The organism is Armatimonadota bacterium (assembly GCA_013359125.1).
Classification (GTDB): domain Bacteria; phylum Armatimonadota; class Fimbriimonadia; order Fimbriimonadales; family GBS-DC; genus JABWCR01.
Map to the genome: position 1 here is coordinate 1 of JABWCR010000010.1, position 86,749 is coordinate 86,749.

The 86,749-nt window shown below is 58.9% G+C and carries 78 protein-coding genes; 21 read left to right on the forward strand and 57 right to left on the reverse strand.

Annotated features, from left to right (window positions below):
- The coding region (locus tag HUU60_06135; protein NUL82286.1) for a hypothetical protein at nt 1–1,020 on the forward strand (1,020 nt) is incomplete at its 5' end.
- A 163-nt stretch (nt 1,021–1,183) separates the two neighbouring features.
- Here HUU60_06135 and HUU60_06140 read toward each other — a convergent pair.
- From HUU60_06140 to HUU60_06210, 15 genes are all read right to left on the reverse strand, one after another.
- Nucleotides 1,184–2,908 (reverse strand): hypothetical protein, encoded by a 1,725-nt coding sequence (locus HUU60_06140; GenBank protein ID NUL82287.1) that lies wholly within the window; start codon nt 2,906–2,908, stop codon nt 1,184–1,186.
- Between the two features lie 64 nt (nt 2,909–2,972).
- On the reverse strand, nt 2,973–4,355 hold the full coding sequence (locus HUU60_06145) for a hypothetical protein (GenBank protein ID NUL82288.1): 1,383 nt from the start codon (nt 4,353–4,355) through the stop codon (nt 2,973–2,975).
- Entirely contained in the window at nt 4,352–6,241 is a 1,890-nt protein-coding gene (locus tag HUU60_06150) for a polysaccharide biosynthesis protein (GenBank protein NUL82289.1), read from the reverse strand. Before HUU60_06150 ends, HUU60_06145 begins: the two co-directional genes overlap by 4 nt.
- 48 nt (nt 6,242–6,289) lie before the next feature.
- Nucleotides 6,290–7,546, reverse strand: coding sequence for an AI-2E family transporter (locus tag HUU60_06155; protein NUL82290.1), 1,257 nt, complete (start codon nt 7,544–7,546; stop codon nt 6,290–6,292).
- Nucleotides 7,547–7,555: 9 nt separating this feature from the next.
- Entirely contained in the window at nt 7,556–7,819 is a 264-nt protein-coding gene (locus tag HUU60_06160) for a YtxH domain-containing protein (GenBank protein ID NUL82291.1), read from the reverse strand.
- The gene (locus HUU60_06165) at nt 7,806–8,273 is read right to left on the reverse strand and encodes a DUF948 domain-containing protein (protein ID NUL82292.1); all 468 of its coding nucleotides are present in this window, start codon (nt 8,271–8,273) and stop codon (nt 7,806–7,808) included. The genes HUU60_06160 and HUU60_06165 overlap by 14 nt, the downstream gene beginning before the upstream one ends.
- Nucleotides 8,270–9,373 carry a tRNA 2-thiouridine(34) synthase MnmA gene (gene mnmA / locus HUU60_06170; protein NUL82293.1) on the reverse strand — a complete coding sequence of 368 codons (1,104 nt, stop codon included), beginning with the start codon at nt 9,371–9,373 and terminating at the stop codon, nt 8,270–8,272. The genes HUU60_06165 and mnmA overlap by 4 nt, the downstream gene beginning before the upstream one ends.
- A 595-nt stretch (nt 9,374–9,968) precedes the next feature.
- Nucleotides 9,969–10,310: a VOC family protein gene (locus HUU60_06175; protein ID NUL82294.1), complete on the reverse strand. Its 342-nt coding sequence runs from the start codon at nt 10,308–10,310 to the stop codon at nt 9,969–9,971.
- A complete protein-coding gene (locus tag HUU60_06180; GenBank protein NUL82295.1) occupies nt 10,307–11,050 on the reverse strand; it encodes a 16S rRNA (uracil(1498)-N(3))-methyltransferase in 744 nt (247 codons plus the stop codon). The genes HUU60_06175 and HUU60_06180 overlap by 4 nt, the downstream gene beginning before the upstream one ends.
- Nucleotides 11,047–11,901, reverse strand: coding sequence for a 50S ribosomal protein L11 methyltransferase (locus HUU60_06185; protein ID NUL82296.1), 855 nt, complete (start codon nt 11,899–11,901; stop codon nt 11,047–11,049). Before HUU60_06185 ends, HUU60_06180 begins: the two co-directional genes overlap by 4 nt.
- Nucleotides 11,902–12,014: 113 nt before the next feature.
- Entirely contained in the window at nt 12,015–13,160 is a 1,146-nt protein-coding gene (locus HUU60_06190; protein ID NUL82297.1) for an aminopeptidase, read from the reverse strand.
- The gene (locus HUU60_06195; GenBank protein ID NUL82298.1) at nt 13,157–13,894 is read right to left on the reverse strand and encodes a hypothetical protein; all 738 of its coding nucleotides are present in this window, start codon (nt 13,892–13,894) and stop codon (nt 13,157–13,159) included. The genes HUU60_06190 and HUU60_06195 overlap by 4 nt, the downstream gene beginning before the upstream one ends.
- Nucleotides 13,895–14,013: 119 nt before the next feature.
- Nucleotides 14,014–15,186 carry a hypothetical protein gene (locus HUU60_06200; protein ID NUL82299.1) on the reverse strand — a complete coding sequence of 391 codons (1,173 nt, stop codon included), beginning with the start codon at nt 15,184–15,186 and terminating at the stop codon, nt 14,014–14,016.
- Complete coding sequence (locus tag HUU60_06205) at nt 15,183–15,893, reverse strand: response regulator transcription factor (GenBank protein NUL82300.1); 711 nt, start codon at nt 15,891–15,893, stop codon at nt 15,183–15,185. Before HUU60_06205 ends, HUU60_06200 begins: the two co-directional genes overlap by 4 nt.
- 9 nt (nt 15,894–15,902) lie before the next feature.
- Nucleotides 15,903–17,027: a hypothetical protein gene (locus tag HUU60_06210; protein ID NUL82301.1), complete on the reverse strand. Its 1,125-nt coding sequence runs from the start codon at nt 17,025–17,027 to the stop codon at nt 15,903–15,905.
- Nucleotides 17,028–17,165: 138 nt separating this feature from the next.
- Here HUU60_06210 and HUU60_06215 point away from each other — a divergent pair, with 138 nt between their 5' ends.
- Nucleotides 17,166–18,830, forward strand: coding sequence for a hypothetical protein (locus HUU60_06215; protein ID NUL82302.1), 1,665 nt, complete (start codon nt 17,166–17,168; stop codon nt 18,828–18,830).
- Between the two features lie 100 nt (nt 18,831–18,930).
- Here HUU60_06215 and HUU60_06220 read toward each other — a convergent pair whose 3' ends face one another.
- The 5 genes from HUU60_06220 to metX are packed head-to-tail and all read right to left on the reverse strand — an operon-like array spanning nt 18,931 to nt 23,748.
- A complete protein-coding gene (locus HUU60_06220) occupies nt 18,931–19,806 on the reverse strand; it encodes an MBL fold metallo-hydrolase (protein NUL82303.1) in 876 nt (291 codons plus the stop codon).
- 3 nt (nt 19,807–19,809) lie between these two features.
- Nucleotides 19,810–20,961, reverse strand: coding sequence for a rhomboid family intramembrane serine protease (locus HUU60_06225; GenBank protein ID NUL82304.1), 1,152 nt, complete (start codon nt 20,959–20,961; stop codon nt 19,810–19,812).
- Nucleotides 20,962–20,973: 12 nt separating this feature from the next.
- On the reverse strand, nt 20,974–21,714 hold the full coding sequence (locus HUU60_06230) for a YebC/PmpR family DNA-binding transcriptional regulator (protein NUL82305.1): 741 nt from the start codon (nt 21,712–21,714) through the stop codon (nt 20,974–20,976).
- Between the two features lie 24 nt (nt 21,715–21,738).
- Nucleotides 21,739–22,674 carry a hypothetical protein gene (locus tag HUU60_06235; GenBank protein NUL82306.1) on the reverse strand — a complete coding sequence of 312 codons (936 nt, stop codon included), beginning with the start codon at nt 22,672–22,674 and terminating at the stop codon, nt 21,739–21,741.
- On the reverse strand, nt 22,675–23,748 hold the full coding sequence (gene metX / locus HUU60_06240) for a homoserine O-acetyltransferase (GenBank protein ID NUL82307.1): 1,074 nt from the start codon (nt 23,746–23,748) through the stop codon (nt 22,675–22,677).
- Nucleotides 23,749–23,820: 72 nt separating this feature from the next.
- Between metX and HUU60_06245 the strand changes: the two genes are divergently transcribed.
- Nucleotides 23,821–24,795, forward strand: coding sequence for a xanthine dehydrogenase family protein subunit M (locus tag HUU60_06245; protein NUL82308.1), 975 nt, complete (start codon nt 23,821–23,823; stop codon nt 24,793–24,795).
- Here the strand turns inward: HUU60_06245 and HUU60_06250 are convergent.
- Together HUU60_06250 and HUU60_06255 are read right to left on the reverse strand one after the other, a co-directional pair.
- Nucleotides 24,792–25,040 carry a PD40 domain-containing protein gene (locus HUU60_06250; protein ID NUL82309.1) on the reverse strand — a complete coding sequence of 83 codons (249 nt, stop codon included), beginning with the start codon at nt 25,038–25,040 and terminating at the stop codon, nt 24,792–24,794. The genes HUU60_06245 and HUU60_06250 overlap by 4 nt on opposite strands.
- A gap of 304 nt (nt 25,041–25,344) precedes the next feature.
- A complete protein-coding gene (locus tag HUU60_06255) occupies nt 25,345–26,079 on the reverse strand; it encodes a DNA alkylation repair protein (protein NUL82310.1) in 735 nt (244 codons plus the stop codon).
- Between the two features lie 36 nt (nt 26,080–26,115).
- Here HUU60_06255 and carA point away from each other — a divergent pair, with 36 nt between their 5' ends.
- Nucleotides 26,116–27,231, forward strand: coding sequence for a glutamine-hydrolyzing carbamoyl-phosphate synthase small subunit (gene carA / locus HUU60_06260; GenBank protein NUL82311.1), 1,116 nt, complete (start codon nt 26,116–26,118; stop codon nt 27,229–27,231).
- Between the two features lie 113 nt (nt 27,232–27,344).
- Entirely contained in the window at nt 27,345–28,961 is a 1,617-nt protein-coding gene (locus tag HUU60_06265; protein NUL82312.1) for a glycosyltransferase family 39 protein, read from the forward strand.
- Here the strand turns inward: HUU60_06265 and HUU60_06270 are convergent.
- From HUU60_06270 to HUU60_06280, 3 genes are all read right to left on the reverse strand, one after another.
- Nucleotides 28,958–29,761 (reverse strand): S-methyl-5'-thioadenosine phosphorylase, encoded by an 804-nt coding sequence (locus HUU60_06270; protein ID NUL82313.1) that lies wholly within the window; start codon nt 29,759–29,761, stop codon nt 28,958–28,960. The two genes, HUU60_06265 and HUU60_06270, sit on opposite strands and share 4 nt — an antisense overlap.
- Nucleotides 29,748–30,446, reverse strand: a complete 699-nt coding sequence (rnc, locus tag HUU60_06275; GenBank protein NUL82314.1) for a ribonuclease III — start codon at nt 30,444–30,446, stop codon at nt 29,748–29,750. The genes HUU60_06270 and rnc overlap by 14 nt, the downstream gene beginning before the upstream one ends.
- Before the next feature lie 78 nt (nt 30,447–30,524).
- Nucleotides 30,525–31,670: a site-specific DNA-methyltransferase gene (locus tag HUU60_06280; GenBank protein NUL82315.1), complete on the reverse strand. Its 1,146-nt coding sequence runs from the start codon at nt 31,668–31,670 to the stop codon at nt 30,525–30,527.
- Between the two features lie 53 nt (nt 31,671–31,723).
- Between HUU60_06280 and HUU60_06285 the strand changes: the two genes are divergently transcribed.
- Entirely contained in the window at nt 31,724–32,098 is a 375-nt protein-coding gene (locus HUU60_06285) for a hypothetical protein (GenBank protein ID NUL82316.1), read from the forward strand.
- Here HUU60_06285 and HUU60_06290 read toward each other — a convergent pair.
- The 10 genes from HUU60_06290 to HUU60_06335 form a co-directional block, all read right to left on the reverse strand.
- Nucleotides 32,061–32,759 (reverse strand): cyanophycinase, encoded by a 699-nt coding sequence (locus HUU60_06290; GenBank protein NUL82317.1) that lies wholly within the window; start codon nt 32,757–32,759, stop codon nt 32,061–32,063. The genes HUU60_06285 and HUU60_06290 overlap by 38 nt on opposite strands.
- 11 nt (nt 32,760–32,770) lie before the next feature.
- On the reverse strand, nt 32,771–34,039 hold the full coding sequence (locus tag HUU60_06295) for a Glu/Leu/Phe/Val dehydrogenase (protein ID NUL82318.1): 1,269 nt from the start codon (nt 34,037–34,039) through the stop codon (nt 32,771–32,773).
- Nucleotides 34,040–34,086: 47 nt separating this feature from the next.
- Nucleotides 34,087–34,638, reverse strand: coding sequence for a hypothetical protein (locus HUU60_06300; GenBank protein NUL82319.1), 552 nt, complete (start codon nt 34,636–34,638; stop codon nt 34,087–34,089).
- A 14-nt stretch (nt 34,639–34,652) separates the two neighbouring features.
- Nucleotides 34,653–35,471: a rod shape-determining protein MreC gene (gene mreC / locus HUU60_06305; GenBank protein NUL82320.1), complete on the reverse strand. Its 819-nt coding sequence runs from the start codon at nt 35,469–35,471 to the stop codon at nt 34,653–34,655.
- A complete protein-coding gene (locus tag HUU60_06310; GenBank protein ID NUL82321.1) occupies nt 35,468–36,508 on the reverse strand; it encodes a rod shape-determining protein in 1,041 nt (346 codons plus the stop codon). The genes mreC and HUU60_06310 overlap by 4 nt, the downstream gene beginning before the upstream one ends.
- Before the next feature lie 106 nt (nt 36,509–36,614).
- A complete protein-coding gene (locus tag HUU60_06315; protein NUL82322.1) occupies nt 36,615–38,039 on the reverse strand; it encodes a hypothetical protein in 1,425 nt (474 codons plus the stop codon).
- A 63-nt stretch (nt 38,040–38,102) separates the two neighbouring features.
- A complete protein-coding gene (locus HUU60_06320) occupies nt 38,103–40,931 on the reverse strand; it encodes a DUF1929 domain-containing protein (GenBank protein ID NUL82323.1) in 2,829 nt (942 codons plus the stop codon).
- Nucleotides 40,932–41,457: 526 nt separating this feature from the next.
- A complete protein-coding gene (gene pdxH, locus HUU60_06325) occupies nt 41,458–42,063 on the reverse strand; it encodes a pyridoxamine 5'-phosphate oxidase (GenBank protein NUL82324.1) in 606 nt (201 codons plus the stop codon).
- The gene (locus tag HUU60_06330; GenBank protein ID NUL82325.1) at nt 42,021–44,630 is read right to left on the reverse strand and encodes a tetratricopeptide repeat protein; all 2,610 of its coding nucleotides are present in this window, start codon (nt 44,628–44,630) and stop codon (nt 42,021–42,023) included. The genes pdxH and HUU60_06330 overlap by 43 nt, the downstream gene beginning before the upstream one ends.
- Nucleotides 44,594–45,553, reverse strand: coding sequence for an adenylate/guanylate cyclase domain-containing protein (locus HUU60_06335; GenBank protein ID NUL82326.1), 960 nt, complete (start codon nt 45,551–45,553; stop codon nt 44,594–44,596). Before HUU60_06335 ends, HUU60_06330 begins: the two co-directional genes overlap by 37 nt.
- A gap of 344 nt (nt 45,554–45,897) precedes the next feature.
- On the opposite strand from HUU60_06335, the gene sigH reads away from it, so the two are divergent.
- The gene (sigH, locus tag HUU60_06340) at nt 45,898–46,551 is read left to right on the forward strand and encodes an RNA polymerase sporulation sigma factor SigH (protein NUL82327.1); all 654 of its coding nucleotides are present in this window, start codon (nt 45,898–45,900) and stop codon (nt 46,549–46,551) included.
- A 6-nt stretch (nt 46,552–46,557) separates the two neighbouring features.
- On the opposite strand, the gene HUU60_06345 is transcribed toward sigH, so the two are convergent.
- The 3 genes from HUU60_06345 to HUU60_06355 are packed head-to-tail and all read right to left on the reverse strand — an operon-like array spanning nt 46,558 to nt 49,493.
- The gene (locus tag HUU60_06345; GenBank protein ID NUL82328.1) at nt 46,558–47,766 is read right to left on the reverse strand and encodes a tetratricopeptide repeat protein; all 1,209 of its coding nucleotides are present in this window, start codon (nt 47,764–47,766) and stop codon (nt 46,558–46,560) included.
- Between the two features lie 3 nt (nt 47,767–47,769).
- Entirely contained in the window at nt 47,770–48,561 is a 792-nt protein-coding gene (locus tag HUU60_06350) for an ABC transporter permease (protein NUL82329.1), read from the reverse strand.
- Nucleotides 48,558–49,493 (reverse strand): ABC transporter ATP-binding protein, encoded by a 936-nt coding sequence (locus HUU60_06355; protein ID NUL82330.1) that lies wholly within the window; start codon nt 49,491–49,493, stop codon nt 48,558–48,560. Before HUU60_06355 ends, HUU60_06350 begins: the two co-directional genes overlap by 4 nt.
- A 185-nt stretch (nt 49,494–49,678) precedes the next feature.
- Between HUU60_06355 and HUU60_06360 the strand changes: the two genes are divergently transcribed.
- Nucleotides 49,679–50,737 (forward strand): hypothetical protein, encoded by a 1,059-nt coding sequence (locus HUU60_06360; protein ID NUL82331.1) that lies wholly within the window; start codon nt 49,679–49,681, stop codon nt 50,735–50,737.
- Here HUU60_06360 and mazG read toward each other — a convergent pair.
- From mazG to HUU60_06395, 7 genes are all read right to left on the reverse strand, one after another.
- Entirely contained in the window at nt 50,734–52,092 is a 1,359-nt protein-coding gene (mazG, locus tag HUU60_06365) for a nucleoside triphosphate pyrophosphohydrolase (GenBank protein ID NUL82332.1), read from the reverse strand. The genes HUU60_06360 and mazG overlap by 4 nt on opposite strands.
- Complete coding sequence (locus HUU60_06370) at nt 52,089–53,114, reverse strand: SurA N-terminal domain-containing protein (GenBank protein NUL82333.1); 1,026 nt, start codon at nt 53,112–53,114, stop codon at nt 52,089–52,091. Before HUU60_06370 ends, mazG begins: the two co-directional genes overlap by 4 nt.
- Nucleotides 53,115–53,123: 9 nt before the next feature.
- On the reverse strand, nt 53,124–53,516 hold the full coding sequence (locus HUU60_06375) for a hypothetical protein (protein ID NUL82334.1): 393 nt from the start codon (nt 53,514–53,516) through the stop codon (nt 53,124–53,126).
- A gap of 3 nt (nt 53,517–53,519) precedes the next feature.
- Nucleotides 53,520–53,711 carry a hypothetical protein gene (locus HUU60_06380; GenBank protein NUL82335.1) on the reverse strand — a complete coding sequence of 64 codons (192 nt, stop codon included), beginning with the start codon at nt 53,709–53,711 and terminating at the stop codon, nt 53,520–53,522.
- 72 nt (nt 53,712–53,783) lie between these two features.
- On the reverse strand, nt 53,784–54,890 hold the full coding sequence (locus HUU60_06385; protein ID NUL82336.1) for a DUF4350 domain-containing protein: 1,107 nt from the start codon (nt 54,888–54,890) through the stop codon (nt 53,784–53,786).
- Complete coding sequence (locus HUU60_06390) at nt 54,887–55,690, reverse strand: DUF4129 domain-containing protein (GenBank protein ID NUL82337.1); 804 nt, start codon at nt 55,688–55,690, stop codon at nt 54,887–54,889. The genes HUU60_06385 and HUU60_06390 overlap by 4 nt, the downstream gene beginning before the upstream one ends.
- A complete protein-coding gene (locus tag HUU60_06395) occupies nt 55,680–56,681 on the reverse strand; it encodes a hypothetical protein (GenBank protein ID NUL82338.1) in 1,002 nt (333 codons plus the stop codon). Before HUU60_06395 ends, HUU60_06390 begins: the two co-directional genes overlap by 11 nt.
- Before the next feature lie 62 nt (nt 56,682–56,743).
- Between HUU60_06395 and HUU60_06400 the strand changes: the two genes are divergently transcribed.
- Both HUU60_06400 and HUU60_06405 read left to right on the forward strand, forming a co-directional pair.
- Complete coding sequence (locus tag HUU60_06400) at nt 56,744–57,073, forward strand: hypothetical protein (GenBank protein NUL82339.1); 330 nt, start codon at nt 56,744–56,746, stop codon at nt 57,071–57,073.
- 34 nt (nt 57,074–57,107) lie between these two features.
- Nucleotides 57,108–58,373: an aspartate aminotransferase family protein gene (locus HUU60_06405; GenBank protein NUL82340.1), complete on the forward strand. Its 1,266-nt coding sequence runs from the start codon at nt 57,108–57,110 to the stop codon at nt 58,371–58,373.
- Here the strand turns inward: HUU60_06405 and HUU60_06410 are convergent.
- The 10 genes from HUU60_06410 to HUU60_06455 all read right to left on the reverse strand — a co-directional run bounded on the left by HUU60_06410 (nt 58,370) and on the right by HUU60_06455 (nt 71,154).
- Nucleotides 58,370–59,611 carry an insulinase family protein gene (locus tag HUU60_06410; protein NUL82341.1) on the reverse strand — a complete coding sequence of 414 codons (1,242 nt, stop codon included), beginning with the start codon at nt 59,609–59,611 and terminating at the stop codon, nt 58,370–58,372. The genes HUU60_06405 and HUU60_06410 overlap by 4 nt on opposite strands.
- A 6-nt stretch (nt 59,612–59,617) precedes the next feature.
- Nucleotides 59,618–61,945, reverse strand: a complete 2,328-nt coding sequence (locus HUU60_06415) for a polyribonucleotide nucleotidyltransferase (protein NUL82342.1) — start codon at nt 61,943–61,945, stop codon at nt 59,618–59,620.
- A gap of 23 nt (nt 61,946–61,968) precedes the next feature.
- Nucleotides 61,969–62,244, reverse strand: a complete 276-nt coding sequence (gene rpsO, locus HUU60_06420; protein ID NUL82343.1) for a 30S ribosomal protein S15 — start codon at nt 62,242–62,244, stop codon at nt 61,969–61,971.
- 120 nt (nt 62,245–62,364) lie between these two features.
- Nucleotides 62,365–63,444 (reverse strand): cytochrome c, encoded by a 1,080-nt coding sequence (locus HUU60_06425; protein ID NUL82344.1) that lies wholly within the window; start codon nt 63,442–63,444, stop codon nt 62,365–62,367.
- The gene (locus tag HUU60_06430) at nt 63,395–65,827 is read right to left on the reverse strand and encodes a DUF1929 domain-containing protein (GenBank protein ID NUL82345.1); all 2,433 of its coding nucleotides are present in this window, start codon (nt 65,825–65,827) and stop codon (nt 63,395–63,397) included. Before HUU60_06430 ends, HUU60_06425 begins: the two co-directional genes overlap by 50 nt.
- 24 nt (nt 65,828–65,851) lie before the next feature.
- Nucleotides 65,852–66,913: a glucose-1-phosphate thymidylyltransferase gene (locus HUU60_06435; GenBank protein NUL82346.1), complete on the reverse strand. Its 1,062-nt coding sequence runs from the start codon at nt 66,911–66,913 to the stop codon at nt 65,852–65,854.
- A 4-nt stretch (nt 66,914–66,917) separates the two neighbouring features.
- On the reverse strand, nt 66,918–67,844 hold the full coding sequence (locus HUU60_06440) for an alpha/beta fold hydrolase (GenBank protein NUL82347.1): 927 nt from the start codon (nt 67,842–67,844) through the stop codon (nt 66,918–66,920).
- A 25-nt stretch (nt 67,845–67,869) separates the two neighbouring features.
- Nucleotides 67,870–68,646, reverse strand: coding sequence for a WecB/TagA/CpsF family glycosyltransferase (locus HUU60_06445; GenBank protein NUL82348.1), 777 nt, complete (start codon nt 68,644–68,646; stop codon nt 67,870–67,872).
- A complete protein-coding gene (locus HUU60_06450) occupies nt 68,643–69,860 on the reverse strand; it encodes a glycosyltransferase family 4 protein (protein NUL82349.1) in 1,218 nt (405 codons plus the stop codon). The genes HUU60_06445 and HUU60_06450 overlap by 4 nt, the downstream gene beginning before the upstream one ends.
- Nucleotides 69,841–71,154: a UDP-glucose/GDP-mannose dehydrogenase family protein gene (locus HUU60_06455; GenBank protein NUL82350.1), complete on the reverse strand. Its 1,314-nt coding sequence runs from the start codon at nt 71,152–71,154 to the stop codon at nt 69,841–69,843. Before HUU60_06455 ends, HUU60_06450 begins: the two co-directional genes overlap by 20 nt.
- A 96-nt stretch (nt 71,155–71,250) precedes the next feature.
- Here HUU60_06455 and HUU60_06460 point away from each other — a divergent pair, with 96 nt between their 5' ends.
- The 9 genes from HUU60_06460 (at nt 71,251) to HUU60_06500 (ending at nt 81,053) form a co-directional block, all read left to right on the forward strand.
- Entirely contained in the window at nt 71,251–72,627 is a 1,377-nt protein-coding gene (locus HUU60_06460; protein ID NUL82351.1) for a right-handed parallel beta-helix repeat-containing protein, read from the forward strand.
- A gap of 1 nt (nt 72,628) precedes the next feature.
- Nucleotides 72,629–74,128, forward strand: a complete 1,500-nt coding sequence (locus HUU60_06465) for a M20 family peptidase (protein ID NUL82352.1) — start codon at nt 72,629–72,631, stop codon at nt 74,126–74,128.
- 107 nt (nt 74,129–74,235) lie between these two features.
- Nucleotides 74,236–75,168, forward strand: coding sequence for a C40 family peptidase (locus HUU60_06470; GenBank protein ID NUL82353.1), 933 nt, complete (start codon nt 74,236–74,238; stop codon nt 75,166–75,168).
- Nucleotides 75,169–75,172: 4 nt separating this feature from the next.
- On the forward strand, nt 75,173–75,433 hold the full coding sequence (locus HUU60_06475) for a hypothetical protein (GenBank protein ID NUL82354.1): 261 nt from the start codon (nt 75,173–75,175) through the stop codon (nt 75,431–75,433).
- A gap of 3 nt (nt 75,434–75,436) precedes the next feature.
- A complete protein-coding gene (gene folD, locus HUU60_06480) occupies nt 75,437–76,282 on the forward strand; it encodes a bifunctional methylenetetrahydrofolate dehydrogenase/methenyltetrahydrofolate cyclohydrolase FolD (GenBank protein NUL82355.1) in 846 nt (281 codons plus the stop codon).
- Complete coding sequence (locus tag HUU60_06485) at nt 76,269–77,150, forward strand: polyprenyl synthetase family protein (GenBank protein ID NUL82356.1); 882 nt, start codon at nt 76,269–76,271, stop codon at nt 77,148–77,150. Before folD ends, HUU60_06485 begins: the two co-directional genes overlap by 14 nt.
- Nucleotides 77,147–78,124 (forward strand): threonylcarbamoyl-AMP synthase, encoded by a 978-nt coding sequence (locus tag HUU60_06490; GenBank protein NUL82357.1) that lies wholly within the window; start codon nt 77,147–77,149, stop codon nt 78,122–78,124. Before HUU60_06485 ends, HUU60_06490 begins: the two co-directional genes overlap by 4 nt.
- A gap of 15 nt (nt 78,125–78,139) precedes the next feature.
- On the forward strand, nt 78,140–79,363 hold the full coding sequence (locus HUU60_06495) for a TIGR00300 family protein (protein NUL82358.1): 1,224 nt from the start codon (nt 78,140–78,142) through the stop codon (nt 79,361–79,363).
- Nucleotides 79,356–81,053 (forward strand): DUF1957 domain-containing protein, encoded by a 1,698-nt coding sequence (locus tag HUU60_06500; GenBank protein ID NUL82359.1) that lies wholly within the window; start codon nt 79,356–79,358, stop codon nt 81,051–81,053. The genes HUU60_06495 and HUU60_06500 overlap by 8 nt, the downstream gene beginning before the upstream one ends.
- Here the strand turns inward: HUU60_06500 and HUU60_06505 are convergent.
- Both HUU60_06505 and HUU60_06510 read right to left on the reverse strand, forming a co-directional pair.
- Nucleotides 81,050–81,856 (reverse strand): prepilin-type N-terminal cleavage/methylation domain-containing protein, encoded by an 807-nt coding sequence (locus HUU60_06505; protein NUL82360.1) that lies wholly within the window; start codon nt 81,854–81,856, stop codon nt 81,050–81,052. The genes HUU60_06500 and HUU60_06505 overlap by 4 nt on opposite strands.
- Nucleotides 81,857–81,990: 134 nt before the next feature.
- Nucleotides 81,991–82,905, reverse strand: a complete 915-nt coding sequence (locus HUU60_06510) for an RNA polymerase sigma factor RpoD/SigA (GenBank protein ID NUL82361.1) — start codon at nt 82,903–82,905, stop codon at nt 81,991–81,993.
- 234 nt (nt 82,906–83,139) lie between these two features.
- Here HUU60_06510 and HUU60_06515 point away from each other — a divergent pair, with 234 nt between their 5' ends.
- Nucleotides 83,140–84,666 carry a hypothetical protein gene (locus HUU60_06515; protein ID NUL82362.1) on the forward strand — a complete coding sequence of 509 codons (1,527 nt, stop codon included), beginning with the start codon at nt 83,140–83,142 and terminating at the stop codon, nt 84,664–84,666.
- A 15-nt stretch (nt 84,667–84,681) separates the two neighbouring features.
- On the forward strand, nt 84,682–86,106 hold the full coding sequence (locus HUU60_06520) for a phosphoglucomutase/phosphomannomutase family protein (protein ID NUL82363.1): 1,425 nt from the start codon (nt 84,682–84,684) through the stop codon (nt 86,104–86,106).
- Nucleotides 86,107–86,749: the final 643 nt, after the last annotated feature.

Genomic DNA, 86,749 nt, shown 5'->3' on the forward strand with positions numbered 1-86,749 from the left:
TTCGTTCCCGGCGATGTCGTAACTTACGGAACGCTTTTGAGCACAACCGATCATCCTGTCGTTGCAGGCGATTATCTGGTATGGCTGGATGACATTCCTGGCAGCCGATTCGCGCGCGATTCTCGAATTCTCCTCGCTCGCATTGGGCCCGGTTGCGGCGTAACGATCGTTGCAACGCTTCCGACAAAGATCCCCGTTCGATTGAACTCGGCTCTGCTTTGGTCCGACCCTGCAGACATGCGAGGCCCAGACCGCTACTTCCCACTCATCACCCGATGGGATGCGCCCGATCCGGACGATTCTTTCGATGACGGCGGAGGCGGGATCCAATCAGGAAGGGTCGGCAAAAACGCTTCGTCGTTGATCGTCTATGGCAACTACGAAGAAGCCAACTCCGATGAGACGTTAGATGCCGCCAAAAGCGTCCTCAACAGCATGGGCGTGCCTTCGGGCAACCAGTCCCAGACCATCTTCTCGAGCGCGAGCACGCCAACGGGGGCTGCATTGCGGACGCGATTGTCCACTGACATTGCCGCAGCCGGAGGGATGGGACCAGGGCCAGAGTTTGTACTTGTCCTTTCGGCGCACGGCTTATCGGATGGCCCGGGCGGCGTCTGGTTCAACATTCACAACAGGTCGGCAGCGATCTCATGGCCCGAACTGCTTTGTCTTGTGTGCCAGGCGCTGAACGGCACCAACAAGAGGCGCATCTGGATAGTTGCCGGCAACTGCTATTCGGGCACAGCGATCAACGCGCTCAATTCGCTCAATTGCAACCAATGCCGAGGATTCACCATCGGGATCTCCACCGCTGCGCAGAAAGCCGAAGTTGCGCGCGCTACGGGTTGGAGCCTGACAAAAGACTTGGCATGGGATTTTGAGGACGAACTCTCGAAGCAACATAGCATCTTTGCGAACGGTACAGACTTCTATACGACCGCGCTGGACGCGACCTATGCCGCTGCCGGCGGGATGGACTCCAATCAGTTTCCTAGTTTTGGCTCGCGAAGCTTCCCATGATAAAAAACGCCCCTGCGGGGGCGGGCCGCAGGGGCGAGTGGCGGTGGCGCTGGAGGGCGCAGATAAAAGCGAATGTCTCCCCATTCTCTATCTGCCACACGGCCCAGCGCAATCCGTTGGCGCCTTTGACAGGAAGAGTTAGAAACCGGTAGAACGCCCGACGCTAAAACCGCTTGCCCAATTTTATGCTGCCGCCGTATTTGACGCTGTCCGTCATGACGTTCAAGTCGGGCGCGAACGCAGAGGCTTCTAACTGCAGATCCAATGTGCCGACGCGACGCACCAGTCCCAATTTGATGGCCGCCTGGCGCAACCAAGGATCCTCCACGATCGCGCGTTCGATCTCTGTATGGTCGTACCGAAGGCTAAAGAGCGTATGGGGATCGATCTTGCGCTGGGCGCCCAGCGAATAGGTGTTGGTCGTCAGGTCGGCAGAGATTGAACGAGTCTGACCATATCCAAGAGAGTATCGCCACGGCCCCAAACTGACCGCGGCTTCTTGGGCAAATCGTTCGGCGTCCATCAACCGTCCGTCCTTGTCTTCGGGACGTTCGGTAAAGGACGACTTTAACGACACGCCGCGCGTCGGGCTCCATGTGGCTTCTGCAGTGCGCGATGCGGCATTGTAGCCTTGATAGCCGTCGTACTCGCGCTGCCGCCAGACGAAGCCGACATTGGGCGCCGGGGAGAGCGCCGCGCTAAATCCGATCGCGCTGCCTTGGGTGTCCCGAGCCAGCAGTTCGCCGCCGATCTTCAACGCGGGGTCGATCTGTGCATTTGCCTTGGCGGCCGCCTCGCGCACCAGCAATTCGCCCTTGCTGGTCTCGGTCAGGCTCAAGTCTGCGCCGCCCCGCTTGCCGTTGGCCGATAGCCCAACGCTGGTAGCGGCATGTTCCAATTCGCCGACCCGACCAAAGGTGTGCGAAATGCGAGCTGCGCCCCGGCCGTTGGAAGCCGTGGCAGAAACGGTGTCTTCCTGACTGGTCAGTTCTTCGCCGGTGCGGTTTTCGGCGCGTTCGTACCTAACCTTCACGATCTCCGTCGCATTGGCCTCAACCATGTAGCGGTCGAAGATTCTGGGCTCTTGGCCGGTCTGGTCGCTGATCGACCGTTCCGCCGAGAATCGCGAGCCGGCCGTTCTGTAGGCCATCGAGAGGTTCCAAACGTCCTTCACCGTCGCGTTGGCGTCCAGTCCGCTAATGCCCGCATAAGACGCGCGCGCCGTCAGCCGATCGTTGGCGTCCCAAACGAAGTTGGCCTTCAGGTGTTGCTTGCCCGCCTCGCCGCCTTCGCCTTTCGCGTTCTGAAACTCCTTCTCTGCTCGGACCAAGCTGGCGCTAGCGCGAACGCGACCTTCCGACCAGTCGCCCTTGGCCTTGATCAAGCTGGGCGCCGCCGAAGAGGGATTCTCCATCAGGTAGGCCGCTTCGCCCGAAGAGCCATCGCCTTTGTACCGCGCAAAAAAACCCACCGTTGCGCTACCGCCCGCCGCGCCTTGAGCAAAGTTGCCTTGCAAACCAAACTCAGCGCCCGAATAGCGATACAATCCCAAACTCACGGGCAACTCGGAGCGCTTTGCGCTTTTTCGGGATCGGGGAGAGGTCTGATAAACGGCTCGAAACTGCTGCGCCCGACCGATCGCCTGCCGAAACGCGACGCGCCCCGCTTCGTAATCAACGTCGTACTCTTTGCCTCGGGCGAGCCAACGCCCGTCGACAAAGATCGATTCGCTCTTCTCGACGATGTTCTCGAACGACAAATAGTACGGCCCTCGCGAACCGTTGCCGGCAATATTCTCGGACTGTAGGGGTTGGGCAAAAAGCGCCGCGAGCATCAACGTTAGCCCGCCAGCGACGAAGCCTGTGCGAAGCAAAGCAAGAGTCATCATCCTGAGCCTCTTGGCAGAATCCGTTCTGCCACTAATCATTATACGCCCCAATCGACCGAAAGTTTCAGTATCGATACTCGATGTCTAGCTGAACGCCGTCCCGTTTGACCGGTTGGCCGTTGGCGCGAGTCTCGTTCCACGCCAAATAGCGCAAACTGATCAGCAGTCCGTCCGAAGCTACAAAGCCCGTTTCGATGTTCCACCTCGTGCCAATGACGACCGGGGTTGACGAATTCGTCTGTGCGGTCGAGAAAGCCTGAATCGAGGCTCTATACGGCCCCTTGCTCCAATTCGCCCTCGCAAGCACGCCGTTGCGGTTTGCGCCGATCATATGCCCCATCGGCAAACCCTCTCGAAAGTAGGCATACTCGGACCGATGCCCGGCCGTACCGTAGAATCCTCCGTTGGACGTGCCATCCGTAAAGACGCCTTCGACCGTGATCCTAGTATTAGGAAGCAAGTCTCGCGTGCGAACTCCCAACACGGCGCCCATCTTCCGAGGCGTATGCCCTCTTTGTCTTCTCAAAAAGTCGGGCGCCTGAACGTCGTCCGCAGCCAGATAGAGATAAGCAAGACTGTCCGTTCCATAACGATAATGCATCCCGATCTGGGCAAAGTAGTTGATCCAGCCCGAATCGACCATCTGGTCGCTCATCCAATATTGATAGAGGTAGTAAGGCAGGATTTGACTCAAGAAACCGTTTGGAAGTTCAAGCGCCTTGGCTGTTTCAGTTAGAGAAATTTGCCAACGCGAACTGAGGTCTCGGGTTAACCTGCGCCCCATCCAATAGTGCCGCTCGCCGCCTTCGCGATAGGTAGAGAAAAACTGATCCAACTCCCATCGACCGATCAGGGGAATGTAGACCGGCAATCCGAATCTCGCATATTCGACCGGCGGCGCGCCATCCCCAACGACCAGCCCCCCGCTGAACCCCGCGTCCCATCGCAAGAAGCCACGACCCGCCTCATACTCCAGATCGCCGTTCCGTCCGATCAGCCTCGCTGTCTCCAGCGTATCGAACGCTTTCGAACTGCTTGGCTCCAGCCGCCGCTTGTCCGAGATTCCAACCTCGATCAGATGGTTATCGGCTACCGTGCCGAACAGTGTTGCGCGATAGCTTCCGTTGGCCGTCTCAAAGTCGGTTTCCGCCGATGCGCCCCTCGCCATGACGGCGATCGTCGCGCCGAACAGGCCTTCTGGCAGAGTATTGTCCAATCCCAATCGCCAGCGGGCGACTTTGAAAGCCGATCCATGATCAGGATTCGCGCGAACCCGAGACAATGGCCGACGCATCTCTGATTCGGTCAGCGGAGTCTGCCTCAGCGCCTGCGGGGTTCGGACGGCCGAGGCAAAGTAGTCGTAAAGCGGATCGCCTTGAGGCACTTGATCGATGTACTGCGCCCAACCGATCGAGGTCGCCGCAAACAGGGCGACCAAGGCCCTCATACGGGCCGATTGGCCTGAATCACCCGCTTGCCCCAGGCCAGTTCCATTAAAAACTCGCGAGCGCGGTCCGTTTGATCTGCGTCGCACAGATTGACCAGCGTGTCGATCTCGCCTCGCAGAAGTTCCAAATCGATCGGCGCGTTGTTCAGCGTCATGTTGATCTTTGGGTAGCTGGTCTTGATCACATGCTCGCGGGAATCGTATAGTTCCTCGTGCATCTTTTCGCCCGGTCGGACGCCCGTAAACTCCAATTTGACGTCCTCGTCCGGCACCAGCCCGTGCATTCGGATCAGATCGACCGCCAGATCGTAGATTTTGACCGGCTCGCCCATGTCGAGCGTAAAAATCTCGCCGTTTTTGCCCAGAGCGCTGGCTTGGATGATCAGCTGCACCGCTTCTGGGATGGTCATAAAGAATCGGGTCATGTCTTTGTGAGTGATTCTCACTGGGCCGCCCCGAGCGATCTGCGCCTTCATCGTTGGGATCACGCTTCCGCGACTGCCTAGCACGTTGCCAAAGCGCACAATGGCAAACTCCGTCTCGTCCATGCCGGCCAACGCGGCAATGATCATCTCGCCCACGCGCTTGGTGGCGCCCATCATGCTAGAAGGGTTGACCGCTTTGTCCGTCGAGACGTAGATAAACTTGCGGACGCCATAGCGGATGGCCAGTTCTGCCGTTACAGAGGTGCCCTGGATGTTATTCTTAATCGCCTCGGACGGGTTGCTTTCCATCAGCGGCACATGTTTGTGCGCCGCCGCGTGAAAGATGACGGTCGGTCGTTCGCGCCGAAACACCTGCTCCATCCGTGTGGCGTCTTTCACATCGGCCACCACCACGGTCGGCCGGAACCCAACCGTCGCGATCAGTTCTTGCTCAATTTCGTAAAGGCTGTTTTCGCCCTTTCCTAACAAGATCAGCGTAGCAGGCGACATCTCCACAATCTGCCGCGCCAATTCGCTGCCGATCGAACCGCCGCCGCCCGTAATCAGCACCCGTTCGCCGCTGATCTGCGACTTGACCTCGCTCCAGTTCAGCGTTACGGGCTCGCGATTGAGAAGGTCTTCGATCTGAACCTCTCTAAACTGATCAAGATGCGCCGCGCCCTGAATAATGGACGGTATGGCCGGCAAAAGCCTCACACGGGCGCCGGTGTGCCGACATATCTCGAAGATTCGCCGAATCTCAGCGCCCTTGGCCGAAGGAATCGCGATCAAAATCTCTTCGATGCCCTTCTCCCGCACCAGTCGAGCCAAATCGTCCGTCCGACCGATGACCGGACAACCGCGGATCGACGCGCTCTGTTTGGCCGGGTCGTCGTCCACCAAACCAACGACGTGATGTTGAGGCATGGGCGACTTCGAAATCTCGCGCAGGATCATGTCGCCCGCATCGCCCGCGCCCACTACGATAGTCCTGCGGATGGGTCGGCCATCGCCGGATTGAGAGGTTCTCCAGGCGTACATTCGCTGACCGACGCGACGCCCGATCAACAGGGCTGCGCACAATAGGCTGAAAAGGACAGGGATTGCGGGCTTAAAGTCTCGCCCGGCGCCCGGCGCCGATTCCATAAACAGCAACAAGAGACCCAATCCCAAGGAGATGTAGGCCAGTTTCAGGCAGTCGGGCAGTCCAAGGTATCGAGGCTCGACGCGATAGACGCCAGACTTGGCGAAAGCGATGATCGATAAGAGCGTGAGGCCTGCGCAATAAAAGGAGATACGGGTCCAAACCGCGCTGGGGATCTCGAACTGATAGACCAGTTCGAAAGCGAGCAGTACGCTGAAATTAACCAGAAAACTATCTGCGGCGACGCCGCCTAGCGTCTGCTTCCATCGACTCCCGTTGACGGTTTTTTCTGCCTGATCAGGCATTGTGCCGCTCAAATCGCTCCCTCCGTAGAACAGCTAAGCCAAAGACGCCCAACTGCGACTTTAAGTTTCTTTGGGCGACGTTAAGGATACCCCAACCTCTGTGGCGGGCTCAGCGACGGTCTCTCCATCCGTCTCGCACGGCTCGGACGTTGCGTCTCCAAGGAAATCCGCCTGACCATAGAAGTAGTAAAGCAGCTTCTCGACGATGATCTTGGCGGTCGTCGCAACCGGTACGGCCAGCAACATGCCCCAGATGCCGAACACTTGCGCGCCGACCAATATCGCAAACAGGCTCGCTAACGGTCGAAGCCCGACCGCGTTGCCCAATACTCGGGGGGTAATGATCATGTCGAAAAAAACATTCATCGAAACGCCGCTCAGAATCACGACCAGCGCATGGATCATGGGCGGCGCGTCGTAGACGAAATAGGCCGGGTGAGCTGCGCCAAACGCAATGGTCAGCCCGCCGCTGATGAGCGCCGTGGAGAGCGCCCCGATATAAGGTACTGGATAGAGCAAACCGGCCAACACGCCGACCAATAGGGGGCTGGGCACGCCGGCAAAAAAATAGACGAACGACGAGACTATGCCATAAAACACGGCAAGGGTCATCAGCCCGCGAACGTAGCGCAAGAACACGCCCCCGATCTGATCCAGCAGCGCCTTGACCGCCGGACGCTGGGGCGGAGGGATCAAGAACAGAAAAGCGCCGTGCAGGCTGTCCATCTCTAACATCAGAAAATAGACGATGATCGGAATGAGAATCAGCCAGAGCAGCGTCGATGCCGCGCCGAGAATGGCGTTGACCACCTTCTTGAACAGGGCTCCCGCTTGCTTAGCCGCCTGTTCGCTCACAGGGGCGACCACCCGACTCTTGACTTCGTCCGCCAACTGGTTGGCGTCCGAAGGAAGATCGAACTGCGATAGCCAGGTGGAGGAGCGATCCAACAGCCCTTGGTTGGCCACCAAAATGCTGCGCGCCTGCTCCTCGAACTGCTTGCTGAATCGTTCGATCGTGTTCGGCTCGGCGCCATTGTCCGAGCTGAACGCCTTGACGATGCTCTGGGCTTGCGAATAGAAGAACGGGCCGACGCCTATTCCAATGGCAAGCGTAAGGAAGATGAAAGCCAGAAAGATGTTGAGAACGGCGCGACTGCGAGGCAGATTGTGGCGGCGCTGCAGCGCTTCGACCGTCGGGTTAAGCAGTAAGGCGATCGCGCCGCCGATGATAAACGGCGTCAAGGCGGCGCGAATGACATAGATAAAGTAGATCGTGGCGGCTACGACGGCCGCCCATCCGATCACTCTCCAGGCCATGCTGCGGCTTTACGAGGCCTCTTCGGACGTCTCTTCGCCGCGGCCCAATCGACCGCGGACAGACCGCACGGCATCCTCGCCGCGAGCCTTGACCTGGTGGCTCAGTTCCTTCACCTTGTCGGCCAGTTCGCCATACTTGTCCGCAATATCGTGTCGAAGCTCCGAGCCCGGCTTAGGCGCAAACAGCAACCCGAGCGTGGCGCCGATCAGCGTCCCCAGGCCGATGCCTGCCAGCAAATAGAGAATCCCGCTTCTTTCGTCATTGTCGTTCATTGTCTTCTTCCTCCATCGTGGTGTTCTCGCTCTTGACGAACGCGCCGTTCGACCGGCTCCTTTGGACTTTGGTCAGCGCGCCCTTTGCCGCTCCGGTCAATGCCCGCCCGCCTAATCTTAAAATAGCCCCCAATGCTCCGCCTGCTATTTTCGCCGCTCGGTCGGGCAACCCTCTAATCGTGCCGGCAATATTGTCCACCGTCTCCACCTTGTTGCGAATGTTGTCCGAGAGCGCATGAACGTTGGCCAGCGTGTCGGCGGCCTCTCTCAATGCTCTCTGCGTCTCTTGCAGCGCGGGCACCGTCTCGTCCAAAACCCGATCGATCTTGACATTGACCTCCTGTATGGCGGCCTGCGCCTTCTTTAGTTGAAGAACGGCAACAATCACCGCCCATACAAACGCCAATAGAGTAACCGAATGCAATACGATCAGCGTCAGCAACAAGCCGTTCATGCCGCTCTCCTCGCAATCACGCCTCCGCCCAAGACAGTCTGGCCTCGATAGAAGACCGCGATCTGTCCCGGCGCAATAGCGCGAACCGGACGACGAAACTGCACGTTGGCACAGTCTGACTGCAACCCGGGAACGACGATAGCGGGCGCCTCTGGCATGTTATATCGAATCTTTGCCTCGACGGCTATGGGTTCCTGCAAAGTATCCACGCTGCTCCATGTAACATTCTCGGCTGTCAACTCCCGCTCGTAGAGTTCGCTCTCAGCCCCGACCACAATCTCGTTCGTCTCGGGAGCGACCTTCAGCACGTAAAGCGGCGATCCGTTCACATTGAGATGAATGCGCCGCCGCTGGCCGACCGTATAGTTCGCAAAGCCCTCGTGACGGCCCAACCGCTTGCCGCTGGAATCGACGATGGCGCCCTCTTCGAACGCCTCGGGCGCCCGCTGACGCAAAAAGTTGTGATAGCCGCCGTTCTCGGCCACAAAGCAAATCTCCTGACTGTCCGGCTTGTTGGCCACCCACAGCCCTAGCTCGGTCGCCAACTGTCGCGTCTCGGCCTTATCGCGCATCCGGCCCAAAGGAAAGAGCGTGCGAGAAAGCTGATGCTGATCCAGCATGTAAAGCACGTAGGACTGATCCTTGGCCTTGTTCGCAGCTCTCAGCAGGTTCCAGCGGCCCGTCCTCGGGTTGCGCCGCGTTCGCGCATAATGTCCCGTGGCGACATAATCGCAACCCAGTTCGTCGGCCTTGCGCAACAGCGCGTCGAACTTGATAAAGCGATTGCACTGCACGCACGGATTGGGCGTGCGGCCGGCCAGATACTCGTCCACAAAGTCTTGAATGACCGTCTCGGCAAAGAGTTTTCGGAAGTTGAGCACATAGTGCGGGATACCGAGGCGACGGGCTACGCGGCGCGCATCCTCCACCGCGCCGAGCGAGCAGCAGCCGCTGTGCCGAGGGTCGGCTACCGTCTCCTGCCAAATCTGCATGGTGACACCGACGGCGTCGTAGCCCTGGCGCAACAAGAGGGCGGCGGCTACAGAACTATCGACCCCGCCGCTCATTGCCACCAGAACCGTCCCCCGCTTCTTGCTCATGAGCGCGTAGATTCTACCCGGTGAGGCCTATTGGAACGCCTTTGGCAGGGGTTCCAATAGACCTGCTCTTAAACTCAATCCCTCCTCGTTTTGTAGATACCGTCTCACTAGCTATTGTCCGTATTACGCCCTCGTCCCATTTTAAGGATGCCGGGAGGCAGGCTGGTCAACCAGTCTGTCAATGTACCGCGAGCGTCCTCGCGAGCCCATGCCGTGGGAACGCCAGGCTTCCGCCTGGCAGAAGAAACGGGGCCGCCCGAGAGGGCGGCGTTCCAGCGGCGTTCCGGTCAGCGGCTCGCGAGGACGCTCGCCCTCCCGGCTTGATTTGTACTCAAAATTGTGCTACATTTTGAAAAAATCCCGTTCGTGAGGGACGATTTCGGCTCGCGGGGACGCTCGCCCTCCCGGGCGGCGGCTAGTAGGGCCAGGCAGGAGCCTGGCGTTCCAAAGGCGGGCGTTCCGGTCAGCGGCTCGCGGGGACGCTCGCCCTCCCGGGCGGCGGCTAGTAGGGCCAGGCAGGAGCCTGGCGTTCCAAAGGCGGGCGTTCCCCGTCGAACGGGAATCTGCGAAAATGTAGCACAAAATTAGGTACGAATCACGACCTAGGATTCACTATTTGCAACCAACGGCCGTCGGGGTCGCGAAAGAGCGGGCAACCCTCGTCGCCGTCGTAATCGACCGGCGAACAGCCCATCGCCACCAGCCGACTGATCGCTCCAGGCAGGTCGTCCGTATAGACCACGATCGCAGCGCCGGACGAAGCGTAAGCATCGGCTTGGGGCGCGGAACCTGGCCTGATCAGAAGTTCGGTCTCGCCCGATTTCAGCCAGACGATGTTCGGACCCTGCTCGTCGATGCGCTCAAAGCCGATCGCTTCGTAGAACCGGCTCGTCGCGCCCACATCCTTTGCAAACAGTTCGATATGTCCAAACCTCATCGCCTCGCCTCCATCATCATCCCCTCGACAGCACCGAGCACATAGAGCGCTGCGCTTTCCGTGCGCAATACGCGCGGACCGACCGAAACGGCTTCCGCGCCTAACGCTACTATCCGCGCGGTTTCCGCCTCGCCAAATCCGCCCTCCGGCCCGATGATCAGCGTCAAATCCTCGGTAAGCGATAGCCGGCCCAGCCGCTCGATGCTCTCGCCCTCGTGCAGCAACAGCCGCCGACCGTCCGCGTTTTCCAACGCCGTCCCTATATCCCCCATATACTCCACGCTCGGGTAGCGCGCCCGAAAGGAAAGCTCGGCTTGCTCTCGCGCTATGGCCTGCCACCGACGCAATCGTTCGGCGCCCTTCCGCTGGTCCCATCGCACCACCGAGCGCTCCGTCGGAACAAAGACGATCCGCATCGCTCCGGCCTGCGCGCAGCCCTGTATCGCCAACTCGGCCTTCTCGCGACTGATGAGCGACTGTAGCACCGTAACTCGATACGGCAGCTCGGTCGCAGGCCAATGATCCTCCTCGATCACCCCCGACGCCTCGCCATTCGACGCACGTTCTAGCGCAACCACCAGCAATCGACCGTCGTTGGGCAGCGCCGAAACGCGATCCCCCGGCTTCAATCGCAACACCCGCACTATCTGGTGCGCGATGTCGGGCGGGAACTGAACCTTGCCGCCCTGTATGCTCTCCAAAGACACGAAAAAGCGAGGATAAGCACGAATGGAGGTCACTTCGAGAAAACTCCCGCCGTCCATGTGCGCCTCTTTCGCCTCTCTACCAACCGCAAACCGTTAGAAGCCAGCGCATTCTCCACCGACCGCCAGTTGCGACCGCTGATTCCTGAGGCGATATAGAGGCCGCCCGGCGCTAAATGCTCTGCAACCCGGCCCGCAGTGCGCAGATGAAAGAGCGTAATGATATTGCAAACGATCAGATCGAACTGGCCGGAAACCGCCGCCCACCCATCGCCCTCGATGACCTCCACTCGCTCCGAGACGCCGTTCTGCGCGCAATTCTGTCGGGCGATCTCCACCGCTATGGGGTCGTCATCGACGCCCAAGACCTGCCCGGCGCCCAGCTTGGCCGCAGCGAGAGCCAAAATGCCCGTGCCCGTGCCCAGGTCCAACACGCTCATCCCAGGCCGAACATGCGCGCTCAACAGCTCCAAGCAAAGCGATGTGGTGGGATGCCCGCCGGTACCGAACGCCATGCCCGGCTCGATCACGATCAGAATCTCTTCAGCCCCAGGCCGAAGGCGGCTCCAAGGCGGTTGAACTCGAATCCGGCCAAACCTGCGGCTGCGGAAGAAGCGCTTCCACGCTCTCTCCCAACCGTCCGCACCGATCTGATCGATAACAGCCGTACCGACCAGCGGCAGGCCTAACTCAGGAAACTCCTTGAACCTCTGTACAGCAGCAAGCGCCGATTCCCGTGCAATCAATGGGTAATAACCGACCACTTGGCCGGCACTGGAAAGAATCTCGCTACCGATCGCGCCGGTATCGGCCAGCACGCCCGCAATGGTTTCAAAGAGCGCATCGGGCGCTTCTACAGTCAGCCTCAGCCAAGCCGCATTTGCCACGGTGCGATTCTACCGCTACGAGGCTTCAACGTCGGTTCAGCATCGGTGCAGGGTCGGCGCCGCGTCGGTCGCGACCGATGCGGAAGCGACGTCCATTGGACGGCGAACCGGGGCTAACGGCCTAATTGATCGGGATTCAAACCCAAGAGATCGTCTGCTGCAAAGAGACCATCCTTGCGCACCAGTTGGCCGTCGAACCAGACCTCGCCGCCGCCGTAGTCGGGGCGCTGGATGCAGACCAAATCCCAATGCACGCCGGAGACGTTGCCGTTATCCGCCGCGGCGTAGGCTTGCCCGGGCGTCATGTGGAACGATCCGGCGATCTTCTCGTCAAAGAGCGTGTCGTTCATCGGATGGAGGATATGCGGGTTGAAACCCAGCGACCATTCGCCAATGTAGCGGGCGCCCTCGTCGGTGTCCAGTATCTGGTTCAGTTTTCTGGGGTTTCCGGCGCCGGGCCGGTCGCCGTCGTCCGCACAGGCCGCCTCGACGATCTTGCCTCGACTGAACTTAAAGGAGACGTTCCGATAAAGATTGCCCTCGTAGACCGAGCCGACGTTGTAGGTCAGCGTGCCCTCGACCGAATCGCGCACGGGGCAACTGTAGCATTCGCCGTCCGGCACATTGCGCAGGCCGACGCACGGCACGACACCGATATCCTTTATCGAGAAGGTCAGGTCCGTGCCCGGGCCGACCAGACGGACCTGGTCCGTTCGCATCATGCGATCGACCAGCGGCTGAACGGCGCGCTCCATTTTGGCGTAGTCCAGCGTGCAGACGCGAAAGTAGAAGTCTTCGAAGCCTTCTGTGCTCATGCCGGCCGATTGCGCCATGCCGGGGCTTGGCCACCGCAGGGCGACCCACTTAGTGTTGGGCACCCGGACTTCTTGGTGCACGGGCGTCCAGTATCGTCGGCGCATCAGTTGGTTTTTGTCGGAAGGCACGTCGGACATTTCGGCAAAGTTTCCGCCGCCGCGCACGCCGATGTAGGCTTGCATCTGCTCCATCCGCGCTCGATCCAGTTGGCCGATAAGGGTCATCTGCTCGTCGGTCGCGGTTTGATAGAGCGCGCGCAGGACGGCGACGGAGCGGGTCTCCACCAAGGGCAGCCCGCCGTGCTTTGCGATGGTGCGAATTAGGAGCGCGACGAAGTCGGGCGGCGCATCGAACGCTTCGATAAGGACTTTCTCGCCCGGTTGGACGCGCACGGAATGGGTTGCCAGCATCTCGGCCAGCGCTACCCATCGAGGATCGGTCACAGGATCTCTTCGGACGCCAGTTGGGTCAGCGAGGCGAAGCGGGCGCCCTTTTGCCGCAGCATTCCGACGGCCTCTCGCATGGCTTCGACGCAATCGCCATAGTCGCGGGCGGCCAGGCAGATCAGGGAGCTGCCCGCATCGAGGTGGTGCTCGACGATGGGGCGGACATGGTCCCAGCCCTCGTCTAGATAGGCCATTTTGCCCTGGTGCGTGGCTATGGGCGCTTCTAGAATCTTGGCGCTTCCCGCCTGCTTGGCGTCGTCATAACTGGGGTGGTAGGGTTTGTCCGGCGCGCCGTCCCAGTCCACGAACATTCGGTATTCGGCCGACGGCGCGACGCTCGAATCGACCAAGATGCCGATGTCTTCCAGATAGCGAAGGTCGGGCGGGATGAGCGCGAAGCCGCTGGCGCGGAACGCAGTCGGTTTGACATGGCACTGTTTCAAAACGTCCTTGCCCATTTGGATCAGGTGCGCGCGCTCCTTGGGGTCTTCGACATACCGCCCCTCGCCGTTCTTGAAGCCCAAGTGCAGTCCGAATTCGTGCCAAGAGGGGATGCGGTGGAGATATTCCTGATGGTAAAGGAGCATGTTGCTCATGGGGTCTTGTCCGGAAACGTGGATCAGCCAGGTCAGGGGGATTGTAAACTCTTCGGAGACTTTGACGAAATCCTTGGTGAAACATCGATTGTGCGAGGCGGCCTCGCAATCGACCGTTATGCTAACGACCGGCATAGCGAATCACTCTCCTCTGTGTAGGGTTGGGCGCCCGTTTCGAGCGCTGTCTGAATGCCCATTGGTTGGTGTGAATGGGATATTCGACGCGCCGCGCTGCAATTCCTGCAAGCGATTCTCTAGGCGCTGGTCGGGATGCTGATTCTAAACCGGCTGCCTTTGTGCAATTCCGACTCGACGGTGGCCGACCCGCCGTGCGCTTCGACTATGTGCTTGACGATAGAGAGTCCCAATCCGGTGCCGCCCGAATCTCTCGATCTAGCTTTGTCGGCGCGATAAAAACGCTCAAAAATACGGGGCAGGTCGGCAGAGAGAATGCCAATGCCGTCGTCCTCGACCTCCAGCCACGTTTGGCCGTCTTGTTCTCCGCCTCTTACAATGATGCTGCCGCCTGCCTTGTTGTATTTGATGGCGTTCTCTATCAGGTTGATCACCACTTGGGTCATCTGGTCGGGATTGGCGCTGACTGGGAGTTTCGGCGGCAGTTCGTCGATTATTGCGATACGGTCTTGTTCGGCTTCGCGCCGCTTTCGCTCGATGATCGCTCGTGCGATCTCGGTCAAGTCCATCGGTTCCTTGCGCGGCGGTTGCAGCTCGGCCTGAGACAGGGTCAGCACGTCGTCGGCGATGCGGGTCAGGCGTTCGGTCTCATCGACGATGAGGCTGAGGAATCGTTTACGATCTTTGACCGGCATATCGGGCTCGTCTTGCACGGTCTCGGCCAATGCGCGGACCGCGGCGAGGGGCGAGCGGAGTTCGTGAGAAACGTTGGCGACAAAGTCTCGACGGACTTGCTCCAACCGGCGCTGTTCGGTCTGATCGATCAGCATGACGGCGTAGGCGCTTTTCTCGCCTTGAAACGGAGGAAAAGGCCAGACAGACGCATAGAGGCGGCCTTCGGCCGGATAGTTGAGTTGGATAAGGCCGTTGACCTGCGCCGAGCGGTGGATGCAGCGTTGCAGCAAATGGCTCAAATCGGCAGAGAAGGTGAGCGCGACCAGCGAGCGTCCGTCGGGCGCGACAAACTGAAAGAACTGTTTAGCGGCTTCGTTGGCCATTTCGACCGTTCCGTCTTCTTTGCAGACGAAGATGGGGATTTCTAGCCCTTCGATGAGGGCGCGCCATTGACGGGCTTGAGATTCGAGCGCTCGATTGGAATCGTCGATCTGGGATCGGAGGTCTTGGATGGCGCGCTCTCTTCTTTGGCGGCGGCCTCTTTCCAGACTCCACAAGAATACAAAGATCGCACAGCCGAGGAGACCCCCGATGGCGGCCGCCCAAAGCGCGATCATGCTCCGGGACTAAATCGGTAGCCGCTGCCTCGCACGGTCTGAAGCCAGGTTGGTTGGGCTGGATTAGGCTCGACCTTAGCCCGCAACCATCGAATGTGCACGTCTACCGTGCGCGGCGTGATGTAGCTATTGAGGCCCCAAACACGATCCAGGAGCTGGTCTCGCGTGAACGCCTTGCCCGGATGAGAGGCCAAAAGCGCAAGCAAAGCAAACTCTTTGGGCGTCATCTGAAGCGGCTCGCCGTTTTTGTAGACGACTTTTCCGGTCAGATCGATCTCCACATCGCCAAACGCCAAACGCTCTTGACGCTCTTGGGGCTGGCCGCGCCGCAAGAGGCCCCGGACCCTCAGCATCAGCTCCTTCATGTTGAACGGCTTGGTGACATAGTCGTCGGCGCCCAGTTCCAAACCCGCAACCCGGTCCAAGTCGGCCGTCTTGGCCGAGACGAAGATAATGGGCGCGTTGCTGGTTTCTCGGATGACGCGACAGACGTCGAGCCCGCTTCGGCCCGGAAGCATAACGTCCAACACGACCACATCCGCCGGATCGGCGTGAAACTTCCTCAGCGCGCTTTCGGCGTCTCGCGCCAGATCGACTTTATAGCCTTCGCGCGCGAGGTTGTATTGAAGCATCTCGGCCATGACCGAATCGTCCTCGACGACCAGCAACCGGGCGGTTCTCTCTTCTGTCGCGGTATCAGCAGTCATGGCTCAAGATTACTTCTCGACGATGATCTCGACGTTAGCGCGAGGAATGGTCACCCTCGATCCATCCTCCAGCTCGGCTTCTAGGACGCGCACTAAAGTGCCCGATTCGACCTTTACAAGGTCTGACGGCAGCGCGGTTACCCGGCCAATGGCGCCAAAATAGGGTTCTCGAATGGCTCGGATGCGACCGCCGATCTCCAAAGTTTGAGCGCCATCGGCGCGGGCTGCAAGGTTCTCCGGTCGATGTCCGGGGGCGATGATCTCAGGGCGTATGACGCCCGCCCGGATCTGAGTAGCGCCATTGATCGAAACGGCGCGGCCTTCCAGCGCTTTGAGCAGTTCGAAGGTCTGGTCGGCCATGCGCACGTTGCCAAAACCTTCGGTGGCAATCAGGCTCAGCGGAATGTCCTCTTGGCCGGTAATCGCCACGCCGATATCCCGGCCTAGATAGGCGATGAGATCGGAGTCTTTCAACCCTCCAACCACGATTCCTAGGGCGCCGTTGGTCGCAGCCTTACGAATCGCTTCGGCGGTTACGCCCGATCCGCCCACCAGCACTTTGCCTTCGCATTGGGCAGGAATGTCCTCGGCGTTGAGCGCTTGGTCGGGCGAACTCGCAATCATCATCAGCGTGCCTTGTCGCTCGCCACCCACGCCAAAGATGCCCTGGATCAGCGCGCCTTCGGTCTCGATAATCGCGCCTTCTTCTGGCAGCACTTCGACAACTTTGCCGCTAATGTAGGCGAGGACTTCGATAACGGTAGGAGGTTCTCGAACGCCGACATGGCCAAAGTCGCCTTGGATCAACTCGACCGTGCCTTTGATCGGGGAGCGGGCCTGACCTTTGAACAGACCCATAAAACCCTTGGATTCGGCGATCAGTTGGTCCTTCTCGACCTCGTCGCCGACTTTGACCTTGAGCACATTTGGCAGATCTTTGGCCTCGATGCCCAGCTGGTCGGCAACGCGCACCGTCTGCATAATGCCGGGCAACAAAGCGCGCGCAACGACCGTATGCGGCTCGACGGTGTCGCCTGCGTTGACCAAAGTCTCGCCCTTGATCGGTAATCTTCGAGTTTTCTTGATGACCGTATGCGCGCTCACGGTCAATCCAGGAGTATAAGCTGCGCCCAATCGAACCCCCAGCAAATATCGAGTTTTTCTAATTCTACCAGAAGACGAAGGAATCTGCGGCTAAGAGGGTGAATATGCTATCCGGAGCGCCGTTGCTCCGGCGGTCGCAAGGCCGCCATCTCTACTTGGAGGTTTAACATGAAGCGGTTGCTTTTGGCCGTATCGGCGCTCTTTGTTACCAGCGCCCTTTTCGCCCAACCGATTCCATCGGTTTTCCCACCTTCTAACGCAGGCCCGCCTAGCTGGATTCAGGGCGGCCTTTGGTCTCAGCCGTGGGACAATGTGTCCCAAGGAACCGTTGCTCAGGACTTTCCAGACTTTCCGACCTTCTCGACGTACGAGTTTAACGACATGCGCGTGCCTGGCCCAGGCTGGAATATCACGTCGGTTCGCGGCGTGGGCTTCAATTCTGCCAGCTCAAATCGGGGCCTGAACGAAGATGTTCGGCTTCTGATCTCCTCTAATGCCAACTTCGCCAACCCGGGCACGATCTATGCCTTGGTGAGCGGAAAGTCGGTGTTGGATGCGGGGTTAGACACCTTGATCTTCGACGAGTTCAGCCTAAGCCTGCCGCGCGGCGACTACTGGGCTTCGATGTGGGTGCGCCGACCCTTCGGAGGCGGAGGCGGCCAGTGGTTCTGGGCTCGAACGCTGCCTATTCGCCTAGGCGAGCATATCTTCCACAACCCGGGCGGCGGGTTCGGCTTTGGCACTGCGCCAGTTCCTGGAACCACTGTTTTCGGTACGGCGGCCGATCAGAACATCAATGTTGCCGGCACGTTGGGCGAACCGTCTGGCGATGTGAACGGCGACGGCATCGTGGACGATTCCGACCTGGCCATGGTGCTAGAGGCGTTTGGCAACGACTGCGACGGTTGCGCAGAGGATGTGAACGGCGATGGCATCGTCGATGACAGCGATCTGGCAACCGTGCTGACCGAGTTTGGCCAGGAGAAGATGAAGTGCGAGGTTTCGGCCTTCAACGTGCCGACCAATCGGTCAGGATGCGTTAACGAAGATGCCGGAGGCGGCCGCCGCAAAGCAGGCGAGCGCTTCAACATGAACGCCGACTTCACCGGCAAGTGCGAGTGCTGCGAGTACCGACAATACGTCAAGGGCTTCTTTAAGTTCAACGGCGTCAATCTGGTTCACCGCCTCTGCGGGGAGAATCTCGACGAAAACAACTACCGTGAAGACGGTTTCGAGCAAGGCACCGACTGTCACCGATACGGCTATCGCGCTGACGCTTGGGGCCAGGCCAGCAACGACATCTATCAGGCGCCCAATCGGGCGACCGGCTGCGAGTACCGCGGCTTCGACTTCCCGGGCATTACCGCCAATGCGGGCAATACCTATGAGGTCAATCTGAGCTTCCGCGGCGAGATCGTAGACGTGTGCAACGGGAACAAGGTTGTCCGCACGACCACATGGACCGTCAAGTGCTCCGGCACGCTGTCGGCCGAAGAGGAGCCCATCTCCCAGCGAACCATCGAAACGAGATTGGACGGTCGAGACGTTACCGTTCAACTCAAGTCGATGGACGACGGGCGACTGATCGCGGTCGTTTCCATTCCCAATGGCGACGGCTCGCTGCCGCTCTTCTCCAACGACATCGACCTTTCGATCGGCAATCTGAAACTGAACAGCAAGACCGAAGGCCGCCTGATCGAGACCCAGATCTTCGTCTCGAGCAGCAGCCACTCGATCTATGAGTTCTCGCTGCCCGCCAACATGCGCGGCAAGGCGATGAAGATGAACCTGTCCGTTCGAGGGGAAACCGTCGGAATGATCGTAACGCCGTAAAACTGAGCGACAGGCCCGGAGGCCGGAGGGAGTCCATAGCCTCCGGGCCCGCTCGATCGTTCTCCGTAAACATCAGTCTACCACAGGGATTGTACAAATGTCAACCCCCTTTTGACTTTTCTGCGAAAATTCTCAAACCGACCCTTGCCGGAGTTATGACGACTGTGCCGTCCTGGTCTGTTCGTCTGACAGGGACCTTCGCCTTTATCAGCGCTTCTATCGTCTCGCGATGCGGGTGGCCGTGGACGTTTCGGTCGCCGCAACTGATAACGGCCAGTTTAGGTCGGACTCGCCGAAGAAAAGCCGAATCGGTACCGTCTGCAGAGCCGTGATGGGCGACCTTGAGCACGTCGGCTCTTAGGTCTGCGCGAGCCAAGTAGGCTTGACGCCTCTGTTCTTCCTGCATGTCTCCGGTAAAGAGGAGCCGGACGCCTCCCAACGTAACGCGCGCGACGATGCTGTTGTTATTGGCGTCGGAAGTTGTCCCTCTCAGCAATGGATCGATGGGAGCAAGAACATCTATGCGGCCGCCATCGAACGCCGTGCTGCGGCCTTTGCGAGCGACGACGATCTTGGCGCTCGATTCTTTCATCGCTTTTTGGAACTCTTGGGCAGACGGGGTCGCGTGTTCCAGTCCATTGTGCCAAACCTCAGCAACGCGCATTGAACGAAGGATGGAGGTCAGGCCGTCGATGTGATCGCTGTGCGGGTGAGTAGCGATCATCAGATCGATGCTTGTTACTCCGTACTCATCCAGTTTGGCCATCAGTTTGTGCGCTTGGTCGCCCGGCCCGCCATCGATGACGACTGTCTCGCCCGTGGGAAATCGAACGACGGCCGCATCCCCTTGACCAACGTCCACAAAAGCAACGTACCCTCCGTCGATCGTGGGCCTTGGGGCGATGAGCCGCCATGCTCCATATATCAGCGAACCGAAGACTGCGCTGAGAAGCAGGTACCGAAACAGGCGAGCCAAGGACTATCCCTTGTTCAGTCGGAATCGCGCGGCATCGGCTTCGGGGGAGCCTTCGTGCTCCTCAACGATCTGGCGCAACACTCGGATCGATTCTTGAGTTCGTCCGAGCGGCGATCGATAGAGGTTGGCAAGCCTCAGCATCAGGCTGGCTCTACCGGGTATGGTGCGAAATGCTCGAACCATGCCGTCCATCAGCAAAGCCGCAGCCGCCGCGTCCTTCTGACCTAATGCCCACGAGACCAGTTGTTCGATCTCGGTGGGCTGGCAAGCGTCCAGAGCGCCTAACAGCATCAGACGCCGAGCGCACAGCATCGCTTCGTCGTATCGTTTGGGCGAGAGGGCCAGGCACTGTCGCAAAGAGCCTGCGTAGTTTTCCGCCGCCTCGACCTTGTTGCCAAGACAGTCCCAAGCTTCCGCATAGAGGCGCAGCGCCTCTGCGTCGGGCGGAACGCGCTTGACCAAAGGCTCCAAGCACTTGATCGCCGCGGTCGGGTATGCCTGGCGCAACTGCTCCTCAGCCTCGTGGATCAAGAGGTCGCGCTCGCCCTGAGCGCCCGCGCCCCAAAAAGCGGCGATCAGCAGTCCGGCCAGAAACCCGCTCAGGTGCGCCCAATAGCCGATCGGTCCGCCTTCAAAGTGAGAAGCGCCGATCGTTGCCCCCACAGCCTGCCAGATCGCCCATGCCAGCACCGCAAGCCAAATGGGCACCAGAGCCCCTGCGCGCGTAAACGAAACGAACCGCAGCCGGGCCCGATAGAAACGCAGGGCAAAGTAGCCGACCAGCGCCGAGATAGCGCCCGATGCGCCGACCAAGGCTTGGTCGGCCAAGTTTGGATGAAAGCCCACGCCGAGCGCATAGTGCCCGCCGACGGACGCCAAGCCCCCAATCAGATACAAGGCGAGCAGTTTTCGAGCGCCTGCAGCCGCCTCGACGTAGTGGCCGAACAGCCACAAAAAGAGCATGTTGGCCGAAAGATGCGGAAGGTGCGCATGGACGAAAAGACTAGAGAAGGCCGAATGAAGATTAGGATGGGACGGCGTGAAGCCGAGCGAGCGCAAGGTTTGCTCGGAACCTATCGTGAAGATTCCGACTGCGACGTTGACCGCAATTAGAGACAAAACTGCCCAAGGCGCGCGACGGAAGGTAGCGACCATGATTATTCAAGGTTAAGCGCTGAGCGCCTCGTCCGGCATGTCGAAATTGGCCGAAACGGACTGTACGTCGTCATGCTCTTCTAACATGTCGAGCAGGCGCAATAGTTTCTCTGCAGTGTCCCCTGAAACCTGCACGAGATTGGTCGGCGCCAGGCCCAGTTCTGCGCTCTCCATCGAGACGCCCGCGTCCTCTATGCTCTGTCTGACGGAGTAAAAAGCATCCGGACCGGTAATCACCACATAAGCGCCGTCCTCTGCTTTCACATCTTCTGCGCCCGCTTCGAGAGCGATCTCTATGACCTGTTCCTCGGTGGCGCCGTTCTGGGGGATGAGAATAGTTCCCTGCCGTTGGAATTGCCAAGAGACGCTGCCCGCATCGGCCATGTTGCCGCCGTACTTGCTAAGAAGGTGCCGAATCTCCGAAACCGTGCGATTCTTGTTGTCGGTCATGCACTGTACAATGATCGCTACGCCGCCCGGGCCATAGCCTTCGTACAGAACTTCTTCGTACTGTACGTCGGCGATTTCGCCCGTGCCCTTTTGGATGGCTCGCTTGATATTGTCCGCCGGCATCGAGGCTTCTTTGGCCTTTTGCACGGCCAATCGCAAGCGGGGATTGCTCTCTGGGATGCCGCCGCCGTCCCTTGAGGCAATGGTTATCTCGCGCGCCAGCTTGGTAAAAAGTTTGCCGCGCAGGGCGTCCTGCTTGCCCTTGCGAATACGGATGTTATGCCACTTAGAATGCCCGGCCATCGCGATTTATGATACCCGACGCCATTATTCGCCGAAGCAGTAGAGCCGCGCCGCAAGATAGGCCAATGTCGAACGGGCTGATCGGTCGAGACTAACGCCCGTCTCGGTGATCGCGTCCGCAACAGAGCCGTGTTCGGGATCGTACAGCGCTTGGTCGAGTTCGTTTTCGCCGTGAAACCAATCGAAGCAGCGCGCGGTGTGCTTTTTGGGCGATTGATAGCCGGTAGCGCGATAGTACTCCCAGCAAACCATGGCCAGCACGGCGGCCTCCGCAGTAAGTTGATCAAAATGGGCGCGAGAGCCGGCGATGTGGGGCCTTCGCTGATCGCCATAGAGCATTAAGAACCCGTGCGAAGAGGTTGTGAACTCGACTAAGAAGTCCAATGCTTCGGTCGCCGTCTCGATCCACTCAGGCTGCTCGAAGGCCACGCCCAGTCGTAAGAGCGCCTGCGGAAGGACTGTACCATATGCACAGATCGCGGCATCGAACCATCGCCACTCGGGCTGTCGGTTTTCGCGGTACAGGTTAAGAAGTTTTCGGCCTAACGCGCGTCCGAAATCGACCGAAGGTTCGTGAAGACTCCAGACGCATTGCGCAACGAGATCGTCTATCGTTTCTTGCAAGGGAAGAAGCGACTCCGCCCGTTCGATCGCGGACTGGGCGAGGTCCGATTCGGGCATGGACAGTATCAGTTCCGATAGGCCCTTTCGCCAGAAAGCGATGCCGACTTGATCGACGTCTTGACCGTTCCATCGGAGCGATACATCGGCGGCGCGCTCTGCGTCGTTGGGGCGCCCTGCGGATGCAAGAAGACTGGCGACGCTCAAACCCAAGCCCTGCTCGAAGGCTCGGTAGCCTCCCTCTGGGTCGGGCGATCCATGATGCGCCTTGGCATAGTAGCCGCCAGGACCGGCCATACGGTCCAAGTGCCGCAAGTTCAGAGGAGGAAGCGGCTTCATTCAATCGGCCTCCATGAAGGCTTTGATAGCAGGCTTGAGATGGGGTTTGACGCGCTCGACCAAGAACGAGTCGTGCCCCCAAGGCGAATCGATGCAAACGTGGTCGGCCTGTTTGCCAAGATCGGTCAGCATCCTGGCGCACGCTTCGTGCGGCTGGCTGGGAAAGAGCCAATCGGACGTGAAACTAATGAATCGCATCCGGGATCGAACGCGCTTTAGAGCCGTTTCGAGATGGCCGCCGCCAAACTCCTCGGCCAGGTCGAAAGCGTCCATCGCTTGGGTAATCCGCAGGTAGCAGTAGGGATCGAACCGATCCACGAAAGTCCGCCCCTTGTGCTCCAAGTACGATTCCACCTGAAACTCGCCTTGTTCGTTCCTCTCGCGGCCAAACTTGAGCGCGAGGGCCTCTTCGGAGAGATAAGAGACGTGCGCCAATTTTCGAGCGGTTGCCAAATCGTTGGGCAACGCCTGGCGCTGAATGTGGTTGAGGGCAATGACCATCGCGCTGGCGGCGGGCGCAGCGGCGATTACGCACGCTCGGTCGACCCAATCTGGCCAAGCAACCGCCCAGTAGAACGCGGTCATTCCGCCTGTGGACCCGCCAACAACGCCGTGAAGACGATCGATTCCCATTCGTTCAAGAACCGTGCGTTGCAGAATTGCCCAATCGCCGACGGTTATAACGGGAAAGTCGCCATCGTATCTGCGTCCAGTAGTAGGATTAATCGAGTTGGGTCCGGTAGTGCCGTAAGGACTTGCCAAAACGTTGATGCAAATCAGAAAGAAGCGATCGGTGTCGAGCGCCTTGCCCGGACCGATATAAAGATCCCACCAGCCCGGTTTGCGGTCGTCGGGCGAGTGTCTGCCTGCGGCATGAGCGCCGCCCGAAAGGGCATGACACACCAAGATCGCATTGGATCTCGCCTCGTTGAGCGCGCCATAAGTTTCGTAAGAAATTTCTACGTCCGGCAAGCGGGCGCCGCTCTGGGTAACGAACGGTTCTGCCAGCGCGATGCGCTGTGGAACGACCAGACCGATTTCGCCCTCTTCGGAGCGATGGAACGCCTCCCCCATGGCCGCCTATTATAGCAGGAGAAGTCCGGGCAAGGTCGAAACTATGGGCGGGATCGTTCCCAAGGAGCCGCCATGAACGCTTTCGAATATGTTGCGCCGACATCGATAAAGGACGCGATCGCCGCGCTAAACCCCAACGCAAAGCCGATGGGCGGCGGCATCGACCTTGTTCAAGAGATCAAGGATGAGATTATCGCGCCGGAGCGAGTGGTCAACCTGAAGACCATTCCCGGCCTGACCGAAATCCGAGCCGACAACCGGGGCGTTACTTTTGGCGCTCTTTGCACGCTCAGCGCGATCGCGAATCATGCACAGGTCAAAGCACGCTTTCCCGGCATTGCTCAAGCGGCGGCCAGCGTCGGATCGCCCCAAATACGAAACGTCGGAACGATTGGCGGCAACCTGTGCCAGCGTCCCCGCTGTTGGTACTATCGCGACCATGCGGTCAACTGTATGAAGAAGGGCGGCCCGAAGTGCTATTCCGTGGCGGGCGAGAACCAGTACCACGCGATTTTGGGCGGTGGGCCGTGCTTTATCGTGCATCCCAGCGACCTGGCGCCCGCATTGATGGCCTATGGCGCGCAGGTTACGATCGCCGGTCCCAAGGGCGAGCGCGAGATGGACTTGGCAGAGTTCTTCGTGCTGCCGTCTAAGAAAGTAACGGTCGAGAACATCCTGGCGGCCGACGAGATTGTAACCAAGGTCTTTGTGCCCGCTGGAACGGCGAACTCGGCTTACGTCAAAGTGCGAGAGCGGGAGTCGTTCGATTGGGCTTTGGCCAGCGCCGCCGTGGCGCTGACGATCAGCAACGGCGTCTGCGAATCGGCCAAGGTCGTGATGGGCGGAGTGGCACCGATCCCATGGCGAAGCCCAGAGGCCGAGGCGGCGCTGAAGGGTAAGAAAATCGACGACGCGGTCGCTTTGGCCGCTGGCGCGGCGGCAGTGAGCAAGGCCATCCCGATGACCCAGAACGCCTACAAGATGCACATCGCCAAGAACGCCGTGCGCGAAGCCGTGCTGCTGGCGGCAGGGTTGGCTGCCGGTTAGGGTTGTCCGGGATAGGGCAACATCACGACCGAAGCGCCATGGCTAACGAGTAGTTTCTTGCCGTCGGGAGAGAATGCCGCACTTGGCCCACCGTAGCCGCCCATAACAGGAATCTGTCTCACCAGGGAGCCATCATCGATGCGCCATATTGCTACGTTCGGCCCAGTTCGGAGTCCTGTCAGGTATTGTCCGTCCGGCGAGAATCCAAAGGCGGAGAGATTGGTCGGCATTGCCATGGTACTCATGGTAGACCCGTCTGAAACTCTTACAACCCTAACCGTTCGAACTGTTCCTGAACTTATGTTGCCGGCCACTAAAGCGCCATTGGGCGAAAGGACGATATTTTGAAGCTGAGAGTTCAGCACGATTCGCAAAGGGTTGCCAGTCTCAATTGCTCGCTCGACAACCCGGCTGCCACCTGTTAAGTAGGAATTGCCGCCTGGAAGAAACTGCAAGCCCCTCGCGCTTTCGCCTGACTGTGTTAGATTATAAAGCAGTCTCCCTTCTTCCAACTCTATACAATCAGCCCTCGACCAGGAAAGTTCCTGCCTACTTCCTCTTCCGCGTCGCTGCCATGATCTCGTGCCGGACGTCTTTGGGCCAGCGCTCGATCGCGTAACGGAGCGATGTGCGCGGGGTCTTTTCACCCTGCTCCAACAAGAACGCCTTTAGCCTTTCAGGATCGGTCGTGCCCGCCTCTCTCAGCATCCAGCCAACCGCCTTGTGGATGAGGTCTTCCCTATCCCATTGCAGGCGCACTGCCTGAGCATAGCCTTCGTCCAACCATCGGCCCCGGCGGACATGAGGGATCAAACCCACCACGCTGCCGCGCCTTAACCACAACACATCCGATTCGGCCCAGTCCAATACTCTCGGCAACAGGTGCGGGTACGTGCCAATCAGCGGCGCGGTCAATTGGGGCGAGATCGTATCGACCGCCCACCAGTCGGTGGAGTAGTCGCGCAGCCAGATTTCGAGGCTCTCGATCAAGTCTTCAGGAAAGCGGCGCTTGAACTTGCCCAAGCGCTCAATACCGAGCAACTTTGCCTCTACGAACGGCTCGCGCATCATCAAATCGCAGTAGTCGCGCGCCTCTTGGTATCCCCAGTCCTTCAGATGCTCTGCGCCCAAGTCCTTGGCGATCTGACGCATTTCGCTCGCGTAGAGGCCAAAAGCTCGAACGGGATGCTTCGAGTATCGCTGTGCCAGCTCGTCTCCGTTCGGTCTTCCGGCGGCTCTCAGCATCTCGATGGTCAGTTTCTTGGCTTCCTTTGGCGTCGTCATGCCCTATTATGCACTCGCTGGTATACTCCAATCGTCATGTCGGCCTATCTTGTCCTGGAAGATGGTACCGTCTTTGAAGGGCATCCATTGGGCAAGAGCGGCTCTGTCGCGGGCGAGGTCGTGTTCAATACGGGCATGACCGGCTATCAAGAGGTCTTGACCGATCCATCCTATGCGGGCCAGATCGTCGTCATGACCTATCCCCTTATCGGCAACTACGGGCTGAATCGCGACGACTTCGAATCAAGCCGAGTGCAGGTCGCGGGCTTTGTGGTGCTTGAGGATTGCGATGCGCCCTCCAATTGGCGCGCTCGCTCGGCGCTGCACGATTTTCTTGCCGAGCACGGCGTCGTCGCCTTGTCAGGCATCGATACGCGCGCTGTAACATTAAAGATCCGTGAGCACGGCGCGTTGATGGGAATGATTTCGGAGCGCCCCAACGCGATCGATGCATTACAGTCCGCGCCTCGCTACGACGATCAAGACTTTGTCTATCAGGTTACAACGTCCAAACCATACGGCTGGGGGCGATATGGGTACGAAACCGAGCCTGGGGACGGAAAGGGATACAAGGCGCGAGCGGTCGTTTTGGACTGCGGGCTGAAATGGAACATCTTGCGGCGATTGGCCGGTTTGGGCGTGCATTCGACCGTAGTACCGGCCACAATGAGCGCCGATGAAATTTTGGAGATGAATCCCGACGGCCTGTTTCTGTCGCCCGGCCCGGGAGACCCCGACCGTCTGGACGACGTTGTCAGCACGGTTCGCGATTTGATCGGCAAGCGACCCATGGCGGGAATCTGCTTGGGTCATCAGATGATCTGCAAGGCTCTGGGCGCCCAAACCTATAAGCTAAAGTTTGGGCATCGAGGCAGCAACCATCCGGTCAAGGATTTGAAAACCGGGCGCATCGCGATTACCTCGCAAAACCACGGCTATGCGGTCGATGTCGAGAGTTTGAAGGGCACGGGACTCGAACTCACCCATATCCAATTGAACGACGGCACGGTGGAGGGCGTTGAGAGCGAGGAGTTGAACCTCACCACGCTTCAATATCATCCCGAGGCCGCGCCCGGCCCATGGGACAGCCGACCGTTCTTCGAGCGGTTTGTGCAATCTATGGATAAAAGCAAGCAGGAATCCCAGGTTTAACGCATAAAGATATGCCTGCGTTGCCGTCGGACGGAGGGAGCTCGTTCCACAGGGACGCTCCGGCATCTTCCAAGGTACTGGGAGCGTCCCGCCCTCTGCGATGGGGCGCGATCTTGATTCTTATTCTAGGCGTTTTCTTAAGAATCGCTAGTCTGGGCGCCGATCCGGACTGGCGATTGGACTGGAATCCCGGGCTGCTGACCGACGAGGCGTTCTACGCGCACAACGCCCGCAACTTAGCGCTGTTTGGTCAAACCCGTTTGGACGAGTTCAACAACATGATCCTCAGCCCGATCGTTCATGGGTTGCAGGTGTTGGTCGTTAAAGCATTTGGGGTCGGCTATATACCGATTCGAGCGATTTCCGTCGCTATGTCGCTTATGGGGATCGCTCTGTTCGGTCGTCTGCTCTTCTTGATGTTTCGAAACAGCGCGATCGCCTGGTTGGGAGCGGCTTGGCTGGCGATCGATCACGCTGCGCTGCTCTTCTCCCGAACGGCGCTCTTAGAGACCCCGGTCGCTTTCTTCTGCGTTGCGTCGGCTTGGGCGTTGGCCGAGGCCGCACATCGTTCGAATCGTCCTTTGGCCGTACTTTCTGCGGTCTTGGCCGTATGCGCGATCGCGACCAAAAGCACGGCGGTCGCCTTCCTGATTGGGCTTCTAGTAGCAGCCTGGCCGATGCGCGAGATTCGCCGCCCGTTTGCCGTCGGAATGTTGAGCGCTTTGGCAGTGTGGGTCGGTCTGTGGGTTCTTCCGAACTGGGACGAGTGGGCGCACATGCAGCGCTACTACCTCGCCGTTCAGGGCCGTCCGAAAGACCTTTGGGGACAGTGGCTGGCCATTCAGCGCGGGGTGTTCGGCGAGCGGTACGGCCTGAGTTACTTTATGATGCTGCACGCGCCGATCGTTTGGGGTCTTGCGGTGTTGCTAGCGGCCGCTTTGGCCTCGGGCGGACTTTGGAACCGTTTGAGCGGGCTGGAGCGGCTCGCGGTCGTCTGGTTTTGGCTGACTTGGGCACAGATGGCGCTGATCCGCGTGTCGCCCACTCGCTACATGGCGGCGGCATGGCCCGCGCTTGTCATCTGTGCGATCGTGCTTGTTGCGCGCTGGCCAGAGGTCAGAGCGGCGCTCTCCCAGAGGACGAAACGGGCGATCTTGGCAAGGTCGCTCGGCTTTGCATGGCTCATCTACCTGCTTAGTCTGGCATTCATGCCGACCTACCAATGGCGCGCGCTGAGGTATCCGGCGCTAGAGCCGGATTTTCAGATACGTCTGCTAGCCTTTGCAGTTCTGCTTGGATGGCTGATCGCCCTCGCTGTTCCTCGGCTTCGCCTAACTTGGAGATGGACAACGCCCGCGCTATTGGCAATCGCGATATTCCTTAATGCTCGGTGGTTGACAACGTACTTTAGCGATCTTCGGTATGAAATTGCAGAAAAGGACGCGACAATCTCCTCGCGCTTACCGACGGGAAGCGTTCTCCAGGGCGTTGCGTTCGAGTCGCCCTTCCGTTACTTCTTTACGTTTAAGGGTCTTTGCAACTGGCGCCAGCCGCCCGAGGCCCTCGGCGCCACCCACCTGCTGCTGCTGGGCACGGACGAGACCGTTACCCAAAAACAATTCGATGCGCTTGAGCGCTGGGAAGAACTGGCCGACATTAGCGGCGTGGAACAGAGGCTGTTCTCCGGCGATGTCGGCCCTTATCAGTACGTCGTCTACGACGCTCCCTAAAGCGTAACGCGCGCAAAATCGAGCGCCTGGCCGCAGGGGCAGTCCCGCTCTTTGGGAATCTGCGCGATCATGCCAAAGATCACCTTTCGAATGCGCTCGGCGTTCTTGTGAAACACGTGCATGACCTCTTGGGCATTGACAGGAGAGACCTCGCCCTCGGCCACCAAACCGCTGTCGTAGTCGGTGATGAGCGAGATGTTCACCACGCACATGGCCAATTCCCTGGCCAGATAAGCCTCTGGATATTGGGTCATATTGATCACTTCCCAACCGTTAGAGGTGAACCATTTGCTTTCGGCCTTGGTCGAAAAGCGCGGGCCCTGGATGATAACGACCGTGCCCTTGTCGTGAACTTCAATGCCCTCGGTTCGCACCGCGTCGATGGCCAGGCGCCGCAAGGTCGGACAGTAGGGGTCGGCGGGCGAGACGTGATGCACGGTCGGACCGTCATAGAAAGTGTCCTTGCGCCCGGTCGTTCGATCCACATATTGATCGCAGACGACAAAATCGCCGGGCTTGACGCGCGCCTGAAGGCTGCCGGCCGCACAGGGACTGACGACGCGAGCAACGCCGAGCTCCTTCATCGCCCACAGATTGGCGCGGTAGTTGATCATGTGGGGCGGGATCGAGTGCTGACGGCTGTGTCGAGGCAAAAACGCGACGCGCCGACCCGCAATCTCGCCGATCGAGACCATGTCGCTGGGTGAGCCGTAAGGCGTGTCCACCTTGACCGTCTCGACATTCTCCAAAAACGAGTAGAATCCGGAACCTCCAAAAACGCCTATTTCAGCTTGAGCCATTTATCGTTGATCTCCTTGTTTCTAAGTTGTTCAGCGCATCCTCCGCCGCGCGCTGTTCGGCTTCCTTCTTGCTGCCGCCTTCGCCAACGCCCAGCACGTCGCCGCCCAAACGGGCCTCGACGACGAAGGTCAGCATGTGCGGGTCTCCGCGCTCATCGATCACGCGGTAAGTGGGCGCTTGCCGCCATGTCGCTTGGGTCGCCTCTTGAAGAAGCGATTTGAAGTCCTTATGAGGCAAATCGCCCGAGATCGCTTGTTCGATCGCCTCGCGCAATGTCTCCAGAACGAATTTTTGCGCCTGCGTCCAACCTCGATCCAGATAGACAGCCGCCACGACAGCCTCATAGGCGTCCCCAAGAATGGATGGTTTTTCTCTTCCGCCTGCGGCCTCTTCGGCCTCGCTGATCATCGTCAATTCGTTAAGGCGTATCGATTGGGCTGCGATGGCTAACGACGCCTGTTGCACAATACTGGCCCTTGCGCGAGAGAGATGTCCTTGGTCCCAATCCGGGCGGCGGCGATACAGTTCTTGCGAGACGACCGCGCCTAAGATCGCATCGCCCAAAAACTCCAGCCGCTCGTTCGAGAGTTCGGCGCGACCGTTGGTTTGCGAACGGTGCGTGAGCGCTAATTGGAGGAGCGACTTGTTCTTAACGGGGATTTTGCTGTGCCGCGAGAACCACACGGCGAATTATACCTTTTGGCAGGAGGGCGCGCTGGCAGGAGGCGATGCCGCCGCATCGATATTGATAATTAGTTATTATTACTCCAAATAAACCGTCGCCGTCAAGCTGCCGCTTCTTGGCTTTCTGCCGGGCGGAAACTTGAGCGCCACTCGCTTGCCCACTAGATCGCCCAACGCCTCCCGGTAGCCGTTCGCAAACCTCGGCCGCACCACCAGCCCGCTGTCCAGCCGCAGTTCCCCGTTCTCGATAACGTCTATTACGACGTAGCTTCGATCGCCCTTCCGGTCTTTCTGAGACACTCGAGAGCCAAACCTCAATGCCCTCGGATCGATCTGGGCATCCATTCCGTGCGGGTCCTTATAAAGATACGGGAGCCTCGCGAATCTTTCTTCGCGATCAAACAACGATTCGATCTTCGCAAATTGAAGATCGGGCGGCTGATCGAACAAGCCGCCGTTTAGACGCGACCCAATAACCGTCTCGCACTCCGGATTCAACTCGACCCCGATCGAGTCGTGACCCAATTCGTGCGCCGCAACGCATATCGTTCCCGACCCGACAAACGGATCCAACACGGTTTCGCCCGGGAACGCGAACATCTTTATCAGTCTCCTGGGCAGTTCTACAGGAAAGGGCGCCAGATGCGAGTTCTGCTTTTCGCCCGGAAAGCTCCAGTGTCCCGCAAAGTAGGCGTTCCAATCGTCGGTCGTCAACCTCGACTGTGCTTTTTGCGCATCGGTGGGTTTGGGCGGTTTGCCCTGCTTCTTGAACAGCAAGATGTGTTCGTAATCGATCTTAACGATCCCGTTTCGCGGATAGGGAAACGATCCCATGATCGTGGCGCCGCCCGTGGTATTCGTCGTAGTTACCTTTTGCCAGATGATCGTGCCCATGTAGTCCATTCCGATCGTCTCGCAAAAGCGTATGATCTCCGACTGAATGGACACCACCTTGTACCGGCCATAAACGACCGAGCGGGCAAATTGGTCTCCAATGTTGATGCACATCCGACAACCCGGCGCCAAGGCTCGATAGCACCCGAGCCAAACCAGGTTCAGATTGTTGATGTAATCCGCGTAGCTCTCGCCAAAGCCGATCTGGCCTTCGTGGCCATAGTCTTTCAACTGCCAATAGGGAGGGCTTGTTACGACCAAATGCACCGATTCGGGCGCGAGAAAGTCTAGATTTCGAGCGTCGCCCAAGTACACTCGGTGGCTGGTCATCAAGTGGATTCTACCTTCATCTATGGAACAACCAGGCAGGAGGTGGAGCCGCCTTGGTCGATAGCGCGCGTCTGGGCGACGCATTGCCGGAGTTTGCACAGGAGCTCTTCTGCCTGCTTCAGAATCTTGGGCGGGCCGACCTGGCCGTGCAAGCGCCCACCCTGTTGCTTTTGCGAGGATGCGACTGCAAAGACCCCTTCTGTTCGTCGTTCCACACTGCGCCGCCGACCGAAGATAAGCAGGAGATTGAATCGATCCACTTGGCCTCTGAGGCGGGCCTGGTGATTGTCGATGTGTGCAATGGCCGAATCGTCTATGTCGAGTCGCTCTACCGCCCCGATGTCAAAGCGAAAATCAGCCAAATCTTTCCGAAGTTGGAGGACGACCGGCCTAAAGACGAACCCGATCCCCTTCGTACAGCGCCTTAAGCTCTAGCCGGTCGCAACCGAGGAGGTCGCCCTTTGATCTTGCCTTCGCCAATGCCTTGACCACGATCGCCTGTCCGCCGCCCACTTCCAGCTGTCTGCCGGTTACCACTGCCCAACTTCTCTCCTCGATTCCGATGCCGGTCAGGTTGGGACGCTCGATGACGGCCGTAATCAATCGCATCAGCCGGTCTCGAGCCAGGAAATGCTGGTCGGCGATTATGCCCGGCAATAGTCCCAGCCCCTTGGAGACCGGCGCGCCGCCCTTCTTGAACGGCGCCGGCGCTGCTCCGGTCGGCATCATCTCCCCCATCAGCGAACAGCCTGCGCTGGTGCCGCCCACAACCGCGCCTTTCGCTAGCGCTTTTCTCATCGCATCCGCCACTGGGCTTTGATCCGAAAACCGTTCAAAAAAACGATTTTGGTCGCCTCCCGGCAGATAGATGCCTTTCGACTTCTCGATTAGAGCGGGTAGATTGTCGACTCCGTGCTGGACGTTTCGAGCGCCGTTTTCCTTCCAAAAGTCGACCGAACGTTTGCCGGCGGCATCGGCGTCTTCTGAAGAAAAAGCCAAGATCAAGATCAGCGCGTCGGGACCGCCTGCCAGAGAGATAAACCTCTGCATGGCTTCTGGCGGGGTCGATCCGCCTCCGATCAGCATCACAGATCCCATCGCTACGGATAGATGCCGCGAATTTCGGTCGCATCGGCCACGCGCTTGACGCCGATCATGTAGGCCGCAATGCGCATATCGACGTTCTTCTCTTTGCTCATGGCATACACGTCGCCAAAGCTCCGCTTCATCATCTCGGTCAAGCGGTCATTGACGTGCTTCTCGTCCCAAAAGAAGGCTTGAAGGTCTTGCACCCACTCAAAGTAGCTCACAATCACGCCCCCGGCATTGGCCAAAATGTCGGGAACGATGAAAACGCCCTTCTCGTTCAAGATCGCGTCCGCATCGGGCGTTACCGGTCCGTTTGCGCCTTCCACGATCAATTTTGCCTTTATGCGATTGGCGTTGCCCTCATTCACCACGCCGTGAGTCGCACAGGGCGCCAGGATGTCGCATGGTAGCTCGAGCAGTTGCTCATTCGAGATGAGATCGGCATCTCGATAAGCCTGCAGGCAGCCGTCGCGACCGGCGCAGTGCATCAGGCTCGGTATATCCAGCCCGTTGGGATTGTAGATTCCGCCCATCGAGTCGCACACGGCGACAACCTTCGCGCCGGCCTTGTGCATAAGATGCGCGGTAACCGAGCCCACGTTGCCAAACCCGTGAACGACGACCGTGCTGCCCTCTAGCCCCATGCCCAGCGCCTTGGCGGCTTCGCCCGCGGCCACTGTAACGCCTCGTCCTGTGGCCTCGACGCGCCCTTCCGAGCCGCCGACGGCCACCGGTTTGCCGGTAACAACGCCCGTAACCGTGTGGCCCCGATGCATGGAGAAGGTATCCATGATCCACGCCATAATCTGAGGATTGGTGCCGACATCGGGCGCCGGAATGTCCGATTCGGGGCCCACAATGATGTTGATTTCGGTGATAAATCGGCGCGTCAGGCGTTCCAATGCATCGCCCGAAAGTTTCTTTGGATCGCAGACGACGCCGCCCTTCGCGCCGCCATAGGGGATGTTGGCGACCGAGCACTTCCAGGTCATCCACATAGCCAAGGCGCGGGTCTCGTCCAGGGTCGTATCGGGATGATACCGGATTCCTCCCTTGCTCGGCCCGCGAGCTACGTTATGCTGAACGCGGTAGCCTGTGAACATGTTGACCGATCCGTCGTGCATCTTGACGGGAAAATTGACGGTCAACTCTCTCCGGGGCATCTTAAGGACTTCAAAAAGAGTGCGTTCGTAGTTCAGATGTTCAAACGCGATTTCCAACTGCTTGACGGCCATATCGTATGCGGAATGTTCCACTTTGGTCGGCTCCTCTTTGAGCATTTGCTGCATCGCTGCATTCCTCCTCAACATATTCTGGCCGAAATCGGCTATTCTTCGGATGGTCGGAACCATCTTTTGACCAGCGCCATGGCGGGAAAGGCCAGTATCGCGTTGACCAAAGCCGCGCCGCAGGCGGCAGAAATCTGGCTGCGCCATCCCGAACTGGGCGCAAAAAGAAACAGCCCGAGTTCGGCCGTCATAACGACCGCGATAGCCGCTACGCTCGGCGTCAGCGGGTGGTGCTTGGCCAATCTTGACGGCAACAGACCCGCTACAAAGCCGGCAAACGTCCGGCTGGCGATATGGCCGCCTAAGGCAACCCCGGTCGCCGAGCCTTCGGCCAGTCCGACAAAGAAACCAGCCCAGGCGCCCGTCGCCGATCCAGCCGAAGCGCCGATCAGCGCAATCGCCAGCATCCCAAGATGCGGCGTAAACAGGCCCAAAGAGAGCTTTGCGCCCAACGCGCCCTGAAACGCAACCGCCGCTAAGGCGATTACGGCGGCACGGATGACCGCGCCGCTATGCGACCACGGTCCCGACCATCGCGAGCGCCAAGACCTGCGATCGTAAATCTGTTCCGGCGAGCGCCGCACCGTCATCTTGACAGCGCTCGCTACTTGATCAACACCAGCGCAAGCCGTTCGTCCTCGAAGGACGCGAACGGTTTGACCAGCGCTTTTCTAACGGAAAGCCGCGTATCGTCCCAGACTTTTTCTATAACGCCGATGGGGATGCCCGCAGGATATTTTTGCCCAATGCCCGAGGTCGAAACCCGATCGCCGACTTGCACGGGCGCTCCGGGCGGAAGGTAGTTGAGCAACAGAGTGAACTCATCTTGACCTTCGCAGATTCCTGCCGAGTGCCGATCGACGTTTTCAACCTGGGCGCTGACGGCTGTGCGCGCGGAGCACAGCAGCCTTACCCGAGACGAGTTGGCATCGGCCGCCTCCACAACGCCGAGCAACCCATTGCCCGAAACGACGGGCGCGCCCACCTGCACGCCTTGATTGTGCCCCTTATCGATCACGATGGTGCGCACGCCTGCCTGGGAGTAGCTGGCGATGGTGCGAACGGCGGCCCACCGGCCCTTCAGTTCGTCGCGAGCGTTCAGTAGCTTCTTTAGCGCGTCGTTCTCTTCCTTCAACGCCTGGGCCTCGGCCAACTGCGCCTTCAAACGTTGGTTTTCTTCGACGACCGATTCGTGCTCGCCGATGATGCCCCGAGCCTGGAAGATCGAAGCAAAGAAGTTCCCCGTACTGTCAATGGTCGACGATAAGCCTGATTGAACGGGCAGCATCACCGCGCGAACGAGGCCCGTAACCGGATCGGATTTGGACTGGCGAGCGTGGTGATTGTGCAATGCGCCCAGCGTCATGCCCAGCACGGCCAAGCCGATTAACGTTATCCAGGGTCGAGGTCTTCGATCGTTCATCGCTTCCTCTGAGAGTTTAGCAGCACCTTGCGCAGCATCGGGTTGATGTCCAGCTCTTCCAACACTTTGCCCGTGCCGATTACCACGCACGATGTGGGATCGTTCGCGATAACGACGGGCATTCCCGTCTCACGACTGATCAACTTATCTAAGCCTCTCAAAAGCGCGCCGCCGCCGCATAGCATAATGCCACGGTTCATGATGTCGGCGGCTAACTCGGGCGGGGTGCTCTCCAAAGTCTGCTTGACCGCCTCGACAATCGCGTTGACCGGCTCCGAGATGGCCTGTCGAATCTCTTCGGAGTTGATGGTGGAGCTTCGCGGCAATCCGGTGATCAGGTCTCGGCCTCGCACTTCCATCTCCAATTCTTGCTCCAACGGAAAGGCTGAGCCGATCTCGATCTTGACTTGTTCGGAAGTGCGCTCGCCGACAAAAAGGTTGTAAGCGCGTCGGATATACGCGGCGATCGCTTCGTCGATCTCGTCGCCGGCCACGCGGATGCTGCGGCTGGCAACGATGCCGGCCAGCGAGATTACGGCGACCTCTGTGGTTCCGCCCCCGATATCGACCACCATCGAGCCGGTCGGCTCATCGACAGGCAATCCCGCGCCGATCGCAGCGGCCATCGGCTCTTCGATCACATACGCCTCTCTCGCGCCCGCTTTGAGCGTGGCTTGGAACACGGCGTTACGCTCGACCTCGGTAACGCCGCTGGGGATGCCGACCACGACCCGCGCGATCCACGGATGGCGCGACACCTTGCTGATGTAATACTGGAGCATCTTTTCGGTCTGGTCGAAGTCGGCGATCACGCCGTCCTTAAGCGGCCTAATAGCGACGATGCTGGCCGGGGTGCGGCCTAACATGCGCTTGGCCTGTTCCCCCACGGCCAGCACTTTTTGGGTTTCCGAATCGATGGCGACGACCGAGGGTTCGCGGAGCAGGATGCCTTTGCCTTTGGCGTGCACTAGCGTGGTCGCGGTGCCCAGGTCGATTCCCAGGTCTCGCGTAAAGCGTCCTAATAGTCGCGATAAGATGCGCAAGCCTGCCTCCGCGGCTTTTCAGTTTCTGATGTTAAGGATACCCGATTGCAGGTCCGTCGGCGGCTTTGTCTGCGAACCGTTGTCTTGTACGCGCCTCCTCCTACTCACACCCTAGGCCGAAGTTGTGGAGGACTTCTTCCAAGTCTAAATCGTCCACAATGCCGTCGCCGTTCAGATCGGCGGATGGGTCGCTCGTGCCGAACGCCTCCAGCGCCATCGCCAAATCCTTGTCGTCGACGCACCCGTCCCCGCTGACGTCCCCCTCCGACCGAACGGCGAGAATCTTGTACTTGACCAGGGGCGGAAGAGCAATCCCGCCCATCATCATATACAAGTTTCCTCGGTCGTACCTCACCCAGGATGCATGCATGAGCGGCATGTCAAGATAAGTGAACCAAACCGGCCGAAAGTTGCGATCTAGTTTCAGGACCATCTGGACGCGGTTAGTGTTGTTCAAATCGTATCCAGACCCTTGGATGTAGTACGCCCCTCTCTCGTCGGATGCGAAGTAGTAATAGAGTTCTGTGTGTCGCACCCTTGGCTTAGGCAGGAGCAATGCGCCGATAACATCGCCGGTCTCTTTGTCAAAATGTAATAGATATTGGTCGCCACCTCCGTCGAACCAAGAAGCAAGCAAACGATCATAGGGGTCGGTCCAAATCTTGAATCCCGAGGCATAGAGTTGACCGTTTGGCGGAAGCATCTGATGCCACTGCGGCGCGCCGATGTCGTCAAGTCCTAGAAGGCTGTTCCTCCATGTCTGGCCCGATCGAGCAAAAGTGCCAACTGACGACGGACCCGTCTCTGGAATGGCGATTTTGCCTTGGTCCGTGAAGCTTTCGTCAAAGTCGCCCAGTGCAAAGTCGTACTCCAAAGCGCCAGTATTCGAATAGCGCAGCACGATGACGCTCGTTGCAACGCCGCCCAGAACGCAATTGCGAACGATACAACGGCCGTTGGCACGACCAGACCGTACGATATAGGGCTGTCCAAATGGCGATGTGTGCTCTGCCGACCAGATGGCGGTCAAATCGTGTCGATAAGAGCGCGTTACAATTGCGCTCCGAGTTCCAGTGAACAAGAACAATGGCCCTTCCGCCATCTGTTGAATGCCGATGTCTTCTATCGCGGGCCCGGTCGCCGACGCCAGCAATTGACCCATCGAGTCAAGAAGCATGATCAACGCAACTGTTGACGAACCCTGCATATATATGCCGGCGCACAGAACCGCTCCTGTTGGAGAAATGGCCGTATGCAAGACCGCTTCGCTTGTTCCAAAGTTGAACGCCCGATACCACTGCTGATTGCCCTGGTGATCAAACCGCACGACGAGCATCCAATTTGTCCCGCTCACAGAGCCGCCCATTGTAACGTTTCCCTCCTCGTCCACTACGCCGGTCGTCAAACTCGGACGAGGATATTGATCGGTGTTGGGAAACGTCCGCCACAGCTCCACCAGTTGCCCTGGACTCGTCTGGAGCAATGCAAGACACGCGACTGCCGCCAGCCATCTTGATCGTTTCATATCGTTCACCGTTTTTCTAAAGCGCCGGATGACGCCGTGGCGTCATCCGGCATTAGTTCCTTTTCAGTCGCCTCGGCGGCCCATCGATCTCAAAAGTATCTCCATGTCGAGCGGGTCCACAAGGCCGTCCTTGTTCAGATCGCTCCGAAGGAAGCGCCCTTGCTCCCGATCCGACCGCAACCCGGTTTCCTGTACCATCAGCGCCAGATCGGCCGAATCGACGACGTTGTCGCCGTTCACATCGCCGGTAAGCAGCGCAACCGGAATCCGCTGGCCCTGGGCAACGCGAGCGACCAAACGCCGAGCCAAAAAGCCCTCCTGAGTCGGCAATATGAGCGCGTAGTCGCCCTCCGGCAGGCTGCCCGGCAAGGGGCAGCGCACAAGACCGTCCGCGTCCATCCCGTTGACGGCCAGGCGATAGACGCCCATCGAGCGACCCGTCTGCAGACTCTCGATCCGCACCTCGATCGGCGGCATGTGCAGAGGACGAACGACAGCGACGGTTTCTTCGCCGCAATCGGCCGCTTCCTCTTCGCCCGCGCCTTCCATCAAGAACTCCATCTCCGGATCGGCGATGCAATCCCCGCCGATAAACGGAGGCAAAAGGCGAATCCAACTGGCGATAGACGGCACGCCCTCGCTGTCGATCAAGAACAGCATATACCACCCAGGCGGCGCGATCTGGTTGGACCAGGGCATTGTTACGGAGAGCGAGCCGGTCTGCGGCTGCGATCCCTGCTCGGGCGTGAAATGGCACCGCACCAGCCTCTGGTCAAAGTCGACCGAGTGAGTAACCGAGCCCGGCCGCACCAGATGCACGGCTTTCACCTGGCGACCAGTCGGCAGGGCGTAAAGAACCTGAACGACTTGAGAATGGGCCGCTTGCTCCTCCATGATCGAGAGGATGCCAAGAACCCGAGGTCTATCGGTCGCGTCGACGATCGGATCGCCGTTCGGCTTGAACAGGTAGGGCGGCGAATAGATCGTCGGATAGAGATTCCGAACGCGCCGATGATGCGGTCGCGGGTCGGCGTTCCCATATCCCCACACGTCCGGATTGTTCCAATAGGCGTCGTCCTGTTCATGGGAATCCATATCGGTTCCCGAAGCCAGCACCCGCCCGTCCGGCATGAGCGACATTGTGGAATGGTACATCCGAGCCCCGTCGGGCGTCAGCAGCCCGCGGTTGAATTTAGGGATGTGCGTCTCGCTGTGGAGCGGATAGTCGCGATCGATGTCGACCGAACTCATCGTTGCGACCGGATCCCAGGCCGCGTTCTGCCACGATCCGTTCGTAGCGCGGGCAATGTCGCATTCGTAGCGGACATGCTGCCCCATGTGCCAGACGCAGTTCTGGTCGTTGGCGTGCTTCATGCCTCCGCCCACGAACAGATCGCCGTTGGGCAGGATGACCGCCGAAGGATACTTGGCGCCCGGCCGGCTGGGCGGATAGAGTCCCATGGCAGCATGGCTGGCCATCGTATCGTGCTCGCTCGGCTCGGCTCGATATTGGTAGGTGTAAACCCTCGCGAAATCGGAGCCGGAATGAGGGACGCAGCCTTCGTTGCCGCCGATCCGGGCTACTTCGTAAAGAACCTGCCCGGCGGCATTGATCGGATTGGAATTGCCGTCCATGCGAGGCAAGAGCACGGTGGCGCCGCCGCTTCGGGTGAACGTCGGATAAGGCCCGCCGTCGTGCGCGGCGCCGTTCTTGCGCTTCCACGACCAGGCGCCCGCTCCCGTAGCCGGGGGCGCGCATCCCGGCATCTTGTTCTGCGAGTCGAGCACGAAGATAGGATAGAGCGGGCCGTTGTAGGTCGTTCGCGACGTTACCTGCGTTCCTTGCATAAAGCTGACCAGATGCAGCCGCGGGTACTCGTTGCCGAGGAAGCGCCTTTGGTCCCCGCTTTGAAATCCGCCAGACGCATCGCACGGCTGAGCGGCCAGCGGATAGTTGGCAAGCGTGTTGTTGTGAGGGTGGTAAAGCTCGAAGCTGGTCGTGAATCGCGGATTGCCAACCTGTCCGAAGCAAGCGGTCGAGCCGCCCGTATTGTCGATGCCGCCCACGATCAGCGCGCTGCCGTCTTGCAACAGCATCGGAGAGGCGTACCAGCGCTTCTCGCTCATCAAGGGCAGCTGTTGGGCCGGGAGCGTCGCCGCGGAGCCCATCCAGCCGGCCTGGACCCCGCTCGCATCGTTTCGCCACTGTTCCGCGTCGTAGATGAACAGCGAGAAGAGTCCATGCGTCGGCTGATGTCCCATCAAGGGATGGTAGCTGCCACCAACCACGAACAGCCGACCATCGTCTAACAGTGTGTGGCCGGAACAAAAGAGATTAGAAGATCGTATGTAAGCGAAAGGCTCCGAGTGATTCGTGATATCCCAGTCCGTGGAATATCCAATCATCCCGTATCCGCGTCGACCGGCGCCGTTCTGATCGTACAGTTGGCTCCAAGGATGCCGCCAGAAGAGATGAGCGTTCCAACTGTGGGTAAAGACGTTGGGATTCTCGATGCTGTATTGCTCGCCTCTGCCGATCAGCATAAAGACGCCTCGAGGCTCTCGTCCTGACTGCCCAGGCAAAAACAATCGGCTTGGCAACAAAACAGAATGGACGCCGAACGTGTCGCGAACCTCTCTGCCTCTAGACCGAACGCTTGCAAGGTTGACGCTCTCGGCCGATTCGATGTCGGCCGGAGTCTGATCGCTGTACGGGGCTATAAGGTCCAGACCGATCCCAAACGGATGCTCGCGCCATCGAATGGGGCGTGGGTTTTCCCAAGTCTGGCCTCCCATGATAAAGTCCCACTTTCCAAGCGTTGCAGGACCTTGAGCGGGGGCGGACGGCGGCTGGGCGACAAATGCGAAGATCAAAGCAAGGGTCGAGAGCATCTTGATGAAGGTCGATAGGGTCGATGCGAATCCGGCCTTTTTGTTTAAGGCGCTACCTGGTCGATCCCCGGCGCTCAGCCCAAAGCCGGGGGGGGATATATTGCAAACAGCGACTGCTCAGAAACGCGCTCTTCATCATCTGCATCCTCCTGTCCGCTGGAACGCCAGGCTTCCGCCTGGCAAAAGTCCTTGCCGCCCGGAAGGGCGGCGTTCCAACCGGAACGCCAGGCTCCCGCCTGGCAAAAGTCCTTGCCGCCCGGAAGGGCGGCGTTCCAACCGGAACGCCAGGCTTCTGCCTGGCCTCTCTGCATCCTTCGCGCCCTTTGCGAGAAACCTTGCCGTCGGAGCCTATCGCCCATCCCACCGCGCAACTTCGATCAATACGACAAATCTATTATACGCCGTTTCGCCCAAAGCAGATCTCTCAAGATCTTCACACCCATAGGTGTGGAGAGATCGGATTCGTACTCAAAATTGTGCTACATTTTGAAAAAATCCCGTTCGCAGGGGCACAAGCGCTGTTGATTTACGGCATCAATACCGAAGTTCTCCATTCGCCGTCTTGGAGCACGAAGAGCGTCCGGTCGTGCAGGCGGTCGGGATATCCTTGCCAAAACTCAAAGGCGTCTGGGATCAGTCGATAACCGCCCCAATGCGGAGGGCGCGGCACATGCCGCCCTTCAAACTCCTTTTCAACCTTCTGAAGCCGCTCGATCAGCGCCACCCTGCTTTCGATCTCCTGGCTCTGATCGGAGGCCCATGCAGAAAGTTGTTTGGCCCGCTCGCGGCCGGCAAAGTAGGCGTCCGATTCTTCCGGCGTTGTCCGTTCGACGCGCCCTTCGATTCGCACCTGTCGATGAAGCGGATGCCAGTAGAACAAAATCGCCGCTCTCGGGTTCATCGCCAACTCGCTTCCTTTGCGGCTCTGGTAGTTGGTATAGAAGACGAATCCTCGCTCGTCAAATGAGCGAAGCAAGGTCATGCGAACGGACGGCTGGCCTTCATGCTCGGTCGCCAGAGCCATCGCATGGGGCTCGGACTCGCTCTGAGCATCGGCAAACCATGCCTTAAACAGGGCGAACGGATCGCTCAATCCGCCAGCCTCCGCGATAGTTCTACCAATTCTTCCCACGTTAGCGACGCCCCTTCTTGCTTGAGTTCGGAGAATCGAGCTTCGCCATATAAAGACTTCAGATGGGCAACCGATTCGCGCCGTCGTTCGGTATCCAGCAGGCCTGCGTTGCGCGCCCCAAGATCAACGAGTCGGTCCACTGCGCCGAGAACGCGAACAGCGTTTTGCGGGTCGCCCAGTTCGATCAGCAGTCTGATCAATAGGGTCAATGTGAGCGCCATATAGAGCCGATCGCCCACTCGACCGCGGATTTCCAGGCTTTCTCGCACCGCGTTCAGAGCGCCCCCCACATTGCCGCGGTCGAGCAACGCCTCGCCATAGTTGTGCAATGCCGCGCCCAAATACCATAGATAGGCCTCGCCCGTGCCGCGCAGCGTCTGGACTGCGGTTTCCAAGTCGTCCAAGGGCAGATCGGAGACGTATGCGTCGTTTGCAGCGCCATAGACGTTGATGGTTGCAATGGCGAACTTGACGTTATCGCCCAGCGTACGGAAAATCGCTTGCGCTTCTCGATAGCGGTCATAGGCCGTCGAATGTCGGTTCATTTCCTTAAGCGTACGGCCTAAGTTGTTGAGCGTGGCCGCCTCTCCGGCTCGATCGCCGATCGCCCGCCTAATGTCGAGCGCCTCTTCCAGAAGTTGACGCGCGTCGTCGATCTTCCGCTCTTCGGTAGCGAAAAGGCCTAACGCATTCAGCGATCTTGCCTTTAAGTCTAGACGGTCTTCCGACCCGATCTCTAGACCCCGCGAAAGCCACTCCTTTGCCTCTTCCACGCGGCCGACCGAGTACCAAAAAGGCAACACGGCAACCGCAAGGGTCAGCACATCGGGGCTTTCTTGTTGGGAAAGCGTCCGAAGCGCCGTCAACAGATTTTCGTGCTCGACGCCGAATCGCCGATAACTGGCCGAATCGCCCGTGGCCGACAAGCGCCCTTCCAACTCTTGCGCCAGCGACAAGTAGCGATCTGCGTGATCCAACCTTAACTTTTCTGCCTCTTCTTTGGCTTCCAGCTGGCCGAACTCGCGCAGCGCGCTGAGCATCCTGTAGCGCGATTGGTCTCCAAAGGCCTCGCGACAGAGCATCGACTTTGCGACCAGGGAATCGATGAGCGGCAGGATCGAATCTCTCGTCAGAGGCGGCTCGCTGCAGACCGTCTCCGCCGATTCGATGTCGAATCCGTTGACAAAGACGCTACAGCGGGCGAAAAGCCGCTTCTCCGTGTCGGTCAGAAGCTCGTAGCTGGTACGAATAGTCTCAGTAAGGCCGCCTGGGGCGCTCCAGACTATCCGATCGAGACGTCTTTCGATTTCGCTCGGCGTAAGGCTGCCAGCCCACGATGCAGCCAGTTCGATGGCCAAGGGAAGGCCATCGACTCGCCTGCAAATGTTCGCGATCGCGCTCAAATCGAGGGACGAGGCCAGCACATCTCGCCAGTCCAGTTCTGCACGCTCGGCGAACAGCCGGCACGCATGGCTTTCGATGACCTTTTCCGGCGATGCGCCTTCCGATAGCGTCAGGCCGCTGATCGCAAGGGTCTTTTCGTACGGCAAATCCAATCGATGTCGCGACGCCGCAAGGATTATAACGGCTTTGCATTGCGCCAGCGTTTTCTCGACGAGGGCTCTGGCTGACGCTCCAGCGCTCTCTAACCCGTCTAACACCACTAGCCAATGCCCTTCTTTGAGCGCATCGACGATGGCTTCCTCGACGCTTTGATCTGCTCGGCGAGGAACCTTCAGAGCGCTCAGCATCGCTCGCCAGATGCCCTCTTCGTCCTTGGTCTCGCTACAGTCTACCAACCACGCTCCGCGATCGTATTGAGCCGCCGCGAGGGCGGCGACGTGCGCGGCCAATCGAGACTTGCCCGCCCCTCCCGGACCGACGATAGAAACCAATCTCGCACTTTGAAGCAGAGAGATGAGCTTTTGAGTCTCTTCATGTCGCCCAATAAAGGCGCTCAGGTTCTCAGTCAGATTGCCTTGCGACGCCGCGGGCGCCCGCAGAGGCGGAAAATCGGCAGCCAGGTTTGGATGACAGAGCTGATAGAGTTTCTCTGGTTCCTCAAAGCCTCTCAGGTGAAAGCTTCCGAGAGGTTTTAGGGACATTCTCTTCGGAAGCCCTGTAGAGATCAGCGCCTCTGTCGTCTCGGACACCACAATCTGGCCGCCGTGCCCAGCATCCATGACTCGGGCGGCTCGATGTACGGCAAGCCCCCGATAATCCGTTGCGATCTGTTCGGCTTCGCCCACATGGATGCCTATGCGCGCGCGCAATTCTGCATCCTGCGGCCAGATTTCTGAAACCAAAGCCAGTTGCGTTTCGACCGCGCATTCCGCGGCGGCGATCGCCGATTCGAATGCGGCATATCCGCCGTCGCCAGTCGCCTTGAAGAGCGAACCGCCATGTTCGGGCACTTTCTCAGCCAAAAGCGTCTCGAACCGCCGCATAGAATCGGCCATGGCCTCTGGATAGCGCGAAAGCAGAGCCGTGCTGTTCTCTATATCGATAAGCAGAAACGCGCAGACCTGGCTCACGTTCGAGTTGGAACGGCCGATTCCTCGATCCATCGACAGATCGTCTCGTAGGCAGAATCGATGCGTTCTCGGATGCTCTCGGCTTTGGCTCGTTCGGGCGAATCGGTCGGAAACCGAGCGGGATCGCATCGTTCCATCAGTTTGGCATAGGTGTCGTCCACCAGTTGACAGGGCGCGGTCTCGCTCAATCCAAGCAGCCTATAGGCAGCGAGCGTTTCTTGAGGCGGCTGTCTGGCCTCCAAAGCGGGCGCCTTTCGGAAAAGCCCGGTCGGATCGAGCGGCTCTAGGATGTTGATGAGCGAATCCAGCCCAGCCGCCGGCTTGTCCACATAGTGTCTGACGATCCGGCCAAGCGTCGAGCCGAACTGAGTCAGCTGGGCTACCAGGTCTCCGCTCTCTTTAGATTCCAGAGACGCGATGGGAGGAAACGACTGCGCAATTCGAGGATGCTGGAGTTGGAAGAGCCTTTCTGCCTCGACCAGGCCCTTCAGCTTATGCTCTCCTAAGAACTCCAAGCGAGACCCGCCGGGCAGATCGTCGCGCACCATCTCGGCAGTTGTGGCACAGAGCAGAATCTGGCCGCCGGAAGCCGCGCTCAGCACGCGGGCGCAACGATTGACGGTCGGCCCAAAGTAGTCGTCTCCGGCGCTTTCCACAGTGCCGGAATAGAGCGCCATGCGCACCTTGATCCCTTTGCTGACCGGCCATCGCTCTCGGCCGAGCGCGGTTTGCGCCATGAGCGCCGCGTTCAAGCCGTGTAGCGGATTTCTAAAGACCGAGCAAAACGCATCGCCAAAGGTCTTAAAGACAAGCCCCTCGTACGCCTCTATCGAGCCCCGCAACAAGGCGTTGTGTCGGTCGAGCGACTGCCTCATGCTTTCGGGCTCTTGCTCCCAAAGCAGAGTGCTGTCCACGATGTCGGTAAAAAGAAACGTCAGCAAAGGCGGTTCGGCCATATCCATATTTAACCCCAAAATAGTCGAAGCGGCTTAGGCGGAAAGTCCCAAATAAATGGTCTGGGCGCTTGACATTCCTGCCTGGGATGTTCTACAATGGATGAACAACGTCCGCAGGCAGGACGGCTAATGGGTTTTTGCATCTCTTATCGCTTGCCAATGGGAGGGCGCGCAGCCGGGTTGCGCTCGTTAAACTGACTATAACAATGTCTCATCTCTCGGACCTTAGCGCGGCTTATCTGAGCAACCTCGGCGACGAGGGTTATGACGATTGCCGGTTCGATTTCTTCCCCGAAGAACTCCCTGACGAACCGATAGACGAAACGCTTCTGTGCTTCTTCAGGATGGAGGACGAGGAGTTGGTCGTTTATTCGAAGCAAGGCAGCAAGCGCGCGGCCGAAAATCTAATGGACCGCTATCGATCGTTGGTCGAAAGCAAGGCAAGAGCCTACTTCCTGATGGGCGCCGACCATGACGATGTGGTTCAAGAGGGCATGATCGGTCTGTACAAGGCGATAAGAGACTTTCGGTACGACCGCCTGGCCAAGTTCCGACCCTTTGCCGAACTCTGCGTTACGCGCCAGATCATCACAGCGGTCAAGACGGCCACCCGGCAGAAGCACATCCCTCTCAATGGCTACGTCTCTCTTTATCGACCCATTCAAAACGATGATTCGGACGGCTCTCTGGTCGAGATAATCCCTGACGTCAACGCGCCCAATCCAGAGGATTGGATCATCAATCGCAAGATGCCGGAGACGATCTTCGAGCAGGTGCGCCCCACACTGAGCGAATTGGAAGAAGATGTCCTGGACTGCTACCTCGACGGCATGTCGTACCGAGAAATGTCCGACCGTCTACGTCGCCATACCAAGTGCATCGACAACGCGCTCCAGCGCATCAAGCGGAAGTTGGCCCTCAAGTATGAGGAGCTTTACCAAGAACAGCCGGCGGTCGGTCGAAAACGCCGAACGTTTGGCAACGGTTGTCTCGACTGATCGCCCTTACTGTCGCAGTTGCAGGATCTCGTCCCTCGTTATCGGAATCACCTTGACCACGCGGCGCACGCCGGGTATGGTCTTGTCATCCAAGTACTTGGGATCGGTGATGCCTTCGCCGCTCCATCCGATTCGATCCTGAACGTTGATCGAGGCGGCCCGGGGGTTGAAAGAGATCTCCAATTCGTACTCCTGCGCCTTGAAACCGTACATGCGCGGGTCTTTGCTCATATCGATCTCGCGTCGAAACTTGCCGTCGCGAACGGCGAGCGAATCCTGCATGTAGGTCAGGTCTTTGTCCACCTCGAAGCTGAACGATTCCATCTGCGATGGGTCGTACTTCATCTGAAAGCCCTTGTTGCGCAAGATCACATCCACCCGGGCGCCAATGGTCAGGATGCCAAGCGTGCCCTCCACCAGGATGGTCTTGGGTCGAACCACTTTGGCGGTAGCCTCAAAGTCGAGCACAATCGGAGGCAAGGTCTCCGGATATTTGCCGTAGCGTCGAACGATGCGCATCAGCAGGCCTTCAAGGTTGTTTCGGACGACGTCGCGATTGCTGCGAGCGTCGAAACTGTCTGGGTCCTTCTTGTACCGATCTTCGGCGCGCTCCAACAGTTCGACCCATAGGTTGACGGCGTCTTGGAACCGTCCCGCCTTGGCATAGGCGTGCGCTAGAACGCGACGGCGCGCCTCTAACATGTCTGGATGCTTCGAAGCCTCCTCCATCCAAGGAATCGCGCTCACGGGGTCTTGGATCTTATGGAAGTAGGTCCAACCTAGCTCGAACTTCAGATCCCAGACGTTGGAGTTGTTGCGAACGCCTTCCTCTAGGAACTTCAGCGCGGGCTGGATGTAGCGGCGATCCGAGCGCTGCGATTCGTCGGTGAAGTTATAAGCCAAGTGCCAGCCGCCCGTGGTGTACACCTCTAATTGGTGCGGATCGAGCCAGGTTACGATGCGCAGCACGGGCAAGATCGCATCGTAATTGCCCGTATGGAAGAAACTGTCCGCCCGCACCCAAAGGACGCCCGCCATAAACTCTCGAAAGCCGGCAAACGCGAACAGAATCTGTTCGGGCGACAGACCGACGACGTTCGCGGTCTTGGGCGCCAAATCCTTGCGCCAAGAGGGGAACACAAAGCGGTCTTGGATGGCCGCCTGCCCCAATAGGAGCGCTAACAGCGCGATGCGCAGACTCGTCTTGTTCTTCATCCGCTACACCTCGCGCCGGTCGAAGATCAAGATCGCTCCCACCATCATCAGCACGATATAGGTCAGCGCATAGACGAGCGTCTGAAGCAAATAGGCCGTCGGATTGCTAAGGGTTTGCTGCGGATTGATGATCGGGTTCTGGACGTTGAAGTTCGAGAAGTTCGGCATCGCCAGCACCAAGAGCCGGATGGGTAGCCGCGCAGCCTCGGTTATCTTCGGGTTGTTCATCAGCGTGTTCAGCAGCGTCGAAAGGATGTTGCCCACCAAGAACGCGCCGCCCGACAAGAAGAAGTTGACCATCGGCGAGGCAAACGTCGAAAAGAAGATCGTAACCGCCGCCAAAAGCGAACTCTGCATAAAGAACATAAAGATGCCGTAGGCGACTTCTCGCGCAAACTCGCCGTCGAAGCCGGGCATGAATTGGCGAAGCACCAGCAGATAGATCAGCCCCATCAGAAAATAGGAGAAGATCAGCGTGGTAACCGCACCAAAATACTTGCCCAAGATGAAGTTGTAGCGCATGACCGGCTTCGATAGGATGGTGTAGATGGTGCGTCGCTCAATCTCCTGCGGCAGCATGTTGATGCAGAGAATAATGGCGACCAGAGTGCCGGAGATCTGGATGACGCCCAATCCAAAGCTGAGCAGGATCGTGCGCTGATCCCGCGGCGACAGCACGCTAAAGGCGGGCGAAACAAAGATGATGAGAACGGTAACGAGCAGAATAATCAGCAGCACGCGCTTGCGGATGGCTTCGCCAAAGGTGGCGCGCGCTATGGCCATCGTTGCTTTCATGAAGCTTCTTCCTTCCCTTGGATCGTCTCCAAAAACAGATCTTCTAACTTGCGTCGATGCGGCACGATGCGATGAATCTTGCCGTTCTGCGCTCGAATCGCGTCGATCGCCGCGCTGACCGAATCGTCGTCCGGCTGCTCTAGTATCAACCGACCGCTGTGAAGCGTCGCCTTGCCGCCAAAGGCTTGAAACTGTGGCAGGCTTTCATCCTTAATGCCATCGGCGGTGATCTCGACAAAGCTTCCCTTCAACAGTTCGTCCAGTCGGCCCAACGTCTCCATTTTGCCTTGTTTGAGGATGGCTACGCGATCGCAGACGGCCTCGACATCGGACAGTTGATGCGAGCTGATAAAGAGAGTCTTGCCCTGGCTCTTAAGGTCTAGGATCATGTCTCGAATGTCGATGTGAGCGATAGGGTCGAGGCCGGCGGTCGGCTCGTCCAAAATCAGCAATTCAGGATCGTTCAGCAAAGTCTGCGCTAAACCAATGCGCTGCTGCATGCCTTTCGAATAGCTTCGCAACTGCTGATTGGCCGCCGCGGTCAGGCCGACTCGGTCTAACAGCGCGTTGATTCGCTTCGTCCGCTCCGGCTCTTGAATGGAGAAGAGTTGAGCGTAAAAGTCGAGGATTTCGCGCCCGGTCATGAAGTCGTAAAAGTACGGATTCTCTGGCAGGTAGCTCAATCGATAGTGAGTTTCCGGGTCTCCAGCGGGCTTTCCCAGCGCATAGGCTTCGCCAGAAGTGGGATAAATAATGCCGAGCAGGATCTTGATCGTGGTCGTCTTGCCTGCGCCGTTTGGCCCTAAGAAACCAAAAATCTCGCCGCGATGCACCTCCAGATTGAGGTCTTTCACCGCTTCTGTAACTTTGCCGCTCCACATGGCGGAGTAGCGCTTGTACAGGTTGACGGTTTTAATCGCTACATCGTCCACCCAACCACCTCCTTGTTCGCAACGGACTGCGTCCGGATGCGGACATTGAGTATACCCGGCGAAAATGACGGCCTCACAAATGTCCAAAACGCCGCATAATATAGTAAAAAATGGATAGGGGTAGATTGATAAAATCCATTCGTGTTATAGGTTATCTCGCTGTATTTTCGCTCTGTCTGGGTTTGTTGGCTTTGGTTTTTGCCGGCGGCAGCGACATTCTGACGTGGAACACGGCTCTGTCAGGCAACTGGAACGATGCGACAAAGTGGACGCCGAACAATGTGCCGGACGCCGCGAACGAAGTGGCCGTGATACCAACCGGCACGGTTACGATGAATGTCAGCCCCGCAATCAGCGCGCTTCAGATAACTTCCTTGCCAGGAACGCTAAACCTAGCTGGCAATACGCTCGATCTGCTCGGACCAGACCCCAGTTTCAACAGCGGATTTATCATCGGCAATGCGGGCAATGCTGTGATAAACGGAGCATTTGAGAATCGTGCAGACGGCGCCATACGCATTCAGGCCGGAACATCGCTGACGTTTAGCGGACCATCATTGGTGAACGACGGCCTCATAACCGTGAACTTCAACGGCGGAGCCTTTGGCACCAACATCACCTTTGGCTCGACTATGACGGTAACCGGCGGCGCACTACAGATATTGGGCGGCGTCTTGAAGGGCTCTGGCACGGTTGTGGCAGCGATCGTCAACGATAACGGCGGCTCCATCGAGCCGGGCGCTTCCGTTGGGCGCATGGCCATTACCGGCATACTGACCAACAATTCTCAGGGCATTGTCAAGATGGAAGTCGGCGGCTTGACCGCAGCGACCGAACACGATCAGATCACGGTTGGCGGTACTGGCGCGAATGGCGCCGCAAGCTTCGACGGCAAGATCGAAGTCGATCTAATAAACGGATTTGCCCCCGTTGTGGGAGATGCTGCAACGCTAATGACCTATCGATTCTTGTCGGGTCGTTTCCAAGAAGCCGACATCCCTAGCTTAACCGGTATTCGGCTTCGGCTTCAATATCTCGGCACTAGTTTGCGACTGATCGCGCTGGACGAAAACGCACTGGGAGATACGAACGGAGACGGCTGTGTGGACGATACCGACCTGGCCGCAGTCTTAGCCGCCTTTGGCTTAATAGGCGCTGCGATGGCCGAGGACGCGAACGACGACGGTTTCGTGGACGACATCGACCTGGCTATCGTGCTGGAGCGCTTCGGACTGGGCTGTTAAGTTCGCTGGGCCGACTTTGCGGCGGCCCAGTACGCTTCCCACTCGTCCGGCGTCAAGTCGCCGAGCGACTTTCCATCGCTTGTTGCCGCCTGCTCCATCGCCTCGAACCGGTCGATAAAGCGAGCGACCATGTTTCTTAAGGCTTCTTCTGGATGAACGCCCGCATGGCGCGCCACATTGACCACGGTAAACAGCAGATCGCCAATCTCAGCTTCGATCAACTTGGGGTCTTGGCTTCGGATGGCCTCTTGGAGTTCTGCTTCCTCTTCCCGGAGTTTGTCCATCACGCCCTCGATCGATTCCCACTCGAAACCGGCTTTGGCCGCCTTCTTGCTCACTTCAAAGGCTCTCATCAGGCTGGGCATCGCGTTGGGAATGTCGGCAAGAATGCCTCTCATGGCGTCCTTCTTCTCCGACCGTTTGATAGCCTCCCAGTTGACCAACACCTGCGCCGACGTTTCGGCCTTGACATCCCCGAATACATGCGGATGGCGGCGAATAAGCTTCTCGCTGATCGCGCTGATGACATCGCTCAATCCAAATCGACCGCTCTCTTGAGCGATCTGCGAGTGAAGGAGAACCTGCAACAGCACATCGCCCAATTCCTCTGACAGAGCCTTCGGATCGTCTCGATCGATCGCGTCCAAGGCTTCGTACGTCTCTTCCAATAGGCAAGAGCGCAAAGATTCGTGCGTCTGTTCGCGATCCCAAGGACAGCCGTCTGGAGCGCGAAGCTGGGCGACGATCTCGACAAGATCGGCGAATGCGTAGTTGCTTGGCAATTCAAGCGCAGGCACGAAGAGCGCAAGATGGGGGCTTAAACCCTCCTCCAAGTTAAACAGCCGCTCGGTCTCGCCCGTTGCGGGATTGACCAGATAGGTCGGAACCTTCTCGCCATATCGCCACAAAAGGCGCGCCTGCAGGTTGCGGCCCGGCAAGTTATAAATAATGCAGGGAAGCACAGGATTTGGCCAGACGTTGCTTTCGGCATCGATCATTTGCAGCCCGTCGCTCGCGTCTGCGCCGACCGCTTCAAGAATCGCCTCTATCCCGCTATCGCCGCCCAGAATCTTGACCTGAGCGACCTTTCGCAATGCCGAAATCACAGGTTGACCGATGAGCGGATGCCCAGGCACGACGATCAGAACGTCTTCGTCCGACAGGGCGGCCAACTGTTCGGGAAGCTCGATAGAATCGGGGTCTTCCGGCACTTCAAAATCGATGCCCATCGCCGCGACGAGGAACGTTGAGGGATGCTCGGGATTCAGGACGATGACGCGCTTTGCGCGCCGAAGCGCGGATTGGGCATTGTCAGGCAGCGCCCCGCCAATGCCCAGTCCGACGACGTAGATCATTGACCGGGCTTATCTTCTTTGGCCTTCTGAGCGTCAAAAGCCTCGACGAGCCTCTTGACTTCCTTCAGCCTTTCGTCCCACATCTTTTTCCAGCCGTCGTTCTTGATCTCGATCTTGGTGGCCAACAAGTCCCGCGCGATCTCGACTTCGAGCTCGTTGTTGGTCAGTTGGCCTTTTTGGAGCAACAGCGTGTCTCGAATCTGACGCTTGACTTCGTCAAACGTCTGCATTCGAGCCTGCCGAACGTCTACAACTTGAAATCGCCAGTTGCTGTTCTGTCCTTGCTGAGAAATCTTGACCCATCCCGTTCGGTCCCCGTTCTTCTTTCCAGTCAACGCGGCCTTCACCTCAGGATTCGCATTGGGGTCTTCGAGGCTAATACTGTTCTCGCCTGCGATCACGCCGCTATTGGGGTCCTGGGAGTATTTAGGCACTAGGGCCTCGAACGTAAATCGGCCTTGAAGCTCGGAGTCGATCACCTTCATCTTTTCCGAGTCTTGAGTCATCAGGTAGAGGACGCGAGTCTGCTGGGGCAGTCGGAAGCGTTCTTTGTTGCTCTCAAAGTAATCCTTGACCTCTTGGTCGGTAACGCTGACGTTTTTGGTCATCAGTTTGAACCGAGCCAGATCGCGGCGAACCTGACGCTTGTAGTCGTCTGTGGTCATGCTGGCGCGAGCCAGAGCTTCCTTCAACTGCTGGTTCTGCGCCAGATTCTCCTGAACGCGCTCGTCGACTTCCTGATCGGTGGGGCTGACGCCTTCCTTCTCGGCGCGCTGAAGAATGATCGATTCGTTGATGAGTTCGGCCATCATGACGTATCCGGCCGGCATGCTTCCGCCTTGAGCGCCCTGAGGTTGAACCATGTACTGCTCGAGCCGCTTATGGAATTCGTCTTCGGTGATGACTTTCTCGCCTACCTTAAGGGGGGCGCCCTGCGCAGTGCCTCGATTGCAGGCCGCTATGGACAAGACGGCGGCTATCGCAACAGCCGTCGCCAGGACAATGATCGTTTTCCTTGGCATGATGGTCTCCTAACTTCTCCTATGCTTTTTTAACCGCGCGATCAGTTCGACCTCTCCTGGTGTGAGGCCGGTCTGCTTCGCGGCATCAAGGCTGGTCATGCCCTCTCCGGTCATGGCCAGCGCTCGTTCGTATTTTGGCAACGTCTCTTCTTCACTATACCGCGAGGCGGGCGTCAAAGTTTCATCAGTGGCTCGGCGCAGCGCGTTGATTTTGGCGTCCAATCGCTCGGCTTCTGCCGCAACCCGCACCAAAAGGCTTTCGGCCGATCGCCTCAACTCCTCTGTTTCGCCGGTCAACGATTGCCGCGCGGCCTGGGCTCTCAGTTCCGTCTGTGCCTTGACGAACAAGAGCCATCCGGCTATCAGCAGCATCGCCTGCAACAGCAGCATGACCTCGCTCATCGGTCAAACCTTAAGGTCGATTGCATGTCTTTCTTCGTCGTCTTCAATCGTGATGGGTTCCTCAATCTCCTCGTGCAACTCGTCTCGCTTAGCGTCCCGGCGCCGCTCGTTCTTGGCGTCTTCCTTCGTTGGCCTTGGCGCAATCGCAGGCGGTTGAACGATTCGGTCGGCGCTTCTCACTGGGTCTGTTGCCATCGTCGCAAGGCTCCTTGCCCAGTTTCATTCTCGGTATTTTTGCCTGTAGATTATAGCATTCCCGAACAAACCTTATCGGGTTATCTCGGCCAGTTTGACCGCTGTATGCACGGCGTCGGCTGCGGAAAGATGGGCGGAAGCGATCAGTTCTTGCGCTTCCTTGATGACGGCGGCCTGCTCGCTCTCTTTGGGCAATCGCTCTAACAGCTGCTGGGTGGTAACGGTAACCGCGATGCCGTTTTGGCGAGCGACCGACCGCACCGCTTGCTCTAAGATCGTCTCTAACGCCGCCGCCCGTGCCGATGCAGAGCCGTAAAGCCGAGACATCGCCTCCACATAATCGGTTGCCATCGGAATTCGGCGAGGCTCCGGCCGGGCCAATCCAAAGCGCCGACCGACGCTCAGCATGACCATGGCGGTAAGGAGGCCGACATGCCAGATAAAGACCCTCCATGCAGACGGCCAGGAGACCAACGGCGAACCGGAAGCCTGCCTGCAATCTCCCAAAGCGCAATCGTCGAACAAGACGCTTTCGGGTTGGGCCCGATTCGCGATCGAAGCCAAAATAGCCGCGTTGTTCTCCTTTGCAATATAGGCATTGGTCGCAATACCCGGCTCGACCGCTTGTATCCAAGCGCCTTCGCCCCAATACTCGATAGAGATCGTGCTGCCGTAAACATCCCCCATCAAGGGCGCCCATTCTCCCTCTTCCGGGGTCAGGCGCAATTTCGGATCGGGCGCGCGCGCGAGGGCCTTTCGCGGCGTCCAGGCGTTTGCAAAGTAGGTCCGCGCTTTGTACTCATCCCCGCTCTGAACCTCTTCCGCTCGATCGGTAACCGTGTATTGGTATCCTGGATTGCCCAGAGAGAGCACGATCCCGCCCTCGTAGACCCAATCCAACAGCAAGTCGATTTCGGTCCAAGAGTACTTGCTATTCTCAAATAGAACGAGCAGATGGCGCCCCTCTGGCAGCTTCTCGTAGTTCGTTCGAAACCGTTCGACCTTAAAACCCTCCGATTCGAGCAAGCGATAGAAAGCCAGCGAGCCTTGCGGTTCTGGATTGGCCGAATGATAGGGGCGAAGATTGGAGTCTTTATCGCCCAGCGCGTTCATCGCTACCAGGATAGCGCCTGCGATCAGGAGCGCGGGCAGACCTAGGACCAGCCAATTACTCTTCATCGCGTCGCCTGCAATGCCGGAATCTCTGCCAAAATGCGCTCGAACTTCGCATACTCGGCTTCATCGGCGGGAAAGCGTCCGTACCAGATAGCGTCGAAACGGTGCGTCGCGGGCGTCAGCAATCGGTAAACGTCCTCTCGCCCTTCTGAGCGCGCGGCCCTCAACCGCTCCCAATTCGTTTTCGAGTCGTCTTGGGCCAGCAATCCCCGCTCGCCCAGCGCAACGGCCGCCGCCAGATAGAGCGCGCGACAGGCCTCGCGGTATCGGCCCTCCTTGGCCAGCCGTGCGGCTTCTGCCCGCCAGTCGGCCGCTTCGCTGATCCAGTCGATTGGAACGGCAGTCTCTTGCAAAACTCTTTTTCGGGGCTTGGGCAAGAACCGGATGGCCATGGCAACGCCAATAGCCAGCGCAACCGCCGCAACTGCGATCACGATCGCCTGTGCGATGGGCGATTGCCCTCCGCCGGGAAAGAGACTTGCAAGCCACTCGATGAACCGCCTCCAAACCTCGCTGATCTGCTCTGACAGTCGTTCTAGAAAGCCCTTTTCTCTTGGCTTGAACTCGTCCGAGGCCAGAATCTTTTGAATCTCGGAGTCCGCTCTGGCGTGGTCGGCCCATGCCTCGCCCTGGCTCTTCTGAAACGCGGTTACAAAGGCTTTGGCTCCGTCCGTGTCGCCATTAGCCAGCCTCTCGTTCGCGTAGTTCTTCAGCGGCGCGGGCAACTGGCCGACGTCTTGCTTCAGATCGGCCTGCACGACTAACGGCAGGAGAATCGCCAGCGCAAGAAGCCTATGCTTCATCCCGATCGATGCCGCGCATATAGGCCAATTCAATGTCGAGTCCCTCTGTCTCGTAGCGCAAGTTGAAGTACATGAGCGCATTTGCAACAGCCATCGCAGGCGCGACGAAGCAGGCCGTAATCGCCAGAGTAACGGTCTGGACGAGGTTCAGAATCCAGGCGAATCTCGGGTCGGTTTCCATCGTCTCTAAGTTGAGGCCGCCATATAGAAACAGGAGATACATGATCAGAAATACGATCATAACGAACACCATCGAGAATAGAACTTGAAGAACCGAAACTCCCAATGCGTATCCGTAAGAGGCCTTGAACCGGCTTCTAGCGAGCTTGGAACTTCTCTCCACCGCAGCAATCCCGCCCAAAGCCTCTTCGGATATGGCGGGCCCGATAAAGAGCACAAGGCTCAAGAATACAGGCAGCAACAAAATCATGGCGAGGCCGCCGATAACCATAACGACGGCCGCGACGGCGATCACGGCGCCCTCGCCCGAGACTGCAGCGCCTACCCCCGCGATCGCCAAAACAAACATAAAGCCAATGGTCATTAAGATGATCGCGCCGCCCAGAAGTAAGGCGCTGACGATGCCGCTGCCAATAACGGAGCCCAACTTGCCCATGGAAGCGCGGATCGCCTCGCCCGCAGTCATACGACCGCCTCTTAGCCGCTCGCTCAGCATCTTGGCCACGGCAACGCTCATAAAGATCACGCCGAACCAGTAGGCGACGTTCGCGCCAAATCCAAAGAGGCCCTCGACGATCGCTCCGGTCATCTGGTCGCCTTGAGAAGAGATCGAGGCGCCCCATGCCGAACCCACGATCGTCATCAAGATCGTCGGCGTCATGCTGAAGATGCCAACCTTGGCTATCTCTTTGAACTGAGATCGGAATATGGCGACGGCATCGTCCAGAGCATCCAAGACAGACAAACGGCGCAACGGAAGCACAAGCCGAGCGACTGGCGCATCCGATCGGCTCCAAGCTCCGCTTTCCATGAGCCACCATTATATCCCTAACTCCTGCGCCGCAGGTATCATTGAGCTGCGCAAACCTTCCAATGAAACTATCCGACCTGCGCGAACGAGCGCTCCAAGCCTTTGGCCCAGGACTTCAGAACGCCACGCCTGCCAACGTGCGAGAGTTTGTCGACGCCATTCATACGGAAGCCCATGCCAAGCGCAAAGGCGAACGCTACGAAATGACCGAGGAGAAACTGGCCAGTTACGAAGATATCCTGAAGGACTTCTTTGCGCGGGCGTTGGATCTGCCGGCCGACGAGGCTGCCGGCATCCTTTGGCAAGTAGGGTTGGAACTCGCCTTCGCCCTCATCGAACAAGAAAACGCCGAGCGGCTGGACCCTCTTTTTCGCAACCTGGGCGAAGAGTAGCGCCGTGCTACAATAGGCGACAGGAGACTGCACAATGCAACCTATCGATGGTGAGAGGCTCAACGAGGAGGTCGCCGACCTCTATTCTGAATATCTAAACCCCGGACTGGCCAAGGTCTTCCGTTTTGCCGGTTTGGGGGTCGAATCGCGCGCGGAGGGCTGCTACGTCTACGACGCGACGGGCCGACGCTTTCTGGACTGCTTGGGAGGATATGGCGTCTTTTCGCTCGGCCATCGCCATCCTGCGGTCGTGCAATCGGTCAAGGATCAACTGGACCGAATGCCGCTGCCTTCCAAGATCATGTTCAACGAGCCGCAGGCGCGGCTGGCGGCCAAATTGGCGCAAGTCCTGCCGGGCGATTTGCAATACACCTTTTTCTGCAATTCGGGAACGGAAGCAGTGGAAGGAGCGCTGAAAATTGCGCGAAAGGCCACGGGCCGAACGCGCATCGTCAGTACTCTCGGAAGCTATCATGGCAAGACGTTTGGCGGGCTGTCCGCCAGCGGGCGAGAGGTCTATAAGAAGCCGTTTCTTCCGCTCTTGCCCGATTTCGAGCAGGTTCCTTTTGGCGACCTTTCGGCAGCGGAGACCGCAATCGACGAGAAGACTGCGGCCTTCATCGTCGAACCCGTGCAGGGCGAAGGCGGCATCCTGATCCCGCCTGCAGGCTATCTGCGCGGCTTGCGACATCTTTGCGACCGGCATGGAGCGTTGCTCATCGCGGACGAGGTGCAGACGGGCCTTGGCCGTACAGGCTTCATGTTCGGCGTCGATCGCGATGGGGTTGCGCCTCACATTATCACGTTGGCCAAGTGCTTGGGCGGCGGGGTGATGCCGATCGGCGCGTTCTCCTCCACGCCCGCCACTTGGGACGCTGCGTTTGGCGACAATCCGCTGATCCATACATCCACCTTCGGCGGCAACCAGCTCGCCTGCGCCGCGGGTCTGGCGGCCCTCAACGTTATAGAGAGCGAGGGGCTGGTAGAGCGATCTCGCACCATGGGACAACTCTTGGTCGAACGATTGCGAGCCATTCAGGATAAGTTCAACGGCTTCATAACAGATGTTCGCGGCTTAGGACTGATGATCGGAGTCGAGTTCGCCGAGCCGGATTATGGCGAGCTGACCGTAACCGGCATGATTCAGCGTGGCGTGATTGCCGCCTACACGCTCAACAATCCTAAGGTGATTCGATTTGAGCCGCCGTTGATCATAACCGAATCGCACATCGACGAGGCGGCGCGAGCGGTCGAAGAATCGGTGTTGGCTGCCCAAGAACTGGTCGTCTCGATCGCCTAAGAGCCGTTCGGCACGATAGCGGTCAGCGTGAGTTTGCTGGGCGATAGAATCTCGCTCGCCAAGGCGTGCAGGCTCTCCGGCGTTACGGCGTCGATGCGCTGAACGATCTCTTCCATCGGAATCGTTCGGCCATAGATCAGTTCGAGGCGCCCTAAACGGCTCATTCTGGCAGGCGTGCTCTCCAAGCCGATGAGCAGAGCCCCCTTCAGCAGGTTCTTGGCGTCGTCCAACTCGCTTTCGGACACGGGTTGTGCCGCGATGTTGTCTAATTCTGCCTGCACAAGTCGCTTGACCTCGGCAAAACAGTCGGTCGCGCATCCGCCATAGATGACCAAAGCGCCCTTGTGAGCGCCGGTCAGCGTGTAGGCGCCCACCTCGTAAGCCAATCCGCGCCGCTCCCGGATCTCGGTCCACAGCCGACTGAACATGCTGCCGCCCAGGATGTTGGCCAGAATGGCCAAATCGTACTTGCGCTCGTCCAGTTCCGACGGCGCATCGCATCCCATGCAAAAACTGACCTGCTCGACGTCTCTGTGGACGATCTTCTGCTCGCCCGTCCCGGCGACGCTCGGTCGGTCTGCTTGGAGCGCCGTTGCGCCCGGCTTCCAGGAGCCTAGTCGCTTTTCGACATCCTCGGCGAACTGATCGGGGTCTAGATTGCCGCTAGCCGTTATCACCACGCTTTCGGGCGCATATTGGTTTTCCATAAAGGCCAGCAAATCTTCGCGCGAAAGCGGAGAGACGGTGTCGGGCGTGCCGATGATCCGCCGTCCAAAGGGATCGTCCGGCCAATGGGTCTCGGCAAAGAGGTCGTGCACCGCGTCGGCCGGGCTGTCCTCGTACATTTTCATCTCTTCCAAGATGACGCCCTTTTCGCGCGCCAACTCTTCGGGATCGTACAGCGCGTTAGCAAACATATCGGCCAACACATCGAACGCATCGGTCAGATGCTCGCTGAGCGTGTGGGCGTAATAGCCCGTAACCTCGCGCCCGGTGCCCGCGTTGAGCGATCCGCCCCGACCCTCGATCTCGCGCGCGATCTGCTGCGCGTTGCGAGCGGGGGTGCCCTTGAACATCATGTGCTCGATGACGTGCGCCACGCCCGAATGGTGCTCCGGCTCGTGGCTGCTGCCCGCCGCGACCCAAATGCCGCAGGCCGCGGAGCGCACCGTGCTGACCGGCTCGGCCAGCACGCGCACACCGTTCGTAAGGGTGAATCGTTTGACGCGCTCTTCCATCAGGGTTTAACGTTTCGGTCGAAAGTCCGGCTTTGGGAGTTCCTCGGTTGCCGTCTCGCCTTCGCTGCTGGCCGTTGGCTCGTCCCTTCGCGGCGGTCTGCCGCCTCGAAAGTCGCGCCCGCGTCCTCCGCGATCGCCTCGGTCGCCTCGATCCTCTCGGCGCGGAGCACGATCCTCGAAATGAGGATTGTCGCCCGCTTCGACCGCGGCCGTCTTCAGGCTTTCGAGCGTCTGGTCCAACCCGCGAGCGCTCAAGTTGACGCGGCCCTGGCTGTCGATCTCGCGAACGCGCACCGTGATCGTGTCGCCCAATTTCACCAGCTCGTCCACGCGCCGAACCCGCTTGTTGCTGAGGTCTTCGACTTTCACAAGTCCCTCTTTGCCCGGGATCAGCTCGACAAAGGCGCCGAAGTTCATCAGTCGCGTTACCCTGCCGGTATAAACCTCGCCGATAGCGACCTCCTTGGTGAGCGCCTCGATCGCCTTCTGAGCAGCCGCTCCAGCTTCGCCGTCAGGCGCAGCGATGAAGATTTTGCCCGTCTGTTCGATCTGTATCTGGCATCCGGTTTCGGCGATGATGCGCTTGACGGTCTTGCCGCCAGGCCCGATCACTTCGCCGATCTTTTCGGGGTTGATCTCGACGATAAAGATGCGCGGCGCCAACGGCGACAACTCTGGCCGAGGGCCGGGCAGCGTCGCCAGCATCACGTCGAGGATCTTCATCCTCGCTTCCTTGGCTCGGTCCAGCGTCTCGGCAAGGATGTTTCGCGGCAGCCCGTGGATTTTGATGTCCAACTGGATGGCCGTGATGCCGTTCGCTGTGCCGGCGACCTTGAAATCCATGTCGCCGACGGCGTCCTCCATGCCTTGGATGTCGGTCAGAATCTTGTACTGGTCGCCTTCGGTTACCAGGCCGGTCGCGATGCCCGCCACCGGCGCCTTGATCGGCACGCCCGCGTCCATTAGGGCAAGCGTCGATCCGCAGGTAGCCGCCATGCTGGTCGATCCGTTCGATTCCAAAATCTCCGAATAGAGCAGCACAGCATAAGGAAACTCTTCTTGATCGGGGATCATGCGGGCGAGGGCCCTTTCGGCCAGCATCCCATGCCCGATCTCGCGGCGCCCTGCAGATCGCAAGGGTCGCGCTTCTCCCACGCTGAAAGGCGGGAAGTTGTAGTAATGCATGTACCGCTTGGAAGTCGCCAGTTCGAGCGAATCGATGGTCTGGGCGTCTTCCAACGATCCAAGGGTGCAGACCGTCAGCGCCTGCGTCTGACCGCGCTGGAATAGACCGGAGCCGTGCGCTCTGGGCAGCACGCCGACCTTGGCGCTCAGGTTCCGAATGTCTCTGTCGCCTCGTCCGTCGGGCCGCAGACCCTTGTCGATGATCAGGCTTCGAACGGCCTTCTTGATCACCTCGTCGACCGCCATGCCCAGTTCGAGCATTCGATTGGCATAAGGCGACGGTTCGCCCTCTGCAGGCGGCTTCGCAATCTGCGCGACGACCTCGTCCTTTAGTTGGCTCAATGCCGCTTCGCGAGCCAGTTTGTCCGCGTTTTGAATGGCGCCCCGGATCTGCTCGCCCGCTTGGCTTTCGACCGTCTGTTTCAAATCGTCGGCGACCAAGAAGTACTGAACCTCGGTCTTCTCCTTGCCGGCCTTCTGCTGAAGCTCCAGGATGGCTTGGATGATCTTCTGGTTCTCCCTCTGCGCCAGATCGATCGCCTCAAGCATCTCGCTCTCAGAAAACTCATCGGCGTCCGCCTCGATCATCACCGGATTGTCGTTGAGGCTCGCCACGACCAGATTCAGATCGCTAGCGGCCAATTGCTCGCCCGAGGGCGAGACGATCAGCTGCCCGTCGATTCGGCCGATGCGCGTAGCGGCGATCGGTCCGTTCCAAGGAATGTTGGAGATGCTCAGCGCGGCAGAGGCGCCGCACAGCGCGAGCATCTCTGGCATGGCCTCGTAATCGACGCTGTAAGGCATCGCCACAACCTGCACTTCGTTGCGCATGCCTTTGGGAAAAAGGGGCCGCACCGACCGGTCGATCAGCCGCGACTTGATCACGGCCTCGTCGGTCGGTCGTCCGCCCCGCTTAATAAATCCGCCCGGAATGCGACCGATGGCGTACTTGCGCTCTTCGTAATCGCACGTCAGGGGGAAGAAATCGATCTCGGTTCGAGCCTTGGGGCTCATGGTGGCGGTTACCAGCAAGAACGTGTCGCCCTGCCGGACCACCACTGCGCCGGAAGCCTGATTGGCTAGCTCTCCGGTCTCAAATGTGGTTAACTTGCCGCCGATCTCTACGGCGACTTGGTGTACGTTTGGCACCCAGGTTACCTCCTGTGGGTTTCTTAGAGTCGGCTGCGAATGCCGAGCCTTTCCACCAGTTGGCGGTATCTCTGGATGTCGCGCTTGGCAAGATAGTTGAGCAATCGTTTTCGCTGACCGACCAGTTGCAAGAGCCCTCGGCGGGAATGGTGATCCTGCTTATGGGCTTTCAGATGTTCGGTCAGGTAAGCGATCCGAGCCGACATGAGCGCGATTTGAACATCGGGCGAACCGGTGTCGGATTCGTGCGTCTTGTACTCGCTAATGATGCTCTCTTTTTGTTCCAAGCTCAACGGCATGCGCTGAACCTCCTCGCTTATCGTCTATCGCGAGGTCTGGTCGTTGCCGTTTTGGCAAAGCTCCAATAGAGCCTTGACACAACGGCACCGCTATCCCCGCTTGATGGGGAGTATACCTGATTAGTGCAACTCCCTTAACCTATACCAAGATTCCAGGTCGAAGGTCAGCAGATGGACCGGAGACGACGACGCAACCACGGAGCCTTTCGCCAAGTAGCGCGGGCGTTGGAAGTGGAAGGTCTCCGTCCACTTGGGATTCCACTCCATAAGACTAACGAGCGTCTCGGTCTGACCGCTGAGATGTCGCGCAGAGAGACGATACGGCTGGCCCGCCTTCCCATCGACCGGCAATGCCATGACCAAGACGCACGAATCGGCGATAAGACGAGAACCAGACCCCAAAAAGAGCGTCTTGGGCGAAGCGATGGGTCGGTTTTGATCGGCAACCAGCCCGATCGCAATCTCGGCATCTTCCTCGCGCCCCGTTCTCAGATACTGAACCCGCGCGACCAACTCCGAGCCCCGAGGCGCGCGAACCGCGACCCCTGCCCCCAGGGCCATCGGTCCAAACCCAGAAGTCCATGCGCCGACGAATCCCTGATCTGCCCCCTTGCGCCAAAACAGCTGCAAGTGGTGCGCCGATTTGGGCGCTGAAGGCAAGACATCGACCGAACGGATATAGATCTCCCTGCCGAACGGCAGCCGATAAGTCCTCACCGCCTCCTCGCCCGTTGCGCCGACCGTTTCCCCGACGCCCGCCTTCAGCACAATGTCGGGATGCCCGACGGTCCATCGCTCAGCGGTCAGCGTAGGGATCGGCCTGTCGTCGCCTTCGCCTTTAGGCGCGCCGGATAGCGCCCAATCTTGCAAGGCCTTGATCTCGTGATCGGTCAGTCGCAAGCCCGCAACGCCGTCGAACGGACCACCCTCCGCATTGATGGGCGGCATCGCGCGCCGAGCGGCATAAGCGGCGATCTCCGTGCGCCAACGAAAGGCATCTTCGTACGTTCTCAAGGCGAAGGGCGCGACGCTGCCGGGCGCGTGGCAGGGCGAGCAGTTCTTGGCCAGTATCGGCCTCACGTCGGCCAGATAGGTCGGCGCGATGGTCGAAGCAAACCCAAACGACCAAACGCAGGCGACGGCGATAAGCCTAATCGGACGAAGATTGGAACGCCGCCATGGCCAGCGCCAAATCGTCATCGCTCACCTTGCCATCCCTGTTTAGGTCGGTCGCTGGGTCGTTTAGATTCCAGCGCAAAACCCACTCGGCCGCACTGCCAGGTCGAAGCGACAGCCTAACCGATGCATGGCGCCGAACGGCCTCCGCGCTTCCTGTCAGCAGCCCATTGAGCGCCTTGACACGGACCTCGAATCGGGGCTCGTCTATGGTCGGTTTTAGCGCGATCTCTGCCCGTCCACCCGCGACCGCGGTCGCATTAGCCGTATATCGCCTAGGCGCCGCGCTGCCTTCACAGGAAGCGACTTCAACTTCGTAACTCGCCCCTTCGATCGCGCCGTCTATCGACAAGGTCATCAGGTCGCCCGTCTGGCGCTTTACCTGAATCCATCCAGCAACGGACGGCACGACCATGCCTCCGGCATCCGGCGCGTAGGCCGTCAAAAAGACCATGTACCAGCCGGGCGGCGCGATCAGCGGATCGAAGGGCGCGGTAACCTGCAGGCTGTACCGCCCGTTGCCCAGATGCTCCGCTTCGTATTTCAGCCGGATCATTCGCTGCTCGTTGTCCCATGCGTGCGTGGCGCTGCCCGGACGCATGAGCGAGACGGACTGAATTTGCCAATCGGCCGAGGGCAATGCGGCGCTCATCGAGACGATCTGGCCATAGTCCAGCTCTTCCGACGGATTGATCGACAGGATGCGGGGTCGCTCGTTCGCGCTTCTCAGGGTGTTGTCCGGCTTGTAAAAGTAGGGCGGCTTGTAGATGGCCGGATAGGTGTTGTTCATGATCGGTCGAGAGGTCAGGTTGGTGCCCGTCATCAGCACCGATCCATCGGGCAGCAACAATCCCGATGAATGGTAAGTGCGGGCGCCATCGACGGTCAGATTCGCGTCTCGATCTTGCGAATCCATGCTGCGACGCGGCTCCCATTTCGAGCGATACCAACCGAAAACTGGGTCGGGAGTCAGCGAGAGCGAGGTTAGGGCGATGTCGCTCACCTCGTATTTGCAGTTAAAGTCATTGGATTTCTTTTGGCCGCCAAAGACGAACATCTCGCTGTTGGGCAGCAACACCGCGTTGATGTGTTGGCGAGCCTGATCCATCTCGGGTACGCGATAATACTTGAGCCTATCGTGGTGATACTCCAAAATCTCGGCCGTCGCCCAGGTAGAGCAGGTCGCTTGCGCGCTGCCTCCCAAAGTTACGACCGTGGGCAACGATTGCTCGACCGCATTCTGAGGGTTCAGTTTATCAACGCGGGGCAACAGCACGCTGGAACCGTAGAACCGATAGACCCGCTTGTCGTGCGTGCCCCGAACGCAATCGAAGCCCTCCTCGACTTTGTAAGGATCCATACGGTGAGTGGGCACGTCGGGTCCGGTGTAGACGATCGAGCCTGTCAGATTGCCAAACAGATCGGGATAGGTAACCGTGTGCAAGCGCGGATAGAAGTTGCCAAGCCGGCGCATTCGGTCGGAAAAGGTGTCGGGGCAATCTTTGAGAGACTTCAGCGAATAGGCCGTCAACAGGCCGTCCGGACCATGATACGGATCGAACACTTCATAAGTCTGCGTGTAGCCGGAAGAGTCGAATATGACGCCGCCCACGATTAGAACCCTGCCATCGGGCAGCGTTAAGCAAGTCGGATACCAGCGCGGTTCGGCCATTCCCACATAGCCGGTAACGCCAGGATCGCCCAAAATGCCGCTCCAACCGAACGGATCGGTGTTCCAATTGAGGCCCTGAAGATCGAAGATGTAAGCAGCCTTGATCCCTTCGAATCGAGTACTGCCCGCCCTTAGGCTGGTATTGGGATAGTGGCCGCCCGCAACGAACAATCTGCCATCCTCCAACAGCGTGTGTCCCGAACAGAAGAGGTTGCCCTGGTGAAGCCGATCGGTCTTGTCGCCGTTGGGCAATGGGTCGGTGCGGAATCGCACTCGGCCATATTTGAATCGCTCTCGGAGGGCAGGATTGGGATGCTCCGCAGGGTTCCAAAGCATGTAGGAGCACCAGTTGACGAACTTCTCTTCGGGGCCGGGATTCGATACAAAGAACTGTCCTCGGCCCCACAGTATGACCGTCCCTCGCGGCAGTACGCTACCGTCCACGTCGGTCATCGGGCGAGGCAGCAGCGTGGCATGAATGCCAAAAACGTCCCGGTTCATCCACTCGGGCGGCGCTAGTTGCGATGGTCCGTCCCACGGATAGCCTGGTTCGCGCAAAAGGGCGTTGTTCAGCCAACTTCCCAGGTTGTGATCCTGTCGCCAGCGCACATGCGGGCGCGTCGGCTCATAGGTCGAAGTCGGCATCTCCACCGACCCGTGAACAAAATTGGTCTCTTGCGCGGCTGCGAACGCTGTACAGATTCCTAATAGGGCTACGAATGCTCCCCTGTTCATATCCATCCTCCATGTAATAGTGTACTACGGAAATGTGATCGCGCTGTGATCGCCCAGCATTAACTGTAAAGTCCTTGAGGGTCGAGAGCCTCCCTTTACTTGGACGCCCTGACCGATGAGCGAGTTCTCGATCCGCGCAGAGAGGTTCTCGAGATGGCTGTCGTCCAAGACGATGCTGAACTCGATCTCCGCGTTGATCAGACGGCATCGGCGGCCAATGGCGGTGAACGGACCGACGAACGCGCCTTGAAGCACAGAATCGGCGCCGATGCAGACCGGACCGCGAATGACGCAATCGGTGATCTGGGCGCCTCTTTCGACAATAACCCGACCGCTCAATTGAGAGTTTACAACCTGGCCTTCGTTAAGCGGCTCGGCGTCTTCGAGGGTCAGTCGGTTGGCCTCTAAGAGCGCCTCAAGGCTGCCGGTGTCCTTCCACCAGCCTGTTACCTGCTTGGCGTTGACCTGTTTGCCATTGTCGATCAGCCATTGGATGGCGTCGGTGATCTCCAGTTCGCCCCGGGCCGACGGCGAGATGGCGCGCGCCGCCTGAAAGATGGTCGAATCGAACAGGTAGACGCCCACCAGCGCCAAGTCGGATTTGGGTTGCGCGGGCTTTTCGATCAACCGCACAACCTGGTCGCCGCTCAGCTCTGCCACGCCAAAGTCTTGCGGATTCGGCACCTTTGCCAGCAGTATCAGAGCGTTGGGCCGCGCCCGTTCGAACTCTTGTACGAACTCGGTAACGCCGTGCTTGACGATGTTGTCTCCCAGGTACATGACGAACGGCGAGCCTTGCAAATAGGGCTCTGCTGTCAGCACGGCGTGCGCGAGGCCCAATGGCTGAGGCTGATGAATGTAGGTAACGCACAATCCCCATTGCGAGCCGTCGTCCACTGCGCGCTTGATCTCGTCGGCCGTGTCGCCCACAATGATGCCGACCTCTCTGACGCCCGCATCGCGCATCGCCTCCAAGCCGTAAAAAAGCGTCGGCTTGTTGGCCACGGGCACCAACTGCTTGGCCATGCTGTGGGTGATCGGCCTAAGGCGCGTGCCTTTGCCGCCCGAGAGTATAAGCGCCTTCATTCGATCATTGCGAGCCTTTAACGTGCTTGTTCAACCACTCCGTTACCTTGACCAACATCGTTGGCGGGGGGATGTGGCCGCCCTTGTACCAAACGATCTCTTTCGGCTCCCTGGCCGCTTCGTGCAGGGCGCGGTTCGAGTCGGGCGGCACTACGTCGTCGGCATCGCCATTGATAAACAACACCGGACGAGGCGAAATCATTCCCACATAATGCACAGGATCGACCGCGTCCATCGCCTTGAGCGCCTGTGCGACTCGATCGTTCTGGCCTTCTATCGCTCTCAAGGGCGAAAGGACGCTCTTTTCCATCAAGACCTTGTAGTTTCCGCCTGCGACCAAAAGCACGGGCGCTTTGACTCTGGGCTCGACCCCTGCAAAGATCGCGCCCAAGATGCCGCCCATGCTGGCGCCGATGTAGCCGATTCGATTTGGATCGATGTCGGGACGCGATTCGAGATAATCGACCGCGCGGCGGAGATCGACTACGGTTTGGGCCAAGGCATCGCGCGAATAGTAGGCGTTGACGCCAAAGATCGCCTCGGTATCGGGTCCTTTCCGGTCGCCATGATTGGCCGCATCGATAGCAAAGAGCGCGTACCCCTGCGCCGTCAGCATCGGCCACATGGCCTTGAACATCGTTTTGTTGCCGCCCAACCCATGCATAAGGATGATGCAAGGCAGCTTCTCGCCCTCTTTGCCGTTCGGCAGAACGAGATAGCCGGGCACGCGATTGTCCCGAGCCGAGCGATAGGTAACCAAGTACGACTTGTAGCCAGCGGTCGATTCGGCCTCTTTCACATCCGGCTTGAGCGCCAATTCGCGGTCGTAGGCGAAAAGTTCTGTCGCAGCGAACTTATGGCCTGACGGTTGGGCGCATCCGGTTAGAAAGAGCGACCAGACGATTACAAACGATAAGAGCGGACGATGCATGGTGCGGCCTCCTTTTCCTTACGATTCAATGCGTATCTCGGCTTCTCCTTCTGAGGCTCAGCGATTGAAGGAGCACTCGGAAGAAGAAGACCGCCTGGCTCAGGTACCGCTTCCACAGATAGCCGGGCTGCTGGGTAAGCCGATAGAGCCACTCCAATCCGTTGCGCTGCATCCATAGCGGCGCCCTCTTGTACAGGCCCGAAACGATGTCCAGCGCGCCGCCGCAACCCATAGCAACCTTGGCGCCGGTGAGCGCTTGATACCGATCGATCCAGAAATCTTGCCGCGGCGCGCCCAAAGCGACGAACAAGATGTCCGGCTTGGCCTTTGCGACCTCCGTAGCGATCGCACGGTTGGCTTCGTCATCGGTTAACTCGATCTGAGGGCCGTGTCCATAGATTTGGAGGCCGGGATAGCGCTCTGTCAACCGATCTCGCGCCGCTTGGTTCACATCGGGCATTGCGCCCAAGAGGTAGACGCGCCAACCCTTATCTGCCGCCATTTGGCAAAGGCGCTCCAGAATGTCCGTGCCGTTGACGCGACCGGGCAACGGCTGTTTGAGTAGTTTTGATGCCCATATAAGCGGCACGCCGTCAGCAACGTTGAGCGTCCGATTGAGAAGTTCTTGGTAATCGCGGTTCGCCCTTGCTTTTTGCAAAAAGTCTAAGTTGCACGTCGTAATCTGCAACTTATCGTCCTCTTCGATGGCTTGCTGGCAAAGCACGATCGTCTCTTCGAACGAAACCCGGCGCACCAAAACGCCTAAGATGTCGGCGGCAGGCAAGTCGGCAGGGCAGGTCATTTTCCTTGTGCAGAGCCATGGCCGAGCAGGTCGTCATAAAGCCTTACGAGGTTGGGCCAGTTGTGCTCCCAACTCAAAACTTCCTCAAAGCGTTTGCGGCCAAACTGGGACATTTCTCTTCTCTTTGGCTCGTCTTCCATCAAATCTCGTATCGCCTCGGCAAACTTGCGCTCATCGCTGCCCGGCACATAGACGGCGGCCTCTTGAGCGGAATAGCGAGACTCCTGAAGGTCGAACGAGACGATCGGCAGACCGATCGCCATGTATTCGATAATCTTGTTCATGGTCGAGACGTTGTTGAGCGGGTTTGGAGGGTCGGGAGCCAGGCCAACGTCGGCGGTCGAGAAGTACTCGATCAGCTCCTCGTCGCTGATGCGGCCGGTGAACTTGACAAACTCGCCAAGGTTGAGTTCATCGGATAGCGCTTTCAGGTTCTCCAACTCATCGCCTTTGCCGATGAGCGCAAACCCCGCACGCTTGTAGCCTATATCGTGAACCAGAATCTTGATCGCCCGAATGAGATAGTCGACACCGTCCTGAGGCCCCATGACGCCCAAGTAGACGCCGAGGAAGTCGAACCCGCGCTTCAATTCGGGCTTAGGCGCGCACGGAACGAACGCGGCTTTGGACGGTCCGCTTCGAACGATGGCGATCCTCTCTAGGGGCGCCTTCCCCCTTTGGTTCGCCACGCGTCGATACGATTCATTGGTCGCGATCACACGGTCTGCCGTTCGATAGGTCATCTTTTCCAGCCATAGCAGCGCCTTATGGAGGAGGCCTTTCTTGCCGTACTTTGCCTCGTACACCTCGGGGCAGAGATCATGCTGATCAAAGACAAACTTTACGCCTCGAAACTTATACATTTTTGCAATCAGCCAGAAAGTGTCGGGCGGATTGCAGGTCTGGATCGCATCGAACTTGCGTTCGCGCCAAACGCGCTTGACCAGCCGTCGAGTCTGCTGCCAGCAGTAGTAGAACTCCTTGAAAAAGTCCAGTTTCGTGAGCGTTACAGGCGGAGGCGGATAGCGATAGAGGTGGATGCCCTCCAGAAGTTCGTACTCATGGTTGACATTGGGCGGCAACGGCGAAATGACCGAAACGGTGTAGCCCGCATCGCGCAGTGCGAGCGATTCTTGCCAGACGCGGCGGTCATGAGGGAGCGGCAGATTCTGAACCAGGATGAGGAGGCTGCCTTTACCAGTAGAGTCCGACATACTCTCCCCGAATCTTCTCTCCGTTCAAGGAGCGCGCCAAATCCAAAACAATCTGATCGGGACGGATGGCATCGGCCATGCTGTCTAACTTGCCGTCGCTATGCCCGATAATCAGCACCTCGGCATCTTCGATCACCGGCGCCGGGTCGTTATAGAGGATAGTCGCCAGGTGCGGAAGCTCGGCATCGATAAATGCTTTATTGGCGCCGTAAAGCGACGCATAGTGCACGTTTGCGTCGTAAATCTTTAACTGATAGCCCTTGCCATAAAGCTTCTCGGCCAGTTCGACCAAGGGGCTTTCGCGCAGATCGTCCGTGCCGGGCTTGAACGAAAGGCCGAACAGGCCGATGCGCCGCTTGTTCATGTTCTGCACCGTCTTAAACACGCGCTCGACCTGTACCTTGTTGCTTTGCAGCATGGCCGTCATCATGGGCGTTTCCACGTCTCTTGATAAGGCGCGGTATGTCAGCGCGCGCACATCTTTGGGAAGGCACGAGCCGCCAAAGGCAAAGCCGGGCAGAAGATACTTAGAAGAGATGTTCAACTTCTCGTCCATGCAGAAGACGCGCATCACCTCGTGGCTGTCGATGCCCTCGGCTTTGCAGATCATGCCGATCTCGTTGGCAAAGGTGATCTTAAGCGCGTGGTAGGCGTTGCACGAGTACTTGATCATCTCGGCTGTGCGTATGTCCACAATTTCGACTGCGGCGTCCACGCCGTTGTAAAGTTCGGCGATGCGCGCGCCGTCCTCGCGGCGGCTCGCACCGATTACGGTAAACGGCGGCTGATAGAAGTCGGCGATCGCGGTGCCTTCTCGCAAAAACTCTGGATTGACGGCCAGGCCAAAATCGACGCCCGCCTTCTTGCCGGAGGACGATTCCAAGGCAGGAAGCGCCACGTTGTGCGCTGTACCGGGCAAGATTGTGCTGCGGATGACGACTAGATGGTAATCCGACTTGTCCCTCAGCGCTGTGCCGATCTCCTCGCAAACGCGCTTGATGTAATCGGTCTTCAGATCGCCGTTCTCGCGGCTCGGCGTACCCACGCAGATCAAGGAGAGGTCGGTTTCTCTAACGGCGGTCGCCACGTCGCCCGTGGTGGTCAATCGCCCCGATTCGACGCCTTCTTGAAGGTATCGCTCTAAATCGGCTTCGACGATGGGAGACTTTCCGCTCGAAATCAGCTCGGTCTTGCGCGGATCGGGATCGACGCCCACCACGGTATGACCGCCCTTGGCAAAACAGGCGGCCGACACCGCCCCAACGTATCCTAGCCCGAAAACGCTAACGCGCATAAATCCTCCAGCGACCTTGAAACCGCCCGATTCCATTATTGGCCGGCGGGCGCAGAAACTCTCCCAACCTTTGTTCGGGATTATACCGGACGACCAATGAACCCAGAAGAGCAGCCCGGCCATCCCAATACCAGATATAATCCGCACATGATCGCGCCGACCGACGGCATGGAACTGAGCGGGCAGATAACTCTCGCGCCGGGCGTTTACCATTTGCCCAACGGCCTCCGCATTGCGCAATCCGACACTGCAATTAACGGCAACGGCTCGATTCTCATCTGCCCCGAGCAGACCGGCACGGGCCTTTCTATCGAAAGCGCCGACAACGTTTCTATTCGTTCGCTCACAATCCTAGGGTATCGGCACGGCGTCCGGTCAACCCGTTGCAAAAATCTGACTATCGAAGCGTGTCGAATAACGGGCACGGCCGAGCTGCCGCCCAACACGGACTTTCTCGATATTTGGCTCCCGAGCGAGCAGGCCTACGGCGCGGGGATATGCCTTACCGACTGCTCCGACAGCGCGATCCGGGACAACGACCTTCAGCATCAGATGAACGGCCTGCTGACTTACGGTTGCCAAAGGCTTAAGGTCGAGCGCAATGTCGCCAACTACTGCAGCGGCTACGGCTTTCACCTTTACGAGACGAGCGATTCTGAGTTTGAGGGCAACTACGCCGACTTTTGCTGCCGATACCATCCTCGCGGGCCGCGCCACGGCCACATGGGCGCCGATGCGACGGGCTTTTTGATCGTCAAGAGTTCGTCCAGGAATCGCTTTTATGGCAATTTTGCGCGTTGCGGCGGCGACGGGTTCTTTATGGCGGGGCTCGCTCCAGACGGGGTCCCGTGCGATTGCGAGGCGAACGAATTTATCGAGAACGACGGGAGTTTTAGCCCGAACATCGCGTTTGAGGGCACCTTCTGCACGGGCGCGCTCTATCGGGACAACCGCGCCGATTACTGCAATTACGGCTTTTGGCTCGGGTTCTCGCGCGATTGTAGAATCGAGGGCAACCAGATGATCGGCAACCGGCAAGCGGGCATAGCGGTCGAGAACGGAGTTCGATTTCAAGTTCGCAACAACCGTATCCATGCCAACGGCCATGGGCTTTTGATTTGGAGCAAGCGGGTAGAGGCGTTTTCCCAATCCGCGCCGGATAACGATACGAGCCGCGAATGGCAGATAACCGATAATGAGATCGTGCGCAACGGGACGGGGATACGAATTGCGGCCGAGCAGGATCACGGGATCCGGCCCTTGATCGATCAGCCGCCCGCGCCGCCGCCGTCCGATCACCTAATCATGAAGAATGGATTTCAGGACAATCGAATCTCGATCGATCTTCTGGGCGCTCATCGCACGCGCATCGAGCAGAACGCTCTGCACGGCGCCGAGGTCAACCTGCGCCAATCGGACTGCCAAGAGACCGACATGAAAAACAATCCAGGCGCGGCCGGAGGCTATCTGTAGCATGAAGCGGCTGATCGTGCTGACGTTCAAGGTCGTCTTGCTCGCCTGCGCAGGTCTCATCGTGCTTTCGGGGGTTATGATCGTTCGCACCTTGGGTCTGAACCAGGGTCAGATGTCCGTCGGCGCGGTCGCCCCGCCCGCGTTCGATTCGATGCAAGCCGCCAAAAGGCTGAGCGGCGCCATACAGATTCCAACGATCACGCACGATGATCCAACTCGGTTCAACGCGAGCGCCTTTCAGAGATTGCGCGCCTATTTGGAGCAGACCTATCCAACCGCGCACGCCGTCATGAGCAAAGAAGTGATAAGCGGCCACAGCCTGCTTTATGAATGGAAGGGGAAGGACAAGACGCTCGCGCCCATCCTCTTGGCGGCGCACTTGGACGTTGTGCCGCCCGTCAGCCCAGAGCGGTGGCAGCACGATCCCTTTTCTGGCACGATCGAGGGCGGCTTTATCCATGGTCGCGGTTCGTTGGACGACAAAGCGTCGGTTACGGCGATCCTGCAGGCGATCGAACTGTTGGCGACGGCCGACTATCGGCCTCAGCGCACCATCCTGATCGCGTTCGGGCACGACGAAGAGCGCGGAGGCATCAAAGGCGCGGCCAAGATCGCGGAACTGTTGGCCCAGCGGAAAGTCGAGTTAGAGTTTGTGCTGGACGAAGGGACGGCTGTGCTCGAGGCCATAGTGCCCGGGGTCAGTCAGCCCGTCGCCATGATCGGCATTGCCGAAAAGGGCTATGTCAGTTTTGAACTGACCGCCGAAAGCCGAGGCGGACACAGCAGCATGCCCCCGCGCATCACGGCGGCGGGTCGCGCAGCCCGCGCCATCGCGCGATTAGAGGAAAGCCCCATGCCCGCTCGCATCGATGGCGCGACCGCCGCCCTGTTAGAGCGTTTGGCGCCGGAGATGCCCTTTATCGAGCGGGCGGCGATCGCCAATCAGTGGCTCGCGGCGCCGATGCTGACCAAACGACTGACGGCCAGACCCTCGTCGAACGCCGGAGTGCGCACAACGATGGCCGCGACGATCTTGCAGGCCGGGGACAAAGAGAACTCGCTCGCCACCCATGCGCGCGCTGTGGTCAACTTTAGAATCTTGCCCGGCGACACGGTGAAAGAGGTCGAAGCCTACCTGAAAGGGACCATCGACGATCCGAGAGTCCGCATTGCCAAATTGGACGGCGCGACCGAGCCGAGCAAGATCTCCAGTCCGAGCACGCCACAATTCCGATTGCTCGAACGCACGGCCAGAGAGACGATCGCGGGCGCCCTGGTAGCCCCGGGGCTAGTGGTCGCGCAGACCGATTCTCGACACTACTCAGAGTTGACGGACCAGATCTATCGGTTTATGCCCGTCCGCATGAATCGGGCTGACCTAATGCGCGTTCACGGCATCGACGAGCGCATTTCCATTGAGAGCTACGCCGAGGCGATCCGCTTCTACTATCAGTTGATCAAGAACGCCGCGATAGACGAGGCGAAAACCGCCTCCCAATAGCCCCCGACAAGCGTTGGGTTGATTTTCGACGACTCTCCTGGGTATACTACGGGCGTCTTGGCGATATGAGGTCGTCGGGGCACGCACTGCCAACCAAGGAGGGCCCTATGATTAAGCGCCTTTGGTTGACGAGCGCGGCGCTCGCAACCTGCCTGTTGTGCGTATACGCACAGAAGCCTATCGTTCACAAAGTCAAAGAGGGCGAATCGATGTACACTATCGCCCACAAGTATCACCTCCGTTTGCCTGAGCTTTTGCAGGCGAACAAGATAGCCAACCCCCACGCCATAAAACCCGGCATGGCGCTGACCGTGCCCGTCAAGAAAGCAGCGGCCACCAAGAAAACGGCGACCGCCAAAACGACTGCCACAAAAGCAGCGCCGGCGTCCGGCTGGGTCCAACTGAACAAAGACCGCATCAACGTTCGCTCTGCGCCGAATACGAATTCTAAGCGCGTAACGATCGTCGATAAATATGCCAAGGGCAAAGCGCTGGCCAAATCGGGCGATTGGACGAAAATCCAATTGACCAATGGCCGGACCGGCTGGATCCTGGGCAAATACCTGTCCAAGGCTTCTGCGCCGCCAGCCGCGGCTAAGCCGAAGGCTGTCGCATCAAGGCCGACTTCCTCTCGCGCAATTCCCGGTTCGCCGTCTCCTCGCACAGAGGTCGCATCGGCAAAGGGAGTGCTTTCGACGGCGCACGGGCTGAAAGGCATCCGCTATCGATACGGGGGCAGCACCTCGCGCGGATTTGACTGCTCCGGCTTCACCAGTTACGTCTATGCCAAATACGGCATCCGGCTTCCCCACAGTTCGGCCGCACAGGCCAAGATGGGACGCCCGGTAAAGCGCAGCGAGCTAAAGCCCGGCGACCTGGTGTTCTTTAGAACGCGCGGACGCGGCGTTTCGCACGTGGGCATCTACTCTGGCAACGGTCAGTTTGTGCACGCCAGCAGCGCTCGCGGGCGCGTGCGGGTGGACAGCATCAACTCCGGCTACTACAATTCGCGATTTGTAACCGCCCGTCGCGTAAAATAGGGGCGTGGATTCAGATTGCGAATTTGACTTAGACCTGCACAAGGTCAAGAAGGTTGTCGAGGTGGGCGCTTTTCAGGCCGCCAACGAACTGCTTTCGGACGATTGGGCGCTGCACGATGTCTACGTCGATATGGACGGGCGCAGCGCCTATATTCTTTTGAGGACCTCTCCGCTCGTATGCCCGCGATGCAAGGCGCCCGCCGAGATTGAAGTATCGGAGGACCGGGAGTCGTTTCGATATGTCTGCAGCCGGGAGTGCGCCTGATCGATGCTTCTGGACGGTAAGCGCATCGCCGGCGAGGTTCGAAACCGTCTAAAGCCGAGGGTCGAAGCTTTGCGGTCGAAAGGGATCGCGCCCTGCCTGGCGGCGATCGTGATCGGCGACGACCCGGCATCCCATGCCTATGTCGGCATGAAAGCCAAAGCCTGCGCGTCCGTCCAGATGGAATCGAAGGTTGTCGCGCTGCCCAGCGAGATCGATCAAAGACAAGCCGAGCAGCGTCTGCTGGAGTTGGCGCGCGACCCGAGCGTCCACGGAATCTTGCTTCAGCATCCCGCGCCCAAACATCTGGACGAGATGCGGCTGCTCTCGCTGATACCCGTCGAGAAAGACGTAGACGGCATTTCGCCAGGATCGCTCGGCGCGCTGACCGCTGGCATCAAGGGATTTGAACCTTGCACGCCCAAAGGCATGATCCGCCTGTTGGACGAGTATAAGATCGCTATCGAAGGCAAGCGCGCCGTGGTGATCGGTCGCAGCGTGATATTGGGCAAGCCGATGGCGCTGATGCTGCTGAACCGTAACGCGACGGTTACGATCTGCCATTCCAAAACGGTCGATCTGCCCCAGGTCGCGAGGGAGGCCGATATCTTGGTCGCCGCGGTCGGCCGCGCCGAGATGATCGACGCGAACTATGTCAAGCCCGGCGCGGCGGTGCTGGACGCGGGATACAATCGCCTGCCCGATCGGTCGGGCGATGTGGGCGACGTTCGATTTGACGCGGTCGCGCCGATCGCGTCTTACATAACGCCCGTGCCGGGCGGAGTTGGCCCGATGACCGTCGCGATGCTGCTGGAGAACACGGTCGAGGCGGCTGAAAATGCGTCCGCATGACGAGCCGTTAGCGCCTCTGCGCGAGCGGATCGACTCGGCGCTCTCTTCCCTCTTGCCGGTTCATCAGCCGCAGGCATTGAGCGAGGCGATGCGCTACAGCGCGCTGGACGGCGGCAAGCGGCTAAGGCCACTGCTCTGCCTGTTTGCATGCGAGGCTTGCGGCGGACACGAGAGCGACGCCATGCCCACAGCCTGCGCGATCGAGATGATCCACGCTTTTAGCCTGATCCACGACGACCTGCCTGCGCTGGACAACGACGAACTGCGGCGCGGTCGCCCTACGTGCCATGTGCAGTTTGGCGAGGCGATCGCGATTTTGGCCGGAGACGCTCTGCTTGCTCAAGCCTTCGAGATATTGGCGGCCAATCCGGCACAGCTTCCTCCGTCCACGGCGATGGAGATTCTCCGCACCATCGCCCGAGCATCCGGCACACAGGGCATGGTGGGCGGCCAAGTGCAGGACATCTTGGCCGAGGGAGGCGAGCCGGATCAAGCCTCTTTGGAGTACATCCACACGCACAAGACCGGCGCTTTGATCCAAGCCTCGGTCATGTCAGGAGCGTTGGCAGCCGGGGCCGATCAACATCAAAGAGACTGTCTAGCGGCGTATGGCTCCGCGCTAGGGCACTGTTTCCAGATCGTTGACGACATCCTGAACGAGACCGGCGACCCGTCTCGAACCGGAAAGGCCCGGGGCAGCGATCAGCAGCGGGCAAAACTCACCTACCCGCGCGTTTTTGGATTGGAAGCAAGTCGCAGCGCTGCGGCGCAATATGCCAACAAAGCCAAAACCGCCATAGGCGACTTCGATTCGGACGCCAACCGCCTGCGCCAAATGGTCGATTACGTCTTGACGAGAGACCGATGATCACGCTCCGCCTGAAGGCCATGGAGGATATCCCCCAAGCCGCCGAGATTATCCAACAAGGCGGCTTAGTCGCTTTCCCGACCGAGACCGTCTATGGATTGGGCGCCGATGCGCTGAATTGCGAGGCCGTGCTCAAGATATTCGAAGCCAAGGCGCGCCCGCCGACCAACCCGCTGATCGTTCACGGCGCCTCGGTGGAGCAGTTGGAGCCTTTGGTCCAATCGCCCGGTCCGCTCTTCTATCGCATTCTGGAGCAGTTTGCGCCTGGTCCCGTAACGCTCATCGTCAAGAAGTCCGATCTCGTTCCGTCCGAGACGACCGCAGGGTTGGATACAGTCGCCGTTCGAATCCCGGCACACAGGGTCGCTTTAGATTTGATTCAGAGCGCCGGACGCCCCATCGCCGCTCCCAGCGCCAATCGATCGGGATTTGCAAGCCCGACCACCGCCCAGCATGTTCTGGACGAGTTGGACGGGCTTATCGACGCGGTTCTTGACGGCGGTCCGTGTCCGGTCGGCATCGAATCGACCGTTGTGGACATCTCGGACGGAGAGTTCGCCATATTGCGCGAAGGCGCCATCACCGGCGAGATGCTGGCCGAAGCGACCGGTCGTTCTGTTACTGCCCGACAGGGGTCTCCGCGCTCGCCGGGAACGTCTGGCAGGCACTATTCGACTCAAACGCCGCTGGCGCTCGCTAGGGGCTGGCCGGAAGATCTTGCTGCAAAGGTAGAGGCGATGAAAGACCGGACGGTCGTTGTCATCTGGCCGACCGATTGGCCCAAAACGAGCGCGGCGCATCATGTCGAATGGGCAGAATGGAAGAACGACGCCGGGCTGGCCGAACGGTTGTATGCGGCTCTGCGCGAGGCGGACGCGCTGCATGGCGATGTCATCATCGTTCCCTTGCCGGACGGCCGGGGATTGCGCTCTGCGATTCGCGATCGGCTTCAGCGCGCTCAGGCAATCAGGTAAACTCACGGCCAATCCATGCCCTCAGAAGTTATCTACCTCGAAGGCCACGTTATCGACTCGCTCACGCTGTCCAAAGTTCTCGATCTGCTAACTTCTTACGGTTGCGAATATGAGATCCAAGATGCCCACATCGGCCATCAGCGAGACGAGACGAGCCGGTTCCAAATCTCCGTAAGCGCATCGTCGCCGGAGTTGCTGGAACAGGCGCTCGAAGAGGCCGTCCAGCACGGCGCGATCTACTACAAGGGCGACGCCAAACTGGCGGAGGCGCCTGCAGACGGCGTATATCCCGAAGACTTCTACTCTACGACCAACTTGGAGACATGGGCGCGCGTAGGCGGCCAATGGATCGAGGTCGAGAAGCTGGAGATGGACTGCGGCGTGAGAGTTTTCGACGACAATCGCCGAGCCGAGTGCGCGCCGTTTTCGAGGGTCAAAAAGGGCGACCTGTTTGTGGTCGGACACGACGGTTTGCGCGTTGCGCCGCCCGAACGGCGCGATCCGACGACCGTGTTCGCCTTCATGGGCAGCGACGTTTCGTCCGAAAAGCCCAAGGAGAGGATCGTGCGCGGGGTGGCCGAAGCGATCCGCAATGCCAAAGAAGAAGGCAAGCGCGTTCTCTTGGTGGGCGGGCCGGCGATCATCCATACCGGCGCGGCCGGGTTCTTAGAAGAGCTGATCAACAAGGGCTGGATCGATGTGCTGTTTGCCGGCAATGCGTTAGCCGCGCACGATATCGAGGCTGCAATGTTCGGCACCTCGCTGGGCGTCCACCTCGATCTCGGATCGCCGGTAACGCACGGCCACCAGCATCACCTGCGGGCGATCAACCGCGTGCGAGGCGCCGGGAGCATTGCGGAAGCGGTGAGGCAAGGCATTATTCCGACCGGCGTCATGCGCGCCTGCGTGCTGAACAATGTCGAGTTCGTGCTGGCCGGCAGCATCCGGGACGACGGCCCGCTGCCCGACGTGATCACCGATATGATCGAGGCTCAAGACGCCATGCGCGCAAAGGTCGATGGGCTGGGCGTTGCCGTGATGGTCGCTACGACGCTCCACTCCGTCGCGACTGGCAATATACTGCCCGCTACCGTGCAAACATTTTGCGTGGACACCGACGCCGACACGGTGATCAAGCTGAGCGACCGCGGCACCCACCAGCAAGTCGGCATTGTAACCGATTGCCACTTCTTTATGAAGGAGCTGGCGACCTACCTTAAGGACGGATGGAATGGCTGAACCGTTAGGATACTTTGCGCTGGTGCTGCACTCCCACATTCCCTATGTGATGTCGCACGGCAAATGGCCGCACGGCACCGACTGGCTAACGGAAAGCGCGGTTGAAACCTATCTGCCGCTCATCGATACCGCCCGGCGATTGGAATCGGAAGGCATCGCGGCCAACTACACGATTAATCTGACGCCGATTCTTCAGGAGCAGTTGGCGTCCGAAGCCTTCAAAGCCGAGTTCGTCGATTATCTGCGACAGAACATCGATGCCAGCCGAGCAGACCAGAAGGCGTTCGGCCAAGACGGTCCGCTCTGGATGGCGGGCATCGCCTATTTTTGGGAGCAGTTCTACGCCCAACAGATGGAGTTCTATATCAACGGATTAGATCGCGACATCTTGGGCGAGTTTCGTCGAATGCAGGACGCGGGGCTCATCGAGGTCATCACCAGCGCCGCCACGCACGGATACTTGGCCCTGCTAGGCACGGACGAGAGCGTGTTCGCCCAGACGCGCATTGGCGCAGAGACCTATCGGCGCAACTTTGGCCGCTCGGCGCGCGGGTTTTGGCTGCCGGAATGCTCCTATCGGCCCGCCTACGAATGGTCGCCGCCCGTGCCGGGCATCCAGCCGACTATGAGGCAAGGCGTCGAAATGGCGCTGGCCGACAGCCAGATCGATTACTTTTTTGTGGACACCCACCTGTTGCGCGGCGGCGAGCCGACCGGCACCTATGCCGCGCGCTTCCCCGGCCTGATGAAGCTTTACGAGCAGTTTCGCAAAAACTTTCAGGATCAGCCCGACCGTCATCCCTATCAGCCTTATCTGATGTTCGGATCGGGAGAGACGCACCGCCCCGTCGCCGTCTTTGCCCGAGACCCTGAGACGACCGCTCAAGTCTGGAGCGGCGATATGGGCTACCCGGGCGACGCCGCCTATTTGGAGTTTCACAAAAAGCACGCGCCCAGCCGACTTCGATATTGGCGCGTCAGCGACAACAAAGCCGACCTGGGCGCCAAAGAAGCCTACGAACCGTGGCGCGCTTATCAGCAGATTCGATCCCATGCCGACCACTTTGTAACCGTGCTAAAGGACACCCTTCGCAAGCATCGGGATCGGCACGGCCGGCCCGGCATTCTGGTCTCCATGTATGACACAGAGCTTTTCGGCCACTGGTGGTTCGAGGGGCCCGAATGGGTTTACGAAGCCATCAAGCGCATAGCCAACGACCCCGAGATCGAGATGGTCTCGTGCGGCGCCTATCTCGACCGTTTTCCGCCCAAAGAGCGCGTCGTGCTGCCCGAAGGATCGTGGGGCGAAGGCGGCTATCACTACGTTTGGCTGAACAAGGACACGGCTTGGGTCTGGGAGCGAATCTATCGCGCGGAAGCCCAGTTCCTCGACCTGAAGGAGAAATGCGCGAACAACGAAGCCGCACAGCCCTATCTGCAACAGTTAGCGCGAGAGCTTTTGCTCTTGCAATCGTCCGACTGGCCGTTTCTGATTACCACCTGGTCGGCAAGGGATTACGCGGAGATTCGCATAAACGACCACTTTCGACGCTTTGAAGGCATCGCCAGCCTGATCGACAAAGTCCTCATGAACGAGCGACCGACAGAAGCGGAGCTCGCGCTCTTTGCCGAAAGCAGAGAGCGCGATCCCGTGTTCGATCCAATCGACCTAAACGCCTGGTCGTCCTAATCCCAGTTGGGATAGATCTTCTTGTTGGACGAAAAGTAGGGTCGCTTGAGAGCCCCATAGACCATTCTCTTGGCATGGCCGTCCGCCCAGACCGCGTTGGCGCCGTCGCGATGCAAGAAGTGGAAGTGATCCCTCAAGCTCCGATCGTTGGGCGGGCTGTCGTACCAGTCCCACACTTGCAAAAAGTTGCACATCGGCACGCGCGCCAAGTGCTCCCACATGATCAGAGTCTGCGCAGGCTGATCGACCTCGGCGTTCGGCGCGCCCGTGTTCACATAGATGCCGCTCGGACCATAAGCGAACGTCTTGGCCGCGGGGCTGTACTCCTTGTTGAAAGCCAACGGATTGCGCGAATAGTAAGGCGCGTAGTTGAAGCCGTTGTTGAACCAGTTAAAGGCCAGCGCCATCTGCCACCGGTCCGGCATGCTGGGACAGCGTTTGACGCCCTCGTTCTTGATGTAAGGATCCACAGCGCCCGACCGAGGGCGCCGGGTGGCCCGCTCGTAGACGAGGCCGTAAAACCCGCCCGTGATGCCATAGTTGTTGTTGTCGTAGCCTATCCAGATCTGTTGAGGCGCAAATCCGGGCGTATTGTCGGGCTGAGACGTTGAAAACCACGTATCGTCCCAATCCTGCAAGTACAGCATGCTGGCTTTGCCGATCTGGCTCATGTTGCTAAGGCAAACGATCTGCCGACCGCTCGCTCGAGCTTCGGCAAAAACTGGGAATAGGATCGCTGCCAAGATGGCAATGATCGCAATCACGACTAAAAGTTCGATCAACGTAAATCCGCGCGTCTTCATTTGGATCTCCTCCCCACTGCCCGTGTGATCGCGGAAATGCAAAGTTCAGATTCGTCGCATCGTACGGCGATTCCTGCTTTTACATTCAAACTTACGAAACAATCGAGCGCTGGGGAAAGTTCCTGCCAGCAATTCTACCGTGCCAGCCAATCGCTCATGTGGTTCTTTCGAGCCCACTGGCGCAGCTTCTTCAGCGCCTGCACTTCCAATTGTCTGATCCGCTCTCGCGAGAGTTGAAGCGGCTGACACTCCGGATCTTCCTGCTCTTCGATCCCGATCCGTCGACGTACGGCCCACTGTTCTCGCTCGCTCAATGTCGAGATAGCCGCCGAGAGTTCCGCCAGCCACGCTCGGTTGATCGCCAACTCTTCCGGGTCCTTAATCGACGGATCTTCCAGCAGCGCCAACAACGTCAGATTGCCGTCCGGATTAACGACCTGATCCAATGAGAGGGGCTCGCGAGCGATCTGCGTCAACCGTTCGACCTTCTTTCGGCTCATTTTGAGGCGGGCGGCCAGTTCTTCCGTCTTGGGCTCTCGGCCCAGGCCGCGCGTCATCGTCTGTTTGGTCCGCTCGATCTTTCTCAGCGATTCGACCGCGTGGGTGGGAAGACGAATGGCGCTGGCCGTGCAATCGACGGCGCGGATGACCGACTGTCGAATCCAGTGCGTGGCGTAGGTGCTAAATCGAAAGCCGCGGGTAACGTCAAAACGCGCGATCGCTTTCAAGAGGCCGATCACGCCCTCTTGAATCAGGTCCTCGATGGGCACGCCCCCATGGCGATACTGCTTGGCCACGCTGACGACCAAGCGCAGATTCGCCTCGACCAGCCTGGTGCGGGCGTACTCGCAGCCGGCCTGAGCCAGAGTCGCCATCTCCACCTCTTGCTCCGCGTTCAACAGCGGAATCTTGAGCAAGCGATGGAGGTGCGAGGGCAGTTCCTCTTGTGCCGGCTTCTCCTTCAGATGTTCCGGCACATCCAATTGCGCCTCGTGACACTCTTCCTCGTCCAACTCGTCCTTTCTATCGAAATCATCAAAAAAAGGCATGGATTTAACCCCTACCTGCTCAGTATCAAGCCCTACGGCTCGCCGTCCATAGCGGGGCCCTACTCTCTTTTGGAACAGCAAACAACCCTATCAAGTTCCTTTCAACGACGCGCGGCTCCTGCTTTGAGAACCGCGAAGACATCCGCATTTCTACCTACAATTGCAAAAAAACCAGCGCTTTCGCCAGGGTAAATCGCGTTCCGGCGATCGCATCTTAGGCTGTGAGCAAATTTTGTGCCAAGCCGCAAGGCAGGAGTCTATAGACCCGGCATCGAACCTAAAATCGCCCAGTCGAAACAAATTTCGACGATTGGCCGCCTAAAGTGGAAAGAGAACTTGGCGGGCAGGGAACCCAACAAGCGGATGAGAGCGCATCACTCGATAGCCCCGGAACTCAGAGTCAAGACTCAGGTCAATCAAAGCCTGATGCTCTTGAGCCGGCTCTTGATGCTCAACTCGGCCGAACTGGAAGCCGAGATCGAACGCGAAATCGACGAGAACCCCGCCCTTGAGCGCTCGATCGACGATAGCGATCCGCCGCCGCCGCAGACGCCTTCGGACGAGGTCGACCTGCGCATCTACTTCTCCGACCCGGACAGAACTCACGAGCGGCTGATCGACACCGACAGCGAGGAATCGCCTTGGCAATCCGAGCCCGCTTCATCGATTACTCTGCGCGAGCACATCGCTCAGCAGACGATGCCGCAGCTAAGGCCCGAACTCCACACTATTGCTGCGTTCCTAATCGAAGCCATTGACGACAACGGCTATCTGCAGATCGATATCGAAGAGGCCTGCCTGCAATGCGACGCGCCCTTGGAACTCGCCGAAGAGGCGCTTAAAGTCATTCAATCGTGCGATCCCGCGGGCGTGGGAGCAAGAAGCCTGCAAGAGTGTCTCGCTTTGCAAGCCCTCAGCGCCCTGAACGAGTGCGATTTGGACGTTTCTAAAGAGACCATATCGGACGCAGAAAGGATCATCGCCCTCTGTTGGGACGACTTTGCAAGGGAGAAGGTGGCCAAAATCTCTCGAAAGCTCAAGCTGTCCATTCCGCAGGTGGAGCGCGCCTACCAGTACATTCGGCACGGCCTAGCGCCCTATCCGGGCGAGAAATTTTTGCAATCCTCGGGCAACGTTGGGCGAACGGTCGCGACCGGCGTCGAGCCCGACGTCGTTATTCGATCGTCGGTGAACGGATTGGACATCATCTTCAGAGGGCCCGATCCCGATTCTTTCGGCTTAAACGGCTACTACACTCAGCAGTTCAAAATGATCGGACAAGGCATGTCGCGCCTGCCCGAAAGCGATCAGGACCACATTCGGGAATACGTCGACCGGGCAAAGCTTTTTCTGCGGGGATTGCTCAAGCGGCGCGACACGATGAAGCGGATCGTGCAACTGATTCTGCAGACTCAGCACAACTTCATCCTGACGGGCGACCACCGGTTCATAAGCCCCATCACCCGGTCCGACTTAGCCGAGCGCGTCGGTCTGCATCGCAGCACCATCGGCCGAGCGGTCAAAGGCAAGTTTATGCAACTGCCCAGCGGCGCCACGGTCAGCATGGACGTCTTCTTTAAGCAATCGGCGCGGGCGGGCCTGCTGATCGAACAGATTATCCGCGAGGCCGAAGAAACCGAAAAACGCCTGAGCGACGAAGAGATCAAAATCAAACTCGAAGAGATGGGCGTCTCCGTGTCGCGCCGCGCCGTCGCCAAGTATCGGCACCAATCCAAAATCCTCTCCTCTCGCTGGAGGTAGACTCAGCCCATGCGCATGCCCAGCATCAAATTCGGCACGGAGGGCTGGCGCGGCATCATCGCCGACGACTTTACTCTGGCCAACGTCCGCTTCGTTACTCACGCTATCGCCCATTACATTAAGAAAGCCAGTCCGCCCGGCAGCGGAATGATGATCGGCTACGACTGCCGAGCCCAAAGCGAGGAGTTTGCCGAAGCCGCCGCCGAAGTTCTGCGCGCGCACGGATTCAAAACCCTAAGAGCGCCTAAGCCCGTTTCGTCGCCTGCCGCCGTGCATGGAATGCTGACCCACCAGATGCAAGGCGCGATCATGTTCACCGCCTCGCACAATCCCGCTGCGTTCCATGGCATCAAGTTCAAACCCTACTACGGCGGCGCGGCACTGACCGAGATTACGGCGGGCATCGAGCAAGAATTAGAGCGGCTGGCGCCCGAATACGAGACCTTGATCGAACGCCCCGGCAACGCAGACGCCGGACAGGAGCACGACCCAGTCCCCGCCTATCTAAACTACCTGCGCGAGTTTGTCGATATGGGTGCGATCGCCAAGGCCAACTTGAACGTCGCGACAGACGCCATGTACGGATCGGGCGCGGGCTATCTGCCGACCTTGCTGAGGGAAGCAGGCGCGCAAGTAACCGCATTGAGAGAGGAGCGCAACCCCTGGTTCGGCGGCGCCGGGCCAGAGCCAACGGCCAAGAATCTAACGCCTCTATCGGAGGCTGTTCGCAACGCGGGCGCGATGGCAGGAGTGGCCGTAGACGGCGATGCGGACCGGATCGGCGCGGTGGACGAGCACGGCAACTTTGTGGATAGCCATAGAATCTTCGCCATCGTGCTAAGGCATCTGGTCGAGGTTCGCGGCTGGCGCGGCGGCGTGGTCAAAACTTTCTCCGTCAGCCGACTGATCGACCGCCTGGCCGAGCATTACGGCCTAACCCTGCACGAAACGCCGATCGGCTTCAAGTTTATTTGCGAGCTGATGCTGAACGAAGACATCTTGATGGGCGGCGAAGAGAGCGGCGGCATCGGCATCAAGCGCTATATGCTGGAGCGCGACGGCGTCCTGATGGCGATGCTGATTCTGGAGGCGATGGCCGTCAGCGGCAAAACGCTCTCGCAGTTGGTGGAAGATGTCTATGCCATCACCGGTCGAATGGCCTATAGGCGCATCGACGCGCACTTTAAGCGAGACCAGATGCCCGCGCTGCGAGAGCGACTGAACGGCGCGAACCCATCGACAGTCGGCGATTGGAGCGTGCAGAGCGTGTCGGCGCTAGACGGACGAAAGTTTTTGATGACCGACGGAAGCTGGCTGTTGATGCGGGCTTCGGGCACCGAGCCTGTGGTTCGCGTCTATGCGGAAACGGAGCGCGATGCAGACGCCGAGGCGCTGGCCGCCGCTGGCGAGCGCCTGCTGCGAGAGTTGATCGGGATCTAGCGTATTTCCAGTTCATAGGTCTCGGCGACCTCCAATCGGAACGCCAGGCTCCCGCCTGGCAACTCCCTGCTCGATTCGTACTCAATTTTGTGCTACATTTTCGAAGATTCCCGTTGGCGCACGATGGTAGACCCTCCGCACCAAACGACGGGCGTGCAATGATCCCAACCCTTTGCGCTCTTTGCGCGAAACTGCGCCGTTGGAACCTCCCGCCTGGCCCCGTCTCGAAAAGTACCGCCGGCGTCCCCGCCGGCCCCGTCTCGAAAAGTACCGCCGGCGTCCCCGCCTGGCCCCGTCTCGAAAAGTACCGCCGGCGTCCCCGCCGGCCCCGTTCGCCCGTTCAGGGTTCGATTCGTACTCAATTTTGTGCTACATTTTCGAAGATTCCCGTTCGCGCACGATGTTCCGATCCCTTCGCGCCCGCAGATGCGGAAGGATTAGATCGCTCTTCCCCCCAAAATCTTCGATTTTGGGGGGAAGATACAGAAGGGGGGGCGCAAACCATCCGAGACAGACCGACATTCGGCTAAAAAGGCAACCGAAGCGATCGATCGGGCGGCCCCTCCCCTATATCCCCTCCCCAAACGCTCCGCGTTTAAGGAGGGGACTGAATCTAAGAGGGCCGGTCAGATTCCCGCTGGCG

What these genes read in the sequence shown, in the direction of transcription:
- HUU60_06270 (NUL82313.1), bottom strand. Translation starts at nt 29,761, where the DNA reads ATGGCTCAAGCTGAAATAGGCGTTTTTGGAGGTTCCGGATTCTACTCG.
- sigH (NUL82327.1), top strand. Translation starts at nt 45,898, where the DNA reads ATGGAGGACGAGGAGTTGGTCGTTTATTCGAAGCAAGGCAGCAAGCGC.
- HUU60_06495 (NUL82358.1), top strand. Translation starts at nt 78,140, where the DNA reads ATGCCCTCAGAAGTTATCTACCTCGAAGGCCACGTTATCGACTCGCTC.
- HUU60_06405 (NUL82340.1), top strand. Translation starts at nt 57,108, where the DNA reads ATGCAACCTATCGATGGTGAGAGGCTCAACGAGGAGGTCGCCGACCTC.
- HUU60_06520 (NUL82363.1), top strand. Translation starts at nt 84,682, where the DNA reads ATGCCCAGCATCAAATTCGGCACGGAGGGCTGGCGCGGCATCATCGCC.
- HUU60_06375 (NUL82334.1), bottom strand. Translation starts at nt 53,516, where the DNA reads ATGAGCGAGGTCATGCTGCTGTTGCAGGCGATGCTGCTGATAGCCGGA.
- rpsO (NUL82343.1), bottom strand. Translation starts at nt 62,244, where the DNA reads ATGCCGTTGAGCTTGGAACAAAAAGAGAGCATCATTAGCGAGTACAAG.
- HUU60_06455 (NUL82350.1), bottom strand. Translation starts at nt 71,154, where the DNA reads ATGCGCGTTAGCGTTTTCGGGCTAGGATACGTTGGGGCGGTGTCGGCC.
- HUU60_06155 (NUL82290.1), bottom strand. Translation starts at nt 7,546, where the DNA reads ATGGCCTGGAGAGTGATCGGATGGGCGGCCGTCGTAGCCGCCACGATC.
- HUU60_06505 (NUL82360.1), bottom strand. Translation starts at nt 81,856, where the DNA reads ATGAAGACGCGCGGATTTACGTTGATCGAACTTTTAGTCGTGATTGCG.
- HUU60_06335 (NUL82326.1), bottom strand. Translation starts at nt 45,553, where the DNA reads ATGGCCGAACCGCCTTTGCTGACGTTTCTTTTTACCGACATCGTGGAC.
- HUU60_06350 (NUL82329.1), bottom strand. Translation starts at nt 48,561, where the DNA reads ATGAAAGCAACGATGGCCATAGCGCGCGCCACCTTTGGCGAAGCCATC.
- mazG (NUL82332.1), bottom strand. Translation starts at nt 52,092, where the DNA reads ATGATCTACGTCGTCGGACTGGGCATTGGCGGGGCGCTGCCTGACAAT.
- HUU60_06235 (NUL82306.1), bottom strand. Translation starts at nt 22,674, where the DNA reads ATGAAGCCGCTTCCTCCTCTGAACTTGCGGCACTTGGACCGTATGGCC.
- HUU60_06215 (NUL82302.1), top strand. Translation starts at nt 17,166, where the DNA reads ATGAAGCGGTTGCTTTTGGCCGTATCGGCGCTCTTTGTTACCAGCGCC.
- mreC (NUL82320.1), bottom strand. Translation starts at nt 35,471, where the DNA reads ATGAACGATCGAAGACCTCGACCCTGGATAACGTTAATCGGCTTGGCC.
- HUU60_06250 (NUL82309.1), bottom strand. Translation starts at nt 25,040, where the DNA reads ATGAGTACCATGGCAATGCCGACCAATCTCTCCGCCTTTGGATTCTCG.
- HUU60_06460 (NUL82351.1), top strand. Translation starts at nt 71,251, where the DNA reads ATGAACCCAGAAGAGCAGCCCGGCCATCCCAATACCAGATATAATCCG.
- HUU60_06175 (NUL82294.1), bottom strand. Translation starts at nt 10,310, where the DNA reads ATGAGGTTTGGACATATCGAACTGTTTGCAAAGGATGTGGGCGCGACG.
- HUU60_06165 (NUL82292.1), bottom strand. Translation starts at nt 8,273, where the DNA reads ATGAACGGCTTGTTGCTGACGCTGATCGTATTGCATTCGGTTACTCTA.
- HUU60_06450 (NUL82349.1), bottom strand. Translation starts at nt 69,860, where the DNA reads ATGTCGGACTCTACTGGTAAAGGCAGCCTCCTCATCCTGGTTCAGAAT.
- HUU60_06320 (NUL82323.1), bottom strand. Translation starts at nt 40,931, where the DNA reads ATGCTCTCGACCCTTGCTTTGATCTTCGCATTTGTCGCCCAGCCGCCG.
- HUU60_06440 (NUL82347.1), bottom strand. Translation starts at nt 67,844, where the DNA reads ATGCATCGTCCGCTCTTATCGTTTGTAATCGTCTGGTCGCTCTTTCTA.
- metX (NUL82307.1), bottom strand. Translation starts at nt 23,748, where the DNA reads ATGGGGGAGGCGTTCCATCGCTCCGAAGAGGGCGAAATCGGTCTGGTC.
- HUU60_06295 (NUL82318.1), bottom strand. Translation starts at nt 34,039, where the DNA reads ATGCTCAAAGAGGAGCCGACCAAAGTGGAACATTCCGCATACGATATG.
- HUU60_06410 (NUL82341.1), bottom strand. Translation starts at nt 59,611, where the DNA reads ATGGAAGAGCGCGTCAAACGATTCACCCTTACGAACGGTGTGCGCGTG.
- HUU60_06255 (NUL82310.1), bottom strand. Translation starts at nt 26,079, where the DNA reads ATGACGACGCCAAAGGAAGCCAAGAAACTGACCATCGAGATGCTGAGA.
- HUU60_06385 (NUL82336.1), bottom strand. Translation starts at nt 54,890, where the DNA reads ATGAAGAGTAATTGGCTGGTCCTAGGTCTGCCCGCGCTCCTGATCGCA.
- HUU60_06225 (NUL82304.1), bottom strand. Translation starts at nt 20,961, where the DNA reads ATGGTCGCTACCTTCCGTCGCGCGCCTTGGGCAGTTTTGTCTCTAATT.
- HUU60_06470 (NUL82353.1), top strand. Translation starts at nt 74,236, where the DNA reads ATGATTAAGCGCCTTTGGTTGACGAGCGCGGCGCTCGCAACCTGCCTG.
- HUU60_06145 (NUL82288.1), bottom strand. Translation starts at nt 4,355, where the DNA reads ATGAGGGCCTTGGTCGCCCTGTTTGCGGCGACCTCGATCGGTTGGGCG.
- HUU60_06400 (NUL82339.1), top strand. Translation starts at nt 56,744, where the DNA reads ATGAAACTATCCGACCTGCGCGAACGAGCGCTCCAAGCCTTTGGCCCA.
- HUU60_06160 (NUL82291.1), bottom strand. Translation starts at nt 7,819, where the DNA reads ATGAACGACAATGACGAAAGAAGCGGGATTCTCTATTTGCTGGCAGGC.
- HUU60_06345 (NUL82328.1), bottom strand. Translation starts at nt 47,766, where the DNA reads ATGAAGAACAAGACGAGTCTGCGCATCGCGCTGTTAGCGCTCCTATTG.
- HUU60_06140 (NUL82287.1), bottom strand. Translation starts at nt 2,908, where the DNA reads ATGATGACTCTTGCTTTGCTTCGCACAGGCTTCGTCGCTGGCGGGCTA.
- HUU60_06280 (NUL82315.1), bottom strand. Translation starts at nt 31,670, where the DNA reads ATGACCAGCCACCGAGTGTACTTGGGCGACGCTCGAAATCTAGACTTT.
- HUU60_06435 (NUL82346.1), bottom strand. Translation starts at nt 66,913, where the DNA reads ATGAAGGCGCTTATACTCTCGGGCGGCAAAGGCACGCGCCTTAGGCCG.
- HUU60_06245 (NUL82308.1), top strand. Translation starts at nt 23,821, where the DNA reads ATGAACGCTTTCGAATATGTTGCGCCGACATCGATAAAGGACGCGATC.
- HUU60_06390 (NUL82337.1), bottom strand. Translation starts at nt 55,690, where the DNA reads ATGAAGCATAGGCTTCTTGCGCTGGCGATTCTCCTGCCGTTAGTCGTG.
- HUU60_06425 (NUL82344.1), bottom strand. Translation starts at nt 63,444, where the DNA reads ATGACGATTTGGCGCTGGCCATGGCGGCGTTCCAATCTTCGTCCGATT.
- HUU60_06395 (NUL82338.1), bottom strand. Translation starts at nt 56,681, where the DNA reads ATGGAAAGCGGAGCTTGGAGCCGATCGGATGCGCCAGTCGCTCGGCTT.
- HUU60_06490 (NUL82357.1), top strand. Translation starts at nt 77,147, where the DNA reads ATGATCACGCTCCGCCTGAAGGCCATGGAGGATATCCCCCAAGCCGCC.
- HUU60_06205 (NUL82300.1), bottom strand. Translation starts at nt 15,893, where the DNA reads ATGACTGCTGATACCGCGACAGAAGAGAGAACCGCCCGGTTGCTGGTC.
- HUU60_06485 (NUL82356.1), top strand. Translation starts at nt 76,269, where the DNA reads ATGCGTCCGCATGACGAGCCGTTAGCGCCTCTGCGCGAGCGGATCGAC.
- HUU60_06465 (NUL82352.1), top strand. Translation starts at nt 72,629, where the DNA reads ATGAAGCGGCTGATCGTGCTGACGTTCAAGGTCGTCTTGCTCGCCTGC.
- folD (NUL82355.1), top strand. Translation starts at nt 75,437, where the DNA reads ATGCTTCTGGACGGTAAGCGCATCGCCGGCGAGGTTCGAAACCGTCTA.
- HUU60_06510 (NUL82361.1), bottom strand. Translation starts at nt 82,905, where the DNA reads ATGCCTTTTTTTGATGATTTCGATAGAAAGGACGAGTTGGACGAGGAA.
- mnmA (NUL82293.1), bottom strand. Translation starts at nt 9,373, where the DNA reads ATGAGCAAGAAGCGGGGGACGGTTCTGGTGGCAATGAGCGGCGGGGTC.
- HUU60_06195 (NUL82298.1), bottom strand. Translation starts at nt 13,894, where the DNA reads ATGCCGGTCGTTAGCATAACGGTCGATTGCGAGGCCGCCTCGCACAAT.
- HUU60_06445 (NUL82348.1), bottom strand. Translation starts at nt 68,646, where the DNA reads ATGACCTGCCCTGCCGACTTGCCTGCCGCCGACATCTTAGGCGTTTTG.
- HUU60_06200 (NUL82299.1), bottom strand. Translation starts at nt 15,186, where the DNA reads ATGATCGCGCTTTGGGCGGCCGCCATCGGGGGTCTCCTCGGCTGTGCG.
- HUU60_06430 (NUL82345.1), bottom strand. Translation starts at nt 65,827, where the DNA reads ATGAACAGGGGAGCATTCGTAGCCCTATTAGGAATCTGTACAGCGTTC.
- HUU60_06370 (NUL82333.1), bottom strand. Translation starts at nt 53,114, where the DNA reads ATGCCAAGGAAAACGATCATTGTCCTGGCGACGGCTGTTGCGATAGCC.
- HUU60_06330 (NUL82325.1), bottom strand. Translation starts at nt 44,630, where the DNA reads ATGGATCGAGGAATCGGCCGTTCCAACTCGAACGTGAGCCAGGTCTGC.
- HUU60_06230 (NUL82305.1), bottom strand. Translation starts at nt 21,714, where the DNA reads ATGGCCGGGCATTCTAAGTGGCATAACATCCGTATTCGCAAGGGCAAG.
- HUU60_06500 (NUL82359.1), top strand. Translation starts at nt 79,356, where the DNA reads ATGGCTGAACCGTTAGGATACTTTGCGCTGGTGCTGCACTCCCACATT.
- HUU60_06380 (NUL82335.1), bottom strand. Translation starts at nt 53,711, where the DNA reads ATGGCAACAGACCCAGTGAGAAGCGCCGACCGAATCGTTCAACCGCCT.
- HUU60_06300 (NUL82319.1), bottom strand. Translation starts at nt 34,638, where the DNA reads ATGACGGTGCGGCGCTCGCCGGAACAGATTTACGATCGCAGGTCTTGG.
- carA (NUL82311.1), top strand. Translation starts at nt 26,116, where the DNA reads ATGTCGGCCTATCTTGTCCTGGAAGATGGTACCGTCTTTGAAGGGCAT.
- HUU60_06315 (NUL82322.1), bottom strand. Translation starts at nt 38,039, where the DNA reads ATGAAACGATCAAGATGGCTGGCGGCAGTCGCGTGTCTTGCATTGCTC.